We start from the raw sequence: 115,343 nt of genomic DNA, 5'->3' as shown, positions 1-115,343 counted from the left end.
AGTAGAGAAGCGCACGAGAATTTAGCGATTGCTATGAACAGAATTGGCGGAAAAAGTAATTCTGGAGAAGGAGGAGAAGATCCAAAACGTTTCCAGAAAGAAATTAACGGAGATTCGAGAAACAGTGCGATCAAACAAGTAGCTTCGGGACGTTTTGGTGTTTCGATCAACTATTTGACCAACGCTAAAGAAATCCAGATTAAAATGGCTCAGGGGGCTAAACCGGGTGAAGGCGGACAGCTTCCGGGAGAAAAAGTAGTGCCCTGGATTGCCGAAACCAGAAACTCAACCCCTTATGTAGGTTTGATTTCACCACCGCCACACCACGACATTTACTCTATTGAAGATTTATCTCAGTTGATTTACGATTTGAAAAATGCCAATCGTGAAGCTCGTGTCAATGTAAAATTAGTTTCTGAAGTTGGCGTTGGAACCATCGCAGCCGGTGTCGCAAAAGCAAAAGCCGACGTGATCTTAATTTCAGGTTACGACGGAGGAACTGGTGCTGCCCCTTTAACGTCTTTACAACACACTGGTATTCCATGGGAACTTGGATTAGCCGAAGCGCAACAAACTTTGATCTTGAACGATTTAAGAAGCCGTGTGGTTTTAGAATGTGACGGACAGCTAAAAACAGGTCGTGACGTAGCGATAGCTGCTTTATTAGGAGCAGAAGAATTTGGTTTTGCAACGGCTCCGTTGGTAGCCTCAGGATGCATCATGATGAGAGCTTGTCACTTAAATACCTGTCCGGTTGGTATTGCCACTCAGGATCCTGAATTGAGAAAAAATTTCAAAGGGACTCCGGAGCACGTCATCAACTTCATGTATTTTATTGCTGAAGAGCTAAGAGAAATCATGGCGCAATTAGGTTTCAGAACTTTAAAAGAAATGGTGGGTCAGTCGCAAAAATTAAATGTGAACAAAGCGATCCAACATTACAAAGCCAATGGCTTAGACTTATCATCGATTCTGTACAAACCGGAAAAAGCCAAAACGGTTCCAAATCACAACACAACACAACAAGATCACCAACTTGAAAATGTATTGGATTTTGATATCATTAAAGAAGCAATTCCTTCTATTTACAGAAAAGAAAAAACCAGAGTTACCTTTAAAATTAAAAATACAGACCGCTCTGTAGGTGCTATTTTGAGTAATGAAATCTCAAAAATTTATGGCGCACAAGGATTACCTGATGATACTATTTTAGTTGATTTTGAAGGTTCTGCCGGACAAAGTTTTGGTGCTTTTGCCACCAACGGATTGTCGTTTAAAATTCACGGAAACTGTAATGATTACTTAGGAAAAGGTCTTTCGGGAGGAAAATTAATTGTAAAAGTACCTCCTACTGCCACTTTCAAACCTGAAGAAAATATCATTATCGGGAACGTTGCCCTTTACGGAGCTATTACCGGAGAGGCTTATATTAATGGAATTGCCGGAGAGCGTTTCTGTGTTAGAAATTCCGGAGCAACAGCAGTTGTGGAAGGAATTGGAGATCACGGATGCGAATACATGACGGGAGGTACAGTAGTTGTTTTAGGAAAAACAGGACGAAACTTCGCGGCAGGTATGAGCGGTGGTGTTGCTTATGTGTACGATCCGAATCAACAATTCGATGCAAGGGTATGCAACATGGAAATGGTTGCTTTTGATCCTATCGAAGACGAGGACGTGAGAAAACTAAGAAAACTGATCAAAAACCACTCTTTGTACACCAACAGTCCATTAGCCAAAAGAATTTTAGCAGACTGGGAAAATGAACAGCAAAATTTCGTAAAAGTGATGCCAACTGATTACAAAAAAGCATTACAACGAATTGCAGAAGAGAAAAAAATAGAAGAATTAATAGCGGGGTAAAATCAATTTCAAAAATCAATTTCAATGGCAATGTCTTCCTGAGCGAAGTCGAAGGAAGCGAAGTCAAAGGATTGGAATTTGGAATTTAAGAAATTGGAATTTAATTTAAAATGTCATGGGTAAAATAGGCGGATTTAAAGAATATAACAGAGCCGACGAAAGTAATATAGCAGTTGCAGAACGTGTTACGAACTACAACGAATTTACGATTCCGTTAGCAAAAGATAAAATAAAAGAACAAGGTTCGAGATGTATGGATTGTGGTATTCCTTTTTGCCACAGTTCCTGTCCGTTGGGGAATTTAATTCCTGATTTCAACGATATGGTACATCAGGAAGAATGGCAAAGTGCTTTAGAGATTTTACAGTCTACTAATAACTTTCCGGAATTCACAGGCCGCTTATGCCCTGCTCCATGTGAGAAATCATGCGTATTAGGGATCATCAAAGAACCTGTTGCCATCGAAAACATCGAAAAAAACATCATCGAAAGAGGTTTTGCCGAAGGCTGGATCAAACCACAGGCCCCAAAAACCAGTACCGGAAAAACAGTTGCGGTTATTGGTTCAGGTCCCGCAGGTTTAGCAGCAGCACAGCAATTAAACAGAGCTGGTCATACCGTTACCGTTTTTGAAAGAGACAACGCCATAGGAGGTTTATTACGTTACGGAATTCCAAATTTCAAATTAGAAAAAGGAATCATCGACAGACGTGTAGCAATCCTTGAAGCGGAAGGAATCACTTTTAAAACCAATGTAAATGTTGGCGTAAACTATAGCGTAGCCGAATTAAATTCTTTTGATTCTATCGTATTGTGCGGTGGTGCAACCGAAAGAAGAAGTTTACCAACTAAAGGAATCGAAAGCAAAGGCGTTGTTCAGGCAATGGATTTCTTAACTCAGCAGACCAAAGTTTTGTTTGGAGAATCAATTCAAGATCAGGTTATGGCTACCGGTAAAGATGTAATCGTAATTGGCGGTGGAGACACCGGTTCAGATTGTATCGGAACTTCTAACAGGCATGGTGCAAAATCGGTAACCAACTTTGAGATTTTACCAAAACCTCCGGTTGGACGAAGCGAAACAACTCCCTGGCCTTTTTGGCCGCTACAGTTAAAAACCTCATCTTCTCACGAAGAAGGCTGCGACAGGAACTGGTTGATCAATACCAAAGAATTTTTATCAAACGACAGAGGAGAACTGGTAGGATTAAAAACCGTTGAAGTACAATGGAAAATGACTCCGGGTCAGCGTCCTGAATTAATCGAAAAAGAAGGTTCAGAGAAAATATGGCCATGCGATCTAGCTTTATTGGCTTTAGGATTTACAGGCCCTGAGAAAACTTTAAGCGAGCAATTAGGTCTGGAAATCGATATGAGAAACAACTATAAAGCCAAAAATTATCAGACGAATGTTCCGCACATTTTCACTGCCGGTGATATGCGAAGAGGACAGTCCTTAATTGTATGGGCTATTTCAGAAGGCCGTGAAGCGGCGAGAGAAGTCGATTTGTTCTTGATGGGTTCTACCAATTTGCCAACCAAAGGAAACGGAGATTTGCCTAGTTTGTAAGTCACAGACTCCCTAACCTTTGTAAAAATAAAAGCCCCTTTTTGAAATCAAAAAGGGGCTTTATTATGAAATATTAAAATTACACTTCAAATTACTCTATTTAAAAATTATACTGAATTTGTAAAGTGGCACGTCTTCCCGGAGCATTCACAAAATCTTTATCTCTCGCCTGCCACCAGGCAATATTGGGAGCGTAATCTTTATTAAATAAGTTCTCCACTCCCAGCGCCAATCGAAATGATTTATTGATGAGATAAGAACTGCTTAAATTAAAGACCGTATATTTTTTTACCGGACCTTCGTTAAAACTATACAAGTTTGTGATTGGATTTGGATCAAATCGGTCTCTTTTGAAGTTATGTAAAGAACTTAATTCAATATCTAAATTTTTCAGCGGACGAATCTGAACATAAGTAGTAAGTTTTGGAGCCATTATTCGGGATCCGTTAATATATTTTTCGTACGATCCGTTATTGTCATTATCGACCTTCCCTTCTATCCAGGCAAAAGCACCTCCAAAACTTAGAAACTCTATTGGATTAAAACCCACAACGGCCTCATATCCCCAGATGTTTTCGGGAGCACGCTGCATCGCAAAAGAACCATCAGCTGACTGAATTGATGTAGCCCCTAATTGTGATGTGCTCCAGAAACTGGTTACCTCATAGTTGAACCATTTTTTAATCGTTCCGGCCACTCCCATTTCGTAATTGTTTACAATAATAGGATCAGTTGGTAATTTTGAGATCACACTTTCAGTAGACGTTCTTAAAATGCGCCCTACCTCATTGATCGAAAAAGATTGAGAATAACTCGTAAAAACATTTACTTCCGGCATAATGTTATATCTTAATCCGATGTTTCCAACGAGAGCATTGTAATCTAACTCGCCTCCCTGAACAAAAATACTTTTGGTGTACGTATTGTTTTTAGCATTCAGTACCGGTAATGTGTTAAAATCATCTGCTTTAACCTTAATGTTTTCATATCGCGCACCTGCTTTTAAGGTAAATTTACCCCAGGCATCAAATTTAATCAACGCAAAAGGAGCTGTATTAAGCATTTTCATTTGAGGAGTCCAAAAACGACCGTCTTCTAATTTTTGAACCGTTTTGTCCTGAAGCAAATCCAGACCGTAAATGATCTCCGCTTTATAGGTATCATTGGCAAAAAGACGGGAATCAAAATTAACGCGAAGCCCTTTCTTTTGCGAAGCCACATTTGATTGACCTCCGTTTAAAAACTGATCTCTGTCATACGAATAAACCGTTCTGAAATCCTGTGCATAAACATTAACATCCAAAGAAGTATTGTTCCAAATCTCCGAGTTCGAATACGCTACTCTAAAATTATGATTTCTCGGAGTTCCTTCAGGCGTCCCCAAACGTCCACCGGCGTCCACTCCAATCGTTGGGATTTCTCCCCATTTACCAATCTTAACATCCTGATCTAAAAATGACTTCGAAGCATAACCCATGTACGAGAACTCTAACCTTTGGGTATCAGTTAGTGCGTATCCTATTTTAAACAAGCCGTTGTACGTATTTAAATTCGACAAACTATAAAACGGCGAAAGGTTCACTCCGTTAGCATCTTTAGCAACACCTGATCTTTCCTGTGTAAATCCAACAACGTAATCGAACTTTTTTAGTTTTCCTGCCAAAGAAAGTGAAGCTCTGTAACCAAATGATTCTGCAAAAGTTTTCGGTTGTGTGATCAAACCTAGCTGTACCGAACCGCTAATTTTTTCTTCAGAATGGTTTTTCTTTGTAATATAATTGATGATCCCTCCATCGGCACCATTCCCATAAATTGAAGTTGCACCTTTAATAACTTCCACTCTTTCGATAGACGAAGGATCAATTACCTGAAGGTCTCTTCCTCCATTTCTCAAAGGCGTAGACTGCGGGATTCCATCAATCATAACCAAAAACGGTCTTCCTCTTAAAGTCTGACCGAAATTTGAAGTTTGGTTACTCGCGGTCGCTAAACCCGGAACTGTATATTGCAAAATATTACCGATATTCGAATTTACCAAGGTCTGACTTTGGATTTTTTTAGCTCCAACAATCGTAATAGAAGAAACAACCTCTTTTATACTCTCTTTTTTTCGGCTTGCAGTTACAATAATGTCATCTAAATTATTAGTCTGCAAACTGTCTTTTGATTTTTCCTGAGCAAATCCCACCGATGTTGTAAGGATAATCAAGCAAAATGTAATAATCTTTTTCATAAATAATCTCTAATAATGTAATTTTGGGGCAAATATAATTTTTATTCACTCTAAATAAGAATTAGAAACCATTAAAAGTTAAAAAAACTCTAAATGTTTATTTTATAACAATTTGTTACAATTTGTTATTTTTCAATTTAAAATTTGTCAATCGGCAAAAGAGTAATAAGTTTGCTGAAAATAGTTTACAGATGCAAGCAAAAGATTTACTGCAGTTAGCAGACCAATTTGGAAGTCCATTATATGTATATGATGCCGAAAAAATCCAATCTCAGTACAACAGGTTAACTAAAGCTTTCTCTAAGGTAGAAAACTTAAGAGTTAATTATGCCATGAAGGCATTGTCTAACGTTGCCATTCTTCAGCTATTAAAGAACATGGGATCTGGCTTAGATACTGTATCGATTCAGGAGGTTCAATTAGGCCTTCATGCCGGCTATGATCCTGACAAAATTTTCTTTACACCAAACGGAGTTTCTTTAGAAGAAATCGAAGAAGTAGCCGCAATGGGTGTACAGATCAATATCGACAATTTATCTATTTTAGAGCAATTCGGAACCAAACATCCTAATATACCGGTATGTATTCGTATCAATCCACACGTAATGGCGGGTGGAAATGCTAATATTTCTGTTGGACATATCGATAGTAAATTCGGAATCTCTGTTCACCAAATACCGCATATTTTGCGAATTGTTGAAAACACAAAAATGCATATTGTGGGGATTCACATGCACACAGGATCGGATATTTTAGATATCGAAGTATTCTTGTATGCAGCTGAAATCTTATTTGATACGGCTAAACATTTCAAAGAATTACAATTCTTAGATTTCGGAAGCGGATTCAAAGTGCCTTACAAAAAAGACGATATCGAAACGGATATTGAAGAATTAGGTAAAAAATTATCTAAAAGATTCAATTCTTTCTGCACAGAATACGGTAGAGATTTAACGTTGATTTTCGAACCTGGAAAATTCCTCGTGAGCGAAGCTGGTTTCTTCTTAGCCAAAGTAAACGTAGTAAAACAAACCACTTCGACAGTTTTCGCAGGGGTTGACAGTGGTTTCAATCACTTAATCCGTCCGATGTTTTACGGTTCACAGCACCATATTGAAAACATCTCCAATCCAAAAGGAAAAGAGCGTTTTTACTCGGTAGTAGGTTACATCTGCGAAACGGATACTTTTGCCAACAACCGCAGAATTTCAGAAATTACAGAAGGCGATATCTTAGCGTTCAGAAATGCAGGAGCTTATTGTTTCTCTATGTCTTCGAACTACAATTCAAGATACAAACCAGCTGAAGTTTTATGGATGAACGGTCAGGGAATCCTGATTCGTGCTCACGAAACTTTCGAAGATTTACTAAAAAATCAAATTCCGTTGCCACAAGAAATTGCAGCAACAGTTTAAAATAAAAAAAAAGAGAATATCACCGAAGTCCCGTTTCTTAATTGAGGCGGGATTTTTTTTACAGTTTTTAGATTTATGCCCCGTCTGGCTGAGCGAAGTCGAAGCCTCTGCCCAATCGTGTCATTTCGACAGGGAAGACTCGAGCGATAGCGACTGACTAAGTAAATCATACTACTTGATCGACAAAAATAGTCGTCAATATAGCACACGGACGACGCGGATTCGCTTTGCGAAAACACGGATTATGGCGGATTTTTTTTCTTATAATCTTCTAAATTTAATCTTGCCTTTTCTGAACTAAGGAGAAATGACAAACTTCACTAAAATCTCTTTGGCACAACAAACCCGACAGGTTTTAAAAACCTGTCGCGTTTAAACGATCCTATAAATTTTTAATGAAGCACACTATTCGTTCAACTTCGGTAAAACCAGTTTTTTGATGGAAATCAATGCTTGCTGAATTCCACAAATCGGTGTCGGAAGCAATTTGCTTAAATCCTTTTTGTTTCGCCCAGTCTTCAGCAACTTTTGTCAATCTTCTGGCAATACCTTGTTTTTGATACGCTGGCTTTACGTAAATAGCTTCAATGTAGGCAACGGGTAAGTCTTCTGCACCTTCAACATAGTCATTTCGCGTACTTAAATGTACAAACGCAATGTAGTCTTCTTGATCCTTAACCACATAACAAATTTCATTTTCTGAATCTATAATCGCTTTATAACTTTCAACTTCTTCGTCAAACGAACAGTCGTTCCAAAGCTCTAAAACTAATTCGACAAGTTGTTTTAAATTTTGTGATGAAATTACTTCAATGTTCATTTTAAAATTCTGCTCTTTATTAATTTAACAATTCAGTCAAAATTATGCAAATTCTATATAAGATGTCTCATTAGAGCGTACTTAACCTACAAATGCGTTATCCAAATAAGTACCATTCAAACCCGACAGGTTTTAAGAACCTGTCGGGTTTACAATTTTACTGCTTCGCAAAAAATGAATTTCAAATAACTCAAATAAAAAAACTATTTTAGTTTGATAAATCAAACCCCAAAATCCATGAAAATTACGATTCCCCTGTCAGTATTATTTTTATTACTTACTACTACTTTATTCGGTCAGACAATTGCTGATTTAAAACTAAAACCAAAAGAAATTCCCAAAGGCTACACTTTAAACGATGGAAATATTTGTATTACTCCGCAAGCCTGTACTTTCTATAATGATATTGAAACCTACGCTAGTATTGTTGGAACCTTAAAAAGTAAATCGATTCAAAATTTTAAAAGCAAAACCGATCGCGGATCTGTAATGTATTTTGAATTTGAACACACTTTTAAAGGAGATCGATTTCTGCAAGGATTACTTTGGGGAAAAGACGGTCAGCCATCTGATGAGCATCCGGAAGAATATCTTGCAAAGGGAAAATTTTTGATCATTTGGAATTTTCATCCTAACAGTGCACTTAAAGAAAAATCAGAAACTAAGATCGAGACGATTTTACAATAAGAAAGAACCAACAAATATAAAAATGAACAGACAAGGAGCAGTTGGGGCATTGCTTGACATCTACGAACAGGCAATTTTAGATTTTAAAAACGTTATTACAAGTATTCCGGATAATGTTTTGACCACCATTATAGACGAAAAAACAACAAGCGAAGATTGTAAATCCATACAAGCTATTCTTTCGCACGTTGTCAGCTCCGGTTATAGTTATGCTATCAGTATTCATAATCTGAAAGGGCACAATATGCAGCGACCTGACAAAATTTTTCATGTCACCATTGCCGAATATCTGAAAGATTTAACGAATGTTTTCATCTTTACCGAAAGCATCTTCAGAGAAATTAAAGACGATGAATTAGAACAATTTGATGATTCACTAAAAATAAAAACAGGTTGGGGACAATTGTACGACATCGAACAACTTACAGAACATGCCATTGTACATGTTCTCCGACACAAACGACAAATTGAAAAAATAAAACACAGTCGATTGAACTAGAATTTTCTCTAACTTCGCTTACAATAAAAAATAGCCCTAAACAAAATGAAAACCAAATCGAATCCTGTTGTTTATTTTGAAATTCCGGTAACCAACATCGAAAGAGCCATACAATTTTATTCGGCGGTTTTTGGTTTTGAATTTGAACGTGATCGCATTCATGATAATGAAATGGCATTCTTTCCACTTATCGAAGGCAACAATGGTATTTCGGGAGCCTTAGCCCAAGGTGAAATTTACAAGCCTACGATAGATGGAACTCTTGTTTATTTGAATACCGAAGATATCGAAGAAACCATAAATCTGGTCGTAAAAAATGGTGCTGAGATTTTATTTCCGATAACCTCAAATGGCGAATTTGGCTGGGTAGCTGAATTTAAAGACTGTGAAGGAAACAGAATTGCGTTGCACATGAGCCAAAAGGAATAATTTAAAATTGAGAACAAATCTAAATCTATAAAACCTCTTTTCCGTTTTATTTAAAAAACATCAAAATGAAAATTCAAACACGAACCCTTTTTTATGCAATCCTTTTCTTTTTATATCTTACCGCAACTTCTCCTTTACTGCAGTTGGGTGAGAAATTAGGAACAGATCCCTACATTACTTTGGGCTGTGGTTTTGCTGTTTTCAACATTATTTATTCTTTCTTAGGTTTAAAGTGGAAACCGGTACTCAACGTGATCTGCTCTGTTGCAATTGCCGCTTTGTCTTTATTTTTGGCCGTACAATTCGCTAATTTACATCTACTTACCAAATACGATCCTTATTTAGTTAAAACTGCTATATTCACCAATGCTATTCTATCAATCCTATTTTGGGAAATTGTGTATCAGGTGAAAATTAGGAAATAATGAAATTCTAAATACACCCCGTTTACAATACCGTTCCCAATCATTTATATTTTGATAATCTCAAATCTTACCAAAAAAGTCTCACTCGAAAACATGAAATTCAAAATTTTACTTCTTGCTGCCTTTGTTTTTATCTCTTGTAAAAAAGAATCCAAAATTGAGGTCCCAACAACTCCAAGTACAGCTAAAGACAACGTCCAAATGACTGACAAAAAAGAAACACAAAATAGCTCCGATACCATTGTGATTTCGACCAAACACAAAACAAATAAAATCGTATGCGATCTGGACGGCGACGGAAAAAATGAAACGGTTGAAATTGTAAGAAGTACAAAAAGCAATAAAAGTGGTTTGCGAATTGTTTTCGGAGATGGAAACCGAACAGATTATTTCGGAATGGGAAATACTATTCTCTATCAGGGTTTTGAAGAAATCGACTGGGCCGGAATATTTGAAAAAGCCCCAAAAGGGGAAGTTGTCTGGAACAATGTAAACGATCAGGGAGAAATCTTGGGCGATGACGAAATAAAAGAAGAAGACAAAATCAAACTGCCAAATGACGGAATCTTTATTCATGCCGAAGAAAGCTGTGGAGGTGGGATTATTTACCTTAAAGATGGAAAATACGAATGGATTCAGCAGGAATAGATCTGAAATAAAACAGTTTACAAAAACTTCACCTTCTTAAATTAAAATCACAACTTCTAGTTTATCTAAAAACAGATATCTTTGTTCCTTTAAAATCAATTGGTCTTTAGAATGAAAAAAATTACAATCCTGTTTTCAATATTATTTTTAGCACTGTCATCTTGTGGTGTAAAAACTACTCAATCCATGCTAAGCGATGGAAATTACGATGGAGCTATAGACCGTGCCGTTGAAGCTTTAAGAACGAAAAAAGATTCTAAAGGAAAACAAGATTACGTGTATTTGCTGGAAGAGGCTTTTGCAAAAGCCAAAGACAGAGATTTGCGTAGTCTGGAATTAATGATAAAAGAAGCAAATCCGGTAAATGCCGAACGCACTTACAATACCTACATGCAGTTGAACAATCGTCAGGAAAAAATCAGACCGTTATTGCCTCTTCAACTGTTGAAACAAGGAAGAACTGCCACATTCCAGTTTGATAATTATACCAATCAGATCATAAGCAGTAAAATTGCATTGACGAGATATTTATATGAAAATGCTTCTGCCCTTTTAAAATCAAATAACAAACTGGATTTTAGAAAAGCCTACGATGATTTTTCTTATTTGGAAAGCATTAGCCCAAACTACAAAAACACCAAAAAATTGATGGATGATGCACAGTTTAAAGGAACGGATTTTGTGGATGTTTATGCTAAAAACGAAACCAATATGGTTATTCCGAAACCGCTCCAGGATGGCTTACTCGATTTTAAAACCTACGGACTAAACGATAAATGGACGGTTTATCACAGTCTTAGACAAAAAGGCATCGTTTACGATTATAGCCTGATTGTAAACTTCGTGCAGATCAATATTTCGCCAGAACAAATCAAAGAGAAGGAATTCATTAAAGAAAGACAGATAAAAGACGGTGTCAAAACACTTCTGGACAGCAGAGGAAGACCGGTAAAAGACAGTCTGGGCAGAGAAATAAAAGTAGACAATTACAGAATGCTCCGTGCTAACGTATACGAATTCAGACAATTTAAATCCTGCCAGATCACAGCAAAAGTGGATTATGTTGATTTAAAAACCAATCAGTTACTGCAATCTTTTCCGGTAAGCAGTGAGTTTATTTTTGAGAATATTTACTCTACTTACAAAGGAGACAGAAGTGCGTGCGAGGACAATTATATCAGTTACTTCAACAAACGAGCTGTACCATTTCCAAACAATGAACAAATGGTTTTTGACACAGGAGAAGACTTAAAAGAGAGATTAAAAGATATTATTGTCAGAAACAAATTCAGGAGATAAATCTAACGCTTTATTAAAAGCGGTAGAGTCCGGCTGATAAACATATTGAACTATAAACCTCATTTCAAATGAAAAAGATAACGCTTCTATTTTTAGTATCATTTTGTTTCACAGGCTGTGTTACTCAATCGCAGACAGCCAAAACTTCTACAGCAATGACAGAGCAGCAACAATATCCTAAAGCATTAGTAGACTACGATGATTTTAAAAACCTCGTTACCGAAGTCGAAAAAGCAAGAGCAAATCGTCTGGTGAGTCTTGACCTTTTTCTTAAAATGAGCCGTGAAGAGAATACTGTTATTTTAGACACGCGCTCTGATTTTCGTTACAACCGAAAACACTTAAAAGGGGCTATTCATCTTGATTTTACCGATTTTACGCAGGAAAACCTCCATCAATTAATTCCGGATCCTAACACCAGAATACTGATTTACTGCAATAACAATTTTAATGGTGACCCGATAGATTTCGCTTCAAAAATGGCGCTTCCTAAAAGTGCTCCCGAGTCTCAGATTTTAGCCAACAGAAAACCTGTTATGCTGGCTCTGAACATTCCTACACATATTAACCTTTATGGGTACGGCTATAAAAACATCTATGAACTTGACGAATTGGTTCACGTAAATGACCGCAGAATAAAGTTTGAAGGAACGGAAGTAAAGTAATTTCAGTTATCTACTTTAAACTTTTGAGAACAATTAGTTTAGGCAATTAGACCGAAAATCTGCTTAAAAATGCTTCATTTGTCCTAACATTTACAAACAACAGGACAAATACCACTACTAAATTTTCCTAATAACAAATCGAGGGCTTTACGGTTTTACGTAATGTAATGCCGATTTCGTACGTTACATTTACACTCAAAAAATAACCCTGATATTTTTCTTGTTCAAGGATTTATCCAACTCATATTAAATAACTAAAACCAAAAATAACCAACAACCAAATTTTAATGAAAAAACAAGCCTTATTTCTTGTATTAACTCTTATAATAAGCATTAACAGTTACTCTCAAATCCTTTTCGAACGCGGTTACATTATTAACCAAAACGATCAAAAAATAGAGTGCCAAATCGAAAACCTGGATTGGAAAAGTACTCCTACCAGCTTCAGATACCAACTCCCTGACAATACGAATATCATTACTGCGGACATAAAAACTGTCAAAGAATTTGCAATCACCGGACAAAGTAAGTACATCAGATCTTTGGTTAAAATAGACCGCTCCTCAAAAAACATAGAAAATATGAGTACGGATAAAAATCCTGATCTTAAAGAAGAAACTCTCTTCTTAAAAGTACTTATTGAAGGAAAAGCATCTCTTTATTTATATAGCGATGGAAACTTAAGGCGTTTCTTCTATAAAATGGATAATACCGAGATAAAGCAATTAATTCACAAAAGCTATTTGATAGATCAAAATTCTACAATTGCGAAAAATAATTACTTCAGAGAACAGCTTTTTATTGATCTAAAATGTGAAAATATTCTTCAAAAAGAATATGAAATTTTAGACTACAGCTCCAATAAACTGCTAAAATTTTTCATCAAGTACAACAAATGCAGTGATACTAATTTTGCCACTTTTGAGTCTAAAGAAAAGAAAGATCTTTTTAATTTAACCTTAAGACCAAGGCTAAACAGCAGCTCATTATCAATAAGCAACTCGCCACTTGATTATTACGACTTTAAATTTGATTCTAAAACAAATCTTAGTCTGGGTATTGAAGCAGAATTTATTTTCCCTTTTAATAAAAATAAGTGGGCAGTGATCGTAGAGCCAACTTATCAATACTATAGTAGTGAAAAATCCAAACAAACCTCCAATTTGTCAGGTGGTGAAGCAAACGCGAAAGTAGATTATAAATCAATAGAACTGCCAATAGGAATTAGGCATTACTTTTTCCTTAAAAATAATTCCAAGATATTTGTAAATGCATCTTTCTTAATTGATTTTGATTCAAACTCGAAAATAGAAGTCACCAGAAAAGACGGTTCGGTTGTAAGTAAATTAGATGTTAGTTCCCGTAACTCCTTGGTATTTGGAATTGGTGGAAAATTTCGTAACAGATATAGTATAGAGTTTAGATATTTGGCTGGCAGAACTATTCTAAGCAATTACCAAACCTGGAACTCCTCATTTTCAACAACATCCTTTATACTAGGTTATTCCTTTTTTTAAGATAATTCAATAACATTAAACACTTAACGAATCCCTTTCATTGTTTGATGAAAGGGATTTATTTTATAGACGATTTTTGAGTTTTTTTCGTCTTAATTAAGATTTTAGAATGTCAAAAATTTGTATTTTAGTTCTATATAATTTACCTGTTTCACATCATAATATTTTACCCCATTGCTACTAAATACCACCATAATGAACAAATTATTTACCCTTGCCTTTTTACTCTTTTCTACCACTTTTATCTTTTGCCAAACCAATAAAACCAAACCAAAAGAAATCGCAAAGCCATTTGTATTAGGAGTTATTGATGAAATTCAATCGAAAGAATTAGGAGAAAAAAGAATCCTTAATATCTATCTACCAGAAGGTTACAAAACCGAAGAAGCAACAAAATATCCCGTAATTTATTTATTAGACGGTTCAGCTGATGAAGATTTTATTCATATCGCCGGTCTGGTGCAGTTTAATAGTTTCGAATGGATCAATCAGGTTCCTAAATCAATTGTTGTGGGAATTGCCACTGTCGACAGAAGAAGAGATTTTACATTCCCGACCACTATCGAAAAAGATCAAAAAAGGTTTCCAACTTCCGGGCATTCTGGTAAATTCATTGCTTTTATCGAAAAAGAATTGCAACCTTTTATTGAAAAAAAATACAAAGCCAACAACTCTAAAACCCTTATGGGACAATCATTGGGAGGGTTACTGGGAACTGAAATTCTACTAACAAAACCAACCCTTTTTAATAAATATGTTATTGTAAGCCCAAGCATTTGGTGGAATAATGGTTCCATACTAAATCTTGACAGCGCCATTTTTCAGGAAAATTTCAGTGCGCAGACAGACATTTACATTGCAGTTGGTAAAGAAGGACTTACGCCAACAGAAATTCCAAGAGTTATGGAAGTCGATGCTAATTTACTAACTGAAAAAATTAAAGCTTCAAAAAGCAAAAACATAAGAGTATATTTTGATTATTTCCCGCTTGAAAATCACGGTACGATTTTGCACCCGGCAGCTTCGAATTCATTTCGTTTTTTCTATCCTATAAAAGAGAAAGAATAAAAACCGAATATAGTACGATCCCAAAAAATTATTTTTAAGATAATGACAAATAAAGAAGACCATAAACTAGATAATCCGGTTTGGTATGCATTATCCGAAAACCATTCCGCATTTGCCCTTGATTATGATGGTACTAAATTTTACAATCCGGATTATTGTCCGTTTGGAAGTTTTATACTCTCGGAAAGCACTTTAAAGGCCATAAAACAATATGAGTTGTTAACGGATTCTTTTTTTGTAGTGGGTGAAAAACCTGAAATAGACGATTCTTTAACAATCATCAAAGAATTGATTTGTCTGCAAATGGTTATTCAGGACAAAATCCAACTTCCGACTGGTACTGAAATTCTCAAACTTACCGAAAATCATAATGACGAATTATTACAACTGGTTAATTTGGTACAGCCGGGATATTTTAAACCCCAAACTCCTTTATTAGGTAATTATTATGGAATATTTAAAGAAGCCCAATTGATAGCTGTCGCAGGCGAACGTATGAAAATGAATGACTTTACAGAAGTGAGTGCTATTATCACGCATCCCGATCACACCGGAAAAGGTTATGCCAAACAATTGATTTCGCATGTTGTCAATAGCATCTTAGACGAAAGTAAAACTCCTTTTTTACATGTTGTCGAAAATAATATAGGTGCCATTAGCTTATATGAAAAACTAGGTTTTGTAACGAGACGAAAAATCAGCTTTTGGAATGTTTCTAAAAAACAGTAATTTTATCTTGCACCTAAAATAGTCGTTCCAAAAACACTTTTAACATCATAACCTTTAAGACATGACAGCAAATAAACAAACTGTAACCGAATATATGGAAGCTTTTAGAGTAAGCAATCATAAACGAATTTTAGATTGCCTTACTGATGATGTGATCTGGGAAATGCCCGGAATTTATCAGCATGTAGGGAAAGAAGCTTTTGACAAAGAAATTGAAAACGACAATTTTACAGGCAGTCCCACGATTCAAATCATAAAACTAATTGAAGAAAATGACATTGTTATTGCCGAAGGTGCCGTACAGGGAAATATGAAAAATGGTAATAAACTGGATGCTGTTTTCTGTGATGTTTTTGAAATGGAAAAAGGTAAAATTAAAAAGCTTACTTCCTATTTAATGTCTAAAAATGCCAGTTTAAAATTTGAATAAGGTGAAACTCAAATCTTAAAAACTATTTTTTGTATCTTTGCAGCAATAAATAAACCGTACCATCTCTATGTGAATAAAAATTTCTTTCGGACAATTTTAAGGTAAGCTATTAAAATGGCTTGCACATTTGTTTATTCCCTAAAGAAAGAAATTATGGTTATTTTACAGCATATCTCCTACTTACATTCAAACAAGAATTTGTTGTTTGATAAAATTACTTTTACAGTTAACCCTCACCAAAAAATTGCTTTAATTGGCAACAACGGTGTTGGAAAATCAACCTTATTAAAAATTATTGCAGGCGAATCAGAACCTGTCGACGGTTTATTAAAAACAGATTCCAAACCCTATTATCTGCCTCAAATTTTCGGGCAGTTTAATCAGCTTACGATTGCTCAGGCGCTTCAGGTTGAAGACAAACTGAATGCTTTGCACGAAATTCTTAACGGAGTCGTTTCTGAAGAAAACCTTACTATTTTAAACGACGACTGGACAATTGAAGAGCGTTGCAATGAAGCCTTACAATACTGGCAGTTGCAGGATTTAGACCGGAACCAAAAACTCGGAACGCTGAGCGGCGGACAAAAAACAAAAGTTTTCCTGGCCGGAATTTCAATTCATGAACCAAAACTGGTTTTACTTGATGAACCAAGTAATCATTTGGACATTTCGGGAAGAGAATTATTATATGAATTTATAAAAAACAGCGCTTCAACTTTGATTGTAGTAAGTCACGATCGAAAATTATTGAATTTATTGCAGGCTGTTTATGAATTATCAGGACAGGGAATAACAGTTTACGGTGGTAATTATGATTTTTACACTGAACAAAAACAGATCGAAAATAAGGCTTTGAGTCAGGATATTCAAAGTAAAGAAAAAGCGTTACGCAAAGCAAAAGAAAAAGAACGTGAAACTCTGGAACGTCAAAACAAACTGGACTCCCGTGGTGAAAAAAAGCAGAAGAAAGCCGGAGTTTCAAGAATTATGATGAACACTTTGCGAAACAATGCCGAAAACAGTACGGCCAAAACAAAAGGTGTTCATGCCGAAAAAATTGGAACTATTGCTAAGGACCTGCAGAAATTGCGGTCAGCATTACCTGATATTGATCAAATGAAATTTGGTTTTGATAAAACAAACCTTCATAAAGGAAAAATACTTTTCAAAGCATCAGCAATTAATCATAGTTATAACGATCAGTTGTTGTGGAAAAATAGGCTTCATTTTCAAATTCTAAGCGGGCAGCGTATCGCCCTCAAAGGCGCAAACGGCTCCGGAAAAACGACATTGATAAAAATAATCACGGGCCAATTGCAACCCAAAACAGGGAATATTTACAAAGCCAATTCTAAATCAATTTACATTGATCAGGATTATTCGCTTATTGAAAATCAAATTTCAGTTTACGAACAAGCACAGAAATTTAATACTTCCGGTTTACAGGAACATGATCTGAAAATGAAACTTGATAAGTTTCTGTTTTCACAAAATGACTGGAACAAACCCTGTTTTGCTTTAAGCGGAGGTGAAAAAATGCGACTGATGCTTTATTGTTTGACCCTCAATAGTGAGGCTCCGGATATGATCATTCTGGATGAACCAACAAACAATCTTGATATTCAAAATATCGAAATTCTGACCGCAGCTGTAAACGAGTACAAGGGGACTTTAATTGTGGTTTCGCATGATATCCTTTTTTTAGATGAAATTCATATTGAGAATTTTATAGAATTAAGTTAAATTTTCGCTCCAAAATAGTAAAATCTAAAATCTCTAACCCAGCCAGCCGTCGCGATCCAAACTTCTATATTGAATGGCTTCGGCGATGTGTTGGGAAATTATAGACGGAGCATTATCTAAATCGGCGATGGTTCTTGAGACTTTGAGGATTCTATCGTAGGCTCTCGCCGACAGATTCAATCGTTCCATAGCGGTTTTCAGCAATTCTTTTGACGGATCGTCAAGAATGCAAAACTCCCGAATAAGTTTGCTGCTCATTTGTGCATTGTAATGTACATTTCCAATGGTTTCAAAACGTCTGGTTTGAATTTCCCGAGCGGCGGTAACCCGTTTGCGAATTTCAACACTGCTCTCGGCTTTTCGATCATCGGCCAATTTTTCAAAAGGAACTGGTGTGACTTCAATATGAATATCAATCCGGTCTAAAAGCGGACCCGAAATTTTGCTCATATAACGCTGCATCTCGTGAGGCGAAGATGTATTAGGCATACTCGGATCATTAAAAAAACCACTCGGACTTGGATTCATACTCGCCACAAGCATAAACGAGGAAGGGTAAGTTACTGTAAACTTCGCTCGTGAAATGGTAACTTCGCGATCTTCCAGCGGCTGGCGCATCACTTCCAAAACATCGCGCTTGAACTCCGGTAATTCATCTAAAAACAAAACACCATTATGAGCCATCGAAATTTCTCCGGGCTGAGGATAACTTCCTCCTCCAACCAAGGCAACATTAGAAATGGTATGATGAGGACTTCTAAAAGGTCTCTGGTTCATTAACCCTACCTCTTTTAATTTTCCGGCAACACTGTGAATTTTAGTCGTTTCAAGAGCTTCACGCAAAGTCATTGGCGGTAAAATACTCGGAACACGTTTAGCCAACATTGTTTTCCCTGCTCCGGGCGGACCAATTAAAATAATATTATGACCTCCCGCAGCCGCAATTTCCATACAACGTTTTATACTTTCCTGTCCGCGTACATCTGAAAAATCAAATTCCGGAAAATCTAAGCTTTTATAAAATTCAGCTCTGGTATCAATAATCGTAGGCTCAAGCGTTCCTTTTCCATTAAAAAAATCAATAACATCCTGAAGATTCTGAACTCCATAAACGTCTAATCCGGTCACTATTGCGGCTTCTTTCACATTCTGAATGGGCAGGAAGAAACCTTTATAACCTTCTTCCTTTGCTTTGATTGCGATTGGTAATGCTCCCCGAATAGGCTGTAAACTGCCGTCTAAAGAAAGCTCTCCCATGATAATATATTTTTCAATCTCCGGCGCTTTTACCTGATCTGAAGCAACCAAAATCCCCATCGCCAAAGTTAAATCGTATGCAGAACCTTCCTTTCGTAAGTCTGCCGGTGCCATATTAATTGTTATTTTCTTACCAGGGAAATTTAGTCCATTATTCTTCAGAGCAGCGGCAATTCGATAACTACTTTCCTTTATGGCATTATCCGGCAATCCCACTAAATGATAACCAATCCCATTATCCATATGAACTTCGACTGTAATCGTTGTTGCTTCTACTCCAAAAACGGCACTTCCATAAACTTTTACTAACATAATCCTTGTTCCAAAAATGGCTTTAAATCTAACAAAAACACAAAAGTAGCTTTTTTATTACAAATTAACAGCCTTTTCCTCCTACTTCCTTTTAGATTCAATTCTATCTTCTCAAATTCATCATTAGAAAATCACAAATATTTTCAACTTCTACTAACAAAAAATAACAAAACAACACACCTGCAAATATTTTCATCAGATTTTATCATAAAATCTTAAATTAGCGTTATAAATAAAAATCCAAAACATTATGAAATATCTCACTAAACCATTTTTACAACAGATTTTTATTTTTAACAACAAACTCGTTTTTTTATTCGTGCTCACTTGTCTCATTCTCCCAAACGCCAATGGTCAGCAAAAGAAAATAACGGAAAAATTCAAAAAAGAAACTATCCTAAAAATAGATTCCCTCATTCAAAAGGAGTACATATTTCCTGATCAGGCAAAACTGATCGCAGCTCATTTAAAAAAGAGTTATAAAGAAAATAAATTCAAAAAATACGATCTTCTGGATTCTTTCGCTGTAGCGCTAACGAAAGAAATTCGTTTGGTCAACAACGACAAACATCTTAGAGTCAAGCCTAAATTTGTTCCCGATAACAACACCACGAGTACAGCTAAAGATTCCTACGAAATTTATCTTCATAATTTAACCGACAATCGCAAACTTGCCGATGGTTTCCGAGAGGTTAAGATACTTGACGGTAATATCGGTTACCTCAATTTTAAATATTTCATACACGAGACTAACCCCACTATTGATTCTTATATGCAATTGCTTTCTAAAACGGACGCCATTGTTATTGATTTAAGAACTAACGGAGGTGGAAGTCCTAAAACCGTACAGTACCTGTGCAGTTACTTTTTTAAAGAACCTCTATTGCTAAATACCTTATACTTTAGAAAAGACAACTTTACGGAAGAATTCAGAGTTACAGAAGTTAATGGCAAAAAAAGAATCGATGTTCCCCTATTTATTATCACAGGTAACAGAAGTTTTTCGGGTGCAGAAGAATTCAGTTATAACATGCAAACACAAAAAAGAGCAACCTTAGTTGGTGAAGTGACTGGTGGCGGAGCAAATCCCGGTGAAATTCTTGAAATTAACTCTCTTTTAGAAATATTTATTCCTACCGGAACTGCAATAAATCCAATCACTAAAACAAACTGGGAAGGAATTGGTGTAATCCCTGAGTACAAAACAACCAAGGAACTTGCCTACGACAAAACCATAGAATTGGCAAAAAAAGCAGCAGAGGACTACCGAAGTAAAATTGCAGCTGAATCAAAAAAACTTTATCTGGAATTGCAATCTACTGTTGACCAGCAAAAAAAACCATCAAACGAAGCTGATTTAGCAAAAATGGATCAGCAAATTCAAACCGTTATAAAAAAACTAATTGAATCTAATTGGTTTACGGAAGAGGATATTACTAACCTGTCGTCTGATTATACTTCTACAAAACCATTTATTGCAGAATCCATTTTAAAAAGCAATGCAGAATTACATCCAAAATCTCCGATAGCCTTTTTAAAATATGGTGATCTGCTTGAGCAAAACGGAAAAAAAGATACTGCAACGGCCGTCTTAAAAAAAGCGGTAGAACTCGCCACAGAAATCAAAGCTCCCTACCTGGAAGGGATAAAAAACCGATATGAGAAGATCCTAAAATAAAAAGAGATCTTTAAAAGTAGCACTCAAAAAAACAGTGTAAAACATCAAAATCAGAAGAATTACTAAATCGTTTTTGGTACTTAACGCGGAATATAAAAAATTAATTTTCATTAAAACTTGCTCAAATATTAATATTTCCTATTTTTAATGAAAATTTTATTAATTATCCATGAAAAGAAAACTACTACTACTGTTTTTGAGTGTTTTTTTAACAAAAACGTACGCTCAAGATTACTTTCCCGTTAATGAAAGTGTCCACAACAAAAACAACAATTACACTGTTTTTACCAATGCCACGATTTATGTAACCCCAACACAAAAAATCGAAAAAGGAACTTTACTTATTCAAGATGGCAAAGTGGTTGGTGTTGGAAATAACATCACCATTCCTAAAAATAGCGTTGCTATTGATCTTGCAGGAAAAACTATCTATCCTTCGTTTATTGATATCTACACCAGCTTTGGGGTTGAAAAACCTAAAGCCCCTGCCGGACGTGGACGTGATCGCAGCCCTTTATACGACACTAAAAAAGTAGGCTACTACTGGAACGAAAGTGTTCGTCCGGAAGTAAATACTTATGAGACTTTTAAATACGATCAGCCGAAAGCTGAGGAATTACTAAAAGCCGGTTTTGGAGTAGTAGGAACCCATATTGCTGATGGAGTTGCTCAGGGAACCGGAATTTTAGTAGCGCTGAACAACACCGAAAATAGCAAACAAATTATTGCAAATAAAGTAACCAACCATTTTGCTTTTACAAGAAGTGCTTTGACCAATCAGGCTTATCCAAGTTCGTTAATGGGTATGACGGCTTTGTTACGCCAAATGTACCTGGACTTAGACTGGTACAAAAAAGGAAATTCAGAAACTAAAGATTTATCATTAGAGGCTTTAGCTGATAACGAAAAACTGATTCAGATTTTTGCTACAGAAGACAAATTAAACAGTTTAAGAGCTGCGAAAATTGCCAAAGAATTTGGATTAAACTATGTTCTGAAAGGGAGCGGAAATGAGTTTGAAAGAATTGAAGAAATTAAAGGTACCAATGCCAAATACATCATCCCAATCAGTTTCCCTGAAGCGTATGATGTTTCTAACCCTTATTTATCCAATCAAATCGAATTGGCCGATATGCGTTTCTGGAATCAGGCGCCTACCAACTTAAAAGTTCTTTCGGATAATGGAGTTGTTTTTGCTTTAACAACAGACAAATTAAAAAAAACCGAAGATTTTAAAACTAATCTACTAAAAGCCATTAAATATGGTTTTGATAAAACAAAAGCTCTGGAGGCTCTAACCACAGTTCCCGCAGCTATTTTAGGAAAAAGTAATGAAGTAGGAAGTTTGAAAACTGGTGCTTTTGCCAACTTCATCATTACTTCAGGTGAAATTTTTGACGAAAAAACTGTTTTATACGAAAACTGGGTTCAGGGAACGAAATACGTTGTGAACGATGTTAACGCAAAAGACATTCGTGGTAACTACGACTTAACGGTTGGAAAAGATACCTACAAATGGAAAATCGAAGGAACAGTTGATGCTCCAAAATCTGAAATTACAACTGCAGATGCAAAGAAAGTGAGCAGTACTTTTGCTGTTTCTAAAAACTGGATCTCTCTTTTAATTAAACCAACCGATTCAATCAAATCTAATTTTTCACGTTTGACCGGATTGATCGAGAAACCGGAAAACTTATCCGGAAAAGCGGTTTTAGGAAACGGAACTGAATTGTTCTGGACTGCTACAAGAACGAGCCCGTTTGTAGCCGTAAAAGATTCGACTAAAGTTGAAAAATTAAATCCTATTATCCCGACAACTTATCCAAATATTGCTTTCGGTGACTCAAAAAGACTAACTGCTCAAACTTTACTTTTCAAAAATGCTACGGTTTGGACCAACGAAAAGGAAGGTATTCTAACTGAAACTGACGTTTTAATTAAAAACGGAAAAATTGCTGCTGTAGGTAAAAATCTTTCAGATGCTTCTGCTACAGTTATTGATGCTAAAGGGAAACATATCACGAGCGGAATTATTGACGAACATTCCCACATCGCCATCTCAAAAGGGGTGAACGAGATGGGACATAACTCGACTGCCGAAGTTACGATTCAGGATGTTGTAAACTCTGAAGACATCAATATCTACAGAGACTTAGCAGGAGGTGTAACCACTTCACAATTATTACACGGATCTGCAAACCCAATCGGAGGACGTTCTGCCATCGTAAAATGGAAATGGGGTGCTGCACCAGAGGAAATGTTGTACAAAAACCAACCAAAGTTTATCAAATTTGCTTTGGGAGAAAACGTAAAACAAGCGAATTGGGGAATTGATAATCCTACCCGTTTTCCACAAACCAGAATGGGAGTTGAACAGGTTTTCACTGATTATTTTCAACGTGCAAAAGAATACGATGAAAGCTGGAAAAAATTCAACGCAGGTTCTAAAAAAGGAAAAGCACCAAGAGTTGATTTAGAAATGCAAACGATCGCTGAAATTCTAAACAAAGAGCGTTTTATTACCTGTCACTCTTATGTAGAATCTGAGATTTTAATGCTGATGAATGTTACAGAGAAGTTCAATTTCAAAGTGAATACTTTTACGCACATTCTGGAAGGATATAAAGTTGCTGATAAGATGAAAGAACACGGTGTTGGAGCTTCTACATTCTCTGACTGGTGGGCTTATAAATTTGAAGTAAATGACGCGATTCCGTTTAACGGACCAATTATGCACAATCAGGGATTAGTAGTTGCCTACAACTCAGATGATGCCGAAATGTCAAGAAGATTGAATCAGGAGGCTGCAAAAGCGGTGAAATACGGAAACATCTCTGAAGAAGAGGCTTGGAAATTTGTAACCTTAAACCCTGCCAAATTATTACATATTGACGATAAGGTAGGAAGTGTAAAAGTAGGTAAAGATGCTGACGTTGTATTATGGAGCGAAAATCCGTTGTCTATTTATGCTAAAGTCGAAAAAACAATGATTGAAGGTGTAGTGTATTTTGACCTTGAAAAAGATGCTGAAAAACAACAAGCTATTTCTAAAGAAAGAAGTTTATTGATTGGGCAGATGTTGCAGGAAAAAAACAAAGGAATGAGCACACAGCCACCAACTAAGAAAGAGAAGAAAGAATATCACTGTGATACTTTAGAACAATAATAACGGCTTTATAAAATTCATAAAGATAAAAACAGATAACATGATTAATAAAAATATATATATAGGTCTGCTTGCCTTTTGTGCATCATTGCAAATAAAAGCACAGCAAATACCGGCACCTCAACAAACCAAATCGGTTTTGATTTTAAATGCTACTGCACATTTAGGTAACGGAAGTGTTATTCAAAACAGTGCCGTTGGATTTAAAGACGGAAAATTAACCCTGGTAGCAGATGCAACGACCGTAAGGCTTGCTGCTGATGCGTATGACACAACCATTGACGCCAGCGGAAAACACATTTACCCGGGATTTATCGTAGCTAATGCAACATTAGGCTTGGTAGAAATTGATGCCGTGAAATCGTCAGATGATCAGGAAGAAATTGGAACTTTTAATCCAAACGTAAGAAGTATTATCGCCTACAATTCTGAATCGAAAGTGGTAGAAACTGTTCGTCCGAATGGGATTTTAATGGCGCAGATCACTCCTCGTGGAGGTAGAATTTCCGGAACTTCTTCTGTGGTGCAGTTAGATGCCTGGAGCTGGAAAGATGCCATTATAAAGGAAAATGACGGAATTCATCTTGACTTCCCTTCTAATTTCAGAAGATCAGGATCATGGTTTGAACCGGGAGTTATTGAAGCCAACAAAGATTATCCAAAACAAGTGGAAGAAATCGCAGCGTTCTGGAGTAACGCAAAAGCTTACAATCAGGCTGCTTCAAAAGAAAAAAACATTGTTTTTGAAGCTACAAAAGGGCTTTTTGATGGAACTCAAACGCTATACATCCATGCTGATGAAGAAAAACAAATCGTTGATGCTATACAATTAGCGGCAAGCAATCAGATCAAGAAAATAGTTGTTGTAGGAGGTTTTGAAGCCTATAAAGCTGCTGATGTATTGCAAAAATATAATGTTGGTGTATTCTTAAGACGTGTACATGACATGCCAACAAGTGATGACGAAGATGTAAATCTACCTTATAAAATGGCCAAAATACTTACCGATAAAGGTATTGTGGTAGGACTTGAAAACAGTGGTGATCACGAGCGTATGAGCGTAAGAAACCTGCCGTTTTTAGCAGGAACCTGTGCAGCATATGGCTTAGACAGAGAAAAAGCGTTACAGCTTATCACTTCCAATACGGCAAAATTATTAGGTATTGATGCTACTTGCGGAACTCTGGAAACGGGTAAAGATGCCACTTTATTTATCTCTGAAGGTGATGCACTCGATATGAGAACGAATAAGCTAACAACTGCTTTCATTCAGGGAAGAAAAATTAACTTAGAAACTTTTCAAACCAAACTGAATGATAAATTCAAAGCAAAGTTCAATCAGAAATAAGCAATAGTATTTTATAATAAAAGGCGTCATTTGAAAAATTCATCTGACGCCTTTTTTATTTACAATTCACAACTATAAAACAAATTAATCAGATATTAATCCAAAAAACAATCAAAACACCTCTACATAACACTACCTTTTAGTTAATAAACTAACAAAAACACAAAACTTTTTTACCAAATCATAAATTTAAGGTTAATATTATTCAATTGACACAAAATACAGGGGGTCAAAATAAAAAATCAATAAAAATAAAGCACTCACCCCTATTTTTTACATGGTTATTACTTGATTTTATACATTTATAAAAAATTTAAAACTAAATAACTATGCGAAAAATTATTTTAAGTGTGATTCTTATCACGATTTTAGTACTCACCTTTTTATCCAACTTTATATTATCCGATAACCCAATTCCGGCAGAAGCTGTAAAGTTTGACACAGGAGACACAGCCTGGATGATCGTAGCCACTGCTTTTGTTTTGCTTATGACACCCGGATTAGGATTTTTCTACGGAGGAATGGTAGGTAAGAAAAACGTTATTAGTACCATGCTGCAAAGTTTTATGGCAATGGTAATTGTTACAATCTTATGGGTTATTGTCGCTTTCGGATTAGCATTTGGCCCTACGATTGGCGGAATCATTGGAAACCCAACTTCTAATTTATTCTTTCAGAATGTAGGTACCAGCACTGCCTGGAGCCTTGCCCCAACAATTCCTTTTATGTTATTCGCATTGTTTCAGGCAAAATTCGCCATTATTACACCTGCATTAATCACTGGTGCATTTGCAGAACGTGTGCGTTTCTGGGCTTATTTGTTATTTATGGTTTTATTCATCCTAATCATATATTCTCCTTTAGCACATATGACATGGCATCCAGACGGCGTATTCTTTAAAATGGGAGTATTAGATTTCGCAGGAGGAACAGTAGTGCACATGAGTGCCGGATGGGCCGCTTTAGCAGGAGCAATATTCTTAGGAAAAAGAAAAGTTCAAAAAGTAAATCCGGCCAGAATTACTTACGTTTTACTGGGAACAGGTTTGTTATGGTTTGGATGGTTTGGTTTCAATGCAGGTTCCGCATTAGGAGCTAACGGATTAGCTGTTCAGGCTTTAGGAACTACAACTGTTGCTGCCGCAGCTGCTGCTATGGCCTGGGTTTTCCTGGATAAAATCTTAGGACACAAATTATCAGCTCTGGGCGCTTGCATAGGAGCAGTTGTAGGACTGGTTGCCATTACTCCTGCTGCAGGTTTTGTAAGCATCTCTCACGCTATTTTCATCGGAGCATTCTCTGCCATTGTTAGTAATCTGGTAGTAAGCAAATTCCCTAAAGGAAAAATCGATGATGCGCTAGACGTTTTCGCCTGTCATGGTGTTGGTGGTATGGTAGGAATGCTGTTAACCGGTGTTTTTGCCTCGAAAGCAATCAACCCCGCTGTTGGAGACAATCAAGGTTTAATTTTTGGAACTCCAACATTATTTATCAATCAATTAACTGCTTTGGTAATCGTTTCTATCTTTGCTTTTGTAGGTTCTTATGCTTTATTCTTTGTCGTAAACAAAATTACCCCACTAAGAGTTACTGAAGAAAAAGAAGAATTAGGATTAGATATTTCTCAACACGGGGAATTCTTATAAAAACAAATTTCCGCCTTTGCCCATAAAAAATCCCTCTAAGTCTGACCTTAGAGGGATTTTTGTTTTGAATTAATTTCAACCCTTTGTTTATTGTAGATTTTAGATTGCACCCTTTACTCTATATTCTTTACTCTATTCTCTATGTTCTAGAAAAAAAACTACTTAAAATTAGAAATTCCTTCTTTCAGCCATTGCAAATATTCTTCTGCACCTACATAACTAATAGTAGGTTTTGAAGGGTTTAAATTCTTCCCTTCAAAATCTGTAATCACATATAGTGGCTGTGTATTGGTTTTATATTTTGAAATCATAAAATCAGTCCATTTATCTCCCACCGTTTCGATTTTATCTCCTTTTGCCGTAACATACTGCTCTTCTTTTGGCAAGTCACGTTTATCATCCACATAAAGAGAAATCAAAACCACCTCATTCTTCAGGATCGGTAAAATCATGGGTTCTGACCATACATTGTTTTCCATTTTTCTGCAATTGACACAGGCATAACCTGTGAAGTCAAGCATGATTGGTTTATTGATTGATTTTGCATATGCTAAACCATCTTCATAGTCATGAAAAACCATGATGCCATGAGGTCCTAACTCCGCTCCTTCCGGTAAACCCGAAACGGTTTCAGTACTGCCGCTATTTGAATTTGCAGATCCCCCTACTCCAAACGGACTTTCGCTATATTGCGGTGGTGGCGGGAATGCACTGATTAATTTTAATGGCGCTCCCCAAAGTCCCGGAATTAAATAAACCGTGAACACTAAAGTAAGTAATCCTAAATACAATCTTCCAACCGAAATATGATTTAGAGGACTATCGTGAGGCAATGTAATTTTCCCGAATAAATATAAGGTCAGAGCTGCAAAAATAGCGATCCAGATAGCGATGAATACTTCTCTTTCCAGAAAATGCAACTGAAGTACCAAATCAGCATTTGATAAAAATTTAAACGCTAAAGCCAATTCTAAAAATCCTAAAACTACTTTTACCGTATTTAACCATCCACCGGATTTTGGCAACGAATTCAACCAGCCCGGGAACATAGCAAAGAACATAAATGGTAACGCCAATGCTAATGAGAATCCTAACATTCCAACAATTGGAGCAATTCCACCATTTGAAGCAGCTTCCACTAATAAGGTTCCAACAATCGGTCCGGTACATGAAAACGACACAATAGCCAAAGCTAGAGCCATAAACAATATACCAATTAAACCTCCTCTGTCGGCTTGCTGATCTGCTTTATTTGCCCATGAATTTGGCAGCATAATTTCGAAAGCTCCCAAAAATGAAGTAGCAAAAATGATCAGGATCACAAAGAAAATCAGGTTAAACCAAACATCCGTAGACAGTGCATTCAACGCATCCGCCCCAAAAATTTTGGTTACAATCAATCCTAATATTACGTAAATAGCAATAATAGAAAACCCATAAATGATTGCATTTCTTATTCCTTTTGCCCTGCTTTTACTTTGTTTGGTAAAAAAACTTACCGTCATTGGGATCATCGGGAAAACACAAGGAGTCAACAAAGCTGCAAATCCTGAAATAAAAGCGATAAAAAAGATCGACCATAAACTTCTTGAAGGCGTTGACGCTGGAATTTCTTCACTTGTTTCTGCCAAAGCCTTATCTGTTTTTATAACTTGCTCTACTGCTGAAGCGGCTACTTTTTTTACTGTATCAACTGCTATCCCCTCCACTTTTGTTTCATCTAATTTAGATTCAGATACTGCCGCAACAGCATCCATTTTAAAATTTGATGGAATCGCAATAGAAAACTTTTTACTGGAATTGATACAAACTTCTTTACAAACCTGAAAGTCAAAATCAACCTCAACCGTTTTTAAGTTCGGATTGATAATGGTGATTTCCTGTTCGATATGTGCTTTGCCTTCAAAGAAAGTTTCATTTACACCAAAAACATCATTAAAAGCTGTTTTGGTTTTTCCTTCTTTAGCCTTTCCAACCAAATTGTAATTTCCTTTCTGATTTTTAAAGGTAATCTCTAAAGCAAGCGGTCCTCCTTCCGGCGTAAACTGCGAATACATGTGCCACTCTTTTTCAATTGTTCCGTCAAAAATCAAAACAGCATTATTCCCGGCTTTCTTTTCAATTTTTGAAGTCCATTTTACCGGTTCGAGAATTTGAGCGTTCCCTTTTGCAAATGCAAAAAGAAAAAACAGTAAAAAAACAATGGATTTATTCCAGACATTTTTAGACGTTATCGTTTGATGGTAGTAGTTAGGGTTCATTATAATAATTCTATTTTAATTATTTCGTTTGTTGTATTCTCGATTTTAAAGCGTTCATCCTGTCTGATTCCGATAACCCACACAATCTGATTATCTGAGCATAAAATCCAAATTTTTTCCTTTTCAATAAGCGATAATTTTTCATCCTTAAAAAGTTTGCTTAGCTTTTTAGATTTCCCATTCATTCCAAAAGGATGAAAAACATCTCCCTCCTTCCATTTACGTAAGATAAGTGGAAAACGGATTTTTTCAGCGTCCACAAATATAGCTTTATTTGAATCTATTGTAATGTCGTCTACCTGACAAAGCCTTAATTTTAAGGGAAAATTAACGTCTTTCTCCTCTGCTCCAATTTCGAATACTTCATTTTCTTCTAATTCAGAAATGGGGCTCAAAATCAAAGTATCTCTGTTTTTCAACAATCGAAAATCAGCCGAAAAAACCTGTTTACCGGATTGTCCCTCTGCCAAATCATAAATATCATTCCAGGCCACGAAACCAAATTCATTTAACCACTGATACAAATACGATTTGTAATTGGGTAATTTCTTAAGCTGATTCAAGTCAAAGTGAATATCTTCTCCCTCTTCTTTTGCTACTTGCTGGTAAATCATGATCGAAGCATCCTCAACCATTTCTTGTGATTCCTGCAAATACTCTTGCGTTTTTTGAAAGGCATTTAAAAAATTTGGATTGATTTCTTTCAAGATCGGAACAAGATCATGGCGAATTTTATTTCGAAGGTATTTATTGGACGCATTACTGCTGTCTTCCCGCCACAGTATATTGTTTTGCTTTGCATATTCTAAAATTTCGGCTCTGGAAAAAGGTAAAAGCGGACGAACAATTTTATCATTTTGCTCCGGAATCCCAGTCAGTCCGTCTAATCCTGTCCCTCGGGTTAGATTGATTATGAAAGTTTCGAGATTGTCGTCGGCATGATGTGCCGTTACAATATAGTCGAAATTTTCGGTTTCCAGAAGTTCATAAAACCAGTTGTAACGCAATTCCCGAGCTGCAACCTGAGTGGATAATTTATAATCTTTGGCAAAAGCCTCGGTATCAAATTGAGTACTAAAAATCGAAATACCATTCTCGTCACAGTACTTTTGAATAAAATCCTGATCTCCAAAACTTTCTAATCCACGCAATTGAAAATTACAGTGCAAAACGGCGATCTCAAACGGTAATTGCTGAAACAGATGCAGCAAAACCATGCTATCCAATCCTCCGCTTACTGCCAGAAACAGCTTTTTATCCTCCAGAAATGGAAATCTTACAGCGAGATGATTTTGAAATTTTAAAAGCATTTATAAATGTAAAAATTTAATTCAATATAATAGAGAAAGTTTTTTTAATCTTAAAATTGTACGAATTTACACTATATTTATAAACTGCAAATAAAATTGTACGAATTTTATTTAATTTAACATTCCCACATGCAAATCATCAATCGAAAATATATTGGTTATTGCAAAACTTCGTGCATTGCTTTTGCCTTTAACAGACATTCTTCGTACTCTTTTTCAGGAATCGATTGAGAAGTAATCGCACTTCCAACTGAAAACGATATATATTTATTTTCCTGATTGTACAAGATACTTCTTATCACCACGTTAAAATCGAAATCACCTTCAGGTGTAAAATAACCTACAGCACCACTGTACAGACCTCGTTTGGTTTCTTCCACATTTTCAATAATCTTCATGACCGAAATTTTTGGTGCTCCCGTCATGCTTCCCATTGGAAAAGTAGTCCTTAAAACATCTATTGGTGAATACTGCGGATCTATTTTTGAAGTGATGGTTGAAATCATTTGGTGCACCTGCAAAAATGAGTAAATTTTACAAAGTTCCGTTACTTCAACGGAACCTTTCTGTGCCGTATGCGACAAATCATTTCGTACCAAATCGGTAATCATAATGTTTTCAGCACGTTCTTTCGCATCTGATGCTAAAAACTGCTTTGATTTTTCATCTTCAACCGGATCTGAAGATCGTTTTGAAGTTCCTTTTATCGGTTGAGAAATCAAAGTTTCACCAACTTTTTTCAGGTATCGCTCCGGAGAAGCCGAAAGCAAATATTGTTTATGATTCTTAAAAAATACCGAAAACGGAGCCTGCGATATCGCATTTAACTTCTGAAATTTCTCTAAGGGGTTAATTTCGGCAGAGTCAGCAAAAAATTCCATACAAAAATTGGCCTCATACATATCACCTACATGAATGTGCTCCAGCATTTTGTTTACTTTTTCAACGTAAGCTTCTTTTGAAATACGCTGTTTGACTTCAATGCTACTTACCGTTTCAAAAGCATCATATTTACTATCAACGATGTCTTCATAATCCTCTTCCAGCTCATCATCGCAAAGCAATAAATATTGTATCTCAAGTTTATTCCCTTTTAACGTAAAAATCTTTTTAGGCTGAAAGAAAAACAAATCCGGAAAATCTAAACCGTCAAAATTTGATGATGTGAGGTTTTCCGTATCATTTTTTAAATCATAGGAAAGATATCCAAAAAGCCAGTCTTTAGTCGTTTGCTGATATTGTTTCAGATCTTCAAAAGCATTATGAAAATCTGTTTTTAAAGAGGTAAAAGCATCCACTGCCAAAACAAAATCAAAGCTTGAATATTCTTGTGGATACGAATTACTATCCAAAAAAACTACCTCTCGAAATTGTTGTGACCAGCTTAAAAGCTGTTGTTTAAAATGCTCTGGATCTGAAATGTTTTTGTAAATGGTAACTCTCAAAAATAGGTAAATTTTAGGCCTCAAAATTACAACAAAAAAAATCCTTCAATAAAATATTAAACAAAAAATATTGGCACACTTTTTAGTATATCGAATTAACAAGAATACTCAAACCTTTTTTGCCTATTGATAAAATACACTTCTAAAAAACACCGCCGATAAAGACTAACACAGATTGAATTCGTTATACCAAAAAATCGATAAAAATTTCCCTAGTCTCTCCCTGAAAAACGGATTCTCTAAATTATTACTCAACCCATTAAATCTAAAAAACTTTATGAAAACAATTGCCAACCTTGGATTGACTTCCTTAGTGCTTATCATCTTATTCTTTTCCTGCAAAAAATTCGATCCCGCTACATCAGAAAGCCTTACAGACCAACAAACTACAACAGACAGCACTGCGGTTTCTTCATCGGCAGCAGTGGAAAAAAAAGACGGTAAGCAAAAATTTATTCGCACTGCCGACATTAAATTTAAGGTAAAAAACGTCGTTAAATCTACTTATGCAATTGAAAACACCACTCAGAAATTTGGAGGTTTTGTAACCTACACCAGCTTACAAAGCACCATTTCAGATCAAGTTAAAACCAAAATCAGTCAGGATAGCACTCTAGAAACCACTAAATATACGGTACAAAACGACATTACAATCCGTGTTCCCAATACACAGCTCGATACCGTTATTAAAATCATAGCCAAACAAATTGATTTTTTGGACTTCAGACTTATCAAGGCCGATGATGTTTCTTTAAAGTTATTATCCAACCAGCTTTCGCAAAAAAGAAACACCGTTACACAAAAAAGAGTCGAAAAAGCAATTGATGCTAAGGGCAAAAAAATCAATGATGTTATGGAAGCTGAAAATGCGCTGGCGAACCAGAAAGAAGCCAATGATAACAGCATTATTGAGAATTTATCCTTAGAGGATCAAATCAACTTCAGCACCATAACTTTACAACTGTATCAAAACGAAACGATAAAACAGGAGATAATAGCCAGTGAAAAAGACAGCGATGCTTACAAACCTAATCTGGGTATTCAAATCATCGATTCGCTAAAAAATGGCTGGTACATTCTTGAAACGATCTTTGTTTTTCTAATTAATTTGTGGCCATTTCTTTTGATTGGTTTTGGAGGATTTTTCCTTTACAAAAAATACTTTAAGAAATAAGAAAAGTGTTAAAAAACAACAATTTCATAAGAAAAAAATCGCTATATTTGATATAGCATTCTATTTATCTCAAAATAGAACGATAATGACTGTCAAATTCTCAATATAAAAGTCATGAAAATTACTTTTTATCATTTGTGAGTTCAGATTATAACGTTTTCCAAAAATAAATTAGACTTTTTTAACCCATTAAAAATCTTACGTATTATGAAAATTGCTACCATTATTGTCCGTGTTTTAATTGGCCTTTTGTTATTATTCGCTTCTCTTAGTTTTTTCTTCAAACTGGCTCCGGAACCAGAAACTACCGGTGATTTTAAAGCTTTTAATATGGGGCTTGTTGCCTCAACTTATTTATTGCCATTAGCAAAATCAATCGAACTACTTTGCGGAATTGCGTTTGTAACAGGACGATATGTAACACTAGCCAATATACTGATCTTACCCATTACGGTAAATATCTTGTTTATTAATTACTTTCTTGCGCCACAAGGATTGCCGCTGGCAATATTACTATTCCTGGCTAACTTGTTCTTAATCTACAGATATTGGGATAATTACAAAAGCGTTTTCACCAGATAATCTATTTTTCACTTTAGATTTAAAAAGCAAACCCGACAGATTTAAAAACCTGTCGGGTTTGCTCTTTTTACTACTTACACTATTTTGCTTTACAACCGAAATAAAAAGGACCAAAAAATGAGACCTTAAGCATACCAATATTATCTTTTCTGATAAAGCTGGCTTTTCCCGATACTTTCCTCTCACTCGTCTTTTATGACATTATAGCCCCTGTTATTTACCTTTATCTCTATATTATTACTTAAAAGAAAAGTAACAACCTTATTTAGAATCTGCTCTGACAATTTTAATTTATTTACTAAAAATTTTTAGCCGTTCAAAACTACCTTTTTTTGAATTCTTCAGTGCTCTTAAAACAAAGTATGGCTACCATTTTTCGACTTCTGCAAAAAACAAAACCACTAGCCTAATTATCAAACAATTAAACCTCAAACATCTGCAAATACAGCCTCAAAATTATACCTCTAATTTACGAAATTTTTCCTGAACTTCTTCATTTTTAGACTCAAATATTACAAGAATAAAATCCAATTCTCCAAATACTTTTACTAAACAATTATATTTGATGAAAATTTCCATTTTACATGAAAAAATATTTACTCGCCTTCTTATTATTGTTTACTCATTTTTCCAGATCGCAATCTATAAAATCTATAGATTCGCTATCGACTGAAATCTGTAAATCATTGATTCAAAATCAGGCTCTAGACAATGAAATCAGAATTAATACCATCAACAATTCTCATATCACGCCATACCTGACAAAATTTAAGGATAGTATAGTTCAAAGAAGAGTGTTTGAGCAGTTATTTTTCAGGTTACATAAAAACTGTAACGAATTTGTAGCCCTTTTTCCAAACGAATCCGAGAAAAGTAGTTGGTCCATGCAGAATGAAAAGCCTCTTGATGAAATATCCAGAGAGGTATGCAATCATTTTGATGAATCTTCAAAATATTATTACATAGAAAATAGCGGTGCTAAAGTAGAAGTGACTTTAAGCGATCATTTATGGACAGAAAATTTTAATGATGGTACATTCTCAAAATTGCATTACAAAAAGAAAGGCAGCTGCGAATTTGAACTGGAATTTATTGAAAGTAATAATCTGTCACGAAAAAATCTAAGCATTAAAGGCGACAAATATTTATACCATTTGTATAAAGAAGAGAATGGAACTTATAATGTCTATTTAAAAAATAAAGAAACGTATTATATTTTTACCATACTAAAGCAATAAAAAACCCGTCAGAAATAATTCTGACGGGTTTTTAAGATATACTTTACGTAAATTATACGTGTAATGCTCTGTTATCAGTAGCTGCCAAAGCCGCTTCTTTTATTGCTTCAGCAAAAGTTGGATGCGCATGGCTCATTCTTGAGATATCTTCAGCAGAAGCTTTAAATTCCATAGCTGTAACAGCTTCAGCGATTAAATCTGCTGTACGGGCTCCAATCATGTGAACACCTAAAACCTCGTCTGTTTTTTCATCAGCAAGGATTTTTACGAATCCATCTAAGTCAGCACTTGCTCTTGCACGTCCTAAAGCTTTGAATGGGAAGCTTCCTGATTTGTATTTAACCCCTGCAGCTTTCAATTGCTCTTCAGTTTGTCCAACTGCTGCAACTTCCGGCCAAGTGTATACAACACCCGGAATTAAGTTGTAATCGATATGCGGTTTTTGACCCGCTAAGATTTCAGCAACCATAGTTCCTTCTTCTTCTGCTTTGTGTGCTAACATTGCTCCACGAACAACGTCACCGATAGCATAGATATTTGGAACGTTAGTTTGTAAATGATCGTTTACTTCTACTTGTCCTCTGTCAGAAATTTTAACTCCTGCTTTGTCAGCGTTCAATCCGTCAGTATACGGACGACGTCCAACAGAAACTAATGAATAATCTCCTTCTAAAGTAATTGTTTCTCCTTTTGCATTTTCAGCCTGAACCACAACAGCATCACCGTTTCTTTCTACTGATTTTACTTTATGAGAAACGTAGAATTTCATTCCTTGTTTTTTCAATACTTTAGTCAATTCTTTAGACAAAGAACTATCCATTCCCGGAATAATTCTGTCCATGAATTCTACTACAGAAACCTGAGCACCTAAACGAAGGTAAACTTGTCCAAGCTCAATTCCGATTACTCCACCACCAATAATTACTAAGTGTTTTGGAACTTCTTTTAAAGCCAAAGCCTCAGTAGAAGTGATGATTCTTTCTTTATCAATTTTAATAAAAGGCAAAGAAGATGGTTTTGAACCTGTAGCAATTATAGTATATTTTGCTTCAATAGTTTCGGATGTTCCGTCAGCTTTTGTCACAGCAATGTGTGTTGCATCTACGAAAGAACCTAAACCATTAAAAACAGTAACTTTATTTTTATCCATTAAGTAGTTAACTCCACCTGCAGTTTGATCAACAACAGCTTGCTTGCGCGCGATCATTTTCTCTAAATTGATTTTCACATCACCTGAAACTTCGATTCCGTGATCTGCAAAATGTGCAATTTCCGCATAATGATGAGAAGACGATAATAATGCTTTTGAAGGAATACAACCTACGTTAAGGCAAGTTCCACCTAAAGAGTTATACTTTTCTACAATTGCAGTTTTAAATCCCAATTGTGCGCAACGAATTGCTGATACATATCCGCCAGGACCTGAACCTATAATGACTACGTCAAATGAACTCATAGTTTGTCTATTTTATTTTTAGCGTTACAAAATTAAGGAATAAAGTTTTGTTTGAAGTTTAATTTTCAATGTTTTTTGGGTGAAATTTTGAGTGAGGATTTTACCGCAAAGTGCACAAAGATTTACGCAAAGGTTCACTAAGTTTTTGTTTTTTTATTATTGTGAAGTCGCAAAGTTTTTTGTCCATTAATTACACAAATTCTCTCGAAGTTTTTTTGTCTCTCGCAGATTTTGCAGATCATGCTGATTTTGTAATTCTTATAAAATCGCGAAAAATGCAAAGATTCATCACGTTTTAAACGCACAGCTATACATTTCTAAGAAAAATATTTGTCCCTTTAAACCTTTACCCAAAAAAACTCAGAAATCAAGAACTTAGCACCTTAGTCTCTCAGAATCTCAGCACCTTAAAAAGAAATCACCGTTGAATTCTTCACTTCACTAATCATAAACATACTTTGTATACTGCCAATATGCTGAAGCGAAGTCAGTTTTGTGACCAAGATTACACAAATTCTCTCGAAGTTTTTTTGTCTCTCGCAGATTTTGCAGATCATGCTGATTTTGTAATTCTTATAAAATCGCGAAAAATGCAAAGATTCATCACGTTTTAGACGCACAGCTGTACATTTCTAAGAAAAACATTTGTCCCTTTAAACCTTTACCCAAAAAAACTCAGAAATCAATAACTTAGCACCTTAGTCTCTCAGAATCTTAGCACCTTAAAAAGAAATCACCGTTGAGTTCTTCACTTCACTAATCATAAACATGCTTTGTGTGCTGCCAATATGTTGAAGTGAAGTCAATTTTGTGACCAGGAATTCGCGATACGCTTCCATGTCTTTTACCAAAACTTTTAAGATATAATCATAATCCCCGCTTACGTGGTGACATTCCAGAACTTCGTTTAGCTTGGTAACTTCACTTTCGAATTTGGTTAGGAATTCCTTAGTATGCTGAATTAGTTTTAAATGACAGAAAACCACAAATCCTTTTTCGATTTTAGATTTATTCACCAGAGCGACGTAGTTTTTTATGATGCCTTCACGCTCCAGCTTTTTAATCCTCTCATAAACCGCCGTCACAGAGAGATTGAGTTTTAAGGATAATTCTTTATTTGTTTTTTTACTGTCGGTTTGTAATAAAACCAGGAGTTTTTTATCTGTGGCATCTAAAGTCATGGCTTCAGTTTAGGGTTTATGGTTGGTAGTTGATGGCTTGTTCTTATTGTTGTAAAATGAAAGAAAATCTATTAACTGATCTTACATTCATCAAATTTAGATTAAAATTCAGGATAAATGCATTTTTACAGTTTTAAAATCTAATTATTCATTTCGTGGTTGATTAATTTTCCAATTAGCTCTTATTTTGAAAAAGATTTCCTTCAAAAAAGAACATAAAAGGTTCTTATTTAAAGTAAAAGTCAAAATAGTGGTCTCAAAAAAAACTAAACCATAAACTATAAACTATAAACCACAAACAATAAACTACCAACTATGAACCACTTTAACCCGGCAGACAAAATTCAGGATTTGCAATACTTTGGTGAATTTGGTGGTGTTAACCCATCGATTTCGGATTCTTCTACTTATACTTTTCTTTCAGCCAAAACCATGTTCGATACTTTTGAAGGGAACATGGAAGGTTGCTACTTATATTCCCGTCATTCTTCTCCAAGTAACTTGTATCTGGATCAAGCACTTGCAGCGATGGAAGGAACGGAAACTGCCAATGTTTCGGCTTCCGGAATGGGGGCTATCACTCCTACGCTTTTACAACTTTGTGGTGCGGGTGATCATATTGTTTCAAGTAGAACTATTTATGGCGGAACGTATGCCTTCCTAAAGAATTTCATTCCTCGCTTTGGAATCGAAACGAGCTTTGTCAACATTACCAAACTTGATATTGTAGAAGCAGCGATCACCTCTAAAACTAAGGTTCTATACTGTGAAACGGTTAGCAATCCATTGTTGGAAGTAGCTGATATCGCCGGCCTGGCTAAAATTGCCAAAAAATACAATCTAAAATTGGTCGTAGACAATACGTTTTCACCGTTATCGGTTTCTCCTGCAAAATTAGGAGCAGACATTGTGATTCACAGTTTAACCAAATACATAAACGGAAGCAGTGATACCGTGGGCGGCGTAACCTGTGCTTCGAAAGAGTTTATCAATTCACTAAAAAATGTAAATTCAGGAGCCAGTATGTTGTTAGGACCTACGATGGACAGTCTGCGTTCGGCTTCTGTAATGAAAAACCTTCGTACGCTACATATTCGTATCAAGCAGCACAGTCATAATGCACATGTTTTGGCAGATAAATTTGAGAAAGACGGTTTAAAAACGGTTTATCCGGGATTAAAAAGTCACCCAAGTCATGAATTGTACAAAACAATGATCAATCCGGAATATGGTTTTGGAGGAATGCTCACCATAGATGTGGGATCATTGGAAAAGGCCAACGAATTAATGGAACTGATGCAGGCAAGAAACTTAGGTTATCTGGCGGTGAGTTTAGGGTTTTATAAAACATTATTCAGCGCACCGGGGACCTCTACTTCAAGTGAAATTCCGTTAGAAGAACAAGCCGAAATGGGACTGACGGATGGTTTAATCCGTTTCTCTATCGGTCTGGACAATGACATTGAACGTACCTACAAAATGATGAAAGCCTGCATGACAGAGCTTGACATCTTGCAAAATAAAACAATTCTTTATAAATAAATTTGCACGATTTTTTTTTAGTTTGTTTAAATCCGCTGAAGGTTTTTCTTTTGGCGGATTTTTTTTTGTGCCTGTTTAAAATGAAAAGATCATTTACCTTATACAAAATAATAAAACCGTTATGAAAACATTCTCAGAACGGCTTATCATCTATATTTTTTTTATTTCAATGGACGGATTAAAATCTATCCCTACAATACATTTCGTTCCGATGGCGGACGGATTAAAATCCATCCCTAAATATATTTCGTTCCGATGGAACTCTTATAACGTTTAACTTGTAACGTTCTCCATGTTTAGGACAGATCAAATCCATCTCTACAATACATTTCGTTCCGATGGCGGACGGATTAAAATCCATCTCTACAATATATTTCGTTCCGATGGAACTCTGATAACGTTTAACTTATAACATTCTCCGTGTTTAGCTTGCTGTTTTTTCGGCTGAAGCCAAAATAGATACAAAGACCAATAAGCAACCAAACTGTGAAATAAATCCAATTCCAAACACTTAATTCGGCCATCATATACAAACAACAGATCAAGCCTAAAAGCGGAATTAAGGATAGATTCTGTCTGAAAGCCCAAACCGTTAAACCAACTAATACCAACAAGAAGATCCACATTGGAATTTTATGTTTGAATAAACTCAGTCCGCTTTCAAATTTTGCAGTCTCTTTTATAGGTAAACCTTTTACAACCTCAACATATTTTGCTTCGTCATCCTGATACTGACTCAATAAATGCTCTAAATCGGATGTTTCTGAAGTTTTATTCTGAACGTCGATACTTTTTAAATAATGGAAAACTTTTTCAGAATCGCTTTTATCCAATGAAGTAATAATATCTGCCGGACTATTCACCTGGGTCTCATTGGTGATAAAACTCATCGTAGCCTTTTTATTGTAACCAAAGGCAAAAACTAATCCTATGATCAATAAAGCCGGCATTATATATTTTGAATTGATATAAGGCGTTTTAAACTTTCCTCTTGGAATCTCCGGCTTATTTTGCAATACTAAAACTCCGGCACAAACCAATACAAACGCAAATAAAGTTCCGATACTGCACAAATCCGTTACCATGGTAAGATTTAAGAATAACGCGGGTACTGCAACCACAAAACCAGTTACGATAGTTGCATAAGAAGGCGTTTTAAATTTTGGATGAACTCTGGAGAAACGTTTTGGCAACAATCCGTCACGGCTCATACTCATCCAGATACGAGGCTGTCCCATTTGAAAAACCAACAAAACGCTGGCCATTGCCACTACCGCACTTACTGCAATAATTCCGGACATCCATTTTAAATCTAATTTTTCAAATACAAACGCTAGCGGATCACCTACATTTAATTCGTTATAACGCACCATTCCGGTTAAAACCAAGGCAATGGCGATATACAAAAGCGTACAAATAATAATCGCCCACATCATTCCGCGTGGTAAATCTCTTTGAGGATTTTTACATTCTTCGGCTGTAGTTGAAATGGCATCAAAACCAATGTAAGCAAAAAATACTGCAGAAACTCCTTTTAATACACCACTTACTCCATTTGGTGCAAACGGATCCCAATTGGCTGTATCCACGTAAAATATCCCAACCGCAATTACTAAAAGTACAATGCAAAGTTTTACTACCACCATAATATTACTGGCATTACGGGATTCTTTCATTCCGCGGTAAATCAATGCCGTAATCAAGATGATAATTAATAAAGCCGGAAGATCGGCAACAAAATGAAACGAGCCAAATAAAACCGGAGAAGTTGTCCAGGCCGTATAAGCAGACTGCAGAGCTGGTTCTAAATTTTCAAAGGCTTTTCCACTATGCATCAAAGCTGTTGCGTTATTAAATCCGTTTGAAGCGGTTAAGTAATCCATCTGAACCCACTGCGGGAGATGAATCCCTCCACTGGCGAGAAGTCCCGTAAAGTAATCACTCCACGATATCGCAACGGTTATATTTCCAACGGAGTATTCCATGATCAAAGCCCAGCCAATTACCCAGGCTATAATTTCTCCAAATGCCACATAAGAATAGGTATAAGCACTTCCTGAAACAGGTACCATTGAGGCAAATTCTGCATAGGCAAAAGCGGCAAAACTACAAGCTACCGCTGTAAATAAAAACAAAAATATAACGGCTGGTCCGCCATCTGCACTGGCTTTTCCGATCGTACTAAAAATTCCGGCACCCACTATAGCAGCAATTCCGAAGGCAGTTAAATCTCTGGCAGTTAAGTGTTTTCCTAATGCATTATGACCGTCTGCATCGTTTTTTGCAACCTGCTTCAGAATATCTTGTACCGTTTTTTTTCGGAATAAACCTGATAATGCCATATGTAATTATGCTTTTAAAATTAATTTAATTCGGTCTTTGTGGTTTTATTTTGCAAATAATGCAAAAATTATCCTGATTTCAAATATATAAAACGATTTTGTTTTGCATCGCTTTTTGTGATGAATTATTTTCACCCACGGATTATTGCGGATTCACGCCGATTTTTTTTTCCGCCACAACCCGAGCGATAGCGAACAGGCGAAGCAATTGCACGAATTAGCACAAATTTTGCAAAATCTGCGGGAAAACTTTTTAGCATTTCAAATACTTGACTATTTTTTCTCTCGCAGATTCTGCAGATTTAGCAGATTAACGCCAATTTCTTTTATTCTAAATCATTTTAATCCTCATAATCTGTGGCAAAAAGAATAGAATCTATTTTTTTTTACAAAGATTAGAAACAAAAAAATTTGCGTCAATTCGTGAAATTCGTGGCTAACAACATTCTACTTCAAACAGTTTCTCAAAATACTCACCGGATGCTGTGCTTCCCTGCTCGTTCCGTCATAAATTTGATGACGGCAACTAGTTCCTGCTGCGGCGATTTTTACCTCTTGGGCGGTGGCTCTTACTTTTGGGAATAAGGTATCTTCTCCCATTTGCATGCTTACCTGGTAATGCTCTTTTTCGTAACCGAATGACCCTGCCATTCCACAACAACCTGAATTGTAAATGGTAACCACATTATTCGTTGGTAAATTCAGCATAGCAAAGGTCGCCTCAACAGAACTCAGGGATTTCTGATGGCAGTGTCCGTGAATTTTAATTTCTTTCTTTTCTGCCGAAAAAGAATCGGCCGTGATCTTACCATCGATAATTTCTCTTTTAAAGAATTCTTCTATCGTAAAAGCATTTTTAGCTACTTTTTCAGCAGCTTCTTTGTTCGTTGCCAAACGCAGATATTCGTCTCTGAACGTTAATATTGCTGAAGGCTCTATTCCGATTAAAGGTGCTTTTGCTGAAACTAAATCCTTAAAAATAGTCACATTGATATCTGCAATTTTCTTCGCTTCTTCCAAAAATCCTTTCGACAAATACGTTCTTCCGCTTTCTTCATGATTGACGATTAAAACTTCGTAACCTAATTTTGTCAATAGTTCAAAAGCATCTATACCGATATTAACATCGTAATAATTGGTAAATTCATCATTAAACAAATACACTTGTCCGTTGGGGAAATTATTTTGCTGTGGCCTATTATTTTCGTACCATTTTCTGAACGTTTTTTTCGCCAATAACGGAACCTGTCTTTCCGGAGCAATTCCCATGCTTTTTTTCACGAGAGACTGATTGGAAATAAAATTCGTAATCGACGGAAACAAACTTCCCATTTTATTCAGTTTGGCATTGTGTGCAAAGATTTTGTTTCGGGTCGAAAAGCCGTTTGCTTTTTGATATTGGTATAAAAATTCTGCTTTCAGCGTGGCTACGTCTACATTACTCGGACATTCGCTGGCACAGGCTTTACAGCTCACACACAATTCAAAAACTTCGTAAAGCTCTTTCTGGTCGAATTTATTTTCTTTCTCCGAATACGTTAAATATTCGCGTAAGGCATTCGCCCTGGCACGCGTAGTTTCTTTTTCATTTTTCGTCGCGCGGTAACTTGGACACATAGCTCCTCCTGCCGACGGTAACTTTCTGCAATCACCGGAACCGTTACATTTTTCGGCAGCACGCAAAATCCCCAAACTATCCGAGAAATCCTGAAACGTCTTAATATCCGGTTCAACTCTGCCCGAAACAACACGATGGTTTTCGTCCATTTTTAAGGCATTCACAATCTTACCAATATTCAAAGCCGAGTTGGGATCAAACGCCAGCTTAATTCTTTTTAGCAATTCATAATTGGATTCGCCAATCATATATGGAATAAATTCACCACGCACGATTCCGTCACCATGTTCTCCACTCAGAGATCCTCTGTACTTTTTAACCAAAACAGCCACATCGGTTGCAATGGTTCTGAAAAGTTTTAAATCGGATGTTTTTTTCAAATTCAACACCGGACGCAAATGCAGCTCACCCGCTCCGGCATGTGCATAATAAATTGCCTCTTGTCCGTGACGCTTCATCATGGCTGAAAATTCAGCAATATAAGCCGGCAAATCGCTCAATTCAACCGCAGTATCTTCGATTGAATCGGCTGCTTTATCATCACCAACAATACTTCCTAAAAGTCCCAGACCGGCTTTTCTCAGTTCATTCGCTTTGTCAATATCCTTCCCATAAATCTTTACTCGTGCATAACCAAAATTGTTTTTTTCCAAATCAGCAATCAAAGCATCCGCTTGTTTTTCAGCATCTTCTAAAGTATTCGACGCGACTTCAAACAACATAATAGCTTTGGGCTCCCCCACCAAAAAGAAACGATTTTTAATATGTTCCCGATTCGTTTTGGTGCAATCTAAAATGGTATCATCAATCATTTCTGCCGTGTACAAATGATGCTTCATTGCTACAACAACAGATTCTAATGATTCCTGAATCGTGTGATAATGTCCCACAACCATAATGCTATGAGGCGGAGGCAGGTCGTCTACTTTCAGCGTCACTTCAGTTGTAAAAGCCAGCGTTCCTTCGCTCCCGCAAAGCAGTTTGCCTAAATTGACAGTGGGTTCAGTTCCGCCAAACAAATCTGATTTCAGCAAAACATCAACAGCATAACCTGTATTTCTTCGGTGAATCTCGGGCTTCGGAAACTCTTTTACAATTTCTTCCTGAGTGGCAACAACAGAAAGCTCATCGTAAATGGTTTTGTATATTTTATTTTCTAAGGTGTCCCCTTTGGTTTTTTCGATAAATTCAGCAGAAGTCAGATCCTTAAAAACTACTTCCGAACCGTCGCTTAAAAGAGCTTTTACCTCAGCAATTTTATCGCGTGTCACTCCATATCGAATCGAAGTGGTTCCTGAAGAGTTATTCCCCACCATACCGCCAATCATTGCGCGATTTGAAGTTGATGTAATTGGGGCAAAAAATACGCCGTGTGGTTTTAAAAACAAATTGAGCTCGTCGCGAATTACACCAGGCTCAACTGTTACGGTTTTCTTTTCGGCATTGTACGAAATAATTTTAGTAAAATGCTTCGACACATCAACGACCAATCCGTCTCCTACTGCCTGTCCTGCCAACGAAGTTCCGGCCGTTCTTGGCGTAATCGACATCTGATGCTGTCCTGCAAATTTTATCAGCTTGGCAATATCTTCAATTGTTTTGGGAATCGCCACCGCATTGGGTTTAATTCGATACACAGAAGCATCGGTCGAATAAAGCGTTTTATGAAGATCATCATATAAAAGGGTTCCTTCTAATGATGCTGATAATTGTTCTAACTCTTTAATTATTGACATTATAACTTGGTTTATAAACTAAAACGGATTCCGTGAATTACAAAAATAGTTTTTTTTGAGGTTCTAAGGTGCAAAGGCGCTAAGGTTCTGAGATTTTCTTTTGATTGTGTTTTACAAGCTTTCTTTAATTTCACAACTTTTTTAACCTCTATCTATTCTCTAAATGGCACATAAAACAAATACTGCACAATCATGCAATTCCATTAAACCATCCGTACTCCTGCTTCTATAAAACCTTTGATTTTGGGACTTTTAGAATTGAGATCGGTAACGATAGCATCCACTTTATCGAGACCACAAACCTGATGTGGCATTTTGCCATTAATTTTATCGGAAGTTGCAAGGACAATTACCTTATCAGAAGCTTTAATCATTTCTTTTTTGATGATCGAAACTTCGTAACCCATTTCGGTAAGTCCCTGATTAACATCTAAACTACTCACTCCCAGAAAACAAACATCGGCTTTGATTTTAGACAGTACCTGTACCACATCGATACCCACGGTTACCATGGCTTTTTTCTGCAGTTTTCCACCAATAAAAATCAATTCGATATTCGGATGCTGTGACAATTGCATGGCAATAGGAAGGCTGTACGTATATATGGTAGCCGAAAAATCAATTGGAATGAGTTTACAAAAAGACAAATTGGTGGTTCCTCCGGTCATGATAATCACCTGACCTTCATTAAGAAACGATAAGGCTTTCTGCCCTACTATTCTCTTTTTATCTTCATTGATTATATATATATCAAAAACGTTACTGGATTTCTCCTTTATGGGAAAAGCGGCACCGTATACCTTATTGATCAGGCCTTTGTTGTGCAATTCGTTAAAATCTCTGCGTATGGTATCCTCAGAGATACTGAGCTCTGTGGCAAGATCGATCGTGTTTATCTTTTCGACAATCTTGAATTTATCCATGATAAACTGATGTCTCTCTTTCTTAAGCATTTTAACTTTTTTGAACAAATATAAAAATATATTGCATGATCATGCATGATTATTAAACAATTATTTCAAAAACACCTCATAAGAACCTCACAGCACCTACAAAATCATAATTTGATGCGTTTTTATGCGTTTTTTAATATTTTAATTAAATATATTGCAAAAATTTGCATTTATAAAAAATAATTCTCTACATTTAAAATCTCTAACCAAACAAATATTTTAAAAATGAAAAAACTATTCTTTTTATTTGGAATTATTTTGTTTGCGCAGCCCATTTTTGCGCAGTCAAAAACCGTAACCGGTACGATTATCAGTACTACCGACGGACTTTCTCTTCCAGGAGTATCCGTTTTGATCGAAGGTACTTCTAAAAGCACTACAACTGATCTGGACGGAAAATTCAGCATCACTGCAAATGAAAACGAAACGCTCGTTTTTAGTTTTGTAGGATTTGCTTCGAAGAAAATCAAGGTCTCAGCAAACACGACTACAATCAACCTTAAAATGACCGAAGAAACGAACGCTCTTTCTGAAGTGGTTGTACTGGGTTCCACCGTACGCGCTACCCGTAAAGAACTCGGAAATGCCGTAACCAGTTTAAAAGGAGAAGATTTAGTTAAAGCACAGCCCGGAGGTCTTTCTACGGCGCTGCAGGGAAAAATTGCCGGTGCTCAGGTTTCTCAAAACTCGGGTGATCCAGCCGGAGGTTTCAGCATCAAACTGAGAGGAACTTCTTCGATATTAGGTTCTTCAGATCCATTATATGTTATTGATGGTGTGGTTTTAAACAACGCCACTACCAACGTAACCAACCTAAACGTGACTACCGGAAACTCTAACATGCAAATTGGTCAGAACAGATCTGCGGACATTAATCCTAACGATATTCAAAGCGTTGAAGTCTTAAACGGAGGTGCTGCCGCAGCCATTTACGGATCAAGAGCGGCCAATGGTGTGGTTTTAATTACAACTAAAAAAGGAGTCGCAGGAGAAACCAGATATACCTTTTCAACCAGCGTGACTTCTAACCAAATTCGCAAAAAACTGGATATGAATATGTCTGACAAGCAGTTTGTAAGTACTTCACCTGCCCTGTTCCCAATTCAGGGAAATCCTGCGAGTCCAACTACAGTAACGGTTTTAGGCAGAAACCTTGAAACCAGAACAACTAATGTACAGCGACATGACTATCAGGATGATATTTTTACTACGGGTGTCGGAACTGATACGTATTTCTCCCTACAAGGCGGAGACGAGAAAACCAAATATTTTGCTTCTCTTGGTTATCTGGTAAACGAAGGAATTATAAAAAATACCGATTTTAAAAGATCGGGTGCCAAAGTGAGATTGAAACATGACTTCAACTCAAAACTATCCGCTACAGTGGGATTAAATTATGTAAACTCCAGTTCGAATGAAAAACCGGACGGAAACGTCTTCTGGAGTCCGATTAACGCGATCAACATCACCAATAATATCTACGACATCAATCAAAGAGACGTAAATGGCAATCTTTTAGCTGTTGATCCAAACAGGGTGAATCCACTTTCGATTATCGAAACTTTCAAAATCAAACAAAATACGGATCGTATTATTTCGGATTTACAATTGAACTACACACCGTTTAAAAATTTCAATGCCGATTTGATTTTTGGTATCGACAACTACAATCAGAGAGGAAATGTCTTCATCCCTAGATATCCGTATATTGTGAATCCGGCTTACTACAATGACGGGTATGTTTCTGAGGCTACTAACAGAGTGGTACAATTTAATAACGATTTGAACTTAAGATACCTTTGGAACATTAACGATAAATGGAAAGCTACTACTTATGGAGGTTACAATGTGCAGACGTATCGCGATAATTTTGCAGCAGTTGAAGGACGTAACTTAAAACCTTTTATCGAAACTATCAATGCTTTTAATACTTTGATTCCGGGTTCGCCAAGTTCCAGTCAGTCCAAATATAATTTATGGGGATATTATCTTCAGGAAACTGTTGGCTACAAAGACAAATTATACCTTACAGTTGCAGGAAGACAGGATGCTTCGACTATTTTTTCGAGTGCTAACCGCTCTCAGTTTTATCCAAAAGCAAGTGTGAGTTATGTATTTTCAGACGAACCCTTTATGCAAAACATTCACGATGCTGTAAGCTCTGTACGTTTTAGAGCTTCATGGGGGAAATCAGGAAGTTTAACCGCGATTAAACCTTATGCCCGTTTTACCAATTATTCTACGGGAACACTTTTAGGAAACAGTGCTTTTACGATCGAAGGATTCAAACAAGGAAATCTGGATTTAAGACCGGAACAAAGTGTTACGTATGAAATTGGAGGTGATTTTGGTTTCATCAAAGACCGTCTGAATTTATCTTTCAGCTATTACAATGCCGATATTGATGACTTGTTATTGCCGGTTCAGTTGGCGGCTTCTGAAGGCGCAACGAATACGATTAAAAACATCGGACAAATGAACAACAAAGGGTTCGAAATCAATTTGAAATACGATCTGATCAAAAAAGAAAACCTACACCTTGATGTGTTTGTAAACTACAGCAGCAACCGAAACAAAGTAACAGGATTACCACAAACTCGTTTCAAACTGGACAGTAACTTAGCAGGAGCTCCTGTTTTTGTAGAGATGGACAAACCTATCGGAATATTCTACGGAACTTATTTTGCCCGAAATCCTGATGGAAGTTTGTTGTTAACTCCAAGCGGATATCCACAAACCGAAAAAGGAGATGTCAATACCGGAGCACCACAAAGAGATGCTTCAGGACAGCCAACCGGAACTATTCTGAACAAACAAATTGGGAATCCAAACCCGGATTATATTATAGCTTTCGGAGCCAATCTGAATTACAAAAAATTTGGTCTTTCTGTATTGTTTGACGGTGTTCAGGGCGTAGACGTTTTTGATGCCGATTACAGAACCCGACAAGGTGTAGGATCAGGAAAAATTGTGACTCAGGAACTTAACGGTGAATTACCACGTGGGTACATCTGGTCGGTTTATAATGTGGAAGAATTTAGAGTGGTAGACGGAAGTTATCTGAAATTAAGAGAAGTTTCACTGAATTATTCTTTCGGAAAATTAAACAAATTCTTTGACGATCTGACGGTTACAGCCAGTGGAAGAAACCTGATTTCGTGGGATCACTTTACCAGTTTCGATCCGGAAACCAACTCAGGCGGACAGTCTTCGGTTGCGAGATACAATTTTGGAACCGTGCCAATTCCAAGTTCTTATTCCTTGGCGGTAAAAGTTCAATTCTAACCAAATTAAAACATCATGAAAAAAATATTCATCCCTATAGTAGCCCTTACAATGCTTTTAACAAGCTGTAACGAAGATTATCTAGACCCTACCAAGCCCTCTCAGGAATTAGTTTTTGGAACCCGAGAGGGAGTTATTGGTGCTGCCAACGGACTACAGCTTCTTTGGAGCGTTGACCGAACAAGCCCCGTTTACAACACCATTACCGGAAACGGATTTACCACAAAAGAACTGCGATTGCTAAACGCCGGAAATGTTGACGAAGGTGAACTTTCTGTGGGCGGCGGCGTACTTTCGACCAAAAATCAGGTCGTAAACAATCTGTGGTCACAGTGCCTTGTCATTAAATCTGAATCGCAAAAAGTAATCGATAATGTCAACGTATTAACTTCAGATACCGAAAAAGCCAGTGTTATGGTTCATGCTTCTATTTTTAAAGCAATGGCACTTACCACTCTGGTACAGTATTTTCAAAGCGTACCGCTAAAAACAGGTAAAAACGCCACATTTGATTCCAGAGCAGATGTATTAACCGAAGCCATCAAAATTTTAAAAGTAGCAGAACCACTGCTGGACAAAGCGACCGGAGCAACAGGATTGGTTACTAGCATTAATTACAAAAATACCGTTTATGCCTTATTAGCCAGAACGTATCTGATGGCAGGAGATTACGACAACGCCATTACCTATGCCGGTATGGTTGACCTGTCTGTAAAATCGGTTTTTGCTTTTGATCAGATTAGCGCCAACCCTATTGCTTATATCTCGATCACGACCAACAATGTTTTTCAGCCTGTTGATCTGACTTTGGGATTGCCTGCAGCTTTAGCTCCTTCAAACTCAGACGGAAGGCTGAATTTTTACATCAAACCGGGTTCAAATCCAACTGTTGCCACAGGATTCTTTGATTCAAATACCAAATCGATTCCACTGTATTTACCGGGCGAAATGATGCTGATTAAAGCCGAAAGTTATGCCCGAAAAGACAATTTACCGCAAGCACTTATCGAACTCAATAAGGTTTTAACCAAAACAGCCGGAGCAGATACTTATGGCATTGGTGCTAATCTTCCTCCATATGCAGGAGCCGTAACCAAACCGGCTATCTTAACCGAAATTTACCGCAACCGCTGTATCGAAATGTACATGTCGAGTCTAAAACTGGAAGACAGCAGAAGATTTGACCGTCCGGGAGCAGGAACAGCCGGTGCCGAAAGAAACCGAAACTGGTATCCTTATCCGGATTCTGAACGAAACAACAATACGAATACTCCTGCTGATCCGGCTATTTAAAAATTGTCGGTCTTCGACTTCGCTCAGACTGACAATTTTAATTTCGCTCAGACTGACATTCTCTGATTATTATTTTTTGATTTCCAAACAATAATCAATGACCGTTAAGCAATAAACAGCTTAACGGTTAAACAAATAAACGATTAAACAATACTACAGCTATGTATTATGAAAAATAAAAACCCCGAAACCGAACAAGAGTCCCTTTATAAAAATCTGGATCAGATGAGCACCAAAGAACTGCTGATCAACATGAATACAGAAGATCAAAAGGTACCTCATATTGTTGAAAAGCAAATTCCGAAAATTGAAAAACTGGTCAAAGCCATCGTGAAAAAAATGCAGTTGGGCGGACGATTATTTTATATTGGTGCCGGAACTTCAGGGCGTATTGGAATTTTAGATGCTTCTGAATGCCCTCCTACTTTTGGAGTATCCCATGATATGATTATCGGAATTATTGCAGGAGGTGATACCGCCATTCGAAAAGCCGTAGAAAATGCCGAAGACGATACCGAGCAGGCCTGGAAAGATTTGTCGAAACATCAGATCTCGAGTCTGGATTTTGTTATCGGAATAGCCGCTTCCGGAAACACTCCGTATGTATTGGGCGGACTTAAAAAAGCCAAAGAAAACAATATTAAAACCGGAAGCATTTCCTGTATCAGTAAAGGACTGATTGCCGAAGTTGCCGATTATCCGATTGAAGTTGTGGTTGGCCCCGAATTCCTGACCGGAAGTACCCGCATGAAAGCAGGAACAGCACAAAAACTAACTTTAAATATGATTTCAACTTCGGTTATGATCAAATTGGGAAGAATCAAAGGCAACAAAATGGTCGACATGCAATTGTCTAACGAAAAATTAGTTAAAAGAGCTATTAAAATGATCGTGGAAGAACTTCAAATTGAACACGATCTGGCAGCTGAACTGTTAGAGAAACACAAAAGTGTGAGGGCTGTTTTACAGGCAAACAACGCTAAGAAATAAACTCTTTACTACTATGGTGAATAAATTTCCTGCAAAGTTTATGTCATTTCGACCAAAGGGAGAAATAACAATATTGTGTTTAATGGACCTTTTATCAAGCTCATGAACAACTTAAAAAAATAATCTCATCACTAATCTAAAACCAAAATGTCTTCAAGCACCATCTTAATCTTCATCATCGTATATTTTGGCATACTATTACTGATTTCTCAAATCATCAGCAAAAAAGGACAGGACAACGATTCGTTTTTCAAAGCCAATAAAAACTCCAAATGGTATTTAGTAGCTTTTGGAATGATTGGCACTTCGCTGTCCGGACTAACGTTTATCTCCGTTCCGGGTGAGGTTGGGTCTCCAAACGGAGAGCAGTTCAAATATTTTCAGTTTATATTGGGACAGGCCGTAGGGCTTATTGTAATTGCAAAAGTATTACTCCCTTTGTATTACAGAATGAACCTTACCTCGATATACAGCTATATCGAAAAAAGAATGGGAACAAACAGTTACAAAACGGCTGCCTCTATTTTTCTGGTAAGCCGTACCATCGGTTCTGCCTTACGCTTTTATTTGGTTGTACTTGTACTGCAGCGTTATGTTTTTGACTACTATCACATTCCGTTTCCGCTCACCGTATTTTTAGGTCTGACCTTTGTTTTTTTATATACTTACCGAAGCGGCTTAAAAGCTATTATTATCACAGACACTTTACAGACTTTCTTTTTGGTGTCCTCAGTTTTTATTACCATCTATTTTGTTTTAAACAGTTTAGATTTAACCGTTTTCGAATCGGTTTCAGCAATTCGAAACAGTAATTACTCTAAAACTTTTTTCTTTGATGATTTCCTGACCAATAAATATCATTTTGCCAAGCAATTTTTAGGAGGGTTACTAATCATGATTGCGATGGTAGGACTGGATCAGGATTTAATGCAAAAAAACATCAGCTGTAAAAACATTAAAGAAGCGCAAAAAAACATGTACACTTTTACCGTTATTTTTGTCACGATCAGTCTTCTTTTTTTAAGTCTTGGAGCTTTACTGTATATGTATGCTGCAAAAAACAACATTTCTGTACCGCTGGATTTAGTAACTAACAAACCCAGAACCGATCTTCTATTTCCGGAGATTGCGCTGAATCATTTGGCTACTGTTCCCGCTCTGGTATTTTTATTAGGAATCATTGCAGCCACTTTTGCTACAACCGACTCTGCTTTAACAGCTCTGACCACTTCTTTTTGTGTTGATTTTCTGGGAATGGATAAAACCGAAAACATTTCAAATCCTAAAAATGTAAAACGAAGACATGTAGTGCACCTCGCCTTTTCGTTTCTGTTCTTTTTGGTCATTATAGTTCTTAATTCTTTTAACGACAGTTCTGTTGTGGCTTTAGTTTTCAAAGCAGCTTCTTACACTTATGGGCCGCTTTTAGGTTTGTATGCTTTTGGATTACTTCAGAAAAACAGAATTGTAACTGACAAACTGGTACCTTGGTTTTGTATCGTGGCTCCCATTTTAACTTATGTACTAAGCGAAAATTCCAAAGCTCTTTTCGGTTATGTCTTTGACAATGAATTGATCCTTATAAATGCACTAATTACCTATACAGGCCTTTATTTTACCAGTAAAAAAACCGACGAAAAAATATACTTTTAAGCCGATTAATGCCAAAATACTCTAATTTTAACCCATTGGATGTAAAGAAAAAAATATTTCAACACACTGGACTATAACTCTAATTTAAATCTGCTAAATCTGCTAAATTTGCGGGCTAACTTTTTTCACGCAGATTTAGCAGATCAGGCAGATAAAATGAGAATAAAAAGATTTACTCACATTATTTTACTTAAATATCAATGAGTCTAAATGTTTTTTTTAACATTCAGTTATGTGTACTGATGCAAGTGAAACGCCTTTTACACAACAAGTAATACTATGTTTCTATGTGTTAAAAACAATTATACCCAAAGAGTTCATTTTCTCACTTTTATTATTCAAATCGTCTTTATAAAATTCAATTTTCATGAATAAAAATATAAACGCACTGTACCAAATTGCTAAAAAAGAAACCCGCAGCATTATTGGGTTAATGTCCGGCACTTCGCTTGACGGGCTCGATATTGCCTTATGCGAAATTTCAGGTTCAGGGCAAAATAGCACTGTCAGAATCGCTCAATTTGAAACCATTGATTATTCGGAAGAAATTAAAATCGAAATCCGTAAAGTTTTTGCGAAGAAAGAAATTGATTTTCAACATTTGGTGATGCTCAACGAATGGATTGGAATTTTGCATGCCGAAATGATTAACGATTTTCTGAAAAAACGAAATATTCCCTCCGCCGAAATCGATTTGATTGCTTCACACGGGCAAACGGTTCTGCATGCTCCTAAGTTTTTACACCAACAGGAAAAATTTCCAAACGCCACTTTACAAATTGGCGATGGCGATCATATTGCCGTAAAAACTGGTATCATTACCCTTTCCGATTTCAGACAAAAACACATTGCAGCAGGTGGTGAAGGCGCTCCGTTAGCCGTTTATGGTGATTATTTTTTATTTGGAAAAAAGGGCGAAAATCGCATCATGCTCAATATGGGCGGTATTGCTAATTTTACCTTCTTACCTGCTTCATTAAATCCCGAAGAAACTTTCGTAACCGATACCGGAACCGGAAATACCCTGATCGATCTTTTTACAAAACAGTATTACCCTGAAAAAAGTTACGACAAAGATGCCGAAATAGCCCGAAAAGGAACTGTAAATCAGTTATTGCTCGATCATTTAAAAGACGATGCTTTTTTCCGTCAGGAATTTCCAAAAACAATAGGTCCGGAGCTTTTTAGTGCCGAATACGTAAAAGCAGCCTTGGCCAGAAGTTCCTCTGAAACCATTTCTGCTCCCGATTTACTGGCCACTTTAACCCGTTTTAGCGCCGAAACGATTGCCGAAGCCATTCATTATGCCGTAAACAACTCCACCGACAAACTGGAAGATTTCAAAATTTACCTGTCCGGCGGAGGCATGCACAATCCTTTACTGGTGCAATGGCTTAAAGAATTGTTGCCTTGCGATTTTCACAAAACAGATGAACTGGGTATTTCAGGCGATGCCAAAGAAGCCGTTTTGTTTGCTATTTTGGCTAATGAAACTATAGCTGGCGAAGATTTTAATTTTGGCTCACACAAAGGAATTCCATCCGTAACCATGGGGAAAATTTCGTTACCTGATTAAATAATACACCAAAAAATGAAAGACCGTATCATTTCAGTTGATGTTTTAAGAGGCCTTACCGTCTTATTAATGACCGTTGTAAACAATCCGGGAAGTTGGGATTATGTTTACCCCATTCTCGATCACGCAAAGTGGAACGGCTGTACCTTAGCCGATCTCGTTTTTCCGTTTTTTATACTTGTTGTCGGAATTGCAATTCCTTTGGCCATGCCCATTAAACAGGACAAGCCCGAAAACATCTTAAAAATAATCACGCGTTCTCTGCGCATCATTTGCCTGGGATTTTTTCTGTATTTTTTCAACAGCATTTATTTTCTGGGACTTGACGGATTTCCGCTTCTTATAGTACGTTTAATTCTCGCTTTTTTAGTTGGATATGCTTTAATTGGGAACTTCAACCTTAAAATTAAAACTATTTTAGCGGTTGGTCTTTTCATTATTTTTCTTGCTTTAGCTTATGGCGGACACGAAAATTTCCGCGATGTCAGACTTCCCGGTGTACTACAGCGCATCGGAGTTGTTTATCTGCTGGTTTCACTCGTCTATTTAAAAACAAACGTAAAAACCCAAATCATTCTGAGTGCTCTTATTTTATTGGGCTATTGGGTGATCATGACACTGGTTCCGGTTCCCGGAATTGGTCCTGCAAACCTGGAACCGGGTACCAATTTAGCATCATGGCTCGATAGTATTTTACTCAAAGATCACATGTACATCGCTACCAAAACCTGGGATCCGGAAGGAATTTTGAGCACCGTACCCACTATAGCAAACGGATTGATCGGACTATTAATAGGACAATTGCTTCTAAAACCCATACCCAAAACCGAAATTGCAAAAAAAATGGGAATCCTTAGTGTTGCGCTGATTATCTCAGGATTACTGTGGTCTCTATTTTTTCCTATAAATAAAGCACTTTGGAGCAGTTCATATGTTTTATTTACTGCCGGGATCGGTTTGTTTATCCTCACCTTGATCTATTATGTAGTAGATATACTCAATCACAAAAAATGGACAACTTTTTTACTCAGCTGGGGCGTAAATCCAATGATTGTATTTTTTGTTTCCGGCATACTGCCTCGTACACTTGCGATGATTAAAATTCAGAATCCTCAAAATATTTCCGAGACTATAAACGTTAGAGACTATGCGTACCAGTACTGGATCAGTCCTCTTTTTGAAAATCAATTGTTATCGTCTCTTACCTATTCTGTACTGTATGTATTACTATGGAGTTGTGTTTTAGGATATTTTTACAAAAAAAGGCTCATTTTTAAGGTATAATCTCTTTTGATTTTAGGATTTCTGATAAACGATTATTGATTTACAAAACTAAAACTAATGTCCGGCTGAGCGGAGTCGAAGCCCCTCTCGTTCTCGTTGACCTGTCTTCGACTCCGCTCAGACAGACAGTTTCGATTTACAAACTATAAACTATAAACTATAAACAACATATTATAAACCCTTTAGATTTAAAAATTCTGATAAACGATTATTGATTTACAAAACTAAAACTAATGTCCGGCTGAGCGGAGTCGAAGCCCTTCTCGTTCTCGTTGACCTGTCTTCGACTCCGCTCAGACAGACAGTTTCGACTTTGCTCAGACAGACAACTTTAATTTACAAACTATAAACTATAAACCATAAACAGTAAACAATTTCATTCCGTTTATCAACCCTCAATTAAACGAATAAACGATGAAACAATTAAACATTCCCCTTAAATTACTATTCTAAAATTATAATTTCTTATACTCATCTAAAAAAACTATTTTTGGTTTCTGTTAAAAAAGATTGAAATGCATAAAAATCAGCAACTATTATTCTCTATTCTATTTTTATTTTTCTTCGGATGGAAATCCGATGCACAGGAAAAAACACTTTACCCTAAAAACGAATTTAGAGGGGTCTGGATTGCAACTGTGGTCAACATCGACTGGCCTAAAACGGCTAAAGACAGCGTAGAAAAAGAAAAAGCAGACTATCTTGAGATTTTAGAAGCTTATAAAAAATTAAACTACAACGCCGTAATAGTTCAGATTCGAAGCGTTGGAGATGCTTTATATCCAACAGAACTCGCACCATGGTCCCGTTTCCTGACAGGGAAAGAAGGACAGGCACCCAATCCGTATTACGATACCTTGGCCTGGATGATCGAAGAAGCCCATAAAAGAGGGTTTGAATTTCACGCCTGGCTAAATCCTTATCGCGCTACTTTCGACCTGAACAAACAGCAGTTAAGTCCCGATCACGACATTTTTAAACATCCGGAATGGATGATTGAATACGCCGGAAAAATATATTACGATCCTGCATTACCTGAGGTTCAGGAACATTTAACCAAGGTGGTAAAAGAAGTAGTTGACAAATACGATATCGATGCCATTCATTTTGACGATTATTTTTATCCGTACACTGTTCCGGGAAAAACCTTTAACGATACCGCTTCCTACAAAAAATACGGAGCCGGGTTAAGTCTTGGTGATTGGCGTCGTGCAAATGTGAGCAACTTTGTACACACCATTTCGACCATGATCAAAACCAGTAAACCATGGGTACAATTCGGAATCAGTCCATTTGGAGTATGGCGCAATAAATCTCAGGATCCAAAGGGTTCCGAAACCCAATCGACTTCCAATTACGACGATTTGTATGCCGATCCTGTTTTATGGATGGACCAAAAATGGATCGATTACATCCTGCCTCAATTGTACTGGAGTATGAACAATCCAAGAGCTTCTTATTCAAAATTGGTCAAATGGTGGTCAGAGAACTCTAATAATACTGCGCTTTATATCGGACATGCCTCTTATAAAATCAGAGGAGACAATGACAAAAGCTGGAATTTTGCCAGCGAGATTCCAAATCAGATTGATTATGCAAGAAGCTTCAAAAAAGTAAGTGGAAGTGCTTATTTCAGTTCCAAATGGTTCATGAACAAAAACTTTGATATCGTTCGTCTTTTAGAAGAAAATCAATATAAATATCCGGCACTTCCGGCTGCAGTTCCTAATTTAAAGCACATTATAATCGATACACCGGTTTTCAGTGAGTATTCAAAAGACAGTAGTAAATACACGTTCACGATCAAAAGTCCGTTGAATACAAAAGTGCGCTACATCGTAATTTATGGCGGAGATCATGTTTCGAAAGTCGACATTAATGACGCTACAAAAATTATCGATAAAATTACCGTGTACGAAGTAAACGGAGTAATTTCATTCAGCATTCCTGCCGAAAAAATAAATCAATACAAAGCCTGCGCCGTAACCTTTATTGATTATTATGCCAATGAAAGTACGCCCGCAGCTATCGACCTAAAAAAACCATTTAAACCTTATACCCCTGCCCAGCCAAATGAAAATAGATAATAAACCATGGTTCTGGATTCCGTTTCTAAATTTCGCATCTGGATTACCCTATGCTATAATTATCTCCGTTTCGGTAATTATGTACAAAAATCTGGGAATATCAAACGAAGATATTGGCATCTACACCAGTTTATTATACCTGCCTTGGGTGATAAAACCACTTTGGAGCCCTTTTATTGAGTTGACAGGAACTAAGAGAAAATGGTTTTTATCGATGCAATTGCTCATCTCCATTGCTTTTTTAATCGTTGGATTCACCATTCCAACAAGTGGTTTTTTCATGATGACTTTAGCCATTTTCTGGGTTGCTGCTTTTGCATCAGCCTCCAATGATATTGCCAGTGATGGTTTTTATCTATTGGTTTTACCCAAAGAGCAGCAATCTTTTTTCTTAGGAATCAGAAGTACCTTTTACAGACTTTCGATGCTTGCCGGAAATGGATTAATTGTTTTACTTGCCGGTTATTTAGAACATAAATATGGCGACAATACCAAAGCCTGGTCCTATACCATGATTATTGTTGGTTTATTGATGACATTTATTACCCTTTATAATTTCATTTTTACGCCAAAAGAAGAAATAAACACCTTAGAAAGTACTGATAAAACACATCATCAAAACTTTGCAACCATATTTACCAGTTTCTTTCAAAAAAAACAAATTGGAATAATTCTCGCTTTTATCCTTGTTTTCAGACTTGGTGAATCTCAATTACTTAAAATGTTGAGCCCTTTTTTATTGGACGGAAAGGAATTAGGCGGAATGGGATTAGATACGGAAGCTGTTGGAATAATTTATGGAACTCTGGGGATTTTTGCTTTAACTGTTGGAGGAATTTTAGGCGGAATCGCACTTTCTAAACATGGTCTTACCAAATGGATGCTTCCTATGTTTTTGACCATGCATCTCCCTATTCTTGGTTTTATCGGATTGGCCCATTTTCAACCACAGGATATTTTCCATCTTCATATCAATTTATATTTTTTTGAAATTAACTCTCCTTTAAATCTCTATACCTGTATTACTGTTATTCTGGAACAATTTGGATACGGTTTTGGTTTCACAGGTTTTATGATGTATTTAATTCATGTTGCAGAAGGAGAATCAAAAACCGCACATTATGCACTTGCGACCGGTTTTATGGCATTAGGAATGATGCTTCCGGGAATGCTTAGTGGCTTTATACAAAAATATTTAGGTTATGAAAACTTCTTTATCTGGGTCGTAATCGCCACAATCCCGGGTCTTATTTTATCTCGTTTTTTAATATTCCCAAAAGATTTTGGAAAAAAGTCTGAAGAAGTTTAACCCCCAAATCGAACATCTTACCTATGGAGATCAATGAAAATTTACAGGCCGAACGAAACCTGAAAGCAATTGAATTGGAAAAAGCAGGAGAAACGGAGAAAGCAATTGCCTTATACGAACAAAATATCAACGAAGGTTTTAAAGGAAATCATCCTTACGACCGATTGGCAACCTTCTACAAAAATCAGATTGATCTCGATAATGAGATTCGGGTTTTAGAAAAAGCCATTGTTGTTTTTGAAAAAATTACACTCGAAGACCGACTCGAAGGTTTGCCGAAACTCTTCCGTTTCAAAAACCGACTCGAGAAAGCAATTGAAACTAAGAAGCAATTGGCAAAACAAAAGAAGGCAAAACTGAAATAAACAAATATTTTAAAATTAAGCGTAATTTTCTTTTCACCATTAAGAGATTAAGATAATAAAGCTCAGCTTGGCTTAATTTACTTAATATCTTAATGGTAAAAAATAAAAGCAACTTGGTTTTATTTTACTCAACTTTTTGAATCATGATCAAACTAAAACGAACAAACTCTGACGACACTGATTTTAGAAACCTCGTAGTTTTACTGGATCAGGATTTAAAAATCAGAGATGGAGACGACCATGCCTTTTACAATCAGTTCAACAAGACCGATCTCATCAAACATGTTGTCGTTTTTTATGAAAATGATATAGCAGTTGGTTGTGGTGCTTTCAGGGAAAAAGAAAAAGATACGGTCGAAATCAAACGCATGTTTGTACATCCGGATTTCCGCAAAAGAGGAATTGCTTCTCAGGTGCTGGCAGAACTGGAACAATGGGCTAAGGAAATTGAATACCGTTATACGATTTTAGAAACCGGTAAAAATCAGCCGGAAGCCATCAGCTTATACCAAAAATTAGGCTACACTATCATTCCAAACTATCCTCCTTACGAGAAAATGGACAATAGTGTTTGTATGAAAATGACTTTATAACAATGAAAATGACAGCACAAGCATTAAGACAAAAAGTGGGACAATTCTTTTTTCCTGCAGTTTTTATAAACGATACCGAAGAAAACATTCAGGAAACTGAACGTTTAATAAAAGAACACAACATTGGCGGACTTACCTTTTTCCACAGCCGTGCCAGTGCCGCAACAAACTACGAGAGCAAGAAAAAAGTTGTTTTTAATGACGACAGCTATCAAAAAATAAAAGCCCTGATTGTTCGTTATCAAAACGCTGCCACTACCCCCCTCCTAATCAGCATTGATGCCGAATGGGGCTTGGCCATGCGCATTGAAAAAACACCGCAGTACCCGTATGCCATTACGTTAGGCGCCTTACCGGAAGATAAATCGAATCTGGTTTATGAAGTGGGTAAACAAATTGGTTTAGATTTAAAAGCTGCCGGGATTCACTACAATCTTTCTCCTTTAGCCGACATTAACAACAACCCGAACAACCCCGTAATTGGCTATCGTTCTTTTGGTGAAAACAAAGGAAAAGTAGCCCATTTTGCTGTAGAATATCTTAAAGGAATGTCTGAAGTCGGAATTTTAGGCTGCCTGAAACACTTTCCCGGGCACGGCAATACCAATGTCGATTCGCATTTGGGGTTACCGGTTTTAAGCGAGACTTTAGAAGAATTACTTGAAAACGAGCTATACCCTTTTATTAAAGGTATTGAACACAATGTCGATTCGATTATGATCGGACATTTAGCAGTTCCAAGTTTGAACGAAGGAAAAAATACTTCAGCAACTTTATCAAAACCTATTATTGAAACACTTTTACGAGAAAAACTAGGTTACGATGGTCTGGTCATTTCTGACGCGCTGAACATGCATAGTGTTTCTAAATTATACGAAACCAAAGGAGAATTGGAATGGGAAGCCTTTAATGCGGGGAATGATGTTTTATGTTTCGCCGAAAATGTACCCGAAGGAATCGAAGCCATTCTTAAAAATGCTTCTCCGGAACGTATTGAAGAAAGTTCCAACCGAATCATCAAAGCCAAGCAAAAAGTTGGAATCCTAGCCGAAAATCACTTTACTTCAGGTGAACTAAATTTCGAAAGAGCATCAGCTTTAAACCTTGAAATTGCTCAAAATTCCATCACAAAAATCATTGATAATTTCAGTATCGAACAGGTTTTTGAAGCACAAAAAAACAACCAGTTAGCCAAATTAAGTTTATACAAAAACACGAAAAATCCATTTTTTCAGACTTTAAATACCGTACTAAATTCAGCAGAATTTGCTTTTGAGAATGCCGAAGATTCATCCATTTCAGAAATCAAAAAAGGTCTGGAACCATTCGGAACAGTTATTATTTCTTTGTTTGTTCCTAAAGCAAAACCAATGAATAATTTCGAAATCGATGATGAAGTTTTAGAATTGCTTTCTGACCTTCTTGAAACCAGAAAGTGCCTGCTTTACGTTTTCGGAAATCCTTATGTTTTGCCAATAATTCCGAATCTTTCTAAAGCTTCCCGAATTATTCAGGTGTATCAGGATTTCGAAGAATTTCAAAAAAATGCAGGAATTCAATTTCTTGAAAATAATATTTGCAGAGGAAACTTACCCGTAAATATTGACATCCAATAACTTACAAAAATCAAATAGCAACACATAATCAAAAACTATCATCTAATAAATATTAATAATTACTTCTTATTGTAAGAATACACACTTATGCCCTACTTTTGCACCAGAAATAAATTTTTAACTTTAAAACGAAAAATATGTCTTTAGTAGGAAAAAAATTCCCAAGTATTGCAGTTGATGCTATCTCTGAAATGGGTGATAATTTAAAAATCAACATTTTTGAAGAAGCAGTAAACAACAACAAAAAAGTATTATTGTTTTGGTACCCAAAAGATTTCACTTTTGTTTGCCCAACTGAATTACACGCCTTCCAAGCTGCTTTACCAGAATTTGAAAAAAGAAATACTATCGTAATCGGAGCTTCATGTGATACAAACGAAGTACACTTTGCATGGTTAAACACACCAAAAAACAATGGTGGAATCGAAGGTGTTACTTACCCAATCTTAGCAGATACAAACCGTAACTTAGCTAACATTTTAGGTATTCTTGACATCGAAGCTACAAGCTACAGCGAAGAAACTGATTCAGTTATCATCGAAGGTTCAAACGTACCATACAGAGCTACTTACTTAATTGACGAAACTGGAAAAATCTTCCACGAAAGTGTTAACGATATGCCATTAGGACGTAACGTAAACGAATATTTAAGAATGGTGGATGCTTACACTCACATTCAAACTAAAGGTGAAGTTTGTCCTGCAAACTGGGAAGCCGGAAAAGAAGCAATGTCTGCTGACAGAATCAGTACTGCTGAGTATTTGAGCGCAAACTAATTTTTTTTTATAAAGGTACAAAGGTTCATAGGTACAGAGTAGCAAAGGTTTCGCTACTTTATAAAATTTAAATTTTTATCCCTTTGAACCTTTGTTTCTTTAATACTCCTCTTAAAAAACACAAAGAATCTTATTGATCTCAAACAACAAATCTAATTTGTTGTATTCTTCTATACATTTAAAAAGAACTTTGAGCCTTTGAACCTTTGCCACTTTGAACCTTAAAAATATAAACAGATGTTAATCGACTTAAACGAAGATACGTTAGCAGATTTAGTTGCTAAAAACGAAAAAGTAGTAGTGCAATATTCAGCTTCATGGTGTGGAAATTGCCGTATTATGAAACCAAAATTCAAAAAATTAGCCACAGAAAACGAAGCTATCACTTTTGTTTTGGTTGATGCTGAAAATTCACCGGAATCAAGAAAGTTAGCCAATGTAAGCAACCTGCCTACATTCGCAACCTTTGTAAACGGACAATTGGTTGGGGAAACTCAAACCAACAAACAAGAAGTTTTAATCGACTTGGTAAACGCGATCGCATAATATATAGATTGTTAGATTGTTAGATTTTTGGAAAGTTAGATTGTTATACCTTATCTAAAAATCCAATAATCCAATAATCGAGTAATCTAAAAATCTAAAAAAATGAAATTACCCGTAATAAAGCAGTTAACCCAATTTATCGAAGAAAACGATCAGGATTATATCATTGAAACTATCGAAGTTTTAGAAGCGATGACTGAAATTCCGTCTTTAAAAGATGAAGAATTAGATGTAATTGGCGAATTAATTTCGAATATGTATGGTGCGCTTGAAGTACACAAAATGGTAGTTCAGGGCACTGATAAAAAAGAAGCTCTAAATGCGTTTATGAAACGTGTTTTAGGTTCCATCGATAAATAATCGAGCATACAAATAAAAAAAACATGACAAGGGAAAGCGTTTCAATTTTGAGGCGCTTTTTTTAGTTTTCAGTTTTTGATCGTAGTCCCGGTTTACAGTCCCGGTTTGCAGTCTCAGTTTACAGTCACACTCTCAATTTAATCCACGAGTGTCCTCCTGAGCGAAGTCGAAGGAGACCCAAGCGATAGCGAATAGGCGAAGCAGATCACACAAGAAACTCTACAATCAAAATTACCACTTTTTATCGATTCCCTAGTGCGATTTATCCTTCGTCGAAATGATATACTTTGTGATACATCCAAAATAATTCGTGAATTCGTGGCTATTAGCCCCACCTTAATCTCTCCTTAAACCCATCAACAAATACTTTTAGATTCGAATATTAATCCTTACTTTTGAACCTCATTAATTTAAATAAAAATCATGGCTTCAATAACATTGGGAGGAAATCCTATTCATACTTCAGGCGAATTACCAACAGTTGGATCACAACTAGCTGATTTCAAATTAGTACAAAACGATTTATCAGTTGTTTCTTTAAGCAATTTTGCAGGAAAAAAACTGGTTTTAAATATTTTTCCAAGTATCGATACCGGAACTTGTGCTACATCTGTTAGAAAATTCAACGAAAGTGCCAGCAACTTAGAAAACACAACTGTATTGTGCATTTCAAGAGATTTACCATTTGCACAAAACGTTTTTGTGGTGCTGAAGGATTAGAAAATGTAGTTAACTTATCCGATTTTCAGGCGGGAGATTTTGGAAAAACAAACGGTTTAGAAATTGTTGACGGACCTTTGGCTGGTTTACATTCAAGAGTAATCATTGTAGTTGATGCTAATGGAAAAGTAACGCACACTGAACAAGTAGCTGAAATTGCAAACGAACCAAATTACGAAGCAGCTTTAGCAGCACTATAATATCTTTAAATGGAATTTCAAAAAGACAATACCTTTGTTACCGGCCGTCTAAAAAGTATGACCTATGCTTTTAACGGAGCGGTAAAATTAATCAAAACAGAACACAGCATTATGGTTCAATTCTCTCTGGGAATTATCATGACCATTGCCGGGTTTTACTTTCATATTTCACAAACCGAATGGTTGTGTCAAACATTAGCTATAGGCCTCGTTTTAAGCGTTGAAGGTTTGAATACGGCAGTAGAAAAAATTGCCGATTTTATTCACCCTGATTACAGCAAACGAATCGGTTTTATTAAAGATATTGCAGCCGGAGCGGTATTTTTTGCCGCGATGACAGCAATCGCAATAGGCTTAATCATTTACATCCCAAAATTTATATAGGCAACAGGAAACGCAAGAATGGCAAAAACAACCAAAAAGGAAACTTTAGACAAAAAAAACGAATCAAAGACTGAAAAGATAAAGTACGGAAACCTATCCAAACAACAAAAATTTGTTTTGGGATGTCTTCTGATACTCTTTTCTGTGGCACTATTAGTTGCCTTTATTTCTTTTTATGTCAACGGACAATGGCAATCTGACCAAAGTGCGGTAAGCCAGCTTGGCGATCGTACCGAAATTGTAGAAAACTGGCTCGGAAAATTCGGGGCATTCCTCGCCGATCTAATTGTATACAGAGGTTTTGGTATTGCCTCTTTTATATTCGTCCGTTTATTTTTCCTTACCGGAATGTTTCTCGCTTTGGAACTTTCTACCAAAAAATTAAAAAATACTTGGTTTTGGGATCTTTTTGCCCTTATTATTGTCTCTGTACTTTTTGGATTTTTCGCCACTTCAGCACCTGAATTGGGCGGAACAATTGGATATGAACTTAATCTGTTTTTACAAGATTACATCGGAAAAACCGGAACTTTACTTACGCTACTTTTCGGATTAATCGTGTACCTGATTTTTAAAATCAAACTATCTCCTGAAAAAATTCAGTCTTATTTTGATTCTACTAAAAAAGAATTCAATTCTGAATTGGCTTCTATAAAAAAACCTCAGGAAGCCGAAAGTGCTTATAACTTAGAAGAATTTGCCATCGAGGAAGAAGATCCGGAATTAGACAACATTCATCTAAAATCTAATATCAGCCAGTTCGAAATCAACAAAGAAGCTTTAAAACCAACTATTTCAAACGCCTCAGAAATTGATTTGAATCCGATTTTAAAACCAGTTCAAATGGATATCAATCCGGTAACTGTAAAAACACCTGTTCATACGGAAGAATTTGTAATCGAAAAAGCGGAAGAAGAAGATATTATCGAAGAGAATCTGGCTTCCCGTCTGGTAGCCGATTTTGGTTTATTCGACCCTACTTTAGACCTATCCAATTATAAATTCCCTACACTTGATATATTGAAAGAATACTCAACTGGGGGAATTACAATCAATCAGGAAGAATTAGAAGAAAATAAAAATAAAATTGTTGATACACTTCGCAATTATAAAATTGAAATTGCGCAGATCAAAGCAACCGTTGGTCCATCGGTAACCTTATACGAAATTGTACCGGAAGCGGGGATCAGAATTTCTAAAATTAAAAGTTTAGAGGACGATATCGCATTATCGCTTTCGGCATTAGGAATCCGTATTATAGCTCCTATTCCAGGGAAAGGAACTATTGGTATCGAGGTTCCGAACAAAAACCCTACAATGGTTTCGATGAAAAGCGTTATTGGGTCTGCTAAATTTCAGGAAGCTGAAATGGAACTGCCAATTGCTTTAGGAAAAACAATCTCAAACGAAACTTTCGTGGTCGATCTGGCTAAAATGCCTCACTTACTGATGGCCGGGGCAACCGGACAAGGAAAATCGGTAGGTTTAAATGCTGTTTTGACCTCTCTTTTATACAAGAAACATCCGGCCGAAGTTAAATTTGTACTGGTAGATCCAAAAAAAGTAGAGCTTACACTTTTTAATAAAATCGAAAGACATTACTTAGCCAAACTTCCTGATACAGAAGACGCTATCATCACCGACAATGCAAAAGTAGTGAATACACTGAACTCACTTTGTGTTGAAATGGACAATCGCTACTCTTTACTAAAAGACGCGATGGTACGTAACATTAAAGAATATAACGAAAAATTCAAAGCACGAAAACTAAATCCCGAAGCAGGCCACCGATTTTTACCTTACATTGTTCTGGTAGTCGACGAGTTTGCTGATTTAATTATGACTGCCGGTAAAGAAGTTGAAGTTCCTATTGCCCGTTTGGCTCAATTGGCCCGTGCTATTGGTATTCACCTGATTATTGCGACACAAAGACCATCGGTGAATGTTATTACGGGTTTAATTAAAGCCAATTTCCCTGCGAGAATTGCTTTCAGAGTAACTTCTAAAATTGATTCCCGAACCATTCTGGATACACAGGGAGCCGATCAGTTGATTGGACGAGGAGATTTATTATACACCAACGGAAATGATGTGATACGTGTACAATGCGCCTTCATAGACACTCCTGAGGTGGAAAAAATTACGGATTTTATCGGTTCGCAAAAAGCTTATGCCACAGCTTATTTGCTTCCGGAGTTTGTTGGAGAAGAAAATGGCATCAATCTTGATGTGGATATTTCCGAAAGAGATACTTTATTCAGAGAAGCTGCAGAGATTATTGTCAATGCGCAACAAGGTTCGGCTTCATTACTGCAAAGAAAATTAAAATTAGGGTACAACAGAGCCGGTCGCCTGATCGATCAGCTGGAAGCAGCAGGTATTGTTGGTCCGTTTGAAGGCAGTAAAGCAAGAACCGTAAACATCACTGACTTAAGTGCTCTTGACCAATTTTTTAATAATGAACAAAATTAATCCCATCATGAAAACAAAAATTCAGGAAATCCAAAACAATTCTATTACTAAGATGACTAAAAAGTGCATTCAAATGGCGGTTTTATTGCTTTTGAGCTTCACTTCTATTCAGGCTCAGGATAAAAAAGCCAAAGATTTATTGAATGAAGTAACTTCAAAAATAAAAAGCTACAACAATATTGTTATTGACTTTAAATACACCCTGAATAACGCTAAAGAGAACATCAATCAGGACAGTAAAGGAAATGTAACCATGAAAGGCAATCAATATGTATTGAACTTTATGGGAGTAACAAAAATATTTGACGGTCAAAAAACCTACACCATCGTTCCGGAAGACGAAGAAGTTACAATTTCCAAAGTAAACGAGAAGGACGATACTGCTATTACACCTTCAAAAATGCTGACTTTCTTCAATTCCGGCTACAAATACAACATGGATATTGTTCAAAATGTTAAAGGAAGAAAAATACAATATATCAAATTAGCTCCTACAAGCTCTAAAGACCAAAGAAAAGAGATCCTATTAGGCATTGATGTTCAGACCAAACACATTTATAATTTGATCGAAACCGGAAAAAATGGAACAAAAACCACTTTAACCGTTAATTCTTTTAAAACCAATCAGCCTTTATCAAAAAATCAATTTACATTTGTAGCGAGCAAATATCCAAAATACTACATCAATAAATTAGATTAATTACAAGGTTGAAAATTTTAGACAAATACTTACTAAAAACATTCCTGATTACATTTACTACGGTATTTGTAATCCTTTTTTTTATCTTCATACTTCAAACCGTATGGCTCTTTATCTCTGAACTTGCAGGTAAAGATCTCGATTTGATTTTGGTTGTGAAGTTCCTTTTATTCTCCATGCCGCGAATCATCCCGCTGGTTTTACCTCTATCGGTTTTACTGGCCTCTATTATGACTTTCGGAAATCTGGCCGAGAATTATGAATTTGCAGCGATGAAATCATCAGGAATATCACTTCAGAGAGCGATGCGAGGTTTAATCGTATTTATCTTTGTTTTAAGTATTGTCGCTTTCTGGTTCGCCAATAATGTGATTCCCTATGCGGAATATAAATTTATTAATTTCCGAAAAAACATTGCACAAGCTAAGCCCGCCATGGCAATTGCTGAAGGGCAGTTTAATGATGTTGGGTTTTACAACATTAAAGTCAACAAAAAATCTGGTGAAAATGGAAACATTTTAACAGGTGTTACGATTCACGAAAAACCAACCAATACCGGCGAAAACAAAACCGTTATCAAAGCCAAAGATGGTGAATTGATGAGTAACGAAAAATCCAGTATTTTAAAATTAGTTTTAAATGACGGATATTACTACCAGGATGTTACTCCTAAAAAATACGAAGATCGCGCTAAGCTGCCTTTCATAAAAAGTGCTTTCAAAAAACAGATCATTAATATTGATTTATCTGAATTAAACAAAACCGATGACGATAAAGAAAATATAAGCAACACAAACGGAATGTTGAACATTAGCGAACTTCGTTATACACTCGATTCCCTGAACAAAAATCTGGATAATGAAATCATCTCTTTTTCAGAAAATATCAATCAGCGTGTGGGGATTACCAAATCAGTCGTTCCTGTAAAAACAACCATCAAGAAAAAAATCTGCCCAATGATCTTTTATCACGCTACACCAATAAAGAAAAGGCTGATGTGATAAGAATGGCTAGCAGCAATGTGACGAGCAATATTTATTCTATTGAATCAACACAAAACGATTTAAAAGAAAAACAAAGAGATATTAATCAGCATTTAACGGCCTTATACGAAAAGTTTGTAATCGCTTTTGCCTGTTTCTTAATGTTTTTTATTGGCGCACCATTAGGAGCTATCATCCGTAAAGGAGGACTTGGTTTACCTATTGTATTTGCCGTTTTAATTTTTATTACCTTCCATTTCATCAATACTTTTGGAAAAAGACTTTCACAGGAAGGCGCAATGAATCCGTTTTTAGGAGCATGGATGTCCTCTTTTATACTATTGCCTTTAGCTGTATTATTAACTTATCGTGCTACTAACGACAACGGATTAATCAACTTTGATGCAATTACTACTCCAATCTCACAACTATTTCAAAAAATTTCCGAGCGGTTTTTTCCGGCTCAAAATCAAAAATAACTATGTCAACAACAAAAATACAACTAAACACCATTGAGGAAGCTATTGAAGACATTCGTCAGGGTAAAGTAATCATTGTAGTGGATGATGAAGATCGTGAAAATGAAGGTGATTTTCTGGCTGCAGCCGAAAAAGTGACTCCGGAAATGATCAATTTCATGGCTACTCACGGACGTGGATTAATTTGTGCTCCATTGACTGAAAGCCGTTGTAAAGAATTAGACTTAAGACCAATGGTAACTAACAATACCGATCATATGGAAACTGCTTTTACGGTTTCTGTAGATTTAAAAGGTCATGGCGTAACGACAGGAATTTCGGCAGCTGACCGCTCTAAAACGGTAATAGCACTGACCGATTCAAATGTTAAACCACATGAATTGGCGCGTCCGGGACATATTTTTCCTTTAGTAGCCAAACAAGGCGGAGTTTTAAGAAGAACCGGACATACAGAAGCCGCTATAGATTTTGCCCGATTAGCAGGATTTAAACCGGCTGGTGTTATTTGCGAAATTTTGAATGAAGACGGTACCATGTCTCGTTTGCCTGAATTGGCAAAAGTGGCTAAAAAATTCAATTTAAAATTAGTTTCGATTGAAGATCTGGTAGCTTACAGAATGCAGCACGACAGTCTGATTGTAAAAAAAGAGGATTTTGATATCGAAACCCGTTTTGGAACTTTCAGATTAAGAGCATACGAGCAAACCACCAACAAACAAATTCATATTGCCTTAACAAAAGGAACCTGGAATCTGGGAGAAGCTATTTTAACAAGAATCAATTCGTCGCAGGTAAACAACGATTTACTAGGTACCTTAACTAATAATGCAGAACAGCAATTAGACGATATGTTTAAAGTGATTAATGAAAATGGTAAAGGAGCCGTGTTATTCATTAATCAGGATATGACGGCAGTAAATCTGTTGAACAGAATTTCCGAACTTAAAACTTTACAGGCAGGAGGAACAATGAAAGCTCCAAAAGTAATCATTGACAGTAAAGATTATGGAATTGGTGCGCAAATTTTACACGATATCGACATTTCAAAAATCAGATTGGTTTCTAACACGGAACAAACAAAACGTGTGGGAATGATTGGATATGGACTTGAAATTACCGAATACGTAAGTTATTAATATATGGGAACAGTAGAAGAAAGAATTATAAAATCGGAAACACGAATATTTAAAGCGGTTTTCCCGAGTACAACAAACCATTACGACACTTTATTTGGAGGAACAGCTCTTCATGTTATGGATGAAGTTGCTTTTATTTGCGCTACACGATTCAGCAGAAAAAAAGTAGTAACGATTTCAACCGGTCAAATCGATTTTAAAAAAGCCATTCCGGCGGGAACTTTAATCGAATTAGTAGCCAAAGTGATCAGTGTTGGAAGAACGAGTTGTAAAATCCACGTCGATATTTTTATGGAGCAAATGTATTCCGAGCTTCGTGAAACCGTAGTTTCAGGAACTTTTTCGTTTGTTGCGGTGGATGAAAACAAAAAACCGGTGCCAATTTTGGACGACCTGAACTAATTTTTCAAAAATCTATTTTTCGGAAATACTGATAATTAGATACTTGAAAATTATTTCAAAAATAGCTCAAAAAAAAGCACTGAAAAAGTTTTGAGAACCGAAAAAGCATCTTATATTTGCACTCGCAATCAGCAAATGATCGCAACATACTGGAGAAATGGCAGAGCGGTCGAATGCGGCAGTCTTGAAAACTGTTGACTGTAACAGGTCCGGGGGTTCGAATCCCTCTTTCTCCGCCAGTAGAAGTTTCAGAAGAAACTTTAAAAGTCAAAAGCCTTTAAACACTAGTGTTTAAAGGCTTTTTCGTTTTTGCAGACTTTTCAAAAAGCACATGTTTTATCAAAGAATGGTTACCCTATTAGTTACCCCTTTTTTTTAGAGTCATTTTTCTCAAAAAAGGGTAACTAAAAAGAAAGAATTCCCCGGGAATTCCCTGCTGTCAATGGGCTCTCTTAAAATTTTTAATTCAATTTGATTATTAATTTTAAAACTAGATAACATGTTAAAAGTACTTTTCTACCAAAAATCCGACAAATTAAACAAGAATGGCGAATCTCCTATCTATGCCCGTTTGAGTTACAATAACAAACAAATTTCAATGTCAACCGGGCAAGCGATTTCAAAAGAAAGATGGGCGAGCACTAATAATCTTAGAAACCAGCTTAAAATTGAAAAAGAAATAGTAATCAAAAATCTACTTGATCTTTTCCAGCTTAATGCAGCCAAAAAATTTACTGAACTCTTCAGAATTGACCCTGAGGTTGACCTTCAATTATTAAAAGCTGAAATTACAGGTAAAACTAAAATAGACCAGCCACAAGGTCCTACCATAATTGATCTTATGGACACATATACTATATTTTTTACTAAAAGAGTTAACTCAGGAGAGCGCGCACCGGCTTCTCTACAGAAGTATAAAAGAGCAAAAGACCTGCTTTTAAGTTTCATCAATAGCAACTATAAAAAGGAAGATATGCCAGCATCTGAGCTATCAAGCTCATTTGTCTTTAAACTGGAACAGTTCCTTAAGTATGAGAGCAGTTTTAAAGAGCAGACAGGCATCAAAAACAATTCGGTGGTAAAATATATGAAAATGTATAAAACTGCATGCAATTACGCTATTAAGATGGATTTGATCATAAAAAACCCATTCAATATTTATGACGGCAGACTCAGCGTAAAAGATGCCGTTTTCCTGACACAGCAGGAACTGAATACAATTGAAAACAAAATATTTTCAACGCCTCGTCTGGAAAAGGTTAAAGATATATTTCTTTTTAGCTGCTATACAGGATATGCGCCTGTTGATGCCTTGGAACTAACAGAAAGAAACCTATCCGAAGATTCGACTGGAAATTTATGGATCATGACCAGCAGAGCCAAAACTGCCATTAGAGCTAATGTCCCAGTACTGCCAACTGTTGAGAATATTATCTCGAAATACAAAAACCAGCAGAGAGGTCTTATCCCGAAAATTTCCAATCAGAAAATGAATGCTTATCTTAAGGAAATCGCTGATATCTGCAGCATAAACAAACATCTTACATGGTATGTAGCAAGACACACATTTGCAACCACTATCACTTTAGGAAACGGGGTAAGACTAGAAAATGTATCAGCCATGATGGGGCATACCAACACTAAACAGACTCAGCATTATGCAAAAGTTTTGGATGTCAATATTATGGAAGACATGGAGAAATTGAAATCTAAGTTTAAGTGATTTTAAAGAGGATTCTGAATTTAAAGTCTTTTAAAGAACCTCATTTATTTAGAGCAAAAAATCAATTGCGACGAAATCATAAGTTTTGTAGAACATTTTCAATTGCGTCCGCAGTGCGGACGTAATTGACATGGACACAAAAAAGTATAGTTTTTTAGTTTTTTAAAACTGATCCAGTTTACTAATTTTAATACAACGGGATTTATTCGATCTTTTAATTGCAAATAATTATATTACCTACCAAAAATCTCATTTTCAAACCTTTATCTTTGGTTTTAAAGTTTTGTCAATAAACTGGCTGGGTTTCCAGTCCCTGTTCACTATTTGGTCCAGCAAAAAACTGTCAGCTGCCGCAATAGCGGTGCCTCCAACTGCAGCCGCAGCCGCAAACGCTCCAGTTCCGAGCAGGCCAAGTCCCAAACTTGCTGCCTGAAAAAGCACAAAACGCACCATTCTTGTAGGCATCTTTGCAGAAAATTCTTTTTTCATTACCGCATTGTGATACTCCCCAAGCAAGTTATTGTTCTCTGGGATATGCTCAAGCCATTCCCTGAATTGGTCTGATTTCTCAAGGATTCGCAAGAGATCCCTGCCGCTTAAAATGCCATTTACAAAAGCAGTGCCAAGCGAGGTGCAGTCTTGAAGCACGTAAGTGCTGAAAAGATTCAGTTCATTCTCTGATTTGGTTCTTTGCGCGATGATGCTCTCCAGTTCCAATGCTATAAATTTCGAATAAAGCTCAGAGGTCACAATTTCGCTGTCAAGCTCTGAGGTTATATGGATATCCCCCTTGGATTCGGCGATCGATAGTAGAAATCCGCTGTAGTCAATCTGATAACCTGCATCCGGATTGTGCTGTTTATGGACTCTATTGAGCTCGGTCATGTCTATGTTTGAATTAAGGGTATAAGCATCATAGCCCGCAAACTGTCCGTCTTTAACAATCTCAATTTCGACTTTTTCAGGCAGTACAAATTCGGGTACTATCGAATTTAGATAAACAGGAAGCGCCCTTTGTAGGTAATCTTCATTATTGAAATCGGCAATAATATTTTCCCTTACCGTGCCGGGGTAAGAATAAGAGGCAATTTTCCTGCCGAATTCCGAAGCAAATTTCTGGTTCTTTGCGCTGTTGTTATGTAATTCCCTGTGCGCCTGATACAGGATTGTTTCAATGTTTTCATCCTGCGATGAAAAAGTATCCACGCTGTATTTTTCGCCAGGAAAAATCATCGACCCTAAAATATTTTCCCTGAACTTTACTTCAATGCGTCCTATTGCTATCAATTCATTTAACAGATCCTCACCTAAAAATTTTAAAAGGATAACCATTTCCTGACGGTGCACAAGCAAAACTACTTTGCCGTAAAAAAGCATTGAATCAATCAGGAAAGCCACGTCAAGCCTATAGCCATCGGCTTGCTTGTCCTTTATGCAGATTTTTTTGAACATAATTTCTCGATGGTTGTTACCTTTATTCTTTAAAGGGTATTTTCCTTTAAATGCATAATTAAGTATCGGTGGGCGCTGACTGTTCCCCGCTGTCCGGCACTATTATAGCCGCCCATCCATCCTCCGTCAAATCTGCGGCTAACATCAAATCCTTCGTACCACTGCGGATTTAAGCTGATGATTTTGTAAATTTCATCTGCGAAATCGCCCTGCAGACGCTCCAATAACTGAGTGGTCTGGGACTCTGTTTCGTAACCCTTTGGCTTGTAGTTGATGCAGAATGCCAATATCCGTCCTTTTTCAGCATTATCCAGCAGTTCTTTGTCAAAATACTTCAGAAGGAACTCATATCCTTCGATCATAAGCAGTTTTTCTAACATTTCAGTTGTTTATTATGTTACAATTAGCATTAATCCCTTTATCAAAAATAATCAAAAAAAGCATAGGGCAAAAAAATCAAGAAGCTTTCCTCCGGAGGTATTCTTCGCACTGCTTTAAGCCTTACATAATCCCACTTTAAAGAACGAGACATTGAAATTGAAATAGCCATTTCAGTGATCTTTTCAATCAGGCTCCTTTAAAATTCTCTTTAAGCTTTTCCTAATTTCTTGACCGGTATATGTCGCAAAATTTAAGTTAGTGCTTATCTTATGCAGTTTTTTTAAATTCAGATTTGCCAGCAGAAGGATATTTAATTTCATTTTAAGCCGTTCTTTTTTATTGTCAATCAGATAAGGCAGTCGTATAAATAAAACTTCATAATTCATATAAAGTGCCAACAGATATAGAAACGGCAGTAAAAGAAATGTATAAACAACCGGAAGAAATAAACTTTTTAAATTTTCAACGGTGATCAGGCTTTTATAATCTATTAATGTTTTATAAAATACATAAATAAAAATAAAAATTCCAAGTCCGGCAAACAGACCTTTTAAACAGCTGGCCGTCTTCAAATGGTCAGGATTGGTTTTTGAAGAATTTTCTGCCACAATCTGCATCACACCTATAAAAGTCATAACTGGAATCATAACCATTTCAATCCCAAAACTGAAAGTGTAAAAATTAGTAATAAATTCCAGAGGTATAACTGCTTTTAAGTTATCAATTATGATTGGTATGAAATAAGAACTTTCCTTTGCTTTATTCATATTAAAAAACAAAATGGTTGCTGAAGTTAACGACCATAATATCGTATCTTTAAGCAGACCCATATTCCATACCCCAGCTGTAAAGAAAGCAAAGGTTATTACTCCAATATAGCAAAACATTCCCCAAAGCGGAATTTGTATCTTACGATTAAAAAAATCGCTTAAAAGATCAAAAACGCCTTTAAATTTTATGAATAAAAGGGCAACAATAATAAATATGGAAGTCCATACAATTATCGCAGTTTCCCTGGTTGAGAATATTTCAAACATAATTTTTGACTAAAAAAAATTTGATAACCATCTAAATTTGTAATTGTTTACAAAACAGAATTCTGCTTCTTAATTCCGCTTACTGTCATACTGTCCTACTCTTCCAAAAGAAATATTAAGCATTAAATTTAAAACAGATATTTATACTAATTCATCATTGCTCATTTTACGATCTTTATTAGAAAATTGTTCTCCAACACACTTAGTAATAGCTTTTGCAGCATCTTTTATTGGATTGTAAATACTGAAAACATTGTACATAAAGAACTAATCTCAGGTACATTGCTACCAGCTCCTTTTTGTATTATTTGTTGAAAAAGTGAAGGATCAATTTTTTTAATGATCACGTCACTACAAATGAATAAATCCCGTCCTTTAAATTGTAAATGGGAATGCTCATTTACCGCATACTTTTGTCCATCTTGAATAAAAATATTTTTCAATCCATTTAAGATTCCACGCTCAATATCTTCGCTGACCTTCTTTTCAATTAGAAGTAAAATAAGGGATAAACACCATGAAAGAAGTTCTTGCTTGTTTTCATGTCTTTCTATTGCATAGTTATTTATTGCTTTTAGAAATGCTGTAAATGGATTTACTAGCTTATTTTGTTTTTCCTCATCAAGTTCGATAACAAATCCATTAATCCAAAAGAGTAAATTCAAATTAAATCTATAGGGAAATTCCATTAAACTTTCAAATAAAAGGGGAAGCAGTTCCGAATCGAAATCCGCTTTTAGAGTAAACAATTCAGTAAATAAATTTATTACATCTTTTGACTTTGCAGGATCTGCAATATCATTGATCAATAAATTAATATAGTCATTTTTCTGTTTATCATCTGAAAGAGATATCTCTCTAATTTTAGAGAGAATTGCCTTGTTTTCCTGAGTAATTTTACGAGCATTATAATTTCTACTTCCAATATTTTCAGCTTTCGCAAAATCTGACAGATCCAGGGTTTGGTTATTTGAAAAATTAACAGCAATCGAAAAATAAGTTCCTAAATTTCCTTTATTCGACAAGTTCACAAGGTCTTTAAATGTTAAATCTCCTTGAACCAGAACAGTTTCAATATTAGTAATAATAGAATGGGGAATATCTTCACCGTCTACTAGAAGATTATCAAGTTCATCCAAATTTACAGCAACAAAGGGAATTACAGTATTTCGCGCGAATAGTGATATATGATCAATATTTTTCTCACTAGTGCTAAATGTTTCTGGAATCGCTCCTAATCTATATAGTAAAGCGCAAAGTGCATTATCATCAGTAATTCTATATTTATCCAAAATTTCGTTGATTTCAAAATTATTTAGGGCGTTGAATTCATGAGCAATTATGGCTAATTGCGGAATTAGTAAATTACCGCGATGGTCCTGCGCAAAAGTTTCTAACGCCATTATTTCTTTAACAGCCACACCAATTTTTTGTTTAGTTGAAGGGTCAAGTTTTCCTAATTGTAAAATAAGTCCATATAAATGCTGAAAAACATGATCATCAAAATGTCTTTTGCTTTGTATTAATGCCAGAAAAAAAAGTTTCCAGTCTCCTCCATCCTTATAAGCTTGATAGAAAGCAGGGAATATTAAATCTTTCAAACTGTACTTCTTTTCAACTAAAAGTGCGAATTCTTTCAATTCCTCAACAAAATGGGTATTGTCAAATAAAATCTGAAATTTGCTGTAAAAATCTTTAATTTTTTCCGGCGCATCCTGGATATCTAAAAGCCAGCATTGCGCTTTTTCTTTTATGGTTAGCTTATCTGCATAATGATAGAGTAAACTTCTCGCTGCGGATGTTCTATTTTTTAGATTTTCGGAGTTTAATTCAGACAAAATATCTAAATAAAATTGCTCTTTACCAATAACTCTTTCAATTCCATCATCTAAAAAGTTCCCGCTCCAATCCAAAAAAGAAGCATCTCCTAACAATCCTCTAATTAATTCAGTCAATAAGTCTTTGGTTAGTTTATGCTGATTGTTATGGTAAAGCAGTTTTAATGCAAAAACTTTTGAAAGCTCGGGCAACTCGTTTGTCAAGCTAAATATGAAGTCCAGCATATTAGCAGAAAAATTAAGTTTCATGCATAGCCTCAAAAATTCTTGATTATCATGATGACTTTTGGAAACTGATCTTATAACTATCTCTAATGCTTCTTTTTCATACTCAGGATTACTGATCAGCAGTATAGTGGCTGCTTTATATCTTAGTCTTCCATCCAAATGTTTCAACGAGCTTTTTAAGACATCATAATAGTAAGTATCTGTAAGGACTGCTGAAAACTTAGCTCTGATTTCAGGATACCTAGCTAGTGAATATTTGCTTAAGTTTCGGACTATGAACAAAAACTCATTTAGATAAATATTTTCATATTTTTCTAAAGTTGCTAAAAAATACTTTAAATATAAATCAGGAATTCCTGATTTATCGTCGGAATAATCAACAAACCTTAAAATGTACTCAACCCCTTTTTCACTATTACAAATTATTTCTTCGACAATTTTTTCCCTTGGTCCATTTTTGTAGTCAGACCATGAAGGTTTCTTTAAAACAGGCTCACCAACCAAAATGGGGTTTCGCTCTGCGTAATATGTAAATAAAACTACAGCTGCTGCATCTGAAATAGAATTGTTACTGATTGCATTAAATCTGCAATAGGCTTGAAGCCTCTCTTCACCCATCCTAGCTTGAAGTAAGAAGAATAACTCACTTTCTTCATTAGCAATTAGATTGATACAATTGTCAAGAATAACTTTGGGAATATCGCCTTCAATAATTTCGAACCACATTTTAATTGCGTTTATCTGGTCACGATCTTTGCTTCGACATGCAATTTCTAATGCCTTTACCACCGCCTCTCTATTTCCTGTATTTAGTTCTTCTTTTAAAAGTTCAGCAGCTCTTTCTTTTAGTAAATCAATTTTCAAAGCCTCTGCAAACAATATACAGCCTTTCTCTACTGTAAATTTTTTAGGTATTGCTAAAGACATTGTTGGCAACAATTCGTGACATGTGAAAGTTTGCGCAGCTAAATGGTATGGAATTATTGACGCGAGCATAGTTTTTTCTCTTTCTTTAAGCTCAAATTGAGACCTTAGCAGATAATATCGAAGTATCAAAGCCGCCATCTCATCATTTCCAGAGAAAGTTGAATGTCTAGGAGTAATATAATCATTAAAAAACCAGTCAAAACCAACGTCCTTCAAATCATCTATAATGTATGCGTAGGCCTGTGGAACCAACGAGTCAGACTGCCCCCAAAACATGAGTGGCCGAAAACCAATCGATTTAACCTTGTCAAGAAATATAGTGTTTAATGAAGAAATTTGTGCTTCGGCTAATAGAACAGCTGCTGCAGGAGTATTATTACTGGTTAAAAGCAATTCCGCGATTACTTCGCTAAGATAACTTTCTACCTTGGCACTTTCTCCTTTAGTTCTTGCAATTGCCGATGCAAAAGAAATTTCCCTCCAAGAATTAATTCTTTCATTTTTGAAAGTAAAATCTTCGCCTTTCAAAATCCCTTTAAATAGATATAAACCAACTACAAGCTGGAGAAGCTGATGGGATTGGAACGCGTACTGCTCTCCAGTTTTCTGGAGGAAGTTGCTCTTGATAAAATTTATTGTTTCATCCACTACTTTGTTTCTCTCTCCAACTTCAGTAGAAATTAAGTTGTCTATAATTTGATAAAAAACATCATCATTAATTTTTCCATCTTTGGATGTATAAAGCCGGTATGCAATTGATGCAATAAAACTCTCTCTTTGCAGAACATTGGGGTAAGTATTTAAAAATAATTTAAAACTCTCTTTCTGGTCAATAGAGGTCCATTTTAATCTTATTTTTACAACGTCATATAATATTTCACCTAATGTTTTCGAATTGAGGTTCTCGTCCAGGAAGTCTCTAATTAGACATACAATTAGAGGAGTGCTTGCATTGGCCAATAGTTCTTGCTTAGATTTTAAAATGTTCCACCGTTGTGCAGAATCATCTTCTGCCTCCTTAACTGACATTCCGGCTCCAACCGCCTCATTTTTTAAAATTAGTTTTATTTCATCTTCGCTCAAATCCAATGTAGTTAGGCAATTCCATTGATTAAAATGTACTAAATCAGACATTTCAATCGGTCGACCAGAAGCAATAATCCTTATATTTACAGCAGTATTGGACCAAATGAGCAAATGTGAAAGCAGTTTTTTGCGCTCATCGTAATCAAACTCATCTAATCCATCAAAAATTAATGTTACCTCTTTCTTTGCTAAAAGGATAAAATCTATATCAAATATTTTATCAATTATATTTAATTCTTCATTAACGAATTCATTTATAATTGACTTTAGTACTTTTTTATCAGTTGGTATTTTGCCGCGAAGGTAACTCGAAGGTATGAAAATTGGAAGAACATCACTTTTTACTTCTTTCAAAAAGTAATGGGCTAGTAAAGTACTTTTCCCGCTTCCGATTTCTCCAAATAAAAAGGTTGGTTGTGAATCATTAATTAAATCTCCAAGATTCTTGATTACAACATCTAACTGTTTGGCTTTGGCAGGATCAGTTTCTTCAATATTCTTTCTCGTAATTTTTATTTCCCTATTATGTTTCGCAACTTTCCTATCAATTAATTCAGGAAATGATTTATCTTTAATATTGGAAAAATATTTATTATGCAGAAATGTCTGGAGCCAAGTCCCTACCTTTATTTTAAGGTCACTGATATCAATATTAATATACTTCTGCGCTTTCAGGTTAATTTCTTTGCCTGCACAAATTTTTAAAAAGAAATTTTCGATACCATCTTTTCTTAGGAACTTTAAAATCGTATCTGCTTCATCTTGTTTTTCTTCTAACGCAAGCATTAATGCGGCATAAACAAATTCTGTTTGATAGGCATTAGTAAATGATTCAGCGAACTTTGAATATTTAATTTTGCTTATAATTTCTTCTTTATAATCTTTCTCATTATCTTGCTCAAAATACCAGTTAATTGCGCTTAAAAAGGCAACCAACGAATCATCATCCAGCTCCTGCTCTATATTTTTTCATATTGTTTCAAATATTCATCCACCAAATACTTTCTGACCGACCCTAAGACATGATCATTTTGCAATTTCGCTTCAATAACGAGCTTTAGTAATCCTTCCTTAGGCAATGTGATATCTAATAATTTGGTATTTTTTGTATTATTTTCTACACTAATTTTATTAGTGGAATAAAAACCAAACTTAAGATTAGTACTTTTACCTGACGAAATCCAGATTTCTAAAAAGTAAACTAGTGTATTTAAGATCTGTGGCGAGTTAAAAGAAAACGCTGTTTTATCATCATAATTTTTTTCTTCTTCAATATATTTGGAATCGTCATTTTGCAAAAACACATCTCCTTTATATTCAATAGCAACATTAATGCATGCATCGGGGTTGTTCTTAAATTCATCAAAAAAAAGACCTAATGCCCTTTGCTTTTGCAGAGTAAATCCTTTTGTTTTGTCACCAGCTTCTCTTTTAATTTCGGCCATTTATAATTGTAATTTTTCAATTGTTTTATCAGTATACATTTTAATAAGTCTGCTGAATTCTTTGATGAATTAGAGCCTTTTTAATGATTTATAATTAGTGACGTATTCTATCTAATTAACAATAGTAAGTCTTAACTACAAAGGCTAATATATAACTATTTATATTACAAAAAATGATTTTATATGGACCAGTGTTATTCAATTGATCTTCTTTTTAAATAAATTTTATAAATCCAATTTAATCAAAAAGTTAAATTGTATTTTGTCAAAACATTTTCATTTAAAAAATGATATTTACTTTTGTAGTAATCGAAATATCGTGATCAATACGAAGCAATTTTTGTTGACATCCTTCAGAATTTACACTCCTTATGCTAAAAAATATAAAGTGAATTTTAACAAATGGAATTTTTAACAAATAGCTTAATTTTCAACCAGCTTTTTAATTTTATCAAGTAATTATACTCAGCAAGATATCGTATACAAGGACCTTCATCTCCTTATTATACAGAAAAACATCCCTGTCGGGCGGATTTCCATGATATATCAGGTTCCTGACTTTGATGAGCTGGTCAAATTCCACATCATAATTGTCCGGATCCAGATTCAAATAGGTTATAAAACTTTCGAACTGATCTATCAGGCCAGTCTTTTTAATAAAGGATACTTTCTCAAAAGCTTTAGATTCAAATTCCTGTTTATCCACCTGCGCGACTATTTCGCCAATTTCTTTTATTTTAGTTTTTATGAACTTAGAAATATAACTCTCAGATCCGGTAAACGCATACTCCTCCTTGACAGTAAAAGCTCGGCCGTCCAAGGACTTCTTTAAAAAAAAGTTCCTGAACTTTTCAATGATGTTGTAAAGGATCATGAAAGCTGAAATATCATCAAGATTATTTATCGTTACCAGTCTTGGAACTGCCTCTTGAATAAGCTCTCCGTAGCTTTGGAATTTCTCAAAATTTACCGACTCTGCAAAATCGTAAATATTGGGAAAGCTATCCTTCAAATGAAACTCCTTCGAGGAATCAAGTTTATCACTGCTAAGCTTAAAAACTTGTCTGGTACCATAATTTTCCTTATCGTTCACCCTCAGCACGGCATTGAAAAAATCAATGTTTTTCTCCCAGTACAGAGACATCAGCAGACATAAATCTTCTCCAAGGGAAAGAAGCTGCAGATCATTTAATTTTTCGCTGTCATCCCTAAAGACTAGCTGTGCATCTCGGGTTATTACAAAATCCTTTTGTGGTTCGCCTTGTTTATATGAATGGTTCAAAGACAGCATAAATTCGACAGGACCGAACCTTGTCCATCTGTTTTCATTCCTCTCAATGAATTTATCATCTGAGTCATAACTTCCAAGCTGGCCGTACTGGATATATCCTGCGAGGTGGGAAATGGCATTCTCCGCAAGCCTGAATCTTGCGTCCCCAGCATACCTTCCATTCTCGAAAAGACAAAAATTCCCAAGAACCAATATCAGAGATTTCTTGTCATGATCGTAATAATGGGTTTCATGAATATCAATTAGAGAGCTTTCAGAAAACTCAAAAAACTCCGGATGCACCCATTTATTTGGAGATACTGCGGGATTTACCAAGTCTAGGATTCTGATCCCTGCTTTTGCAAGTGCTCTGAATTTCTCGTACAAATAATCAGATGGCTTATAATAAATAATCAGCTGTACCTCTTCAGGCATTCTCTGATTGTAAATCAGTCTTGCATCAAACTGCACATCCTCGCTTTCACCGGGAAAGCCCTCTAGCAGTTCTTTATGATTAGCCAGCTTCAGCAGTATGGGCACATCATTTTGAAAGTAGTCTTTCATAATAATAAATTATAATTACGGCAATAATTAGGTTTTGACAGCTTATAATAAAAAAATGGACTCAGCCAAATATATTAAAATAAAACAGAAATAAACGCAGGTAGAATTACCTGATATCTCTATTTCTCCTTTTACTGGAGAGTCAATCGTTCTTCAGATGTTTTGTTTTAAGATCAATGTTTTATAAGGCAATTTAATGAACCTTTACAATCTGAGATTCAGGAAAATCAACGTCAAGATATTTCTTTATGATTCCGGTTATGACATCGATACGGGTTCCGATAATTACTGATCTGTTTTTTACAGGCCAATCAGTCATTATTGCAGTTAATCTAGGCTTTACAATTCCCGAAATTAAGTGTGAAGGATCTGTAAACCATAGACCGCACCCGCTGATGCCGTGAAGATCAGGTCCAGTTCCAAAGGAATTATTCCTGCTGTTATAGGCAGATTTTTTATTATAACGGGCAACAACACTAACAGCCGGATTTCGATTTAATTTCGAATATTGATCGAGTTTGGCGGGTGAAGTAAAATAAAAAAACGTGGCGGCATCAAAAATATCGGTCTTGTGCAAAACTTTAGACCTTGTTGCGGGGTACCCGAGAAAAGTGTAGCACTCCCCGTCTTTGAACGTGTGGTTGATTGCTAAATCACCAGCCTTAAGGAAACTGTATCTTCTCAAAATATGAGCGACGCAATCAGATTCGTTTAATAATTCAGGAAATTCATAATTTATACATGTTGTAATAATTTTTATTAACTCAACAACTAAAACTGTTTCGGCATTAGTGTGAGGAATATTAAAAAGTATTGGTTTAAAGTCAGATGCAAAAATTGATTTATCTCCTATTCTATAATTATGAGCTAATATATAATTCCTGTAGTTCTTAAAATCAGACCAAGAGTTTAATCGCTTCATTGCAGGTTTAGTAATTTGTTTTAACCTTTTTATTCTATTCGAGAATTCAGTGTTTTTCGCTATTGAAAATTCTTTATTGTATTCGTCAATAAATGAGCAAGCAATTATATGGGAATAATTTTGAAGTGAACCTGAGATAACTTTTGCTAAGGGTAATCCAGCATAATGATTTTCAAATTTTACTTTATTTAAATAATCTTCATTATCTCTGTAAGTTTTATAGACTTCGTTAAAAAATATCATTTGTGTTCCTAAATGAAGTAGTGTTTTATATGATTCGAGTAATCTTTGCATTTGTTTTTAAGATTTAAATTAATCTTTATATCAATTTTAAAAACTCTCCATCTTTTTTTACAATTTCAGATTTAACTGCTTTTATGATGGATAGTAAAATATGGTTTCGCATATCTTCCGTAACTCTCGCAAATCCAAAAAGTTTCGCAATTAAGATAACAGCATTATCCGGCTGAATAGCGATAGAACTTTCAACAACTTTAATGATTGCCAAGTTCATCTCTTCATCAGAAATAAGACTTATTTTTTTTGAATTTGGACTAAGTAAACTTCTATCTCGTATTACTGGTAAATGATCTTCAAAATGCCAAAGAAATTCATCTTTCTTTTTAATTAAGCCAGTTCTAATAGCATAGTTTACTGCATCTGTAATAGATGCTCTGACACGGCTTCCTATTTTTGAAATGCCATTTGCATCTGCAATTCGACGAGCCATTTCTTCAAAATGAACAGGACTTTCTACTTTGACGACTTCATGTATCCACGCTCCAAGTTTTCCAAGGGAATACGTATGAATTTCTTGATGGCAAACCTCAATCGGAAGAGAAGCTTTTATATAGCGGGGGATTGAATTATCAATTTCTTCAGGCTCTTCTCGGACAAGATTTTTTAAATCATCCATTAATTCTTCTTCAAGTGCATCATTATGTTCAACTTGATTTTTAGCATTTTCAATAGTTTCTATTAAAAGCCTTAACTCTCCTTGGGGATTGCGGAACCAATCAGTGCTCCATACATTAAATAATTTCCAGCCCATGCCTTCAAGGACTATAGTTCTTAATCTATCTCGATCCCGAGCTGATTTTGCAGTTTCATAAGACTTTCCGTCGCAGCATATTCCAAGAATATATCTTCCAGGATTATCGTTATCCACTATTGCCAAGTCAATATAAAATCCTGCAGAGCCGACTTTTTCTCTCACGATATAACCATTATCGCGAAGACTTTGAGCAATAATTTCCTCAAATGGCTGGGGTTTAGTTATTATTTCTTCCTTGTCGCTTTCAAACTTCCCATGCTGTGCATAATAAAGAAAACTTTTTAATGCTCTAATACCAAATTTTGCATTTGGTCCAGGATTCATATCACTGGCTGTAATATTTGTGAATACTTCACATCTGCTTTTTGCCCTTGTAATTAAAACATTTAGTCTTCGTTCACCACCTTCGTTATTTAGAGGTCCAAAACTCATAGGTACTTTACCGTCTTCAGTTCTTCCATATCCAATACTAATAAAAATGACATCTCGTTCATCTCCTTGAACATTTTCAAGATTTTTGATAAAAAGAGGTTCAGTAGGGTGGCTTCTAAAGAAATTTTCAACTTCAGGATTTTTTCTTCTTTTTACTTCAAGTGCATTTTGAATAGCCTGCATTTGCGCTGTGCTAAAAGCAACAACGCCAAGACTTAGCTTCGAATTATTTAGCGCATGGTTAATGATAGCATCAGCAACTTTTTCAGCTTCTTTAGGGTTGGTGCGTGTTTTACCTTTGTCATAATAAGTATCTGGCAGGTGGTTAAATGCTAAACCCATTTTGCTTTTAGATCCGGGACTTGGAAAAATTATTAATTTATTTTCGTAAAACTCCTGGTTTGACAAGTTTATTAAGGATTCATGTCTACTGCGATAATGCCAGCGCAGCATACGTTGAGGAGCACCTTGAGCATCACACATTCCAAGGATGCTCTGCATATCAGCAGTTACGTTTTCTTCATCTTCAGTATCGGTATTTAGTTTGTCAAAAAAACTTGTTGGAGGCATTTGCTTTGTATCCCCCACAACAACTACTTGTCTTCCACGTAAAATAGCACCCAAAGCATCAACAGGACGTACTTGGCTGGCTTCATCAAAAATAACCAGATCGAAATCAATACTATTTGGAGGGAGAAAATTTGCAATTGACATTGGACTCATCATTATAACAGGTTTAATTGCTTGAATTGCCAGTCCTGCTTCATGCATAAGTTTCCTAATCGGCATATGTCTGGCTTTGCGGTTGAATTCGCTTTTAAGTACATTAATTTGTCCGCCACCTTCCTGTTTTGGTAAACTTTCCCAATGTTTAAGAGCAACTTTGGCGCGATTATAGAACTGATTAAGTACATCAAGTCGTTTAAATTTTTCAATGACTTCTTCATGACTTGATCTTTCAAATTTTCGAAGCGCTACACTATTAGTCATTGCCTGCTCAATCAAATGTTCATACCAAGTTTTTTGTATAGCTGTTTTTAAAAGCAAAACAGCGTCGGGCCAGTTATAAACTGCTCTAATCAAATAATCGGCTCCATTTCTTTCAATCTCTTCTTTCATTACGTTCCAAGATACTGCCTGATGTATCTCAGGTAGATTTTCGAACCATTTTTTTATTAAGCTTTGCTGTTTGGCTAAACTTATATTTAGTATTTGATTATCTTTTAAATCCAGTTTTTCTAAAAGTGACTTTAATGAAATATTTTGTTTTTCTAAAGCATTCTCTAAATTAATTAAAAAGTCAGCCGCAACAGAAGGCTCCTGATTTTTGCTAAGAAAGGATAGAAACGTGTTTGATATTACGTCATCCTGAATAAGAAGGTGTACCCCTTGTAGATATTGAACTGCTTTCTTAACAGTTTCCCAATCTGTTCGTTTCTTTTGATATCTGCTATCAAATAATTTTTGCGCTAAAGGTTCTAAAGATAGGAGAGAGGCTGTAAGACGCTTTCCTTCCATTAAAGCATTAACATACTCTAATTTTGTGTTTAAATCTGAAGGTACCTGAGTTGTGAGAAGTGCCGACAATTTTTTTACACTATTTTTATAATCTCCTATTAAAAATTTATACCACTTACTGCCATGTACAATTAAATTTTGCCTGATTTCAAGTATATCATAATCCCAAGCTTCTGGAATAACTAAATTGTCATAATGTGTATGCAGTTGCTCTAGTCGAATTCCAGTTTCTAATAATTCGGCAATATCAGCTTGATTATTGAGCCAAGCAGAATCGGTTATATTCATGAATGTGAGGCCTGGATTCTCCGCTGCAGTTTTTATAGTTTTTAATAATAGTTTAACATCGTCTATTTCTGTGGACGGATTAATTTCAACATAATTGGAAATGGAAGTAATAAGAGTTATTGCCTCATTTGTATCTTTAATTACAATTTCTAATAATTCTTTTGAGGTTTCTTCATCTATTGGGAGGAAAATTTTTATATCAGTACCATAAAACAGCAAGTTCTCAGGTTGTCCAATTTTTTCTAGTCTTACCTGTATTTTTTCAGCCAGCTGTTCAACTTCTCTCATCTTTATAGAATCCCATACGTTAATATTTTCAACTTGTATTTTAGGGAATTTATAATCTTTATTATGAGTTGTTATTTTTAGTAAATTTCCCATCACTTCTTGTGCTGAGTAACCACTTTTTGAAATTTCAGAATTTACCGAAGTACAATATTGGTTAAGTTCGTTTATCATAGGATGAAGAAATCTAATTTCTTCCTCCAAACGAGTCATTGTTGGCCTGCCTAAATCAAGTATTCTTTTTAATTCATTATGTAATTCTCTTTTGTTTGCTTTGTGGCTATGTAATTCTAAGCATGCTTCTCCTAAGTTAACACTGTCTAATCGTCGTTTTACAACTTCTAATGCGGCCATTTTTTCAGCAACAAAAAGCACTTTTTTTCCATTTCCGACAGCATTTGCTATAAGATTTGTAATTGTTTGTGATTTCCCTGTTCCTGGAGGGCCTTGTATTACCATGTTACGCCCTTCATGTACAGCAAGCATTGCAATAACTTGTGAACTGTCGGCATCTACGACTTGCATAAGCTCATCAGCATTCGTATCATTGTCAAGATGATGTTCTTCACCAATTGATGGTTGAGGTTCATTAAATCCAGTATCGAATAAAGATTTTAAAATATTATGGTTGAATGGTTTTTTATCTTCTGGCCATTTTTCACTGTCTAAATCATGATAAATCATAAATTTACCAAAAGAAAAGAATCCTAATTCTATGGAATCCTCTTCAACTTTCCAATTTTCAATATGGCTGATCCGTTCTCTTATAATGCTGTAATATGTTTTAAGATCTAGTTCTTCTTCTTCCGGGAGATCAGGAATAGTGATGTTGTAATCTACCATCATTTTTGCCTGCAATGATAGATTTGGTCCGATTTCAGTTCCACTGTATCTTAAGCGAAAACGTTCATTTGCACTGGAACGTTCCAAAGCTACAGGAACTAAAATCAATGGTGCTTTTCTTGTTTCTTCACTATTTCCTTTTTCATACCAATTCAGTATTCCTAATGCAAGATATAACATGTTGACACCTTGCTCTTCAATGCTTGTTCTAGCAAAATAATACGTATTTAGTATTTTAGTCTGAAGCTTGGCTTCTGTTTCATTGACCTGTAATCTGGTATCATTATAAGCATCTTGTATTTCCGGTTCGGTAAGTTCCGGAAGTTCAAATAATTCATCATCTTCATCTTTACCTGGGCGTCCTAAAAAAGTCATAGCTTTATTCTGCCTGACTAAGATATCATATATCGATGAAGATTGTTCTTGTACAATTTGTAAGCCTTTAACTTTGGATGTCTTATAGTTAAGTAATGTATTGCGCAGTCCTAGATCTAAAAGTTCTTTACGAGATGCTTCCAATTTAGGTAGAATTGATTCAGACATATATTAAGATAATTAAGTTTCCTAAGTTATTAAATAAAACACTACAAAAAGAGAAAGACAATGTTTTAAACTTTTAAAACATTTAGGAAAGGGGAGTACTATTTATTTTTCGACTAATTTGATGTATAGCAACTTTAAGGACCTGCCACGAAATTTTAGAGGTATGATAATCAGGGTTAAAACGATTTTTAACCTGTTCACTTGGGTGTATATAATTCCGAAAATCCCTAAGCGAATGACTGAATTTTTTCACGTCCTCATTGAGGTATCCAACTTCGCAGGAAACTTCTATTAAATTAGCTAGTGTCCACTCACTAAGATGTTTTACTCTGCCTTCTTTTGTAGGAGCTTTAGAAGCTGTATTGTAATCTCTAGGATGTTTGTTTGCAATGCCGTTTAATAACCCCTCTAAAGTACTGCCGCATAAAAATATAACAGAAAGAGGGGCTTCGACACTCAAACATTTTTTGATTTCTGAAAGCCTTAGGTTTAGCGTTTCTGTAAGTGAAGTTTCTAAATTCAATACATCTAATCCTAATTCATCGAATTCTTTTTTTAGAAAATCATCTTCTATTGAATTTGCTTTAGAATTTGTTTCTTCAAAAATTATTTTGTCGGCTTTACCAAAACTTATAGTAGCTCCATCGCGTATTACTTTCCAACTATCAAAAACAAGGAATTTATTAAAATCATCAATCATTTTATCTAGACGGGTAAAGTTTCCAATGAAATTTACTGGGGCAAAGAGTTGAATAATGCATTTATCTAATTCTGGTGTTCCATTAATTTTACTTAGTTTTTCATCAGTGAATTTCCATCTGGATGGAAAACCTTCACCATAAGAATCGTTAAAACCTAAATTATTGAAAAACGTAACTAGTTTTGGACCGGTTCTATATTCTGTATCCTCATTTATTAGACCTCTCAATTTTTCAAGTGTTTTCTGTTGTAATACCATGTCGCTTTCTTTAGTGCTTTATTGGAATCGTTAAGCAAATTATCATTATAAGTTTAAAAGTACTCTAACGATATAAATTCAGTTTTTTTATTTCGAAATTAATTGCAAAATTTAGATATTTATAATAAATAATTATACGGAAATCCGTAATTATATCTTTATAAATAAATCGTAAACTCAAGAACTGTAAACTAATCATTAGATTATAATTAAGGAATTTTGAGTTCTAATCGCTTTTTTTAGATCATTATATAATTAAAAAGCATGTTAAATGTTTTAATACAAAATAAGTAGATTAGATTATGGCTGTCTTTGCAGATTATTCGCAACAATTATTTTTTCAGCATACTCTTTCATTTCCACTAGCCCATCTTGATCATCATTTCCTTTACAATGACCAAACGAAAAACCATTATCTTCTTTTTGTATGTAGTAATATTTGTCTTTCCAATTTATTAAAATCCACGGCACATCATCTGAACTGTCACGATAATCTACCTTTTTTAATTCTTTCCTTAGTTTTAGGAATAAAGTATAAGAATATAAATCAGCATGTCTTCTCCAATTATCAGCAGAGCTTCTAGATAATGCAATCTTATTTTCCCATTCCGCTATTCTGTATTTATCACAATATTCTAAAATCCCATTATTCTTAATAATCAAACTTTTCCAATCACTTTCAGAATAATTTTCAATAATATTTTTCATGTCTTTATCAATAGTATCTATACTAATGGCATCTAATAAATTTTTCAAGATTATTTTTTTGTCTCCATCATCAAAAACTTTTCGCCAATTATCCATTTTTTCCCTTAAACCGGAATTAAAAGAGCAGAATGTTCTACAATAGTTTATTGGAACCAAATAATCTCCAAAAGCCAACAAAGCTCTTTGGAAGATGGAGTTTTTCTTTTCTTTGAACTCATTACTGAAAAGAGTTGCAAGTTTTAAGGAATAATCTTTAAACAATTCAAAATCATATATTTCATTTTTCTTTGAAAAGTCCAAAATAAAACCAATCTGCCCTGAAAAATAATTATGACTTTCAATTTTAAGAATTTCTGTTTTCCAATTTCCGGTCTGCAATATTAATGCTGCTTTAATTTTTTCTTCATCAATTTGCTTCTGCAAAAAGCTTTCAATTCGGCTATCTGATTGTGAAAGATATTCATATAGCCCATCAATATTATCACTTAGTTTCTTGATTGAACGAACTGCTTTGTAAAAAGCATCAGGACTTTGCACAAGCGTATTGTTTATGAGATTTACGCAGACTCTCATCCACTTTTTATAGAGCTCCGTATTTAAATCATCCAGATTGCCTTTTTTAATAAAAAACTGCATAACTGCATAAAATCTAAGTCTTTCCCAGTAGTCGGGATCGTCTTCCAAAACCCTATCAAAATATTTTTTATCATCCGAGAAAGTCGTCAGTGCATCAAGTACAAGTGTTATGTTATTTAAATACTCAGGAGTTTGTTGATAGATATTTTTATACTCGTCAAATATATTAAAGTTGTCTTTAATTTTTTTATCAACATCTGTAATCTCAGCGTAAAAATTAAAACTGGAATTTATAATAAAATTTAGATATTTATCATCAACTTCTTTAATATTAATTGTTCTTTTCCCTTTTTCATATTTCCAAAAAATATCTAACCATTCATTATCTAGTTTGGACTTATTTTCATTGTCAAATAAAGTAGAAAAATTAGCTTTAAAATTTTCAAACTCTGTTAAGGGTTTTCCTCTTGAGTTCATTTTAACATATATTTTGTCGTCTAGTTTAAATTTTTCCAGAGGTAAGAAGTGAAATTGAACCGGGCTGTTTTCTCCAATTAGCAAATTAAACAAATTTTCATCTGGATGCTTAAATTGGCTCTGGATGATATTAAGCATATTGAGCATTGCTGAAATTGTAGGATCATTTTTCCATGACAGGAAAAACCATTTCGCATTCTCTAGCTGTTCGCTTATCAGTAAATCCTTTTCATATTGCAGACTTTCTTTTACCAACTTAAGACAAAAATCTTCCGAACTTGGTCTTGTTTCATATGAAAATTTAGCTAGTGTCTTTTTAGCCGATTCAGATAACTTACCAATTGAAAGAAACCAATGTAACAAAAATAATGTTGTCAATCTTTGTTGCCCGTCTAAAGGAATCAAATGATCATTGTCTGTTTTGCCATATACAAAATGCAGATTTATTTTCTTACTTTCTGTCTTATTCAAAACATCATGCAAATCGGTAATAAGAGCATTAGCAATCCTACTTTCACCTTTACGTCCTTGTGCATAATCACGCTGTATGGCAGGGATCTCAATTTTATAAGTGCTTATCAAATTCCAAAAACTATATTCCTTCGTAATCATTTTCTTTAATTTTTATATAATTTGATAAGACATTTTTAATTTCACTGATATAAGCTTCCATATCTTGCTTATCCCATTTGACGTTTTGTTCCACACCTGCAGAATAATATTTGAGAAAAACATTCTTAGTACATATTGGTATAAAAGAACCTCTTTCATCGAGATTTTTTATCAGATCTCTTTTAATTGGAAAAATGTTATTATTCAAACATGAATTATCTGGAACTGTAAGTAAGGCCAAGTTTTTAATGGAATGTATCGTTGTAGTATCTGAATATACACTAAAAATTTCGATTTGAAGCAAATCAAACCGCTCTTGATTAATTTTTGTCATTACCAGCAACTCTTCGATTTTTGATGCAAAATCTAATTTTTTATGAGTCAAAAAATATTGTTTTTGTTCAGCTAATAGATATCTTTTTTGTTTTTCACTTTTCAATTCTTCAGACTGTTGTGCATGGATGTGCTCCAGACTCCATTTTCCCTTTGAGAAAAGATAAAATGAAAAACGGTTGTAGCCGCTTTTCATTGTAGAAATCACATTAAAGAGTAATAACAGCTCCTTAGCCTTTTTTGGATTGTCATCATAGCCTATTTGTTCTAAATCAATTTCATTGAAATGATTCTGAATAAGCAGTTGTAATTGTTTTTCCATTTCTGATTTTGTATGGCTTTCAGTCAGATTTTTTATTACTTCAACATTTCTGCCTGTTTGGATCAGAAAACCAATTAAATGAAAATAACAATTGTCATTAAACCATTCTACAAAAGTTCTGTAATATGTCTTTATCTCGTCCCAGAGGAAATCCCTGGTGTTACTATATCTCTCATCATATATTACAATGTTTTTTGTTATTAACTCATTGAATACATAAAAGGACCATAACTTGTCAATATTTTTATTGAGATTTAAATCTGTCTTATCAGTATATTTATCAGCAACTAACTCAAAAATAAATTCAATGTGGTTAGTGTAGAATTTAGTTGGATTAATAAACCTCCAAAAATCTTTCTTTCTCAGTGTGTTTTCCATATCATCCCATTCATAGCCTATTTTCAATTGATATTTCTTCTTCTCTCTGTCATTCATCGACTGATCGGATAAATAAAAAATGGCCTTAATTAGTTCTCCGTTGGTCAAATCTATTTTACCTTGATTATATTTTGCAAAAGCTATATTTGGCGCATCTCCGTCAGGGTCTATTTCATACCAGATAAACCTTATGTTATTTGCTCTGTCAAATAAATCTTCAAAATCTGTTTTTAGTAAAGTATTGCAGAATTCGCCGATATTTAAATCATCATTTTCCAACCATTTCTTGATTATTAGAAATGCATCACTCATTCGATAAAAATCAATATTGGTCTTGTCAATAGAAGTAACCGAAGTTATATTTTCTAAAAATTCTTTGCTGCTAAATTCCTCTTTTTCTCTTGTTTCGTATTCAAGAGTAAAAAGTGAAGTTGGAAGTTTTAACAGGCGCAGGGCATCTCTTAAAGAAGATAATAAAATTAAAATGGTCGTTAATCTTTGCTGCCCGTCAATAACTTCCCATTTATTATCTGCTTTCTTCAACACAACTATTGGCTGAAGACAATAAAACTCTCCAATTTTATTGTCTGTTTTCTTCTTTATATCTTCCTGAAATTCGTAAATATCGTTTAGCAGATCTATAATTTGTCTTTCTTCCCACCTATATCCTCTTTGATAAGAAGGAATGATAAAATGATGGCTACCATCCAAAAATTCGGCTATACTTTTTAACCGTGGATTTATTATTGTATTTGTATTCATATTTATTGAACTGTTTCATTCCTAAATTATGGGCAAATTTGTAACAAAACCAACTTACCATTAAGGTTATTGTCTAAATCTCTTGTAGCAATGATTAGCTGTTGTTTCTATATGAAATTTATGTCTCTTAGTCTGGATAGAATAGCGCTATCATTTAAGTCGTAAATTCCAAAGAAAGCAAGGTTTTCAATATCTTCTTTTTTAGAGTCTCGATAAATATTGATTTCTGCATGATGAAACTGTTGACGACTATTTGAAAGTGCTTGATAGTTTTGGGAAATTAATAAAGGTGAAAACATAATAGTAGTTTTCTCCATCGGACGATTTCTAAGATTCTTTAGTCTCTGAACATCAGCAGTAGAGAAATGGACGAAATTTCTAATAATTGATTTTGGAAAACTATTTTTTATAGACTGTAAAATTATTCCGTCTAAATCGTCAATTGGAAAATAATCTTGTTTTGGATAATTAAGATAATAAGTAAAATCTCTGTTTTCTTCTTCAATTTCTTCCATTTTATATTGAGAACTAAAATCACGTTCATAGAAAATACTGCCTAAGGACGTATCTCTATTTTCGTGATCAGAAACTATAATAATTTCTTTTATTATTCTTATTTCATTTTGCGGTAAAACGTTAACTCTAATTGTTTCCATAATTATATATTTATTCTATTTTTTTTAAATAACAGCTAATTTTATCACGCTGTAGGCAGGTTGCAATTAAGTAAGTCTAATCTTCTGATAAACAAAAATTAGTCTGATACAAAGCAGGGGAATGTCCAAAACAAACTTTAAATTAATCCCTCGCCCCAATTTTTTAAAACTGCTGTTAAATGCAGATTTTTCAGCTGATTTCTTCTATTTTAGTTTTTACAGAGTAGTTCATTTGGTCTTCTAATTCGCTCCATAAAAAACTATAAATGAAATCGGGAATTAAAGGACTTAATATTCTATTTTGATAAATCCTATCTTGTATTCTACGAAGTTCTTCAACATCAATAGAATCGTTAATTGATATTGAATTCAAATTTTGTTCTATAATTTCCCTTAACTTTTGAAGATTATCTACTGACTCTAAGTTTGTATTAAATTCTTTATATGTAAAAGTAAATATTGGAATTGAAGGTAAAATTACCTCTATCATAAACTTCATTAATGAAAAATTGTTAAAAAGAGAAAATCCCAATAAAATAAGAAATGTGAAAAATGATAATATAATAAGAAGTATATTATATTTCTTTTTTATATTCTGGTCATAACAAATATTCATTCTTTGACAAAATAAAATGGCAATATTGGTATCAATATTTTCAATTTCTTTTGAATACCAATTTGTAACCTTATTTACTTTTCTGGGAATATTTTTATCCTTTTTTGAGTACTTTCTAATTATGTCAGAATCAACATAAGTTGTATTAAGTAATTCGTTTTCAGAAATGGGGAAAATTGTTGTATCAAAATCTTCTTGAATTGATGCCGCAGTTTTTTTACACCTATCAATGTAAATTTCAAAAATTTTCTCTAGAACAATTGCTACGACTGTATATAAAACATATATCCAATTTTTATCATTAATTTTTATTATTGTAAAGTTAACTATTAATGAAATAATTATGGGTATAAATACAGTGAGTGAAATCAGAATGTAATTTACTTTTTTTGCGTTTGAATATAATCTCCTTTGAGCAAGAAGTTTATCAATATTTATATCTAAATTTTGTCTATCAAATATATCTTTACCTTTATTCATAAGTTGGGAATTTATTTCCAAATATTTCTCGCCATCTGTTTATTGCTTTTTCTTGATCTTTTTCTTGTGTTTCAGCATTTATACCTTCTATAGCTTTGTTATAAGCCCAAGTTGCTTTGTCAGATATTGATTTTTGTTGTTCATAAGTTAAACTGTTTAAATTTCCTTGTATACCTTTAGGGTCATTTACAATATAATAAATGTTTATTGATAAGTAATTGAAGAAATCACGTAAATTAAAATCAATCCATTGAGAGAGTTCAAATCTTGAATTAATAAAGTTTAATACGATTTGTTCATACAAATAAGAACCAATTGTATGTGAAGAGTTGTGTCTATTCCAGTATTTTAAAGTCCTTATTAACTGTAAAGCCTTTCCATCATATTTTTGGTTAGTAGAAGTAACTAAATTTTGATCAATTCTAGGATCAGTTGATTTCCAATTTCCATTTCCGTCAGGAATTAAGTATAGTTCTGTATCCGTATAAAAGCAAGGAACAATATCAAATACCCATTCATATGATTGCAGATTTAAGGTTGCAGCTTCACCTCTAGAATGTATTTCTGCGGATTTATAATGCTCTATTTGAGTAAGTGAATTTTTGAATTTGTTTACTACTTTACGAGAATTTAAAATATCATCGTCAGATAGTTTTTTTAATCTTTCACCCGCATTTGGAGTTTGTATATAATAAATTTCACCAGATTTTAGGTATGTTGCACCATTTGAGATTAAACAGAACATAATATCTATATCGTCCAATTCTCTAATTTTTGTCTTTCGTGCAAATGAGCCATATTTAATATGCTTAGCTTCATATTTAAAAGGAAAGTCAAGGTTTGTCTTTCCGTCTAGTGTATTTAGTTGCCCCCATAACCAATCACGACTAGAATTAGCTTTGGTAGTCCTGTCAGAATTTAAATTTACTGTTTCTATATTAAAAACACTGAAAGCCGTATCGACTGTTTTTGCCATAATGTGTGTGAAATATTATTTATAATATATTGGTAATTAGTGACTTTTTGATTAAATCAAGTCTTGTTTTCGGTTTTGCGAAATCATTTAATTACAAAACCAGCTTTCTATTAAACCTATACAACTTGCTTGTAGCTTGTGTTAGCAGTTCGTTGATTTTTTTAGTTTAATGTTATTTCTCTTTTATTTTATCAAACTTACAAAATCATTCATTCTATATTTTACGGATTTCCATAACCCAATCATAAAAAGTTGTAAAATAATTCTTTTAGTGCTTTAAAAACTACCGTACAAATACCCGTTTTTAGTTTTTATTGGATATAAAAAAAGATGCCTAAGCATCTTTTTATTCACTTTCTAAATCAAACTTGAAATCAAATAATTCTTTAGGCTCAATATCTAGCCCCTTGGCTATTGAAATTATCGTACCTAAAGATGCTCCATGTTCACCGTTTAGAACTCTATATACCTGCTTAAGTTCAATCTTACCTACAGAAGCAACAGTCATAACATCTTTTTTATTGTTATCCATTACCTTTTGTAAATTCTGACCAAATGCTATATAATATTTTTTTCTAATTTCCTTCATGAAGTGAAATTGAAACAATTAGAATAATAAAAATTGTCAAATTTGACAATTTCGTGATTTTTTTTATATATTTGAACTCTAAAAAATTATTTAAAGAAATTTTAAATAGGATTTTATTAATTTTGCGACTCTTCAATTAAAATATTTGAAGCATTCGCTTTGAATCTCGAACAGAAAACTGGCGTTTTTTAAACCACGAGAGGATAAGTAAGATGCTCACGTCATTGGCGTGGGCTCACTTATTGTGGTTGGTGCCGCCAGTACCTCTGTTCGATAAGCTGAGTTCCGCGCCTTTTTTTTCTCCTAACTCAACTTTTCAAAGCAACTTACTTCCATATTAAAGAATCGCAGCCTTTTGTTTAACCTTTAAACGGTTTGAATATGGTGTAGATTTTATTTAGTATTTGTAATACCTGGCCTTTGCGGTATTACCCTTGAATTAGTCGAAGTAAGGGCTGGGTTATTACCCTTTTAATTTTCTACTGCTTCGGCAGGATTTCAGGATTGAAAATTATACAACTTCTTTTAATCTATTATAGTTATTCACTCCATAAAACAGTTTATGCCCATGAAATAATACAGTTGTCAATCTAAATTGAATGCGCTCTTTAAGCCTCAATAGTAAAAAAAAATGGCCCTCTACCACAGTGACCAAACTAGTATAGAGGACCATAGTCAATCAAACCAACGTTTAACTAACCTAATCCAATATTATGAATAATTTTTCATTTTACAAGGACGGGAGAGCTCTTTATTGCCTAATTTTTATCTGGCTTTGCATGTCTTTCTTATCCTCTTTTGCCGCAAACTCAAAAGGGCATTTCTATAAAATATTACAACAACATCAAATAGAGGGCACTGTAACTGATGGAGTTTCCCCTTTGCCGGGTGTTACAATAGCGGTAAAAAACAAATCCAATAATACTGTGATATCTGATTACAGCGGGCAGTTTTCTATTTCTGCTGCTCCTTATGATACCTTAGTTGTTTCATTCATCGGATTTAAAAAGGCTTTAGTTCCTCTTGCGGGAAGGAAAAAGCTAGTCATTTCGCTCCAGTATGATTCTACTACTCTTCAGGAAGTTCGTATCAATACAGGGTATTATTCTGTTAAAGAAAAAGAACGCACAGGGAGCATTGCCAAAATTAAAGCGGCGGATATTGAAAAACAGCCTGTCAACAATCCATTAGCGGCAATGCAGGGACGTATGGCTGGAGTAAACATTACTCAAAACACAGGAGTTCCGGGTGGCGGCTTTAATATTCAGATCCGTGGTCTTAACAGTATACGTGGAGACGGCAATGATCCATTGTACATTGTAAACGGAGTTCCATATTCATCGCAGTCATTAGGAGATCCGACTGTTTCGGCATCTGCTATTTCAGGCGTTACAAATCCATTAAACAATTTAAATGTATCCGACATAGAAAGTATTGAGGTATTGAAAGATGCGGATGCAACAGCAATTTATGGTTCTCGCGGAGCAAATGGTGTAGTATTGATCACAACAAAAAAAGGAAGATCGGGAGAAACTCGTTTTAATTTAAATGCATTTACGACTGTTGGCAAAGTGGCAAGAAAAATGGATTTAATGCAGACCAGTCAGTATCTGGCAATGCGCGCAGAAGCTTTTGCTAATGATGGTATCACTGAATATCCTGAAGGTGCTTACGATATTAATGGCACTTGGGATCAAAATCGCAATACAGACTGGCAGAAGGAATTAATCGGAGGCACATCCTACATTCAAAGTATTCAAACATCCATTTCAGGAGGCAATAAAAATACGCAATTTCTGTTAAGCGGTACTTATCACAAAGAAACTACTGTATTTCCAGGTGATTTTCATTACGGAAAGGGCTCACTAAACAGCAGCGTTTCACACCAGTCCGATGATAAACGCTTTAGCCTTAATTTTTCAGCCACTTACTCAGGGGATAAAAATACACTGCCGGGGAGGGATCTAACCTCGCGGGCTTATATTCTTGCTCCAAATGCACCGGAGCTTTATAAAAGTGATGGAAGTCTCAACTGGGAAGACGGCACATTTATCAATCCATTGTCATTTCTTAACGGTACATATCTTACCACAAGCCAGAACCTTATTGCAAATGTAGTATTGTCCTATAAGCTGCTTCCTGGTCTTCAGGCTAAGGCCAGCGTAGGATATAACGATACCAGACTATCGCAAAACGTAACTAGCCCACTAAGTATTTACAGCCCATATGATACAAGTGAACATGAATCAACTCTATCTGTGTCTACAGGTACTGGAAGATCATATATTTTTGAACCACAGTTAAACTACCAAAAAGAATTGGGCGACATAGACCTAAATTTCTTAGTAGGTACAACATTCCAGAGCCAAAAAACAACAAGACTGGCACAATCTGCATTTGGATTTGCAAGTGATGCCCTGATTAATAGTTTGGCAGCTGCCAATACGTTGACTGTGCTGAATCATGAGGTAACGCAGTACAATTACAATGCATTATTTGGGAGAATCAACATGAACTGGCATAAAAAATACATCATGAATCTAACAGGTCGTCGCGATGGTTCAAGCCGTTTTGGCCCCGATAATCGTTTCGCCAATTTTGGCGCTCTTGGCGCAGCTTGGCTGTTCTCTAATGAAAATATTTTCAAACAGCACAATTCCATACTCAGTTTTGGCAAGCTCCGCGGGAGTTATGGCATTACAGGCAATGATCAGATTGGAGATTACCAGTATCTGGATACCTATAAGGTTTCTCCTTATTTGTATGATGGGACTGTAGGGCTTTTACCATCACGTTTGTATAATCCTGATTTTGGCTGGGAGACAAACAAAAAACTTGAAGTCGCATTGGAACTCGGATTCTTAAAGGATAATATCTTCCTTTCTGCTGCTTGGTTCCGAAATCGCTCATCCAATCAATTGGTCGGGGTGCCGCTTCCCGGGACTACAGGGTTTTCTTCTATCCAATCAAACTTTGATGCGACTGTAGAAAATATCGGTGTGGAACTGGAACTTCGCACGAACAATGTGAAAGGCAGGGATTTCTCATGGACAAGTACAGTAAACCTTACTATACCAAAAAATAAACTGGTTTCTTTTCCAGGGCTTGAAAGTTCAACGCATGCTAATCAGCTGGTGGTTGGCGAATCACTTTTTATAAAGAAAGTTTTTAATTACACCGGTATAGATCCTCAAACTGGTGCCTACACTTTTCAGGATTTTAACGGTGATGGGCAGATAACCTATCAAGATGATCGTCAAACAATTGTCGATACTTCTCCAAAATATTATGGCGGACTGAGTAACCAGTTGACCTATAAAAATTGGTCCTTCGATTTTTTATTCCAGTTTGTAAAGCAGATCGGCAGGAATTACCTGTACACGTCAGCCTTACCCGGCTCATTTGTAAATCAGCCTGTTGAAATGGGAAATCACTTCCCGCAGGACGGAACCACTGCTATATCACAGCAGTATACTACCGGCCAGAATAGTACATTACTCGAAGGACATTATAATCTGATTGAGAGCAATGCAGCATACAGTGATGCATCTTTTGTGAGACTCAAGAGTCTGACTCTTGTTTATGCAATACCATCAGCTTGGTCAAAGACCTTTACAGGAAAAGTATATCTGCAGGGACAAAATTTATTAACCATCACTGACTTTCGTGGAGCTGATCCTGAAAACCAGTCTGCTTCGGCGCTTCCTCCATTGCGCCAGTTTACAATGGGCATTCAGCTTGGCTTTTAATTTAATCACTATCACATGAAAACAAGATTTTATACCATAAGAATAATCATTGGAGCTGTATTTATCAGTCTTACAGCCTGCGAAGGTTTTACCGAAGTAGATACGCCGCAATCACAGCTGACGACCCCCGCTGTATTTGAAAATGTTAAAACCGCTGATGCGGCTATGGCTGACATTTATGCCCGTCTTCGTGAGGAAGGAATGGTTGCGGGCACGCTGAACGGCTTGTCGAGCCTGTTATCAAACTACTCTGATGAAATGCAGTATACAGGGGCAAGTATCGAAATTATGCAGTTCAATAACCATACAATTACACCATCAAACAGTTTAATAACAGGATTATGGAACAGCACTTACAGTGAAATCTATGCTGTGAATCTGATGCTGGAAGGACTGCAGAATTCAAAGTCATTAAAAGAGAATGAGAAGGCTCAATTATCTGGTGAAGCACTGTTTATCCGTGGATATCTTCATTTTTATCTGGTAAACCTCTTTGGTGATGTTCCCTACATTAAAACTACTGATTACAATGCCAATAAAGCAGTATTAAAAACACCCCAAGAACAAGTGTGGCTTAATATTATAGCCGACGTAACAGAAGCCGAAAAATTATTAACTGTTGAATATCCTTCCCAAGAAAGAGTCAGAGTAAACAAAGCATCTGCCTCCGCTTTTCTATCAAGAATATACCTTTATCGTGAAGACTGGGGCAATGCAGCGGCCAAGGCGACAGCTGTAATTAATAATCCAAAGTACATATGGCTTGATGATATTTCAAAGGAATTTCTGCGCCAGTCCACTGCGACAATCTGGGCACTGCATCCAGGAACGGCCGGGCTTAATACTAAAGATGCGCGTACCTTTATCTTTTCTAGCGGACCACCTTCCAAGCCGTCACTGTCTGCTTCATTTACAGCCAGTTTTGAATCTGCTGATCTGCGCCGTATTCAGTGGGTACGCACCGTTTCAAATGCCACTGGCTCTTGGTATTCATCATACAAATACAAACAGCCTTTAGGCACCGCCTCTTCGCAGGAATACACCATTTTGTTTCGATTAGCGGAACAATACCTGATTCGTGCAGAAGCCAATGCTCATCTGTCACATATATCTGATGCCAAGGCTGACTTAAATAAAATTCGCCGTCGCGCGGGTCTTGCAGATACAGCCGCAGATACGCAGACAGAATTATTGGACGCAATCGCAAAAGAGCGGCGTTTTGAACTTTTTACAGAACAGGGACATCGATGGCTCGATTTGAAACGTACAGCAAAGGCAAAGGAAGTGCTGAGTCCAATTAAACCGGGATGGGAAGACACACAGATGATCCTCCCTCTTCCGCAATCAGAACTGCTGTTGAATCAGAATCTGCTGCCTCAAAATCCAGGTTATTAAAATGAGGACGTTTTTCAACAAAGCCGGATATTGGATGACGCTGCTTTTTACAGCGTTATCCCTGTATGGACAAAAGCAAAAACAGCAGGTAACTGCTGCTGACTATGCAAAATGGAGCTCCATACAAGCAGAGACATTATCCCCAGACGGCAGATGGATTTCTTATAATCTGCATTATGATTACGGCGTAGATACCTTGTTTGTACAGGATATAAAATCTGCCAAGCGACTGTCATTTCCTAAATGTTCTGATGCGCGTTTTAGCAGTGATGGCAGGTGGCTCACATTTTCAGATCCGGAAAAAGGATTAGCTTTGAATGACCTTATCACTGGTAATAAACAGTATTTCAAGGATGCGATTCGCCACGAATTCAATAATGAAGAAAATTTTCTGGCTGTATTATGTAAAAATGATTCATCATATTATTTGACGATAATTGCATTATCCACTTGCAAAAAATATAATTTCAATGATGTCATAGAGTTCAGTATCAATAGTTCTGGCATTTTGGCTATAAGTACTGGTTATGAAGTGCGACTTTTAAAACCGAAAAATGGATTTATAGAAAAGACCATTGCACAGGATGAGGATGCAGGATTTAAAAAACTATTCTGGAGCAAGAGCGGTGAATTTCTTTCTTTTCTTCAAGAGATTAAAAACCCGCAGCAAACTGCCAAAAATTACAGGATATTCTATCATGATGTATCATCAGGGACAAATGCTGTTCTTGACAGCAGGACAACTGAGATATTGTCGATGGAGAATATAACCCTATACGGAGCAAGTTCTGCGCTGAGGTTTTCAGAAGACGGTAAAGGTATATTTTTCAGTTATATCAGCCCTGAACAGGAGCAAAAAACTACAGCTTATGAAATATGGGATTCTGCTACAGCGCTGGAATATACACAGGACAAAATGTTTGGAAATCCAAAGCGCTTACCAAAAATTGCTGTGTGGACGCCTTCACACGGTAAAATTTTGAAGATCGGAACAATCGAGAATCCACAAACAATCCTTACCGCTGACCGAAAACATGCGTTGTGTTACAATCTGCTCAAATATGAACCGCAATACCAGTACTACGCTCCGGCTGATATGTATGTGAAAGATACCAAGACAGGTACAAAACATCTGATTTTAGAGAAGCAGTCAACAGCAGTTGGAATGATAGGTGGCTCTTCCACTGGAAATTTTATACATTATTTCCGCAATGGCAATTGGCAGGCTTTCGATATTGCTAAAATGCAGCATCTTAATCTAACAGAAAATCTCCCAGTCTCTATAACTGATAGTATTCAAAATGATGCGGGTCGACCTGCGCCGCATGGCAGTCCGGGCTGGTCCTCTGATGATAAATATTTTATAGCTTATGATCAGTATGATATCTGGATGATTGACGGCAGATCCAAACAAGCCAGAAGAATTACAGATGGCAGAAAACATAAAATTTCCTACAGGATTTGTCTGAATCTTTACCCTGTTATCAATAAGCCTAGCCAGGATGAATTTATGATCAGAAAATTTGATCTTTCCGAGGGGTTGGTTTTACAGGCTGTTGGCAGAGATGGATCCAGCGGCTATTATAAATGGAATACCGATGGCAGATTAGAAAAATTGGTGTTTGGGAATTTCGGAAACAGCAGGATACAAAAAGCAAAAAATGCTGAACAGTACATCTACATCCAGCAGTCAGCTTCAAATGCCCCAAAATTAATGGCTGTTTCAGGAAAGCATAAAAGCAAAGTGCTCTTCCAATCCAATTCTCATGCCCCTAAATTCAAATGGGGAATAGCCGAGATGATCACTTACAATGATAAAAATGCTAATAATCTTCAGGGGATTCTTTACAAACCTGCAGGGTACATAAAGGGAAAGAAATATCCGATGGTAGTTCATGTTTATGAAAGACAGTCCCAGGAAATTAATAATTATTCTATACCCACAGAATATGGGCCGATGGGTTTTACGCTTTCTAATTATTTTCTGGATGGCTATCTGGTGCTATTGCCGGACATATATTATCAAATGGGAGAGCCTGGAAGGTCCGCCCTTAATTGTGTGCTTAGTGCAGTGGACATTGTAAAAAAGATGGGAATTGTTCAGGAAAATCATATTGGAATTATAGGCCATTCCTTTGGAGGTTATGAGACATCGTTTATCATTACCCAAACCGATGTTTTTGCTGCAGCCGTCTGTGGTTCGGGACTTATGAATACCATAAGCAGTTATTTTGTGCATTCAGCAGGTATACCGCGTTCAAATGCCTGGCGGTTTGAATCGCAGCAGGGGCGCATGCCATTTTCACCTTTTGAAAATTGGAAAGCTTACGAACGAGACGCGCCATTTACAAATGCAGCAAATTGCAGAACACCGCTGCTAAGCTGGGCTGGGAAAAAAGACCCGACTATTTTCTGGACACAGTCCGCTGAATTTCATATGGCACTTCGAAGACTTGGAAAAAGGAATGTTTTTATTCTTTATGAGAATGAGGCGCATACTATTGCCACACCTGAACTTCAAAAAGACCTGACAATAAAAACCAGGAACTGGTTTGACTATTATCTCAAAGAACAAAAGGAAGCACTTACAAACGGCATTCCTTAAATCATAATTACTAAAGCAGGAGATTACAAACCTCCTGCTTTTTTTAAAATTAGTTAATTGATTTTTCTGTATAATTCGACGTTACATTGAGTCGGACTGCTCATATTGAACAATTGCTGTCCTCCAGAACTAACTCTACAAACATTAGGATTTTGTATGGTACTACATTCTACTGTTGTAACATCACAATCCTCTAAAGGGTTATGCCCATAAACATCTATCAGTTTACCTTTTTCAGGCACAGATGAAAATGCAAAGGCCCCAAATACAGCAAATGCGATTGCTGATAGTGAAAGCGCTGGTCTTAAAACTTTAGTATTCATAATATTAAAATTTAATGTTAACGGTCTACTCTTTTTCAGGTTTTCGACCTTCCCCTGGACTGTACAGTGTATTTTAAAAGCATAAATGCTGATCTTATCTTCATGGGTAAAAAGGCTTGTAATAATTGGTTTTTAATTTTTCAATTGTGAGATGTCTTCCATTGAGCGAAACAATCCTGTCGTTTAAAACCACAAATTCATCCATTGTCCGACCCTCTATATTGTATACATAAAAACTAAATGCATAAGTGTTTTCCTTTACATTATATACATCTATTATAGAAGCCTGTTTCCACATAATTTCAGGTTCGTATTTTCCAATGAGAGCTGCATTGACAAAAAGATAATTGCCGAAAGTTGCAGTGAGTTTATTCACTAGTTTAGGCTGTCTGGCCAGAGTCTTGATGTTTTTTGACTTAATGCTGGCTACCAAAACCTGCGCTCGCGAAGTCGTATCAATGGTATGCCCCGAAGTATGACTTCCAATCTTAGAATCAATTATCAGAAATTCATTTCTATAGGCATACGTATAAATTATCTTATCCAGCTGGGAATTATAAAGCAATGATCCGTCAGTATCAAATACACCGTCTACCTGTTTCTGCAGCAGCCCGCCGTTAAGTTTTAATGCTGTATTGTTATTAAAAGTAAAGAGTCCCAGTGTATTGTTTTTTGTTTTAGAATCTATGGCCCTGATAACTGCTTTGTTATTATCAATTGGCTTTAGGATAGAAAAATATGCTTTTCCATACATCTTAAGCTCTGCTTTCCAGGAGACAGTATCTCCAATAAAAATGCAGGGCACGCTCCCGTCGCTAAAATAAAAATAGGGGGTATTTACAACAAGACGCGGTACAGTATAAGGAAAATTATATTTTGGAAGGTTGATATGAATTGTCTTTTTTTCAACAAGACTCGTATCAAAAATAGTCACTGCCAGCGGTTCAGCCCGATTGCCTAAATAAATCTGTCCTTTGTCATAACCGGCAATATAATAGGCTGCGTGTGGAAGCAGGATTGTTTTTTTACCGGTAGTGGGGTGTTTGGGAAATCTCCGTACAAAATTATTGCGGTGATGAATTATGTCTTCTGATAGTATAAAGAGCAAAGCAACAAGACCAATGCTAAATAATATAGTCACAGAAAAGGCACTGGCCAGTGCAGCAGGTTTTGAAATAAGATGCACTTGTGGCACCATACCGGCCAGTATCAGAATACCTGCTGCGGCCAGGATCATGAAAACAAAATTAAAAATAAAATGCTCCTGCCATCCCATTTTTTCTAAAATTCCCCCACAGGAACATGGAACAAATGGGCTGTAATTTAAAATAATAAAAATGTATGCGGTAAAAATGGCCATTAAGCTCAATGCGGCCCACACCGCCAAGAACCGCGTTGAAGAAAACAGCAGTAATCCAGCAATCAGCAGTTCTATAATTGGTACAACCCATGATACAATTCCTGCAAAGGAACTAACCAGCGGTGACTGTCCTAATTGAACCTGAAAATTTTCAAAGTCGAGCAATTTACTTATTGCCGCATACACAAATAACAGGATATATAGAAAGGAAATTACTTCTATAAAAATATACTTATGCTGTGGGCTAAATTTCATGGCGATGTAATTAAAAATTTATAATGTAAAGTTCTGTAAATTAATTTGTTAATGTGTTGTCAATTTGGAATAACGACTTGTCAATAAGGGATTAAATTCATACTATAATTGACAATCTATAAGGTATTCTTTTTAATGATCCTCTTTTTATCAGTTTTAATAGGTGTAGAATGATATGAATTACTCCGACTAATTATTACGAAAAACAATCCGAAAATTTATCAAAAGCGATTAATTTTACACTCTTCTCAAATGTAAACGCAAATAAAAGGCTGGCAAATTCCATACTAATTGCCGGAAAAAAAGTGCTTATTTATACTATTAGAAGCCTATGAATAACTTTTTTGAATATCAGATATTGAGAATCTGAAAGTATGTCCAGATTTTATAACTAATTGAATAATGAACTTATAAAAAAAGAAAGCCGGAAGATGAAAACTATGGAGATAACTAATAAACGCCGACTTCGGAGGTGTTTTCCAGCCCCCGGCAGGGCAAGTGGTTTTGAGCTGCGGAAAGTATTTCAAGCAGCTCAGAACACAACTTGCTATTTTCTCTCGAAAATATTATTGCAATAGATTTAATTGAAAGGGCTTGATGCCCTTTTTTTATTTAGAAGGTATTTCATGCTTTATAATTAATTTTTAAAATCAACCTTTATAAGGCTTAAAAAAAACATAATAGTATTGGCAGTTCTAATTTCAATCCTTTCCGGTAAATTCCAAAGATCTTAAGTTTAGTTTTTCTCTGAATTGTAATTCATTGCTCGTATAATGCTATTTACATACTCATTTACAACTGCTCGTACTTATTTGGTTATATGCATAAGGCTAAAAGTATAGACCCATTTACAGCTATTTGTAACCCTGTAAGCAAATGAAGTTGTAGAACTGTACTGATGTAGATATGTATTTACAGTTTTACTCTTTTACATATTTATGCTTTTACGTAAAGACATAAATGCTTCTTTATGTAAATACGCAAATAAGCTTTCAGTTAAAGCCTTATTTACCTGTATAAAACCATACATATATTTCCAAAAGAAACAGAAAAACGGAAAAAAGAAAAAGAAAGTAATTTAAAAGGACGGGATGCAGACAGACCAAAAGGAAACGGAATAAGTCCCGAAGGGTGTTTTGTGAGCACGCGAGCAAAACATTATGCCGTAGTCTTTTGGTCTGTCTGATCCAGCACGTCCTACCTTGGTTTTCTTTTTATTGTTTCTTTGATTAAAAAAATAAAGTTACATGTAAAAATATCTATCCTTTCTTTTGAGACATACCAGGCCAAATGCTTCCAAAGATTTCCAAATCTAAGAGGAGTTACTGATAATAAAATATATTGGTTTTTATTTTTAAGTAATAACCAGTACGTATAGGAATGGAAAACAAAAGTACAGCCAATCCCCGTAAAGGTGGCAGACATCCTAAAAACGATCCTGCTGTCCATCGCTATTCTATCAGTCTTACCGCCGAAGAAAATGCGCGTTTCCTGAGTCTTTTTGAAAGCTCGGGCATGAATGTTATGGCACATTTTATTACAGCGTGTATTTTTCAAAAAGGGATCAAGACAGTTAAGATTGATAAAGCAACAATGGATTATTACATACTTCTCACTGCCTTATTTGGTCAGTTTCGGGCTATTGGGGTGAATTACAATCAGGTTGTGAAGATTATGTACCGTAATTTTTCCGAAAAGACAGCTCCCGTGTATCTCCACAAATTGGTAAAACAAACAATGGAATTTGCTCTTTTAGCGCAAAAGATAATACAGCTCACAGCGGAATTTGAAGAAAAACACCTAAAAAAATGATAGCAAAAATTGGAAGAGGCAAAAGTTTGTACGGAGCATTAGCCTATAATTATCAAAAACTTGAAAAAGAAAGTGCACAGATTTTGTTTACCCAAAAGATAATCCAATCCCCGGATGGTAATTATTCCGTAGAACAGCTCTCCCGTTCTTTTGAATTACACTTATTGGCTAATCGTAAAACAGAGAAGCCTGTACTTCATATTTCCCTGAACCCTGACCCGAAAGATAATGTAGGCGATACTGATTTTGAGAATATGGCACAAGACTATATAAGGCAGATGGGCTACGAAAACCAGCCTTTTGTGGTATTTAAACATACCGATATTGATCGTACGCATATCCATATCGTATCGGTGTGCGTGGATGCGGAGGGAAGGAAAATATCCGACAAATTTGAAAAAAGGCGTTCCATGGAAGTCTGTAGGAAGCTGGAAAAACAGTACAGCCTTATATCAGCTATAGATAAAAAACAAGACAGGAAGAACCAAACATTTAAGCCTGTTGATTTTAAGGCTGGCGATATAAAAAGCCAGATGGCTTCGGTACTACGCCATCTGCCTAAATATTACCAGTTCCAAACTTTTGGGGCATATAATGCCCTGCTTTCTCTTTTTAAGATTACTGCCCAGGAAGTGAAAGGCGAATATAATGGAATTCCAAAACTGGGATTAGTATATTTTGCGTTAAATGAAAAGGGAGAAAAAGCAAGCAGTCCCTTTAAGGCTTCGCTGTTTGGTAAAAGTGCAGGATTAGCACAGCTGCAATCCCACTATGAGCGAAGCAGGATAAATCTAAAAGACAGTCCGGCTAAACAATCAGTTAAAAGCAGGATCGAATCAGTAATGCAGTCTGTTTCTAACGAATCTGAATTTAAGAAAAAACTATTAGAACAGGGTATGAATTTCGTGATACGCCGAAATGCTGAAGGGCGTATCTATGGCGTAACTTTTATTGACCACAAATCCCGTTGTGTGTACAACGGCTCTGAGCTTGGCAAAAACCTTTCGGCCAATTCATTTAACGACTGGTGGAATAATAGTAGTAAACCAGAAAATCCCGTACATAAAAGCTGTGGTTCCGAAAAAGATGTTATTATGAAAAAAGAAATAGACCAATCGCCTAACACGCTTGACTTTTTAAGAAAGGAAAATATGTCCCATACTTATGAACAAAACAGTTTTGACGTATTGGGAAGTTTATTGCCCCAGGCACAGACAGAGGATTATGAGGAACAGGCATTTGACAATAGGATGAAACGAAAGGTTAAACGCAGAAGATTGTAGGTATAAATTTGCGTTTCCTTCTCATAAAAGAACAACCTAAACTCAATAAAAGAAAGGCTACAAAAATTTCCTGTGATTCAGTATTTTAATCAGTCTGTGATCTTTTTTATTTTTTTATCTCAACAGATAAGGTACTTTCAAGTATCACCTGAAAAACAAATTTGTATAAATGTTATGCCATTGAAAGACAAAGAAAGCAAACAAGGACTAAAGCCCTAATGACTTCAAAATGCATTTTTATATTTGTCTTATAAATACATACGCAAGCTGGATAGGTATAAATATCTTATGTATACAATAAGGAGTAAAATAAACGCAACAGTGTATATTTTCATTTACAGGATGTTGACTAATTTTTAGAGACAATGAAAAGTGGTAAGCTAATAAAATACTTAAATGTTATATTAAAATTTGATGAAAGGCTCCAATTAGTAGAACATCTAATTAGTGTAAGTGATCAGGAAAATAAAATGCAATCCATTTCTTCAAATGAAAAATGTAAATCCTGTTATAACAAAATTGACTTTGCCCAGCTGTTTTATATTTTAATGGATGAAGGTTTATTGTTTTTTGATACTGCAGACCAAAAAAGTAATAGAAGCAAGTTTCAGTTTTTTCTCGAAAATAATTTTACATATGCCGGCGATGAGGGTGGGCAGTCGAAAATCAAGTCGATCAGCAGACAGTTTTCTGAATGTAAAGGCTATACTTATAAGGTAAAACAGATTAAATTTTTAAATGAATTTATTGCAGTAATGCAGGATCGTAAGAGAAGGCTGGAGAGCTGGTAGAATGGAAAGTAGAAAAAACTAATAATAAGTAAAAAACTCACCAATGATGAAGAAAGAAAAGTGGCAATCTTATGTAATGAAAGTGAAGGAGTTGATAGAGCCTGTGCTGGCAAAAATGGAAACAATTGATTCAAAAATCAGCCAAGGGAAAGTTTTGAGACCTGAATACTACAGAAATGAGGATTTAAAAAAGATGTTTGGATTGTCCAATAATACAATTATAAAATACAGACAGAGCGGAGTTCTGCCCTATACTAAGCTGGGGGATATTTTTTTATATGACAGCAGCAAGATCGATAAAATACTGAGCAGCAACGAATCATAACCCACCATTTATCCAGTTACCCAGATTTAAAAAATAGCTCAAAATAGATTGGGTGACTGAAATGGGAACTGTTTTTGGGACGGTTCGATACCATTCTAAATAAAAAAGCCTTTAAACATCAGTGTTTAAAGACTTTTTTATTTTTACAAGTCACTTTTTGGACTTTACCTGGCGGAGGAAGAGGGATTCGAACCCCCGGACCTGTTACAGTCAACAGTTTTCAAGACTGCCGCATTCGACCGCTCTGCCATTCCTCCAGTAAGACGCAATCATTCTCTCATTGCGGGTGCAAATATAGAATGTTTTTTTTATTGTAGAAATTTTTTGCGATATTATTTATAAAGAAAAAAATCTATAGGAGTTTATAATTTTAAACTGGGAACCTAGACTTTGCGGAAGAAAAGATATAAAGTCCAAATACAGAGGAGAAAATAATACTGTCGATATTTTTAAATAAGATGAGATTTACTTTTAAAGTATAATTCTAAAAAAACAATGTCCCGTACATCAGATTCCCTGCCGATATTTCTAGCGGTAATGACTGCTTCAAGCTAAATCGAAAGTCTCTGGAGACTTCAGAAAAACCGCCCTAGATTCTTGAAGTAATAATGCATTAATTTTAAATTGAGATTTGGATATTGCCAAGATGAAGATCTTCAAATATTCTGGTTATCGGGTATCTAATTTAAAGACTATCAAAAAAAACGGAGCTGCGCATAGAATGAAAATATTTTTTCTATGATGAAATTACAAATTAAAGTTTTGAACTGCAGCATTCATTTAATCTACTTATTAAAGGATTGAAGTTAATTTGTACGGTGGTTCTTGTTTTTTGCAGTTTTTTGGTATTTATCGGCTTTTATATTGTTTATTTTGTACCTTTAATTCGTAAATTTGAAAAAAAAATTCAAAATAATGATTTTAAACATAAGACTTAAAAATTATCGTTCATATAAGGATGAAGTTTTTTATACTCTCGAGGCCAGCTCTTCTAAAGCTAAAGAATTCAACTATTTTGAGAGTGAAGATTTTAAAATTTTAAAAACGTCTTTGATGTATGGCCCTAATGCATCAGGAAAATCCAATATTGTCCGAGCTTTTTTTGAACTTAAAAATCTAATAGTTAAAAAGCCGAAGGTTGATGAACCGCTAATGATATATGATCCTTTTAAATTTGACATCAATTCGCTTAAAGAACCAATTGAAATTGATGTTGAGTTTGTAATCAGGGATGTTAAATATAAATACTCAACAAAAATCGAATATGAAAGAATTTTAGAAGAATTTTTATATTACTATCCTAATAAAAGAGAGGTTGTCCTTTTTGAGCGTCTTTCATTTAAGAATGACAGTACGATTCAAAAAGGAATTTTAGGCGCCCAGTTCGGCAAGAAGGAAATTTCGGTATTTCAAAATCAATTGCTATTATCCAAATTTGGCGATGATGAGCCGCATGAAATCATCACAGAAGTTTATCGCTATTTTAATAAGATGTTTGTCTATAATGCTACAAGTAAAATACACTATGAGGTGTACAGCAACAAAGTGTCTGATGATTTGCTTAAAAATTTGGATTTAAAGCATAAGCTGGAACGACTGATCAACTACGCAGATACTAAAATTAAAGGATTGGACATTACTAAAATAGGCAATGCGGACAGTAATAGGACAGATTATATATGGAAGAAAAGCGACTTTAACATAAGAGGGATCCATGACCTGTATGATGGTGACAACTATGTTGGAGATGCATATCTATCCTTACTTGAGGAATCGGTGGGAACCCAGACATTGTTTGTGTTAGGTGCAAAAGTCATAGAATCATTAGAAAACGGATCTGTACTGGTTGTGGATGAACTGGATACAAGTCTGCATTCTTTTATTACAAAAATGATCGTAATGCTGTTCCAAGACAAAAATATAAACAGCAATAATGCACAACTTATATTTACAACACACGATATTTCTTTATTGGATAAAGATTTAATCCGTAAAGATCAGGTCTGGATTACAGAAAAAAATAGCAAAGGTGAAACTGACCTGTACAGTCTGCAGGATTTCGAAAATTTAAGAGAAGACACATCTTTTGACAAGTGGTACCTGTCAGGAAAATTTGGAGGAGTGCCACAGATTAAATCTTTAAATGATTTCATATAACATATGCCACAAGATTATAGAAAAACAATTCTAATAGTTTGCGAGGGACAAAGATCAGAGCCGGATTATTTTCATAACCTAAGAAATGAGGTTTTATCAGAACATAGTGATGTATTTATTAAAATTCTTCCTATTCCAAAAGACGAACAAAAGGCAATTGAAAAGGATTTAGAAGATTTTATTGTAAGAACAGGAGCAAAAAGGAGACAGATTAAAAAGGCTTTAAATAATAGTGAACCTGAGGATTATCTTGTTGAAAACGAATTTAAAGCACAGCCGACCTGTTATGTCAGAAGAGCTCAGCTTGCTTATCTTGAAAAAGGCTATTCTGAGCTGTGGGCGGTATATGATAAGGACGGACATCCTGATCACGAGAGAGCTTATGCGTTATCTCTTGATAAAGGCCTATGCGATAAAACTGTAAATATTGGATTTTCGTCTATATCCTTTGAGGAATGGATATTAATGCATTTTGAATATTGTGATATTGAGTTTTTAAAATCACAGTGCAGAGATTCTGGTAAAAATACATTTGACTGCGGATCAGGAGCTCATGAATTAGATTGTAATGGAGAAAAATGCATCGTGGGAAGAATAGTGAAAAAACAATATCTGGGTTATAGTGATTCAAAGAATTTTGAGTATAACGGCTATGCGCCTGGTGTTGAAAGAGCATTTTTTAACGCTTTAACCAGCAGGGATGTAGCGATCGATAAAGAAATGTTTTTTAATAATAACCCATATGTATCTTTGGACAGGCTTGTTTTTAAACTAAAAAATATTAAAGCAGGAGATTTAATCTGGATTTACAATAATGTGCTAGAAATAGAAACTGGTATTTTTGTGAAAATTTCAAACATAGACGGAGTGACAAGTATTATTTTTTATAATCAGTCTCCTAAAACATTTATTGTGAAAGAAGGATTCCTAAAATTAATTATGCTTGATTTTAGAGTGGTTTTTTTTAACGGAAGGAAAATTTTAAACCCCAACGAATCCTATTCAATTTATTCTAAACAGAATGTGGAATTGAATGACTTTCACTATGCTTTGTTTAATACCGGTGAAGCCGAGTGCCAAATTATAGATGTCGTTCAGATTAAAAATTTCAGATAGTGTTTTTATTTAAAAAGGATGGCTTGAGTGAAAAACTTATGTTATATCTATTATAATTTGACCTCTACGGGACAAATCACGATAAATTTTATGGAAGATTTGAAGAGATTGGCTTACTAATAGATAGAGGCTGTCTTTCATTGGCTTTATAAATTTGGTTTAGACGTCCCCTTGTGGATCTAAAGAGACAATTCTCGAACCATTTTAAAATGTTTTTAAAAATTAATATCAAGTTTCAATCCTTTATTGGACAAATTTCTATATTTTTTTTCAAAGGGCGGAAGATTTTAATTGGAAGCAGAAGTTGTCTTTCATATGCCTTATAAACTTGATTCATAAGTGTTCGAGATTAAATAAAAAACAACGGACATCATAAGATTTTTTTTACTTTTATTATGT

80 protein-coding genes, 2 tRNA genes and 2 pseudogenes (1 of these 84 cut by a window edge) are annotated in these 115,343 nt (G+C 35.5%); 55 read left to right on the top strand and 29 right to left on the bottom strand.

Annotated elements, in window-relative coordinates; all coding sequences use genetic code 11:
• Both gltB and M4I44_RS11035 read left to right on the top strand, forming a co-directional pair.
• On the top strand, positions 1-1,863 hold the end of the coding sequence (gene gltB, locus M4I44_RS11040; protein ID WP_026109875.1) for a glutamate synthase large subunit. It extends 2,655 nt beyond the left edge of the window; 1,863 of the gene's 4,518 nt are visible here — the last part of the coding sequence; the start codon falls outside the window, past its left edge; its stop codon occupies positions 1,861-1,863.
• A 115-nt stretch (positions 1,864-1,978) separates the two neighbouring features.
• Positions 1,979-3,433: a glutamate synthase subunit beta gene (locus tag M4I44_RS11035; RefSeq protein ID WP_249967328.1), complete on the top strand. Its 1,455-nt coding sequence runs from the start codon at positions 1,979-1,981 to the stop codon at positions 3,431-3,433.
• Between the two features lie 100 nt (positions 3,434-3,533).
• Here M4I44_RS11035 and M4I44_RS11030 read toward each other — a convergent pair whose 3' ends face one another.
• Complete coding sequence (locus M4I44_RS11030) at positions 3,534-5,666, bottom strand: TonB-dependent receptor (protein WP_249967327.1); 2,133 nt, start codon at positions 5,664-5,666, stop codon at positions 3,534-3,536.
• Between the two features lie 122 nt (positions 5,667-5,788).
• Between M4I44_RS11030 and lysA the strand changes: the two genes are divergently transcribed.
• Positions 5,789-7,081, top strand: coding sequence for a diaminopimelate decarboxylase (lysA, locus tag M4I44_RS11025; protein ID WP_255348295.1), 1,293 nt, complete (start codon positions 5,789-5,791; stop codon positions 7,079-7,081).
• A 382-nt stretch (positions 7,082-7,463) separates the two neighbouring features.
• On the opposite strand, the gene aac(6') is transcribed toward lysA, so the two are convergent.
• A complete protein-coding gene (gene aac(6') / locus M4I44_RS11020) occupies positions 7,464-7,901 on the bottom strand; it encodes an aminoglycoside 6'-N-acetyltransferase (RefSeq protein WP_249967326.1) in 438 nt (145 codons plus the stop codon).
• Between the two features lie 237 nt (positions 7,902-8,138).
• On the opposite strand from aac(6'), the gene M4I44_RS11015 reads away from it, so the two are divergent.
• The 12 genes from M4I44_RS11015 (at position 8,139) to M4I44_RS10960 (ending at position 18,040) form a co-directional block, all read left to right on the top strand.
• Positions 8,139-8,588: a hypothetical protein gene (locus M4I44_RS11015; RefSeq protein WP_249967325.1), complete on the top strand. Its 450-nt coding sequence runs from the start codon at positions 8,139-8,141 to the stop codon at positions 8,586-8,588.
• A gap of 22 nt (positions 8,589-8,610) precedes the next feature.
• Complete coding sequence (locus tag M4I44_RS11010; RefSeq protein WP_249967324.1) at positions 8,611-9,087, top strand: DinB family protein; 477 nt, start codon at positions 8,611-8,613, stop codon at positions 9,085-9,087.
• Positions 9,088-9,132: 45 nt separating this feature from the next.
• Complete coding sequence (locus tag M4I44_RS11005) at positions 9,133-9,516, top strand: VOC family protein (protein WP_249967323.1); 384 nt, start codon at positions 9,133-9,135, stop codon at positions 9,514-9,516.
• Between the two features lie 65 nt (positions 9,517-9,581).
• Positions 9,582-9,941, top strand: coding sequence for a hypothetical protein (locus tag M4I44_RS11000; protein WP_249967322.1), 360 nt, complete (start codon positions 9,582-9,584; stop codon positions 9,939-9,941).
• Positions 9,942-10,034: 93 nt separating this feature from the next.
• Entirely contained in the window at positions 10,035-10,589 is a 555-nt protein-coding gene (locus tag M4I44_RS10995) for a hypothetical protein (protein WP_249967321.1), read from the top strand.
• A gap of 111 nt (positions 10,590-10,700) precedes the next feature.
• Entirely contained in the window at positions 10,701-11,888 is a 1,188-nt protein-coding gene (locus tag M4I44_RS10990) for a hypothetical protein (protein ID WP_249967320.1), read from the top strand.
• 68 nt (positions 11,889-11,956) lie between these two features.
• A complete protein-coding gene (locus M4I44_RS10985; protein ID WP_249967319.1) occupies positions 11,957-12,553 on the top strand; it encodes a rhodanese-like domain-containing protein in 597 nt (198 codons plus the stop codon).
• A gap of 287 nt (positions 12,554-12,840) precedes the next feature.
• Complete coding sequence (locus tag M4I44_RS10980) at positions 12,841-14,070, top strand: PorT family protein (protein ID WP_249967318.1); 1,230 nt, start codon at positions 12,841-12,843, stop codon at positions 14,068-14,070.
• 195 nt (positions 14,071-14,265) lie between these two features.
• Entirely contained in the window at positions 14,266-15,138 is an 873-nt protein-coding gene (locus M4I44_RS10975) for an alpha/beta hydrolase (RefSeq protein ID WP_249967317.1), read from the top strand.
• 42 nt (positions 15,139-15,180) lie between these two features.
• Positions 15,181-15,867: a GNAT family N-acetyltransferase gene (locus M4I44_RS10970; RefSeq protein ID WP_249967316.1), complete on the top strand. Its 687-nt coding sequence runs from the start codon at positions 15,181-15,183 to the stop codon at positions 15,865-15,867.
• Positions 15,868-15,928: 61 nt separating this feature from the next.
• Positions 15,929-16,297 carry a nuclear transport factor 2 family protein gene (locus M4I44_RS10965; protein WP_249967315.1) on the top strand — a complete coding sequence of 123 codons (369 nt, stop codon included), beginning with the start codon at positions 15,929-15,931 and terminating at the stop codon, positions 16,295-16,297.
• Between the two features lie 153 nt (positions 16,298-16,450).
• Entirely contained in the window at positions 16,451-18,040 is a 1,590-nt protein-coding gene (locus M4I44_RS10960; protein ID WP_249967415.1) for an ABC-F family ATP-binding cassette domain-containing protein, read from the top strand.
• A 33-nt stretch (positions 18,041-18,073) separates the two neighbouring features.
• On the opposite strand, the gene M4I44_RS10955 is transcribed toward M4I44_RS10960, so the two are convergent.
• Complete coding sequence (locus M4I44_RS10955; RefSeq protein ID WP_017495474.1) at positions 18,074-19,609, bottom strand: YifB family Mg chelatase-like AAA ATPase; 1,536 nt, start codon at positions 19,607-19,609, stop codon at positions 18,074-18,076.
• Between the two features lie 250 nt (positions 19,610-19,859).
• Here M4I44_RS10955 and M4I44_RS10950 point away from each other — a divergent pair, with 250 nt between their 5' ends.
• The 4 genes from M4I44_RS10950 (at position 19,860) to M4I44_RS10935 (ending at position 27,447) form a co-directional block, all read left to right on the top strand.
• Complete coding sequence (locus M4I44_RS10950) at positions 19,860-21,287, top strand: S41 family peptidase (RefSeq protein WP_249967314.1); 1,428 nt, start codon at positions 19,860-19,862, stop codon at positions 21,285-21,287.
• A gap of 169 nt (positions 21,288-21,456) precedes the next feature.
• Positions 21,457-24,453, top strand: coding sequence for an amidohydrolase family protein (locus M4I44_RS10945; protein ID WP_249967313.1), 2,997 nt, complete (start codon positions 21,457-21,459; stop codon positions 24,451-24,453).
• 40 nt (positions 24,454-24,493) lie between these two features.
• A complete protein-coding gene (locus M4I44_RS10940) occupies positions 24,494-25,801 on the top strand; it encodes an amidohydrolase family protein (protein ID WP_249967312.1) in 1,308 nt (435 codons plus the stop codon).
• A gap of 329 nt (positions 25,802-26,130) precedes the next feature.
• A complete protein-coding gene (locus M4I44_RS10935) occupies positions 26,131-27,447 on the top strand; it encodes an ammonium transporter (protein ID WP_017495479.1) in 1,317 nt (438 codons plus the stop codon).
• Between the two features lie 158 nt (positions 27,448-27,605).
• On the opposite strand, the gene M4I44_RS10930 is transcribed toward M4I44_RS10935, so the two are convergent.
• From M4I44_RS10930 to M4I44_RS10920, 3 genes are all read right to left on the bottom strand, one after another.
• Positions 27,606-29,708: a cytochrome c biogenesis protein CcdA gene (locus tag M4I44_RS10930; RefSeq protein ID WP_249967311.1), complete on the bottom strand. Its 2,103-nt coding sequence runs from the start codon at positions 29,706-29,708 to the stop codon at positions 27,606-27,608.
• Positions 29,708-31,018, bottom strand: a complete 1,311-nt coding sequence (gene tilS, locus M4I44_RS10925) for a tRNA lysidine(34) synthetase TilS (protein WP_249967310.1) — start codon at positions 31,016-31,018, stop codon at positions 29,708-29,710. Before tilS ends, M4I44_RS10930 begins: the two co-directional genes overlap by 1 nt.
• 158 nt (positions 31,019-31,176) lie before the next feature.
• The gene (locus M4I44_RS10920) at positions 31,177-32,463 is read right to left on the bottom strand and encodes an anthranilate synthase component I family protein (RefSeq protein WP_249967309.1); all 1,287 of its coding nucleotides are present in this window, start codon (positions 32,461-32,463) and stop codon (positions 31,177-31,179) included.
• A gap of 277 nt (positions 32,464-32,740) precedes the next feature.
• Here M4I44_RS10920 and M4I44_RS10915 point away from each other — a divergent pair, with 277 nt between their 5' ends.
• From M4I44_RS10915 to M4I44_RS10905, 3 genes are all read left to right on the top strand, one after another.
• The gene (locus M4I44_RS10915; protein WP_249967308.1) at positions 32,741-33,637 is read left to right on the top strand and encodes a DUF4349 domain-containing protein; all 897 of its coding nucleotides are present in this window, start codon (positions 32,741-32,743) and stop codon (positions 33,635-33,637) included.
• A gap of 207 nt (positions 33,638-33,844) precedes the next feature.
• Complete coding sequence (locus tag M4I44_RS10910) at positions 33,845-34,219, top strand: DoxX family membrane protein (protein ID WP_070907066.1); 375 nt, start codon at positions 33,845-33,847, stop codon at positions 34,217-34,219.
• Between the two features lie 584 nt (positions 34,220-34,803).
• Positions 34,804-35,457, top strand: a complete 654-nt coding sequence (locus M4I44_RS10905) for a hypothetical protein (RefSeq protein WP_249967307.1) — start codon at positions 34,804-34,806, stop codon at positions 35,455-35,457.
• A gap of 52 nt (positions 35,458-35,509) precedes the next feature.
• On the opposite strand, the gene lpdA is transcribed toward M4I44_RS10905, so the two are convergent.
• Complete coding sequence (gene lpdA, locus M4I44_RS10900) at positions 35,510-36,913, bottom strand: dihydrolipoyl dehydrogenase (RefSeq protein ID WP_017495487.1); 1,404 nt, start codon at positions 36,911-36,913, stop codon at positions 35,510-35,512.
• 722 nt (positions 36,914-37,635) lie between these two features.
• Entirely contained in the window at positions 37,636-38,094 is a 459-nt protein-coding gene (locus tag M4I44_RS10890; protein ID WP_017495489.1) for an Lrp/AsnC family transcriptional regulator, read from the bottom strand.
• A gap of 315 nt (positions 38,095-38,409) precedes the next feature.
• On the opposite strand from M4I44_RS10890, the gene M4I44_RS10885 reads away from it, so the two are divergent.
• Positions 38,410-39,636, top strand: coding sequence for an aminotransferase class I/II-fold pyridoxal phosphate-dependent enzyme (locus M4I44_RS10885; RefSeq protein ID WP_017495491.1), 1,227 nt, complete (start codon positions 38,410-38,412; stop codon positions 39,634-39,636).
• A gap of 401 nt (positions 39,637-40,037) precedes the next feature.
• Here the strand turns inward: M4I44_RS10885 and M4I44_RS10880 are convergent, their stop codons facing one another.
• The 3 genes from M4I44_RS10880 to M4I44_RS10870 form a co-directional block, all read right to left on the bottom strand.
• Positions 40,038-41,978, bottom strand: coding sequence for an amino acid permease (locus M4I44_RS10880; protein ID WP_249967306.1), 1,941 nt, complete (start codon positions 41,976-41,978; stop codon positions 40,038-40,040).
• A gap of 447 nt (positions 41,979-42,425) precedes the next feature.
• Positions 42,426-45,332 carry an FAD-binding and (Fe-S)-binding domain-containing protein gene (locus M4I44_RS10875; RefSeq protein WP_249967305.1) on the bottom strand — a complete coding sequence of 969 codons (2,907 nt, stop codon included), beginning with the start codon at positions 45,330-45,332 and terminating at the stop codon, positions 42,426-42,428.
• A 203-nt stretch (positions 45,333-45,535) separates the two neighbouring features.
• Positions 45,536-46,285: a DeoR/GlpR family DNA-binding transcription regulator gene (locus M4I44_RS10870; protein WP_249967304.1), complete on the bottom strand. Its 750-nt coding sequence runs from the start codon at positions 46,283-46,285 to the stop codon at positions 45,536-45,538.
• A 225-nt stretch (positions 46,286-46,510) separates the two neighbouring features.
• Between M4I44_RS10870 and M4I44_RS10865 the strand changes: the two genes are divergently transcribed.
• From M4I44_RS10865 to M4I44_RS10755, 23 genes and pseudogenes are all read left to right on the top strand, one after another.
• Positions 46,511-49,570, top strand: coding sequence for a SusC/RagA family TonB-linked outer membrane protein (locus tag M4I44_RS10865; RefSeq protein ID WP_249967303.1), 3,060 nt, complete (start codon positions 46,511-46,513; stop codon positions 49,568-49,570).
• A gap of 15 nt (positions 49,571-49,585) precedes the next feature.
• Positions 49,586-50,863 carry a RagB/SusD family nutrient uptake outer membrane protein gene (locus M4I44_RS10860; protein ID WP_249967302.1) on the top strand — a complete coding sequence of 426 codons (1,278 nt, stop codon included), beginning with the start codon at positions 49,586-49,588 and terminating at the stop codon, positions 50,861-50,863.
• A gap of 168 nt (positions 50,864-51,031) precedes the next feature.
• On the top strand, positions 51,032-51,853 hold the full coding sequence (gene murQ / locus M4I44_RS10855; protein WP_017495501.1) for an N-acetylmuramic acid 6-phosphate etherase: 822 nt from the start codon (positions 51,032-51,034) through the stop codon (positions 51,851-51,853).
• 147 nt (positions 51,854-52,000) lie between these two features.
• A complete protein-coding gene (locus M4I44_RS10850; RefSeq protein ID WP_249967301.1) occupies positions 52,001-53,506 on the top strand; it encodes a sodium:solute symporter in 1,506 nt (501 codons plus the stop codon).
• A 367-nt stretch (positions 53,507-53,873) separates the two neighbouring features.
• Entirely contained in the window at positions 53,874-55,082 is a 1,209-nt protein-coding gene (locus tag M4I44_RS10845; protein ID WP_249967300.1) for an anhydro-N-acetylmuramic acid kinase, read from the top strand.
• Positions 55,083-55,097: 15 nt separating this feature from the next.
• Positions 55,098-56,366, top strand: coding sequence for an acyltransferase family protein (locus M4I44_RS10840; RefSeq protein ID WP_249967299.1), 1,269 nt, complete (start codon positions 55,098-55,100; stop codon positions 56,364-56,366).
• A 515-nt stretch (positions 56,367-56,881) separates the two neighbouring features.
• The gene (locus M4I44_RS10835) at positions 56,882-58,453 is read left to right on the top strand and encodes a glycoside hydrolase family 10 protein (protein ID WP_249967298.1); all 1,572 of its coding nucleotides are present in this window, start codon (positions 56,882-56,884) and stop codon (positions 58,451-58,453) included.
• Positions 58,440-59,762: an MFS transporter gene (locus M4I44_RS10830; protein WP_017495506.1), complete on the top strand. Its 1,323-nt coding sequence runs from the start codon at positions 58,440-58,442 to the stop codon at positions 59,760-59,762. Before M4I44_RS10835 ends, M4I44_RS10830 begins: the two co-directional genes overlap by 14 nt.
• Before the next feature lie 23 nt (positions 59,763-59,785).
• Positions 59,786-60,127, top strand: coding sequence for a hypothetical protein (locus M4I44_RS10825; RefSeq protein ID WP_070907089.1), 342 nt, complete (start codon positions 59,786-59,788; stop codon positions 60,125-60,127).
• A 143-nt stretch (positions 60,128-60,270) separates the two neighbouring features.
• Positions 60,271-60,720: a GNAT family N-acetyltransferase gene (locus tag M4I44_RS10820; protein ID WP_017495508.1), complete on the top strand. Its 450-nt coding sequence runs from the start codon at positions 60,271-60,273 to the stop codon at positions 60,718-60,720.
• 8 nt (positions 60,721-60,728) lie between these two features.
• A complete protein-coding gene (locus tag M4I44_RS10815) occupies positions 60,729-62,336 on the top strand; it encodes a glycoside hydrolase family 3 protein (protein WP_371923012.1) in 1,608 nt (535 codons plus the stop codon).
• A 137-nt stretch (positions 62,337-62,473) separates the two neighbouring features.
• Entirely contained in the window at positions 62,474-63,112 is a 639-nt protein-coding gene (locus tag M4I44_RS10810) for a peroxiredoxin (protein ID WP_017495509.1), read from the top strand.
• Positions 63,113-63,349: 237 nt separating this feature from the next.
• Complete coding sequence (locus tag M4I44_RS10805) at positions 63,350-63,658, top strand: co-chaperone YbbN (protein WP_007805605.1); 309 nt, start codon at positions 63,350-63,352, stop codon at positions 63,656-63,658.
• 102 nt (positions 63,659-63,760) lie between these two features.
• Positions 63,761-64,018 carry a hypothetical protein gene (locus M4I44_RS10800; protein WP_017495510.1) on the top strand — a complete coding sequence of 86 codons (258 nt, stop codon included), beginning with the start codon at positions 63,761-63,763 and terminating at the stop codon, positions 64,016-64,018.
• Between the two features lie 423 nt (positions 64,019-64,441).
• Positions 64,442-64,938 (top strand): annotated as a pseudogene (gene tpx, locus M4I44_RS10795) (thiol peroxidase).
• A gap of 9 nt (positions 64,939-64,947) precedes the next feature.
• Positions 64,948-65,322 (top strand): diacylglycerol kinase, encoded by a 375-nt coding sequence (locus tag M4I44_RS10790; RefSeq protein WP_017495512.1) that lies wholly within the window; start codon positions 64,948-64,950, stop codon positions 65,320-65,322.
• Between the two features lie 18 nt (positions 65,323-65,340).
• Positions 65,341-67,794, top strand: coding sequence for a DNA translocase FtsK (locus M4I44_RS10785; protein ID WP_249967296.1), 2,454 nt, complete (start codon positions 65,341-65,343; stop codon positions 67,792-67,794).
• 7 nt (positions 67,795-67,801) lie between these two features.
• Positions 67,802-68,494 carry an outer membrane lipoprotein carrier protein LolA gene (locus tag M4I44_RS10780; protein WP_051041434.1) on the top strand — a complete coding sequence of 231 codons (693 nt, stop codon included), beginning with the start codon at positions 67,802-67,804 and terminating at the stop codon, positions 68,492-68,494.
• 8 nt (positions 68,495-68,502) lie between these two features.
• Positions 68,503-69,956, top strand: a pseudogene (locus M4I44_RS10775) (LptF/LptG family permease).
• A gap of 2 nt (positions 69,957-69,958) precedes the next feature.
• Positions 69,959-71,092, top strand: a complete 1,134-nt coding sequence (gene ribB, locus M4I44_RS10770) for a 3,4-dihydroxy-2-butanone-4-phosphate synthase (protein WP_017495516.1) — start codon at positions 69,959-69,961, stop codon at positions 71,090-71,092.
• A gap of 3 nt (positions 71,093-71,095) precedes the next feature.
• Positions 71,096-71,494 carry an acyl-CoA thioesterase gene (locus M4I44_RS10765; protein ID WP_017495517.1) on the top strand — a complete coding sequence of 133 codons (399 nt, stop codon included), beginning with the start codon at positions 71,096-71,098 and terminating at the stop codon, positions 71,492-71,494.
• A 151-nt stretch (positions 71,495-71,645) separates the two neighbouring features.
• Positions 71,646-71,733, top strand: a tRNA-Ser gene (locus tag M4I44_RS10760).
• Between the two features lie 260 nt (positions 71,734-71,993).
• On the top strand, positions 71,994-73,217 hold the full coding sequence (locus tag M4I44_RS10755) for a site-specific integrase (RefSeq protein ID WP_249967295.1): 1,224 nt from the start codon (positions 71,994-71,996) through the stop codon (positions 73,215-73,217).
• A gap of 255 nt (positions 73,218-73,472) precedes the next feature.
• On the opposite strand, the gene M4I44_RS10750 is transcribed toward M4I44_RS10755, so the two are convergent.
• The 15 genes from M4I44_RS10750 to M4I44_RS10680 all read right to left on the bottom strand — a co-directional run bounded on the left by M4I44_RS10750 (position 73,473) and on the right by M4I44_RS10680 (position 97,773).
• Positions 73,473-74,669: a hypothetical protein gene (locus M4I44_RS10750; protein ID WP_249967294.1), complete on the bottom strand. Its 1,197-nt coding sequence runs from the start codon at positions 74,667-74,669 to the stop codon at positions 73,473-73,475.
• 29 nt (positions 74,670-74,698) lie between these two features.
• Positions 74,699-75,049: a hypothetical protein gene (locus M4I44_RS10745; protein ID WP_249967293.1), complete on the bottom strand. Its 351-nt coding sequence runs from the start codon at positions 75,047-75,049 to the stop codon at positions 74,699-74,701.
• Between the two features lie 183 nt (positions 75,050-75,232).
• Positions 75,233-76,087: a hypothetical protein gene (locus M4I44_RS10740; protein ID WP_249967292.1), complete on the bottom strand. Its 855-nt coding sequence runs from the start codon at positions 76,085-76,087 to the stop codon at positions 75,233-75,235.
• Positions 76,088-76,314: 227 nt separating this feature from the next.
• The gene (locus tag M4I44_RS10735) at positions 76,315-81,102 is read right to left on the bottom strand and encodes an NACHT domain-containing NTPase (protein WP_249967291.1); all 4,788 of its coding nucleotides are present in this window, start codon (positions 81,100-81,102) and stop codon (positions 76,315-76,317) included.
• A 23-nt stretch (positions 81,103-81,125) separates the two neighbouring features.
• Positions 81,126-81,611 (bottom strand): hypothetical protein, encoded by a 486-nt coding sequence (locus M4I44_RS10730; RefSeq protein ID WP_249967290.1) that lies wholly within the window; start codon positions 81,609-81,611, stop codon positions 81,126-81,128.
• A gap of 451 nt (positions 81,612-82,062) precedes the next feature.
• A complete protein-coding gene (locus M4I44_RS10725; RefSeq protein WP_249967289.1) occupies positions 82,063-83,445 on the bottom strand; it encodes a hypothetical protein in 1,383 nt (460 codons plus the stop codon).
• Positions 83,446-83,638: 193 nt separating this feature from the next.
• Entirely contained in the window at positions 83,639-84,661 is a 1,023-nt protein-coding gene (locus M4I44_RS10720) for a hypothetical protein (RefSeq protein WP_249967288.1), read from the bottom strand.
• Between the two features lie 25 nt (positions 84,662-84,686).
• Positions 84,687-89,330, bottom strand: a complete 4,644-nt coding sequence (locus tag M4I44_RS10715) for a DUF3320 domain-containing protein (protein ID WP_249967287.1) — start codon at positions 89,328-89,330, stop codon at positions 84,687-84,689.
• An 82-nt stretch (positions 89,331-89,412) separates the two neighbouring features.
• Positions 89,413-90,288 carry a hypothetical protein gene (locus tag M4I44_RS10710; protein WP_249967286.1) on the bottom strand — a complete coding sequence of 292 codons (876 nt, stop codon included), beginning with the start codon at positions 90,286-90,288 and terminating at the stop codon, positions 89,413-89,415.
• Between the two features lie 300 nt (positions 90,289-90,588).
• Entirely contained in the window at positions 90,589-92,661 is a 2,073-nt protein-coding gene (locus M4I44_RS10705; RefSeq protein ID WP_249967285.1) for a DUF262 domain-containing protein, read from the bottom strand.
• Positions 92,642-94,456 (bottom strand): DUF262 domain-containing protein, encoded by a 1,815-nt coding sequence (locus M4I44_RS10700; RefSeq protein ID WP_249967284.1) that lies wholly within the window; start codon positions 94,454-94,456, stop codon positions 92,642-92,644. The genes M4I44_RS10705 and M4I44_RS10700 overlap by 20 nt, the downstream gene beginning before the upstream one ends.
• A 107-nt stretch (positions 94,457-94,563) precedes the next feature.
• Positions 94,564-95,112: a hypothetical protein gene (locus tag M4I44_RS10695; RefSeq protein WP_249967283.1), complete on the bottom strand. Its 549-nt coding sequence runs from the start codon at positions 95,110-95,112 to the stop codon at positions 94,564-94,566.
• 190 nt (positions 95,113-95,302) lie between these two features.
• The gene (locus M4I44_RS10690) at positions 95,303-96,208 is read right to left on the bottom strand and encodes an S-4TM family putative pore-forming effector (protein ID WP_249967282.1); all 906 of its coding nucleotides are present in this window, start codon (positions 96,206-96,208) and stop codon (positions 95,303-95,305) included.
• A complete protein-coding gene (locus M4I44_RS10685; RefSeq protein ID WP_249967281.1) occupies positions 96,201-97,184 on the bottom strand; it encodes a hypothetical protein in 984 nt (327 codons plus the stop codon). The genes M4I44_RS10690 and M4I44_RS10685 overlap by 8 nt, the downstream gene beginning before the upstream one ends.
• A gap of 346 nt (positions 97,185-97,530) precedes the next feature.
• On the bottom strand, positions 97,531-97,773 hold the full coding sequence (locus M4I44_RS10680) for a helix-turn-helix domain-containing protein (RefSeq protein WP_249967280.1): 243 nt from the start codon (positions 97,771-97,773) through the stop codon (positions 97,531-97,533).
• A gap of 779 nt (positions 97,774-98,552) precedes the next feature.
• On the opposite strand from M4I44_RS10680, the gene M4I44_RS10675 reads away from it, so the two are divergent.
• From M4I44_RS10675 to M4I44_RS10665, 3 genes are read left to right on the top strand one after another with little or no spacing between them, the layout of a single operon-like run.
• Positions 98,553-101,522 (top strand): SusC/RagA family TonB-linked outer membrane protein, encoded by a 2,970-nt coding sequence (locus M4I44_RS10675; RefSeq protein WP_249967279.1) that lies wholly within the window; start codon positions 98,553-98,555, stop codon positions 101,520-101,522.
• Between the two features lie 15 nt (positions 101,523-101,537).
• Positions 101,538-102,917: a RagB/SusD family nutrient uptake outer membrane protein gene (locus tag M4I44_RS10670; protein ID WP_249967278.1), complete on the top strand. Its 1,380-nt coding sequence runs from the start codon at positions 101,538-101,540 to the stop codon at positions 102,915-102,917.
• Position 102,918: 1 nt separating this feature from the next.
• A complete protein-coding gene (locus M4I44_RS10665) occupies positions 102,919-105,522 on the top strand; it encodes a prolyl oligopeptidase family serine peptidase (RefSeq protein ID WP_249967277.1) in 2,604 nt (867 codons plus the stop codon).
• A gap of 53 nt (positions 105,523-105,575) precedes the next feature.
• Here M4I44_RS10665 and M4I44_RS10660 read toward each other — a convergent pair whose 3' ends face one another.
• A complete protein-coding gene (locus tag M4I44_RS10660) occupies positions 105,576-105,845 on the bottom strand; it encodes a hypothetical protein (protein ID WP_249967276.1) in 270 nt (89 codons plus the stop codon).
• 100 nt (positions 105,846-105,945) lie between these two features.
• On the bottom strand, positions 105,946-107,460 hold the full coding sequence (locus M4I44_RS10655; RefSeq protein ID WP_249967275.1) for a DoxX family protein: 1,515 nt from the start codon (positions 107,458-107,460) through the stop codon (positions 105,946-105,948).
• A 1,380-nt stretch (positions 107,461-108,840) separates the two neighbouring features.
• On the opposite strand from M4I44_RS10655, the gene mobA reads away from it, so the two are divergent.
• From mobA to M4I44_RS10635, 4 genes are all read left to right on the top strand, one after another.
• Positions 108,841-109,272 carry a conjugal transfer protein MobA gene (gene mobA / locus M4I44_RS10650; protein ID WP_249967274.1) on the top strand — a complete coding sequence of 144 codons (432 nt, stop codon included), beginning with the start codon at positions 108,841-108,843 and terminating at the stop codon, positions 109,270-109,272.
• A complete protein-coding gene (mobB, locus tag M4I44_RS10645) occupies positions 109,269-110,555 on the top strand; it encodes a conjugal transfer protein MobB (protein WP_249967273.1) in 1,287 nt (428 codons plus the stop codon). The genes mobA and mobB overlap by 4 nt, the downstream gene beginning before the upstream one ends.
• 365 nt (positions 110,556-110,920) lie before the next feature.
• Positions 110,921-111,346, top strand: coding sequence for a hypothetical protein (locus M4I44_RS10640; RefSeq protein WP_249967272.1), 426 nt, complete (start codon positions 110,921-110,923; stop codon positions 111,344-111,346).
• 43 nt (positions 111,347-111,389) lie between these two features.
• Positions 111,390-111,671, top strand: a complete 282-nt coding sequence (locus M4I44_RS10635; RefSeq protein ID WP_249967271.1) for a helix-turn-helix domain-containing protein — start codon at positions 111,390-111,392, stop codon at positions 111,669-111,671.
• A 169-nt stretch (positions 111,672-111,840) separates the two neighbouring features.
• Here the strand turns inward: M4I44_RS10635 and M4I44_RS10630 are convergent.
• Positions 111,841-111,928, bottom strand: a tRNA-Ser gene (locus tag M4I44_RS10630).
• Between the two features lie 658 nt (positions 111,929-112,586).
• Here M4I44_RS10630 and M4I44_RS10625 point away from each other — a divergent pair.
• Both M4I44_RS10625 and M4I44_RS10620 read left to right on the top strand, forming a co-directional pair.
• A complete protein-coding gene (locus tag M4I44_RS10625) occupies positions 112,587-113,828 on the top strand; it encodes an ATP/GTP-binding protein (RefSeq protein WP_249967270.1) in 1,242 nt (413 codons plus the stop codon).
• Positions 113,829-113,831: 3 nt separating this feature from the next.
• On the top strand, positions 113,832-114,944 hold the full coding sequence (locus M4I44_RS10620; RefSeq protein ID WP_249967269.1) for an RloB family protein: 1,113 nt from the start codon (positions 113,832-113,834) through the stop codon (positions 114,942-114,944).
• Positions 114,945-115,343 lie beyond the last annotated feature (399 nt).

The sequence above is a fragment of the Flavobacterium sp. B183 genome (genome assembly GCF_023539155.1).
GTDB classification, from domain to species: domain Bacteria; phylum Bacteroidota; class Bacteroidia; order Flavobacteriales; family Flavobacteriaceae; genus Flavobacterium; species Flavobacterium tructae.
The sequence above is the reverse complement of the archived record's forward strand: the minus strand, read 5'-3'. Positions and strand labels throughout refer to the sequence as shown.

Bases quoted from the DNA above. Each gene is read 5' to 3' on its own strand.
- tilS (WP_249967310.1), bottom strand. From the start codon at position 31,018: ATGCTTTTAAAATTTCAAAATCATCTCGCTGTAAGATTTCCATTTCTG.
- ribB (WP_017495516.1), top strand. From the start codon at position 69,959: ATGTCAACAACAAAAATACAACTAAACACCATTGAGGAAGCTATTGAA.
- M4I44_RS11000 (WP_249967322.1), top strand. From the start codon at position 9,582: ATGAAAATTCAAACACGAACCCTTTTTTATGCAATCCTTTTCTTTTTA.
- M4I44_RS10660 (WP_249967276.1), bottom strand. From the start codon at position 105,845: ATGAATACTAAAGTTTTAAGACCAGCGCTTTCACTATCAGCAATCGCA.
- M4I44_RS10860 (WP_249967302.1), top strand. From the start codon at position 49,586: ATGAAAAAAATATTCATCCCTATAGTAGCCCTTACAATGCTTTTAACA.
- M4I44_RS10810 (WP_017495509.1), top strand. From the start codon at position 62,474: ATGTCTTTAGTAGGAAAAAAATTCCCAAGTATTGCAGTTGATGCTATC.
- M4I44_RS11030 (WP_249967327.1), bottom strand. From the start codon at position 5,666: ATGAAAAAGATTATTACATTTTGCTTGATTATCCTTACAACATCGGTG.
- M4I44_RS10980 (WP_249967318.1), top strand. From the start codon at position 12,841: ATGAAAAAACAAGCCTTATTTCTTGTATTAACTCTTATAATAAGCATT.
- M4I44_RS10820 (WP_017495508.1), top strand. From the start codon at position 60,271: ATGATCAAACTAAAACGAACAAACTCTGACGACACTGATTTTAGAAAC.
- M4I44_RS10905 (WP_249967307.1), top strand. From the start codon at position 34,804: ATGAAAAAATATTTACTCGCCTTCTTATTATTGTTTACTCATTTTTCC.
- mobB (WP_249967273.1), top strand. From the start codon at position 109,269: ATGATAGCAAAAATTGGAAGAGGCAAAAGTTTGTACGGAGCATTAGCC.
- M4I44_RS10825 (WP_070907089.1), top strand. From the start codon at position 59,786: ATGGAGATCAATGAAAATTTACAGGCCGAACGAAACCTGAAAGCAATT.
- M4I44_RS11035 (WP_249967328.1), top strand. From the start codon at position 1,979: ATGGGTAAAATAGGCGGATTTAAAGAATATAACAGAGCCGACGAAAGT.
- lpdA (WP_017495487.1), bottom strand. From the start codon at position 36,913: ATGAGTTCATTTGACGTAGTCATTATAGGTTCAGGTCCTGGCGGATAT.
- M4I44_RS10995 (WP_249967321.1), top strand. From the start codon at position 10,035: ATGAAATTCAAAATTTTACTTCTTGCTGCCTTTGTTTTTATCTCTTGT.
- M4I44_RS10940 (WP_249967312.1), top strand. From the start codon at position 24,494: ATGATTAATAAAAATATATATATAGGTCTGCTTGCCTTTTGTGCATCA.
- M4I44_RS10985 (WP_249967319.1), top strand. From the start codon at position 11,957: ATGAAAAAGATAACGCTTCTATTTTTAGTATCATTTTGTTTCACAGGC.
- M4I44_RS10880 (WP_249967306.1), bottom strand. From the start codon at position 41,978: ATGGCATTATCAGGTTTATTCCGAAAAAAAACGGTACAAGATATTCTG.
- M4I44_RS10780 (WP_051041434.1), top strand. From the start codon at position 67,802: ATGAAAACAAAAATTCAGGAAATCCAAAACAATTCTATTACTAAGATG.
- M4I44_RS10625 (WP_249967270.1), top strand. From the start codon at position 112,587: ATGATTTTAAACATAAGACTTAAAAATTATCGTTCATATAAGGATGAA.
- murQ (WP_017495501.1), top strand. From the start codon at position 51,032: ATGAAAAATAAAAACCCCGAAACCGAACAAGAGTCCCTTTATAAAAAT.
- M4I44_RS10705 (WP_249967285.1), bottom strand. From the start codon at position 92,661: ATGATTACGAAGGAATATAGTTTTTGGAATTTGATAAGCACTTATAAA.
- M4I44_RS10805 (WP_007805605.1), top strand. From the start codon at position 63,350: ATGTTAATCGACTTAAACGAAGATACGTTAGCAGATTTAGTTGCTAAA.
- M4I44_RS10640 (WP_249967272.1), top strand. From the start codon at position 110,921: ATGAAAAGTGGTAAGCTAATAAAATACTTAAATGTTATATTAAAATTT.
- M4I44_RS10950 (WP_249967314.1), top strand. From the start codon at position 19,860: ATGAAATATCTCACTAAACCATTTTTACAACAGATTTTTATTTTTAAC.
- M4I44_RS10800 (WP_017495510.1), top strand. From the start codon at position 63,761: ATGAAATTACCCGTAATAAAGCAGTTAACCCAATTTATCGAAGAAAAC.
- M4I44_RS10620 (WP_249967269.1), top strand. From the start codon at position 113,832: ATGCCACAAGATTATAGAAAAACAATTCTAATAGTTTGCGAGGGACAA.
- M4I44_RS10655 (WP_249967275.1), bottom strand. From the start codon at position 107,460: ATGAAATTTAGCCCACAGCATAAGTATATTTTTATAGAAGTAATTTCC.
- M4I44_RS10635 (WP_249967271.1), top strand. From the start codon at position 111,390: ATGATGAAGAAAGAAAAGTGGCAATCTTATGTAATGAAAGTGAAGGAG.
- M4I44_RS10870 (WP_249967304.1), bottom strand. From the start codon at position 46,285: ATGCTTAAGAAAGAGAGACATCAGTTTATCATGGATAAATTCAAGATT.
- M4I44_RS10695 (WP_249967283.1), bottom strand. From the start codon at position 95,112: ATGGAAACAATTAGAGTTAACGTTTTACCGCAAAATGAAATAAGAATA.
- M4I44_RS10865 (WP_249967303.1), top strand. From the start codon at position 46,511: ATGAAAAAACTATTCTTTTTATTTGGAATTATTTTGTTTGCGCAGCCC.
- M4I44_RS10960 (WP_249967415.1), top strand. From the start codon at position 16,451: ATGGTTATTTTACAGCATATCTCCTACTTACATTCAAACAAGAATTTG.
- M4I44_RS10685 (WP_249967281.1), bottom strand. From the start codon at position 97,184: ATGGCAAAAACAGTCGATACGGCTTTCAGTGTTTTTAATATAGAAACA.
- M4I44_RS10835 (WP_249967298.1), top strand. From the start codon at position 56,882: ATGCATAAAAATCAGCAACTATTATTCTCTATTCTATTTTTATTTTTC.
- M4I44_RS10890 (WP_017495489.1), bottom strand. From the start codon at position 38,094: ATGACTTTAGATGCCACAGATAAAAAACTCCTGGTTTTATTACAAACC.
- M4I44_RS10745 (WP_249967293.1), bottom strand. From the start codon at position 75,049: ATGTTAGAAAAACTGCTTATGATCGAAGGATATGAGTTCCTTCTGAAG.
- M4I44_RS10885 (WP_017495491.1), top strand. From the start codon at position 38,410: ATGAACCACTTTAACCCGGCAGACAAAATTCAGGATTTGCAATACTTT.
- M4I44_RS10955 (WP_017495474.1), bottom strand. From the start codon at position 19,609: ATGTTAGTAAAAGTTTATGGAAGTGCCGTTTTTGGAGTAGAAGCAACA.
- M4I44_RS11015 (WP_249967325.1), top strand. From the start codon at position 8,139: ATGAAAATTACGATTCCCCTGTCAGTATTATTTTTATTACTTACTACT.
- M4I44_RS10930 (WP_249967311.1), bottom strand. From the start codon at position 29,708: ATGAACCCTAACTACTACCATCAAACGATAACGTCTAAAAATGTCTGG.
- M4I44_RS10670 (WP_249967278.1), top strand. From the start codon at position 101,538: ATGAAAACAAGATTTTATACCATAAGAATAATCATTGGAGCTGTATTT.
- M4I44_RS11005 (WP_249967323.1), top strand. From the start codon at position 9,133: ATGAAAACCAAATCGAATCCTGTTGTTTATTTTGAAATTCCGGTAACC.
- M4I44_RS10725 (WP_249967289.1), bottom strand. From the start codon at position 83,445: ATGAAAGACTACTTTCAAAATGATGTGCCCATACTGCTGAAGCTGGCT.
- M4I44_RS10750 (WP_249967294.1), bottom strand. From the start codon at position 74,669: ATGTTCAAAAAAATCTGCATAAAGGACAAGCAAGCCGATGGCTATAGG.
- M4I44_RS10965 (WP_249967315.1), top strand. From the start codon at position 15,929: ATGACAGCAAATAAACAAACTGTAACCGAATATATGGAAGCTTTTAGA.
- M4I44_RS10850 (WP_249967301.1), top strand. From the start codon at position 52,001: ATGTCTTCAAGCACCATCTTAATCTTCATCATCGTATATTTTGGCATA.
- M4I44_RS10915 (WP_249967308.1), top strand. From the start codon at position 32,741: ATGAAAACAATTGCCAACCTTGGATTGACTTCCTTAGTGCTTATCATC.
- M4I44_RS10730 (WP_249967290.1), bottom strand. From the start codon at position 81,611: ATGGCCGAAATTAAAAGAGAAGCTGGTGACAAAACAAAAGGATTTACT.
- M4I44_RS10665 (WP_249967277.1), top strand. From the start codon at position 102,919: ATGAGGACGTTTTTCAACAAAGCCGGATATTGGATGACGCTGCTTTTT.
- M4I44_RS10945 (WP_249967313.1), top strand. From the start codon at position 21,457: ATGAAAAGAAAACTACTACTACTGTTTTTGAGTGTTTTTTTAACAAAA.
- M4I44_RS10785 (WP_249967296.1), top strand. From the start codon at position 65,341: ATGGCAAAAACAACCAAAAAGGAAACTTTAGACAAAAAAAACGAATCA.
- M4I44_RS10840 (WP_249967299.1), top strand. From the start codon at position 55,098: ATGAAAGACCGTATCATTTCAGTTGATGTTTTAAGAGGCCTTACCGTC.
- M4I44_RS10690 (WP_249967282.1), bottom strand. From the start codon at position 96,208: ATGAATAAAGGTAAAGATATATTTGATAGACAAAATTTAGATATAAAT.
- M4I44_RS10765 (WP_017495517.1), top strand. From the start codon at position 71,096: ATGGGAACAGTAGAAGAAAGAATTATAAAATCGGAAACACGAATATTT.
- M4I44_RS10990 (WP_249967320.1), top strand. From the start codon at position 10,701: ATGAAAAAAATTACAATCCTGTTTTCAATATTATTTTTAGCACTGTCA.
- M4I44_RS10845 (WP_249967300.1), top strand. From the start codon at position 53,874: ATGAATAAAAATATAAACGCACTGTACCAAATTGCTAAAAAAGAAACC.
- mobA (WP_249967274.1), top strand. From the start codon at position 108,841: ATGGAAAACAAAAGTACAGCCAATCCCCGTAAAGGTGGCAGACATCCT.
- M4I44_RS10975 (WP_249967317.1), top strand. From the start codon at position 14,266: ATGAACAAATTATTTACCCTTGCCTTTTTACTCTTTTCTACCACTTTT.
- M4I44_RS10680 (WP_249967280.1), bottom strand. From the start codon at position 97,773: ATGAAGGAAATTAGAAAAAAATATTATATAGCATTTGGTCAGAATTTA.
- M4I44_RS10720 (WP_249967288.1), bottom strand. From the start codon at position 84,661: ATGCAAAGATTACTCGAATCATATAAAACACTACTTCATTTAGGAACA.
- M4I44_RS10700 (WP_249967284.1), bottom strand. From the start codon at position 94,456: ATGAATACAAATACAATAATAAATCCACGGTTAAAAAGTATAGCCGAA.
- M4I44_RS10970 (WP_249967316.1), top strand. From the start codon at position 15,181: ATGACAAATAAAGAAGACCATAAACTAGATAATCCGGTTTGGTATGCA.
- M4I44_RS10755 (WP_249967295.1), top strand. From the start codon at position 71,994: ATGTTAAAAGTACTTTTCTACCAAAAATCCGACAAATTAAACAAGAAT.
- M4I44_RS10740 (WP_249967292.1), bottom strand. From the start codon at position 76,087: ATGTTTGAAATATTCTCAACCAGGGAAACTGCGATAATTGTATGGACT.
- M4I44_RS10675 (WP_249967279.1), top strand. From the start codon at position 98,553: ATGTCTTTCTTATCCTCTTTTGCCGCAAACTCAAAAGGGCATTTCTAT.
- M4I44_RS10715 (WP_249967287.1), bottom strand. From the start codon at position 89,330: ATGTCTGAATCAATTCTACCTAAATTGGAAGCATCTCGTAAAGAACTT.
- M4I44_RS10875 (WP_249967305.1), bottom strand. From the start codon at position 45,332: ATGTCAATAATTAAAGAGTTAGAACAATTATCAGCATCATTAGAAGGA.
- M4I44_RS10790 (WP_017495512.1), top strand. From the start codon at position 64,948: ATGGAATTTCAAAAAGACAATACCTTTGTTACCGGCCGTCTAAAAAGT.
- M4I44_RS10830 (WP_017495506.1), top strand. From the start codon at position 58,440: ATGAAAATAGATAATAAACCATGGTTCTGGATTCCGTTTCTAAATTTC.
- M4I44_RS11010 (WP_249967324.1), top strand. From the start codon at position 8,611: ATGAACAGACAAGGAGCAGTTGGGGCATTGCTTGACATCTACGAACAG.
- M4I44_RS10935 (WP_017495479.1), top strand. From the start codon at position 26,131: ATGCGAAAAATTATTTTAAGTGTGATTCTTATCACGATTTTAGTACTC.
- M4I44_RS10710 (WP_249967286.1), bottom strand. From the start codon at position 90,288: ATGGTATTACAACAGAAAACACTTGAAAAATTGAGAGGTCTAATAAAT.
- M4I44_RS10815 (WP_371923012.1), top strand. From the start codon at position 60,729: ATGACAGCACAAGCATTAAGACAAAAAGTGGGACAATTCTTTTTTCCT.
- M4I44_RS10910 (WP_070907066.1), top strand. From the start codon at position 33,845: ATGAAAATTGCTACCATTATTGTCCGTGTTTTAATTGGCCTTTTGTTA.